Origin of the sequence: Exiguobacterium sp. s59 (assembly GCF_018617475.1) — a bacterium.
Classification (GTDB): Bacteria; Bacillota; Bacilli; order Exiguobacteriales; family Exiguobacteriaceae; genus Exiguobacterium; species Exiguobacterium aestuarii.
Window position 1 is genome coordinate 57,672 of record NZ_JACSKG010000006.1, and the last position, 114,403, is coordinate 172,074.

Annotated in this window: 119 protein-coding genes, 3 tRNA genes, 2 riboswitches and 1 other annotated feature (2 of these 125 only partly in view); of the genes, 40 read left to right on the forward strand and 82 right to left on the reverse strand. The window is 46.9% G+C overall.

The features are described from left to right. The 4 genes in view from menB to KNO91_RS12425 are tightly spaced (at most 51 nt apart) and all read left to right on the forward strand, a layout consistent with a single transcriptional unit that may run on beyond the window. Positions 1–55, forward strand: partial view of a 1,4-dihydroxy-2-naphthoyl-CoA synthase gene (menB, locus tag KNO91_RS12410; RefSeq protein ID WP_026826750.1) — the 3' portion only. Its footprint begins 770 nt before the window's first position; 55 of the gene's 825 nt are visible here — the last part of the coding sequence; the start codon falls outside the window, past its left edge; it ends in the stop codon at positions 53–55. A 51-nt stretch (positions 56–106) separates the two neighbouring features. Next, positions 107–1,465, forward strand: coding sequence for an o-succinylbenzoate--CoA ligase (menE, locus tag KNO91_RS12415; RefSeq protein ID WP_214818232.1), 1,359 nt, complete (start codon positions 107–109; stop codon positions 1,463–1,465). Beyond that, positions 1,462–2,529 (forward strand): o-succinylbenzoate synthase, encoded by a 1,068-nt coding sequence (gene menC, locus KNO91_RS12420; protein ID WP_214818234.1) that lies wholly within the window; start codon positions 1,462–1,464, stop codon positions 2,527–2,529. Before menE ends, menC begins: the two co-directional genes overlap by 4 nt. A gap of 21 nt (positions 2,530–2,550) precedes the next feature. Further along, entirely contained in the window at positions 2,551–3,249 is a 699-nt protein-coding gene (locus KNO91_RS12425; protein ID WP_214818236.1) for an aspartate/glutamate racemase family protein, read from the forward strand. Positions 3,250–3,289: 40 nt separating this feature from the next. On the opposite strand, the gene map is transcribed toward KNO91_RS12425, so the two are convergent. The 5 genes from map to KNO91_RS12450 form a co-directional block, all read right to left on the reverse strand. After that, positions 3,290–4,039, reverse strand: coding sequence for a type I methionyl aminopeptidase (map, locus tag KNO91_RS12430; protein WP_214796414.1), 750 nt, complete (start codon positions 4,037–4,039; stop codon positions 3,290–3,292). A gap of 14 nt (positions 4,040–4,053) precedes the next feature. Then, positions 4,054–5,238, reverse strand: coding sequence for an EAL-associated domain-containing protein (locus KNO91_RS12435; RefSeq protein ID WP_214790567.1), 1,185 nt, complete (start codon positions 5,236–5,238; stop codon positions 4,054–4,056). Between the two features lie 40 nt (positions 5,239–5,278). Next, positions 5,279–5,530, reverse strand: a complete 252-nt coding sequence (locus KNO91_RS12440) for a hypothetical protein (protein ID WP_214747211.1) — start codon at positions 5,528–5,530, stop codon at positions 5,279–5,281. 100 nt (positions 5,531–5,630) lie between these two features. After that, a complete protein-coding gene (gene cshA / locus KNO91_RS12445) occupies positions 5,631–7,160 on the reverse strand; it encodes a degradosome RNA helicase CshA (RefSeq protein ID WP_251126649.1) in 1,530 nt (509 codons plus the stop codon). Positions 7,161–7,330: 170 nt separating this feature from the next. After that, a complete protein-coding gene (locus KNO91_RS12450; RefSeq protein WP_214696385.1) occupies positions 7,331–8,182 on the reverse strand; it encodes a CvfB family protein in 852 nt (283 codons plus the stop codon). Between the two features lie 288 nt (positions 8,183–8,470). Between KNO91_RS12450 and KNO91_RS12455 the strand changes: the two genes are divergently transcribed. The 5 genes from KNO91_RS12455 (at position 8,471) to KNO91_RS12475 (ending at position 12,020) form a co-directional block, all read left to right on the forward strand. Beyond that, the gene (locus tag KNO91_RS12455; protein ID WP_015880844.1) at positions 8,471–8,623 is read left to right on the forward strand and encodes a hypothetical protein; all 153 of its coding nucleotides are present in this window, start codon (positions 8,471–8,473) and stop codon (positions 8,621–8,623) included. A 131-nt stretch (positions 8,624–8,754) separates the two neighbouring features. Next, a complete protein-coding gene (locus KNO91_RS12460) occupies positions 8,755–8,997 on the forward strand; it encodes a hypothetical protein (RefSeq protein ID WP_074033069.1) in 243 nt (80 codons plus the stop codon). A gap of 87 nt (positions 8,998–9,084) precedes the next feature. Then, positions 9,085–9,345, forward strand: coding sequence for a hypothetical protein (locus KNO91_RS12465; RefSeq protein WP_026826759.1), 261 nt, complete (start codon positions 9,085–9,087; stop codon positions 9,343–9,345). A gap of 78 nt (positions 9,346–9,423) precedes the next feature. Then, positions 9,424–10,125, forward strand: a complete 702-nt coding sequence (locus KNO91_RS12470) for a lysophospholipid acyltransferase family protein (RefSeq protein WP_214790571.1) — start codon at positions 9,424–9,426, stop codon at positions 10,123–10,125. After that, entirely contained in the window at positions 10,122–12,020 is a 1,899-nt protein-coding gene (locus KNO91_RS12475; protein WP_214818238.1) for an ABC-F family ATP-binding cassette domain-containing protein, read from the forward strand. Before KNO91_RS12470 ends, KNO91_RS12475 begins: the two co-directional genes overlap by 4 nt. A gap of 72 nt (positions 12,021–12,092) precedes the next feature. Here KNO91_RS12475 and KNO91_RS12480 read toward each other — a convergent pair whose 3' ends face one another. The 7 genes from KNO91_RS12480 to KNO91_RS12510 all read right to left on the reverse strand — a co-directional run bounded on the left by KNO91_RS12480 (position 12,093) and on the right by KNO91_RS12510 (position 17,150). Then, positions 12,093–13,022, reverse strand: coding sequence for an NADP-dependent oxidoreductase (locus KNO91_RS12480; RefSeq protein ID WP_214818240.1), 930 nt, complete (start codon positions 13,020–13,022; stop codon positions 12,093–12,095). A 98-nt stretch (positions 13,023–13,120) separates the two neighbouring features. Beyond that, positions 13,121–13,672: a GNAT family N-acetyltransferase gene (locus KNO91_RS12485; RefSeq protein WP_214818242.1), complete on the reverse strand. Its 552-nt coding sequence runs from the start codon at positions 13,670–13,672 to the stop codon at positions 13,121–13,123. After that, a complete protein-coding gene (locus KNO91_RS12490) occupies positions 13,669–14,304 on the reverse strand; it encodes a response regulator (protein ID WP_015880838.1) in 636 nt (211 codons plus the stop codon). Before KNO91_RS12490 ends, KNO91_RS12485 begins: the two co-directional genes overlap by 4 nt. A gap of 2 nt (positions 14,305–14,306) precedes the next feature. Continuing rightward, entirely contained in the window at positions 14,307–15,329 is a 1,023-nt protein-coding gene (locus tag KNO91_RS12495) for a sensor histidine kinase (RefSeq protein ID WP_214818244.1), read from the reverse strand. Continuing rightward, positions 15,326–16,015 (reverse strand): cell wall-active antibiotics response protein LiaF, encoded by a 690-nt coding sequence (gene liaF, locus KNO91_RS12500; protein ID WP_214818247.1) that lies wholly within the window; start codon positions 16,013–16,015, stop codon positions 15,326–15,328. The genes KNO91_RS12495 and liaF overlap by 4 nt, the downstream gene beginning before the upstream one ends. A gap of 78 nt (positions 16,016–16,093) precedes the next feature. Then, complete coding sequence (locus KNO91_RS12505) at positions 16,094–16,738, reverse strand: PspA/IM30 family protein (RefSeq protein WP_214818249.1); 645 nt, start codon at positions 16,736–16,738, stop codon at positions 16,094–16,096. Between the two features lie 22 nt (positions 16,739–16,760). Next, entirely contained in the window at positions 16,761–17,150 is a 390-nt protein-coding gene (locus KNO91_RS12510) for a lmo0954 family membrane protein (protein WP_214696396.1), read from the reverse strand. Positions 17,151–17,395: 245 nt separating this feature from the next. Between KNO91_RS12510 and rsgA the strand changes: the two genes are divergently transcribed. Then, on the forward strand, positions 17,396–18,361 hold the full coding sequence (rsgA, locus tag KNO91_RS12515; RefSeq protein WP_214796398.1) for a ribosome small subunit-dependent GTPase A: 966 nt from the start codon (positions 17,396–17,398) through the stop codon (positions 18,359–18,361). A gap of 143 nt (positions 18,362–18,504) precedes the next feature. Continuing rightward, a complete protein-coding gene (locus tag KNO91_RS12520; RefSeq protein ID WP_214796396.1) occupies positions 18,505–19,755 on the forward strand; it encodes an Nramp family divalent metal transporter in 1,251 nt (416 codons plus the stop codon). 50 nt (positions 19,756–19,805) lie between these two features. Here the strand turns inward: KNO91_RS12520 and pflA are convergent, their stop codons facing one another. After that, a complete protein-coding gene (gene pflA, locus KNO91_RS12525; protein ID WP_214818251.1) occupies positions 19,806–20,522 on the reverse strand; it encodes a pyruvate formate-lyase-activating protein in 717 nt (238 codons plus the stop codon). 56 nt (positions 20,523–20,578) lie between these two features. Then, entirely contained in the window at positions 20,579–22,825 is a 2,247-nt protein-coding gene (pflB, locus tag KNO91_RS12530; protein ID WP_214796393.1) for a formate C-acetyltransferase, read from the reverse strand. Between the two features lie 361 nt (positions 22,826–23,186). Between pflB and KNO91_RS12535 the strand changes: the two genes are divergently transcribed. Genes KNO91_RS12535 through KNO91_RS12545 form a run of 3 tightly spaced genes read left to right on the forward strand, consistent with a single transcriptional unit; the run spans position 23,187 to position 25,470 of the window. Then, a complete protein-coding gene (locus tag KNO91_RS12535; protein ID WP_214790589.1) occupies positions 23,187–23,609 on the forward strand; it encodes a hypothetical protein in 423 nt (140 codons plus the stop codon). 53 nt (positions 23,610–23,662) lie between these two features. Further along, positions 23,663–24,829, forward strand: a complete 1,167-nt coding sequence (locus KNO91_RS12540) for a DEAD/DEAH box helicase (protein ID WP_214790591.1) — start codon at positions 23,663–23,665, stop codon at positions 24,827–24,829. After that, the gene (locus tag KNO91_RS12545) at positions 24,826–25,470 is read left to right on the forward strand and encodes a hypothetical protein (RefSeq protein ID WP_214790593.1); all 645 of its coding nucleotides are present in this window, start codon (positions 24,826–24,828) and stop codon (positions 25,468–25,470) included. Before KNO91_RS12540 ends, KNO91_RS12545 begins: the two co-directional genes overlap by 4 nt. 22 nt (positions 25,471–25,492) lie before the next feature. On the opposite strand, the gene KNO91_RS12550 is transcribed toward KNO91_RS12545, so the two are convergent. From KNO91_RS12550 to KNO91_RS12670, 25 genes are all read right to left on the reverse strand, one after another. Continuing rightward, positions 25,493–26,599 carry a hypothetical protein gene (locus KNO91_RS12550; protein ID WP_214796392.1) on the reverse strand — a complete coding sequence of 369 codons (1,107 nt, stop codon included), beginning with the start codon at positions 26,597–26,599 and terminating at the stop codon, positions 25,493–25,495. 9 nt (positions 26,600–26,608) lie between these two features. Continuing rightward, positions 26,609–27,415: a hypothetical protein gene (locus KNO91_RS12555; RefSeq protein ID WP_214818253.1), complete on the reverse strand. Its 807-nt coding sequence runs from the start codon at positions 27,413–27,415 to the stop codon at positions 26,609–26,611. Continuing rightward, the gene (locus KNO91_RS12560) at positions 27,412–28,092 is read right to left on the reverse strand and encodes an ABC transporter ATP-binding protein (protein ID WP_214796386.1); all 681 of its coding nucleotides are present in this window, start codon (positions 28,090–28,092) and stop codon (positions 27,412–27,414) included. Before KNO91_RS12560 ends, KNO91_RS12555 begins: the two co-directional genes overlap by 4 nt. Beyond that, positions 28,070–28,462, reverse strand: a complete 393-nt coding sequence (locus KNO91_RS12565; protein WP_214790820.1) for a GntR family transcriptional regulator — start codon at positions 28,460–28,462, stop codon at positions 28,070–28,072. The genes KNO91_RS12560 and KNO91_RS12565 overlap by 23 nt, the downstream gene beginning before the upstream one ends. A gap of 139 nt (positions 28,463–28,601) precedes the next feature. Then, the gene (locus KNO91_RS12570) at positions 28,602–29,192 is read right to left on the reverse strand and encodes a kinase (RefSeq protein WP_214796384.1); all 591 of its coding nucleotides are present in this window, start codon (positions 29,190–29,192) and stop codon (positions 28,602–28,604) included. Positions 29,193–29,242: 50 nt separating this feature from the next. Continuing rightward, positions 29,243–30,928 carry a b(o/a)3-type cytochrome-c oxidase subunit 1 gene (locus KNO91_RS12575; RefSeq protein WP_214696425.1) on the reverse strand — a complete coding sequence of 562 codons (1,686 nt, stop codon included), beginning with the start codon at positions 30,926–30,928 and terminating at the stop codon, positions 29,243–29,245. Further along, positions 30,929–31,399, reverse strand: a complete 471-nt coding sequence (locus tag KNO91_RS12580; protein ID WP_214790603.1) for a cytochrome c oxidase subunit II — start codon at positions 31,397–31,399, stop codon at positions 30,929–30,931. Between the two features lie 24 nt (positions 31,400–31,423). After that, positions 31,424–31,579 carry a cytochrome c oxidase subunit 2A gene (locus tag KNO91_RS12585; protein WP_147537911.1) on the reverse strand — a complete coding sequence of 52 codons (156 nt, stop codon included), beginning with the start codon at positions 31,577–31,579 and terminating at the stop codon, positions 31,424–31,426. Between the two features lie 142 nt (positions 31,580–31,721). Further along, a complete protein-coding gene (locus tag KNO91_RS12590) occupies positions 31,722–32,432 on the reverse strand; it encodes a Crp/Fnr family transcriptional regulator (protein WP_214790605.1) in 711 nt (236 codons plus the stop codon). Positions 32,433–32,586: 154 nt separating this feature from the next. After that, positions 32,587–33,972, reverse strand: coding sequence for an aldehyde dehydrogenase (locus KNO91_RS12595; protein ID WP_214790607.1), 1,386 nt, complete (start codon positions 33,970–33,972; stop codon positions 32,587–32,589). A 149-nt stretch (positions 33,973–34,121) separates the two neighbouring features. Then, a complete protein-coding gene (locus KNO91_RS12600; RefSeq protein WP_251126650.1) occupies positions 34,122–35,189 on the reverse strand; it encodes an MFS transporter in 1,068 nt (355 codons plus the stop codon). 200 nt (positions 35,190–35,389) lie between these two features. Continuing rightward, entirely contained in the window at positions 35,390–36,103 is a 714-nt protein-coding gene (gene deoD / locus KNO91_RS12605) for a purine-nucleoside phosphorylase (protein WP_074033044.1), read from the reverse strand. A 15-nt stretch (positions 36,104–36,118) separates the two neighbouring features. After that, a complete protein-coding gene (locus tag KNO91_RS12610) occupies positions 36,119–36,829 on the reverse strand; it encodes a response regulator (protein ID WP_214790612.1) in 711 nt (236 codons plus the stop codon). Then, positions 36,826–38,577: a sensor histidine kinase gene (locus KNO91_RS12615; protein ID WP_214818255.1), complete on the reverse strand. Its 1,752-nt coding sequence runs from the start codon at positions 38,575–38,577 to the stop codon at positions 36,826–36,828. The genes KNO91_RS12610 and KNO91_RS12615 overlap by 4 nt, the downstream gene beginning before the upstream one ends. A 101-nt stretch (positions 38,578–38,678) precedes the next feature. Then, on the reverse strand, positions 38,679–39,896 hold the full coding sequence (locus KNO91_RS12620) for a M48 family metallopeptidase (protein ID WP_214818257.1): 1,218 nt from the start codon (positions 39,894–39,896) through the stop codon (positions 38,679–38,681). A 98-nt stretch (positions 39,897–39,994) separates the two neighbouring features. Next, positions 39,995–41,095 (reverse strand): PQQ-dependent sugar dehydrogenase, encoded by a 1,101-nt coding sequence (locus KNO91_RS12625; protein WP_214796375.1) that lies wholly within the window; start codon positions 41,093–41,095, stop codon positions 39,995–39,997. A 37-nt stretch (positions 41,096–41,132) separates the two neighbouring features. After that, positions 41,133–42,593, reverse strand: coding sequence for an MDR family MFS transporter (locus KNO91_RS12630; protein WP_214796373.1), 1,461 nt, complete (start codon positions 42,591–42,593; stop codon positions 41,133–41,135). A gap of 63 nt (positions 42,594–42,656) precedes the next feature. After that, entirely contained in the window at positions 42,657–43,376 is a 720-nt protein-coding gene (locus KNO91_RS12635; protein WP_214790622.1) for an ABC transporter ATP-binding protein, read from the reverse strand. Then, on the reverse strand, positions 43,373–44,164 hold the full coding sequence (locus tag KNO91_RS12640) for a hypothetical protein (RefSeq protein WP_214818260.1): 792 nt from the start codon (positions 44,162–44,164) through the stop codon (positions 43,373–43,375). The genes KNO91_RS12635 and KNO91_RS12640 overlap by 4 nt, the downstream gene beginning before the upstream one ends. Positions 44,165–44,167: 3 nt before the next feature. After that, positions 44,168–44,728, reverse strand: coding sequence for a nitrous oxide reductase accessory protein NosL (locus KNO91_RS12645; RefSeq protein WP_214790626.1), 561 nt, complete (start codon positions 44,726–44,728; stop codon positions 44,168–44,170). Then, positions 44,715–45,899: a NosD domain-containing protein gene (locus tag KNO91_RS12650; RefSeq protein WP_214818263.1), complete on the reverse strand. Its 1,185-nt coding sequence runs from the start codon at positions 45,897–45,899 to the stop codon at positions 44,715–44,717. The genes KNO91_RS12645 and KNO91_RS12650 overlap by 14 nt, the downstream gene beginning before the upstream one ends. A 146-nt stretch (positions 45,900–46,045) precedes the next feature. Beyond that, positions 46,046–47,338 (reverse strand): ABC transporter substrate-binding protein, encoded by a 1,293-nt coding sequence (locus KNO91_RS12655; RefSeq protein WP_214818265.1) that lies wholly within the window; start codon positions 47,336–47,338, stop codon positions 46,046–46,048. Between the two features lie 162 nt (positions 47,339–47,500). Continuing rightward, positions 47,501–48,481 carry an aspartate--ammonia ligase gene (gene asnA, locus KNO91_RS12660; protein WP_214818267.1) on the reverse strand — a complete coding sequence of 327 codons (981 nt, stop codon included), beginning with the start codon at positions 48,479–48,481 and terminating at the stop codon, positions 47,501–47,503. A gap of 69 nt (positions 48,482–48,550) precedes the next feature. Beyond that, positions 48,551–48,791: a binding site (T-box leader), on the reverse strand. A gap of 106 nt (positions 48,792–48,897) precedes the next feature. Continuing rightward, the gene (locus KNO91_RS12665; protein WP_214796468.1) at positions 48,898–49,716 is read right to left on the reverse strand and encodes a carbohydrate ABC transporter permease; all 819 of its coding nucleotides are present in this window, start codon (positions 49,714–49,716) and stop codon (positions 48,898–48,900) included. Positions 49,717–49,796: 80 nt separating this feature from the next. Further along, positions 49,797–50,702 carry a carbohydrate ABC transporter permease gene (locus tag KNO91_RS12670; RefSeq protein ID WP_371816667.1) on the reverse strand — a complete coding sequence of 302 codons (906 nt, stop codon included), beginning with the start codon at positions 50,700–50,702 and terminating at the stop codon, positions 49,797–49,799. A 241-nt stretch (positions 50,703–50,943) separates the two neighbouring features. On the opposite strand from KNO91_RS12670, the gene KNO91_RS12675 reads away from it, so the two are divergent. The 3 genes from KNO91_RS12675 to KNO91_RS12685 all read left to right on the forward strand — a co-directional run bounded on the left by KNO91_RS12675 (position 50,944) and on the right by KNO91_RS12685 (position 56,501). Next, positions 50,944–52,629: a formate--tetrahydrofolate ligase gene (locus KNO91_RS12675; protein ID WP_214790634.1), complete on the forward strand. Its 1,686-nt coding sequence runs from the start codon at positions 50,944–50,946 to the stop codon at positions 52,627–52,629. Positions 52,630–52,643: 14 nt separating this feature from the next. Beyond that, positions 52,644–53,552 (forward strand): alpha/beta fold hydrolase, encoded by a 909-nt coding sequence (locus tag KNO91_RS12680; RefSeq protein ID WP_214818269.1) that lies wholly within the window; start codon positions 52,644–52,646, stop codon positions 53,550–53,552. 189 nt (positions 53,553–53,741) lie between these two features. Further along, the gene (locus tag KNO91_RS12685; RefSeq protein WP_214796356.1) at positions 53,742–56,501 is read left to right on the forward strand and encodes an SH3 domain-containing protein; all 2,760 of its coding nucleotides are present in this window, start codon (positions 53,742–53,744) and stop codon (positions 56,499–56,501) included. Between the two features lie 42 nt (positions 56,502–56,543). On the opposite strand, the gene KNO91_RS12690 is transcribed toward KNO91_RS12685, so the two are convergent. Genes KNO91_RS12690 through KNO91_RS12700 form a run of 3 tightly spaced genes read right to left on the reverse strand, consistent with a single transcriptional unit; the run spans position 56,544 to position 57,870 of the window. Beyond that, complete coding sequence (locus tag KNO91_RS12690; RefSeq protein ID WP_214796354.1) at positions 56,544–56,957, reverse strand: DUF3805 domain-containing protein; 414 nt, start codon at positions 56,955–56,957, stop codon at positions 56,544–56,546. Further along, positions 56,954–57,508 (reverse strand): hypothetical protein, encoded by a 555-nt coding sequence (locus KNO91_RS12695; RefSeq protein WP_353047465.1) that lies wholly within the window; start codon positions 57,506–57,508, stop codon positions 56,954–56,956. The genes KNO91_RS12690 and KNO91_RS12695 overlap by 4 nt, the downstream gene beginning before the upstream one ends. A 2-nt stretch (positions 57,509–57,510) precedes the next feature. After that, positions 57,511–57,870, reverse strand: a complete 360-nt coding sequence (locus KNO91_RS12700) for a hypothetical protein (protein ID WP_214796353.1) — start codon at positions 57,868–57,870, stop codon at positions 57,511–57,513. Positions 57,871–58,000: 130 nt separating this feature from the next. Between KNO91_RS12700 and KNO91_RS12705 the strand changes: the two genes are divergently transcribed. The 4 genes from KNO91_RS12705 (at position 58,001) to KNO91_RS12720 (ending at position 59,736) form a co-directional block, all read left to right on the forward strand. Further along, a tRNA-Gly gene (locus KNO91_RS12705) sits at positions 58,001–58,074 on the forward strand. Positions 58,075–58,089: 15 nt separating this feature from the next. After that, positions 58,090–58,163: transfer RNA gene (locus KNO91_RS12710), tRNA-Gly, on the forward strand. Positions 58,164–58,319: 156 nt separating this feature from the next. Then, positions 58,320–59,120, forward strand: a complete 801-nt coding sequence (locus KNO91_RS12715; RefSeq protein ID WP_214796351.1) for an MBL fold metallo-hydrolase — start codon at positions 58,320–58,322, stop codon at positions 59,118–59,120. A gap of 409 nt (positions 59,121–59,529) precedes the next feature. Continuing rightward, on the forward strand, positions 59,530–59,736 hold the full coding sequence (locus tag KNO91_RS12720) for a DUF3006 domain-containing protein (protein WP_015880796.1): 207 nt from the start codon (positions 59,530–59,532) through the stop codon (positions 59,734–59,736). 48 nt (positions 59,737–59,784) lie between these two features. On the opposite strand, the gene KNO91_RS12725 is transcribed toward KNO91_RS12720, so the two are convergent. Next, complete coding sequence (locus KNO91_RS12725; RefSeq protein WP_251126194.1) at positions 59,785–60,351, reverse strand: TlpA family protein disulfide reductase; 567 nt, start codon at positions 60,349–60,351, stop codon at positions 59,785–59,787. Between the two features lie 74 nt (positions 60,352–60,425). On the opposite strand from KNO91_RS12725, the gene KNO91_RS12730 reads away from it, so the two are divergent. Then, positions 60,426–61,280, forward strand: a complete 855-nt coding sequence (locus KNO91_RS12730; RefSeq protein WP_214818271.1) for an aldose 1-epimerase family protein — start codon at positions 60,426–60,428, stop codon at positions 61,278–61,280. A 40-nt stretch (positions 61,281–61,320) separates the two neighbouring features. On the opposite strand, the gene KNO91_RS12735 is transcribed toward KNO91_RS12730, so the two are convergent. The 3 genes from KNO91_RS12735 to KNO91_RS12745 form a co-directional block, all read right to left on the reverse strand. Beyond that, entirely contained in the window at positions 61,321–61,539 is a 219-nt protein-coding gene (locus KNO91_RS12735) for a PspC domain-containing protein (protein ID WP_214790648.1), read from the reverse strand. A gap of 20 nt (positions 61,540–61,559) precedes the next feature. Further along, positions 61,560–62,267 (reverse strand): SDR family oxidoreductase, encoded by a 708-nt coding sequence (locus KNO91_RS12740; RefSeq protein ID WP_214696467.1) that lies wholly within the window; start codon positions 62,265–62,267, stop codon positions 61,560–61,562. Between the two features lie 79 nt (positions 62,268–62,346). Next, entirely contained in the window at positions 62,347–63,549 is a 1,203-nt protein-coding gene (locus tag KNO91_RS12745; protein WP_214818273.1) for an LCP family protein, read from the reverse strand. Positions 63,550–63,744: 195 nt separating this feature from the next. On the opposite strand from KNO91_RS12745, the gene KNO91_RS12750 reads away from it, so the two are divergent. Continuing rightward, positions 63,745–64,659: a hypothetical protein gene (locus KNO91_RS12750; protein WP_214796343.1), complete on the forward strand. Its 915-nt coding sequence runs from the start codon at positions 63,745–63,747 to the stop codon at positions 64,657–64,659. A gap of 182 nt (positions 64,660–64,841) precedes the next feature. Here KNO91_RS12750 and KNO91_RS12755 read toward each other — a convergent pair whose 3' ends face one another. After that, positions 64,842–65,069, reverse strand: a complete 228-nt coding sequence (locus KNO91_RS12755; protein WP_214818275.1) for a hypothetical protein — start codon at positions 65,067–65,069, stop codon at positions 64,842–64,844. Positions 65,070–65,466: 397 nt separating this feature from the next. Here KNO91_RS12755 and KNO91_RS12760 point away from each other — a divergent pair, with 397 nt between their 5' ends. After that, entirely contained in the window at positions 65,467–66,216 is a 750-nt protein-coding gene (locus KNO91_RS12760; protein WP_214818277.1) for a hypothetical protein, read from the forward strand. Positions 66,217–66,279: 63 nt separating this feature from the next. Here KNO91_RS12760 and KNO91_RS12765 read toward each other — a convergent pair whose 3' ends face one another. Beyond that, positions 66,280–66,651, reverse strand: a complete 372-nt coding sequence (locus tag KNO91_RS12765; protein ID WP_214790660.1) for a hypothetical protein — start codon at positions 66,649–66,651, stop codon at positions 66,280–66,282. A gap of 102 nt (positions 66,652–66,753) precedes the next feature. On the opposite strand from KNO91_RS12765, the gene KNO91_RS12770 reads away from it, so the two are divergent. Further along, positions 66,754–67,167, forward strand: coding sequence for a VOC family protein (locus tag KNO91_RS12770; RefSeq protein ID WP_214818279.1), 414 nt, complete (start codon positions 66,754–66,756; stop codon positions 67,165–67,167). Between the two features lie 11 nt (positions 67,168–67,178). On the opposite strand, the gene KNO91_RS12775 is transcribed toward KNO91_RS12770, so the two are convergent. Continuing rightward, a complete protein-coding gene (locus tag KNO91_RS12775; RefSeq protein ID WP_214796337.1) occupies positions 67,179–68,225 on the reverse strand; it encodes an NAD(P)/FAD-dependent oxidoreductase in 1,047 nt (348 codons plus the stop codon). 179 nt (positions 68,226–68,404) lie between these two features. Here KNO91_RS12775 and KNO91_RS12780 point away from each other — a divergent pair, with 179 nt between their 5' ends. Next, the gene (locus tag KNO91_RS12780; RefSeq protein WP_214796335.1) at positions 68,405–68,959 is read left to right on the forward strand and encodes a methyltransferase family protein; all 555 of its coding nucleotides are present in this window, start codon (positions 68,405–68,407) and stop codon (positions 68,957–68,959) included. A 35-nt stretch (positions 68,960–68,994) separates the two neighbouring features. Here KNO91_RS12780 and KNO91_RS12785 read toward each other — a convergent pair whose 3' ends face one another. Both KNO91_RS12785 and KNO91_RS12790 read right to left on the reverse strand, forming a co-directional pair. Beyond that, the gene (locus KNO91_RS12785; protein ID WP_214796333.1) at positions 68,995–69,804 is read right to left on the reverse strand and encodes a DUF368 domain-containing protein; all 810 of its coding nucleotides are present in this window, start codon (positions 69,802–69,804) and stop codon (positions 68,995–68,997) included. 73 nt (positions 69,805–69,877) lie between these two features. Beyond that, on the reverse strand, positions 69,878–70,453 hold the full coding sequence (locus KNO91_RS12790; protein ID WP_214796331.1) for a GNAT family N-acetyltransferase: 576 nt from the start codon (positions 70,451–70,453) through the stop codon (positions 69,878–69,880). Between the two features lie 100 nt (positions 70,454–70,553). Between KNO91_RS12790 and KNO91_RS12795 the strand changes: the two genes are divergently transcribed. Further along, entirely contained in the window at positions 70,554–71,303 is a 750-nt protein-coding gene (locus tag KNO91_RS12795) for a sugar nucleotide-binding protein (protein ID WP_214796329.1), read from the forward strand. Between the two features lie 56 nt (positions 71,304–71,359). Here the strand turns inward: KNO91_RS12795 and KNO91_RS12800 are convergent, their stop codons facing one another. Continuing rightward, positions 71,360–72,589 (reverse strand): cytochrome P450, encoded by a 1,230-nt coding sequence (locus KNO91_RS12800; RefSeq protein WP_214818281.1) that lies wholly within the window; start codon positions 72,587–72,589, stop codon positions 71,360–71,362. Between the two features lie 87 nt (positions 72,590–72,676). Between KNO91_RS12800 and KNO91_RS12805 the strand changes: the two genes are divergently transcribed. Then, on the forward strand, positions 72,677–73,042 hold the full coding sequence (locus KNO91_RS12805; RefSeq protein ID WP_214790676.1) for a potassium channel family protein: 366 nt from the start codon (positions 72,677–72,679) through the stop codon (positions 73,040–73,042). 17 nt (positions 73,043–73,059) lie between these two features. Here KNO91_RS12805 and KNO91_RS12810 read toward each other — a convergent pair whose 3' ends face one another. Continuing rightward, positions 73,060–74,412, reverse strand: coding sequence for an alanine/glycine:cation symporter family protein (locus KNO91_RS12810; protein ID WP_214796325.1), 1,353 nt, complete (start codon positions 74,410–74,412; stop codon positions 73,060–73,062). 127 nt (positions 74,413–74,539) lie between these two features. After that, complete coding sequence (gene yidD / locus KNO91_RS12815) at positions 74,540–74,809, reverse strand: membrane protein insertion efficiency factor YidD (RefSeq protein ID WP_015880777.1); 270 nt, start codon at positions 74,807–74,809, stop codon at positions 74,540–74,542. A gap of 192 nt (positions 74,810–75,001) precedes the next feature. On the opposite strand from yidD, the gene KNO91_RS12820 reads away from it, so the two are divergent. Next, entirely contained in the window at positions 75,002–75,790 is a 789-nt protein-coding gene (locus tag KNO91_RS12820) for a pyrroline-5-carboxylate reductase family protein (RefSeq protein WP_251126651.1), read from the forward strand. A 33-nt stretch (positions 75,791–75,823) separates the two neighbouring features. Here the strand turns inward: KNO91_RS12820 and KNO91_RS12825 are convergent, their stop codons facing one another. The 6 genes from KNO91_RS12825 to KNO91_RS12850 all read right to left on the reverse strand — a co-directional run bounded on the left by KNO91_RS12825 (position 75,824) and on the right by KNO91_RS12850 (position 78,690). Beyond that, positions 75,824–76,522 (reverse strand): DUF554 domain-containing protein, encoded by a 699-nt coding sequence (locus KNO91_RS12825; protein ID WP_214818285.1) that lies wholly within the window; start codon positions 76,520–76,522, stop codon positions 75,824–75,826. Positions 76,523–76,671: 149 nt separating this feature from the next. Beyond that, positions 76,672–76,744 (reverse strand) — tRNA-Val (locus tag KNO91_RS12830). Between the two features lie 87 nt (positions 76,745–76,831). Further along, a complete protein-coding gene (locus KNO91_RS12835) occupies positions 76,832–77,389 on the reverse strand; it encodes a GNAT family N-acetyltransferase (RefSeq protein ID WP_214790688.1) in 558 nt (185 codons plus the stop codon). A 71-nt stretch (positions 77,390–77,460) separates the two neighbouring features. Continuing rightward, positions 77,461–77,775 carry a DMT family transporter gene (locus KNO91_RS12840; protein ID WP_214796322.1) on the reverse strand — a complete coding sequence of 105 codons (315 nt, stop codon included), beginning with the start codon at positions 77,773–77,775 and terminating at the stop codon, positions 77,461–77,463. Further along, positions 77,772–78,116 (reverse strand): DMT family transporter, encoded by a 345-nt coding sequence (locus KNO91_RS12845; protein WP_214796320.1) that lies wholly within the window; start codon positions 78,114–78,116, stop codon positions 77,772–77,774. The genes KNO91_RS12840 and KNO91_RS12845 overlap by 4 nt, the downstream gene beginning before the upstream one ends. After that, entirely contained in the window at positions 78,109–78,690 is a 582-nt protein-coding gene (locus KNO91_RS12850; protein WP_214818286.1) for a TetR/AcrR family transcriptional regulator, read from the reverse strand. The genes KNO91_RS12845 and KNO91_RS12850 overlap by 8 nt, the downstream gene beginning before the upstream one ends. A 113-nt stretch (positions 78,691–78,803) precedes the next feature. Here KNO91_RS12850 and KNO91_RS12855 point away from each other — a divergent pair, with 113 nt between their 5' ends. After that, positions 78,804–79,586, forward strand: a complete 783-nt coding sequence (locus KNO91_RS12855) for an alpha/beta hydrolase (protein WP_214796316.1) — start codon at positions 78,804–78,806, stop codon at positions 79,584–79,586. A gap of 46 nt (positions 79,587–79,632) precedes the next feature. Here the strand turns inward: KNO91_RS12855 and KNO91_RS12860 are convergent, their stop codons facing one another. Further along, on the reverse strand, positions 79,633–80,871 hold the full coding sequence (locus KNO91_RS12860; protein ID WP_214818287.1) for an aminopeptidase: 1,239 nt from the start codon (positions 80,869–80,871) through the stop codon (positions 79,633–79,635). Positions 80,872–80,984: 113 nt separating this feature from the next. Here KNO91_RS12860 and KNO91_RS12865 point away from each other — a divergent pair, with 113 nt between their 5' ends. The 3 genes from KNO91_RS12865 to KNO91_RS12875 all read left to right on the forward strand — a co-directional run bounded on the left by KNO91_RS12865 (position 80,985) and on the right by KNO91_RS12875 (position 85,064). Beyond that, on the forward strand, positions 80,985–81,392 hold the full coding sequence (locus tag KNO91_RS12865) for a YkvA family protein (protein WP_074033005.1): 408 nt from the start codon (positions 80,985–80,987) through the stop codon (positions 81,390–81,392). Between the two features lie 75 nt (positions 81,393–81,467). Further along, positions 81,468–82,334 (forward strand): YitT family protein, encoded by an 867-nt coding sequence (locus KNO91_RS12870; RefSeq protein WP_214796307.1) that lies wholly within the window; start codon positions 81,468–81,470, stop codon positions 82,332–82,334. A gap of 114 nt (positions 82,335–82,448) precedes the next feature. Next, the gene (locus KNO91_RS12875; protein WP_214818289.1) at positions 82,449–85,064 is read left to right on the forward strand and encodes a putative bifunctional diguanylate cyclase/phosphodiesterase; all 2,616 of its coding nucleotides are present in this window, start codon (positions 82,449–82,451) and stop codon (positions 85,062–85,064) included. 22 nt (positions 85,065–85,086) lie between these two features. On the opposite strand, the gene KNO91_RS12880 is transcribed toward KNO91_RS12875, so the two are convergent. Next, the gene (locus KNO91_RS12880; RefSeq protein ID WP_214818290.1) at positions 85,087–87,156 is read right to left on the reverse strand and encodes an alpha-amylase family protein; all 2,070 of its coding nucleotides are present in this window, start codon (positions 87,154–87,156) and stop codon (positions 85,087–85,089) included. 151 nt (positions 87,157–87,307) lie between these two features. Between KNO91_RS12880 and KNO91_RS12885 the strand changes: the two genes are divergently transcribed. Next, complete coding sequence (locus KNO91_RS12885; protein ID WP_214796300.1) at positions 87,308–87,931, forward strand: hypothetical protein; 624 nt, start codon at positions 87,308–87,310, stop codon at positions 87,929–87,931. A 43-nt stretch (positions 87,932–87,974) separates the two neighbouring features. Here the strand turns inward: KNO91_RS12885 and KNO91_RS12890 are convergent, their stop codons facing one another. Together KNO91_RS12890 and KNO91_RS12895 are read right to left on the reverse strand one after the other, a co-directional pair. After that, a complete protein-coding gene (locus KNO91_RS12890; protein ID WP_214818291.1) occupies positions 87,975–90,017 on the reverse strand; it encodes a heavy metal translocating P-type ATPase in 2,043 nt (680 codons plus the stop codon). A gap of 108 nt (positions 90,018–90,125) precedes the next feature. After that, positions 90,126–90,488: an ArsR/SmtB family transcription factor gene (locus KNO91_RS12895; RefSeq protein ID WP_214790709.1), complete on the reverse strand. Its 363-nt coding sequence runs from the start codon at positions 90,486–90,488 to the stop codon at positions 90,126–90,128. 151 nt (positions 90,489–90,639) lie between these two features. On the opposite strand from KNO91_RS12895, the gene yhfH reads away from it, so the two are divergent. Continuing rightward, positions 90,640–90,798 carry a protein YhfH gene (gene yhfH / locus KNO91_RS12900; protein WP_015880761.1) on the forward strand — a complete coding sequence of 53 codons (159 nt, stop codon included), beginning with the start codon at positions 90,640–90,642 and terminating at the stop codon, positions 90,796–90,798. Between the two features lie 33 nt (positions 90,799–90,831). Here yhfH and KNO91_RS12905 read toward each other — a convergent pair whose 3' ends face one another. The 3 genes from KNO91_RS12905 to KNO91_RS12915 all read right to left on the reverse strand — a co-directional run bounded on the left by KNO91_RS12905 (position 90,832) and on the right by KNO91_RS12915 (position 92,844). Further along, complete coding sequence (locus KNO91_RS12905; protein WP_214818292.1) at positions 90,832–91,173, reverse strand: fluoride efflux transporter FluC; 342 nt, start codon at positions 91,171–91,173, stop codon at positions 90,832–90,834. Beyond that, a complete protein-coding gene (crcB, locus tag KNO91_RS12910) occupies positions 91,170–91,559 on the reverse strand; it encodes a fluoride efflux transporter CrcB (protein WP_214790713.1) in 390 nt (129 codons plus the stop codon). Before crcB ends, KNO91_RS12905 begins: the two co-directional genes overlap by 4 nt. 82 nt (positions 91,560–91,641) lie before the next feature. Further along, complete coding sequence (locus tag KNO91_RS12915; protein WP_214818294.1) at positions 91,642–92,844, reverse strand: ornithine--oxo-acid transaminase; 1,203 nt, start codon at positions 92,842–92,844, stop codon at positions 91,642–91,644. A 155-nt stretch (positions 92,845–92,999) separates the two neighbouring features. Here KNO91_RS12915 and KNO91_RS12920 point away from each other — a divergent pair, with 155 nt between their 5' ends. Continuing rightward, positions 93,000–95,054 carry a sensor domain-containing protein gene (locus tag KNO91_RS12920; protein ID WP_214818296.1) on the forward strand — a complete coding sequence of 685 codons (2,055 nt, stop codon included), beginning with the start codon at positions 93,000–93,002 and terminating at the stop codon, positions 95,052–95,054. 18 nt (positions 95,055–95,072) lie between these two features. Here KNO91_RS12920 and KNO91_RS12925 read toward each other — a convergent pair whose 3' ends face one another. Beyond that, positions 95,073–96,476 (reverse strand): basic amino acid/polyamine antiporter, encoded by a 1,404-nt coding sequence (locus KNO91_RS12925; protein WP_214818297.1) that lies wholly within the window; start codon positions 96,474–96,476, stop codon positions 95,073–95,075. Between the two features lie 223 nt (positions 96,477–96,699). Between KNO91_RS12925 and KNO91_RS12930 the strand changes: the two genes are divergently transcribed. Further along, entirely contained in the window at positions 96,700–98,325 is a 1,626-nt protein-coding gene (locus KNO91_RS12930) for a peptide ABC transporter substrate-binding protein (protein WP_214796288.1), read from the forward strand. A 367-nt stretch (positions 98,326–98,692) separates the two neighbouring features. Here KNO91_RS12930 and KNO91_RS12935 read toward each other — a convergent pair whose 3' ends face one another. The 3 genes from KNO91_RS12935 to ade all read right to left on the reverse strand — a co-directional run bounded on the left by KNO91_RS12935 (position 98,693) and on the right by ade (position 102,744). Continuing rightward, positions 98,693–100,285 (reverse strand): Na+/H+ antiporter NhaC family protein, encoded by a 1,593-nt coding sequence (locus KNO91_RS12935; RefSeq protein WP_214796286.1) that lies wholly within the window; start codon positions 100,283–100,285, stop codon positions 98,693–98,695. Between the two features lie 114 nt (positions 100,286–100,399). Continuing rightward, positions 100,400–100,574, reverse strand: a riboswitch (Lysine riboswitch). A 57-nt stretch (positions 100,575–100,631) separates the two neighbouring features. Next, positions 100,632–100,916: a hypothetical protein gene (locus tag KNO91_RS12940; protein WP_015880753.1), complete on the reverse strand. Its 285-nt coding sequence runs from the start codon at positions 100,914–100,916 to the stop codon at positions 100,632–100,634. A 118-nt stretch (positions 100,917–101,034) separates the two neighbouring features. After that, a complete protein-coding gene (ade, locus tag KNO91_RS12945; RefSeq protein ID WP_214796284.1) occupies positions 101,035–102,744 on the reverse strand; it encodes an adenine deaminase in 1,710 nt (569 codons plus the stop codon). A gap of 119 nt (positions 102,745–102,863) precedes the next feature. Here ade and KNO91_RS12950 point away from each other — a divergent pair, with 119 nt between their 5' ends. Then, positions 102,864–103,400 (forward strand): gamma carbonic anhydrase family protein, encoded by a 537-nt coding sequence (locus tag KNO91_RS12950; protein ID WP_214818299.1) that lies wholly within the window; start codon positions 102,864–102,866, stop codon positions 103,398–103,400. A gap of 109 nt (positions 103,401–103,509) precedes the next feature. Then, positions 103,510–103,695, forward strand: coding sequence for a hypothetical protein (locus tag KNO91_RS12955; RefSeq protein ID WP_214696806.1), 186 nt, complete (start codon positions 103,510–103,512; stop codon positions 103,693–103,695). 97 nt (positions 103,696–103,792) lie between these two features. Here KNO91_RS12955 and KNO91_RS12960 read toward each other — a convergent pair whose 3' ends face one another. From KNO91_RS12960 to KNO91_RS13010, 11 genes are all read right to left on the reverse strand, one after another. Then, on the reverse strand, positions 103,793–104,347 hold the full coding sequence (locus KNO91_RS12960; RefSeq protein ID WP_251126652.1) for a nitroreductase family protein: 555 nt from the start codon (positions 104,345–104,347) through the stop codon (positions 103,793–103,795). A 93-nt stretch (positions 104,348–104,440) separates the two neighbouring features. Next, positions 104,441–105,733 (reverse strand): diaminopimelate decarboxylase, encoded by a 1,293-nt coding sequence (gene lysA / locus KNO91_RS12965; RefSeq protein ID WP_214818305.1) that lies wholly within the window; start codon positions 105,731–105,733, stop codon positions 104,441–104,443. Beyond that, complete coding sequence (gene alr / locus KNO91_RS12970; RefSeq protein ID WP_214796277.1) at positions 105,703–106,791, reverse strand: alanine racemase; 1,089 nt, start codon at positions 106,789–106,791, stop codon at positions 105,703–105,705. Before alr ends, lysA begins: the two co-directional genes overlap by 31 nt. 14 nt (positions 106,792–106,805) lie before the next feature. Continuing rightward, a complete protein-coding gene (locus KNO91_RS12975; RefSeq protein ID WP_214818306.1) occupies positions 106,806–107,732 on the reverse strand; it encodes a branched-chain amino acid transaminase in 927 nt (308 codons plus the stop codon). A gap of 49 nt (positions 107,733–107,781) precedes the next feature. Next, positions 107,782–108,489, reverse strand: a complete 708-nt coding sequence (dapD, locus tag KNO91_RS12980) for a 2,3,4,5-tetrahydropyridine-2,6-dicarboxylate N-acetyltransferase (protein WP_074032983.1) — start codon at positions 108,487–108,489, stop codon at positions 107,782–107,784. Beyond that, entirely contained in the window at positions 108,467–109,216 is a 750-nt protein-coding gene (gene dapB, locus KNO91_RS12985; RefSeq protein ID WP_214818308.1) for a 4-hydroxy-tetrahydrodipicolinate reductase, read from the reverse strand. The genes dapD and dapB overlap by 23 nt, the downstream gene beginning before the upstream one ends. Next, complete coding sequence (gene dapA / locus KNO91_RS12990; protein WP_214790738.1) at positions 109,213–110,094, reverse strand: 4-hydroxy-tetrahydrodipicolinate synthase; 882 nt, start codon at positions 110,092–110,094, stop codon at positions 109,213–109,215. The genes dapB and dapA overlap by 4 nt, the downstream gene beginning before the upstream one ends. Before the next feature lie 12 nt (positions 110,095–110,106). After that, positions 110,107–111,102, reverse strand: a complete 996-nt coding sequence (locus KNO91_RS12995) for an aspartate-semialdehyde dehydrogenase (RefSeq protein ID WP_214790745.1) — start codon at positions 111,100–111,102, stop codon at positions 110,107–110,109. 12 nt (positions 111,103–111,114) lie between these two features. Beyond that, entirely contained in the window at positions 111,115–112,314 is a 1,200-nt protein-coding gene (locus tag KNO91_RS13000; RefSeq protein ID WP_371743064.1) for an aspartate kinase, read from the reverse strand. A gap of 114 nt (positions 112,315–112,428) precedes the next feature. Further along, positions 112,429–112,608: riboswitch (Lysine riboswitch) on the reverse strand. 77 nt (positions 112,609–112,685) lie between these two features. Beyond that, positions 112,686–113,114: a GNAT family N-acetyltransferase gene (locus KNO91_RS13005; RefSeq protein WP_214796273.1), complete on the reverse strand. Its 429-nt coding sequence runs from the start codon at positions 113,112–113,114 to the stop codon at positions 112,686–112,688. Then, the gene (locus KNO91_RS13010; protein ID WP_214818310.1) at positions 113,108–114,268 is read right to left on the reverse strand and encodes an alanyl-tRNA editing protein; all 1,161 of its coding nucleotides are present in this window, start codon (positions 114,266–114,268) and stop codon (positions 113,108–113,110) included. The genes KNO91_RS13005 and KNO91_RS13010 overlap by 7 nt, the downstream gene beginning before the upstream one ends. A 96-nt stretch (positions 114,269–114,364) precedes the next feature. Between KNO91_RS13010 and KNO91_RS13015 the strand changes: the two genes are divergently transcribed. Continuing rightward, positions 114,365–114,403: the 5' portion of a GntR family transcriptional regulator gene (locus tag KNO91_RS13015; RefSeq protein ID WP_074032977.1), read on the forward strand. 690 nt of this gene lie beyond the right edge of the window; 39 of the gene's 729 nt are visible here — the first part of the coding sequence; the start codon lies at positions 114,365–114,367; its stop codon lies beyond the right edge, outside the window.

The window sequence follows — 114,403 nt, forward strand, 5'->3', positions numbered from 1 at the left end:
CGCGTTCAAAGAAAAACGTGACCCTGACTTCGGTCAATTCCCACGTTTCCCTTAATTTTTTTGAGAGAGTAGCGAATCCGCTACTCTTTTTTTGGAGGTTGATGACATGCTTGAATGGATTACTAAACACCCGGCATCACAAATCGCACTCGTGACAAACGAGGCAAAACTAACATGGGGAGTATTGCGTACAGAGAGTCTGAAACTTGCCCAATATATTCACGAACAGGATTCTACTGCCGAACGGATTGGCATATTCGCTAAAAACAGTAAAGACTATGTCATCGCCGTCCATGCAGTGCATCTACTCGGCAAAGTGCTCGTTCCGTTCAACACACGCTTGACCGAAGAAGAAGTACGCATTCAGTTGAAGACAGCAAAAGTCGACTTGCTTCTCATCGATCACAAGATCGATTTGCCCATCACACAACTTCTGATGACATGTCGGGCTAGTTCATGTTTTACCGGGACACATGAGTGGAAAGAAAATGAAACCATGTCCCTCATGTTCACATCCGGTACAACGGGGCGGGCCAAAGCCGTACAACAAACATATGGAAATCATCTCGCAAGCGCACGTGCCGCTGAAGCACATTTGGACTATCGCTCATCCGACCGCATGCTCACGGTGACGCCTCTCTTCCATATGAGCGGGCTTTCTCAAGTGTATCGGAGTGCAATCATCGGTTCGACGCTTTACGTCGAGCCCCGTTTCGATGTCGAACGAACTCTTCATTTAATTGAAACAGAAGGCATTACACAGCTGTCACTCGTCTCCATCATGCTTCAGCGACTACTTGATGCCGGACTTGAAAAACATCACCTTCGTACGTTACTCGTCGGAGGCGGACCGGTCCCCCGCCCGTTATTAGAAGAAGCAGAGCGACGACAGTTACCGATTGCTCAAACATACGGGATGACCGAGACGTGCTCTCAAGTTGCCACATTGCTTCCGAGCGAGGCGCTCTCGCATATCGGTTCGAGTGGTCGAGCCATCGCTCCGACCGTGATCCGAATCAGTCAGGACGGGGAAATTGAGGTAAAAGGGCCGACTGTGACGAGTGGATATTTCGAACAACCTGAATCAGACAACTGGACACCCGACGGTTATTGGAAAACAGGTGATCTCGGAACGATGCGGGACGGGTATTTGTATGTACACGACCGCAGAAGCGACCTCATTATTTCCGGTGGCGAAAATGTATACCCCGCTGAAATTGAGGCGGCCATGTTGCGATGTGCAGGTGTTCAAGATGTCGGTGTCACGAAACAAGCACACCCGACTTGGGGAGAAGTCCCGCTCGCCTTTGTCGTCGGTTCATATGATCCAACTGAGATGCAGGGGATTCTCGATTCTCAGCTAGCCAAATACAAACATCCGATTGCAATTTTTCATGTTCCCGACCTCCCCCGAAATGCGAACGGAAAACTAATGCGCCATCGCTTAAAGGAGCTACTGCCATGATCAAACGTGCTGACCTTTCCATCGTCCCTTTGACATTTAAACACCCAATCGTAACGGCACATGCCGTGTTATCCGTAAGAAGAACACTCATCCTTCGCCTAGAGACCATAGACGGGGTCATCGGTTACGGCGAAGGTGTCGCCTTCGAGACACCTTGGTACACGGAAGAAACGACCCAATCTATGATCGATACGTCAAAACTAATTCTCAATTTATTAAAAGGGATGACGGTCACGACGGACGTATTCCCAACACTCGTCTCCTCGATTATCGGTCAACGGATGGCGAAAGCGATGTGGGAAAGTGCCTTATGGGAGATTGAAGCAGCCCGCGCGAACATGTCACTAAAAAACTATATAAAAGCGGGAGACACCGTTTCCTGCGGTAGAACGATTGGGATTGGATTACTCCATCAGACGATGAACTCGATTGAAGCAGCGCTAGCCGACGGTTTCGAACGAATTAAATTGAAAGCTTCCCCACACGAACTGTTACCTGCACTACGCGAGATTCGTGCCATCTTCCCGGACGCACCACTCATGATTGACTTAAACGGAAGTGCCACCACTCAATCCATAGAATGGTTCGAACAAATTGATTCTCATCGGTTATTGATGATTGAACAGCCATACCCGAGCGGTCAGTTCGTCAAATCAGCAGCTCTCCAACGAAAGCTGACAACACCGATTTGTCTCGACGAGTCGATTACGTCTCACAACGATGTGGAGACGATGACGCAACTCGGTGCGGGTAAAATCGTCAACATTAAACCTGCACGTGTCGGTGGCTTAAGTGAAGCGTTAACGATTCGAGAACACGGGACCCCATACTGGGTCGGTGGGATGTATGAGTCAGGGATTGGAAGGTATCATACGCTCTTATTCGCCTCGCTAAGCGGTGCGAGCTTCCCGGCGGATATGTCGGGCACGAGCGCTTATTTCGAGCAAGATTTGCTCGATACGCCGCTTGAAGTCGAGAACGGGAAATTGACCCTCCCAGATACGGTACAGCCGGATTGGCGTGTGATTGAACAACTGAGAGAAACAAACATCTCGCTAACTTAGGTGTTATGTAAAGGAGTCGTTATGAAAAAAATCGGGATGTTGGGCGGTATGAGTTGGGAGTCTTCACTCGAGTATTACCGCATCATGAACGAAGAAGTAAAATCCATATTAGGTGGGACTCACTCTGCAAATTGTCTACTGCACTCGTTTGATTTTCACAGGATTGAACGATTACAGCATGAAGGAAATTGGGATGAATTGACGCGTGTCATGATTCATGAAGCCCTCAACCTGAAAAGGGCAGGCGCTGAACTCATTGTGATTTGTACGAACACGATGCATCTTGTGGCGGATTCCATTGAAGCCGCTACTTCTCTGCCCGTCCTGCATATCGCAGACGTCACGGGACATGCTATCAAACAGGAAAGTCTTAAGAGGGTCGCACTACTCGGTACACGATTCACGATGGAAAGTTCATTCTATCGCGATTTGTTGAAAGAACGGTATGAGATTGAATTAATGATTCCAAATGAAGAAGATCGACAACGCATACACGACATCATTTATGATGAGCTGATTTTTGGAATCACAACAGATGAAAGCCGCCTAATCTACACACGTATCATTGAATCGTTGCAGGTTGCTGGCGCAGAAGGTGTCATTCTCGGATGTACAGAAATCCCTCTGTTGATCCAGCAACAACATGTTTCCATCCCACTCTTTGATACAACGTATATTCACGCGACAGCAGCCGTGCGCAAAGCTCTCGAACAACAATGAATACAGAAAAGGTGCGGTTCACAAGAACCACACCTTTTTCTCAACGGAATGACCCCGTTAACACTTCATATCCATCTTCTGTGACGATAACCGTATGCTCGAACTGTGAGACGAGGCTCTTGTTCGGTGTGAAGAGTGTCCAGCCATCCTCTTCAGACTGATAGACGATTTCGTCTTTCGTCGAGATGAATGTTTCGACCGCAATCACTTGTCCAGCTTTTAAGAGTTGATTCTCTTCGCGGCTGTAGTAGTTTGAAATCGTCTCTGGCTCTCCGTGTAACGTCCGACCGAGTCCGTGTCCGGCCAAGTTACGGATGACCGTGAATCCATTCTTTCTCGCGTCCGAATAAATGGCTTTCCCGATCTGGTTGACTTTCACGCCCGCTTTCACTTTGCCGAGTCCGGCTTCTAGTGATGTCAACGATACCTCCACCAAACGTTCGTGCTGAGGTGATTTCGCTGTCCCAGCAATGACCGTACGACCCGTGTCCGCATAGTAGCCATCCTTCACAGCAGAGACGTCGACGTTTACGATATCTCCCTCTTGAATGACCTCGTCCCCAGGAATCCCGTGGGCAGCGACGTCATTGAGCGAAATACATGTGTATCCTGGAAATTCGTACATCGTGATGGGTGCAGAAGCCGCACCTTCCTCTTCTAAAATACGTTGCCCAATCGCATCTAATTCCTTTGTCGTCATGCCCGGTTTGACGGCTTTCGCCATCTCGTCTCGTGCAAGTGCGACGATTCGACCGATTTCGCGTAGCGCATCGTAATCATAATCTAACATCATCATTCTTCCTTTCAGTCTAGTAATCGATTCTGGTATAAATATTCTTCGGATATGTCGGCGAATAAGAACATGCCGTCGGGTAGTGGATAACTGAACGTCCGCGTCACTTCGTTTGAACTGAAATCACGGTAGTCACCCGATAAATAGCCACGTCCCCGAACATCCATCGCCGCCATCGTCTGAATGAAATATGGTCGGAAACTCCAGTTATAGCCTCGATACGTGTTATCAACACGCCATTCTCCGTTCACACAGTAGACGTTCGCACTCGTCTGAAAACCTGTCTTATCCGTCAAATAATAACGGACAAACACTTCCTCGAGCTTTGGCGCGATGTATTGAATCCATTCATCTTTCTTGTCTTTCGACCATTTCCCAGATTGAACGAGTTCTCCGATTCGACGATGTAACTCAAATTCAAGTTCATACAGACGGTTCAATCGCTTCTGGTCATGCAAAAAGAATGAAGGCACTTCTTGCGCTAAAACACCCATCCCTTTGATTTCTCGTTGTGGAAGCTCGTCTTCCAACCCAAGTAGACCACCCATATAATAACGACCGCCGTGTTGCCAAGCGTACCGAAGCTGTCCGATGTGGTTAATTGATTTATAAAGAAGCGGCGCGCCAAGCTTCGACGCAATATATTCCATCGTCTGAAGCATGTTCGGATATGTGACCGACAACGTCTTCTTCTCGACCATCGTTCCAAGATCGACGAGCAATAATTCTGGCGCGAGCGTCATAATGTCCTCGATACTTGTCGATTCCGCAAAGTCTAGCGCGATTTTCAGCCCATACGATCGATAGTACTGAATGACACGCGATAGGCGAGGAACATCCACTAGGTCCGTCCCTTGAAGCGTCACATAAATGCGATGTAACGGGAAGTTCAATTCGCGAAGCGGGGTCAAAAAAGCCTCTCCCCCTTCTTCGAGAATCCATTCGGATCGACATCTGAACGTGACGAATGATTTAACATCCCGAAGTTGTTCTGCTGCCAATTGCTCCATTCGTTGGGCGATGTCTAACTGATACTCGAGTGGAACGTCTTCATCATAAAAAAACGGTGTCAACGATTCGCCTCGGAATCGCCCATGTACCATATATCCTTCTACTTGAAACGTCGCCGCTCCAAGGATTGGTTCATACGTCACCATCACTTCCTCGGGATGGACCATCACTTCTACCGCATCCATAACTCATCACCTCTTCGTTAAATGCGAAAACGAGCTACAATCAGCTCGTTCGCGTGTGTACATACATATAGGCACCGAAACAAGCAATAAAATAGGCGATACTCATTACGCCATATGCAATGCCCATCTTTCCGCCTACTCCAATGGCTAACACTAAAAAAATCATCGCTCCAAATAACAATGTCGCCACGGGGATATAACGAAAGTTAGGACGGTCTGTCTTCGACACGATTGGTTTAAGTGCAAGCACACAACCAAGCAGCACAAGGAGACCGAAACTTAATTCCACCATCCGTTGACACCTCATCCTTCTATCTCTACTCAACTAGTGTAGCACGACACAATAAAAAAAGCCGCAAATCCACTTAAGGAAATGCGGCATTTCACGATGATTAGTCACGTGGACGGCGTGGACCACGGTCATCCGAGCGACGACGATCGTCACCACGGAATGATCCTTTACGGTCTCCGCTACGTCCATCACGACGTTCGCCACCGCGTCCACCACGACGATCGCCTCCACGGCCACCGCCACCACCGCGACGGTCGTTACGACCACGGTATCCACCGCGATCACCACCACGACCACCTTGGCGTTTCACACGAACCGGTTCAGCGTATGAGATTTCAACTGGTGTTGAATCTGGCTCTTTCGTCAATCCGCGAAGGGCAGCAGCGAGAATTTCAACTGCTTCGTACTCTTCAAGAAGTTCTGTCGCAAGTTGCGTGTAAGCTTTGAAGTCGCCCGCTTGAACGCGTTCGATCAACTCTTCAGCTGCTTGCTTTTGGTTTCCTTCAAGTACTTCTGCGATTGTCGGTACGTGACGACGGTTCATCTTTTTGTTCGTTACGCGTTCGATTGCCTTCACTTGTCCGAATTCACGTGGCGTGATGAACGTGAGGGCTGTACCTGTCTTACCAGCACGACCTGTACGACCGATACGGTGTACGTAGCTCTCTGGGTCTTGTGGTACATCGAAGTTGTAAACGTGCGTAACACCTGAAATATCAAGTCCACGTGCAGCAACGTCAGTCGCTACCAAGATATCGATCGTTCCGTTTTTGAAACGACGAATGACTTGGTCACGTTTTGATTGCGTCAAGTCTCCGTGAAGACCGTCTGCAGTGTATCCACGTTTGATGAGTGCTTCTGTCACTTCATCAACACGTTTCTTCGTACGAGCGAAGATGATGCTGAGTTCAGGTGAATCGATGTCAATCAAACGGCAAAGCGTATCGAATTTTTGACCTTCACGCAATTCGAGGAATTGCTGGTTGATGTTTTCAACAGTCATCTCTTTCGCTTTTACTTTGATGATTGTCGGCGATTTCATGAAACGCTCTGCAATCTTTTTGATTTGTGGTGGCATCGTTGCCGAGAAAAGAAGCGTTTGGCGTGCTTCAGGAAGACCTGCCAAGATCGTTTCGATATCTTCAACGAAGCCCATGTTGAGCATTTCGTCTGCTTCATCCAAGATGACTGTTTGAATGTCATCAAGTTTGATTGTTTTACGCTTCATGTGGTCCATGAGACGTCCTGGTGTTGCAACAACGATTTGTGGGTTCTTTTTCAAACCACGGATTTGACGGTCGATTTGCTGACCACCATAAACAGGAAGTGCGTAAACGCGCTTTGTTTCTCCGATTTTGTTTAATTCTTCTGCAACTTGAATCGCAAGTTCACGTGTCGGTGCAAGAACGAGTGCTTGGACTTGACGCGCCTTTGAATCGATTCGCTCAATTGTCGGAATACCGAAAGCTGCTGTTTTCCCTGTACCTGTTTGTGCTTGTCCTAATACGTCCACTCCTGTGAGTGCGACAGGAATTGTCTCAGCTTGGATCGGTGTAGCTTCCTCGAAGCCCATTTTGTGTACACCTTTTACTAACGCTTCACTTAATTGTAAGTCTTGAAATTTTGTCAAATTATATTCTCCTTTGTTCATACAAAAAACGTCTGAGTTCAGTTTGACAGATCTACAGACGTTTTCTCAATGTTTCCTCATAGTCAACTTTATTAACTATAACGTATTTATTCCTAAAATGAAAGAAATACATTTTCAAACTTTTTCATGTCACCCGAACATGAGTTATCTTATTTCAATTTGTAGCCGTTGTCGAGCTTTTCAACTTGCTTTTCTTTTAGTAGTTTTCCGAGCGCCCGTTTAAACGCGGCTTTGCTCATCCCGAACTCACGGTCGATCACGTCAGGGGCTGTTTTGTCACCGTACGGCATTTGCCCTCCACGTTCCTCGATATAAGAGAGGACGCTCGCCGCATCGCCGTCAATCGCCTCATAGGCACGAGGTTTCATCGAAACAAGAACCGTTCCGTCTTGTTTCACTTGTGTCACACGGACCGTCAATTGTTCACCAAGTCGCGGCCAACGTGTCATTTCTGCTTCATGTAAGAAGCCGAGTGATTCTCCTTCGACCCATACGTTGACGCCGACTTCACGTTTATTGACGACAGTCGCTTGAACATCTTGATTGTTCCACTCTTCCTTTGACGGACGTGCCAACAAGTTCAAATACGCGTAAGGCGCCGGGTCTCCGAGTAAGCGCCCTTTTTGGTCATACTTCAAACGAATGCACAATTGATCTCCCGTTTGTGGCCAATACGACCGATTCTCTGGTAAATCGTCCATTGAGACGAGCACATCTTTTTGAATCCCGATATTGACGAAAACACCTGTGTTGTATCGAACGCCTGTTACTTCACACCATTCATACTCATCGAAAGAGACCGTTGGAATCGTCATCGTTGATGCGAGACGCCCTTCTGAGTCATGATATAAAAAGACACGAACCGTTTGACCGACTGTCACTTCTTCCGTTTGTTCCTTTCGATGAAGGAGCACCTCTTCGCGACCGTTACTAATGAATACTCCAAAATCAGCAGAACGTTCCGCGACCAAGTCTACTACTTCTCCTGCGCGCAATGCCATTACACCCACATCCTTTTCTAAGCTATTACTGTCAGTATACCTATCTACACACGTTCCTAATCATATCATGTTCTCTTTCAACATTTTGCATAAATGTGACGAAAATGTGAACGCGGCGCAGAAAGGGAAAAACGTCACAACAAATGGAAACGAGTTGATTTATTAAAATTTTGTGACAATTTTGTGAACGTCTTTTTTTCTTCTAGTATCCTATTTTTGAAAACGTTATTATATAGGAAGTGTCCAGTAGAAATAAGGTTTCATTTAGGATTGATCGGGGGATAATAAATGTTTGATATACAGTCTCGTTCGTTTGCAAAACGATTTACAAAAGGGCTACTCGTCGCCTTTTTCGCATTACTTGCCTCACTCAGCTTCATTTTCTCAAACGGTGTGGATACGAACGTATCGTCATCATCGACTTATATGACTCAAGAGTAAACGTCTTCCGTCCAACTGGAGGCGTTTTTTTCTTTGTCAAACACAAACAGGAATTTCCTACAAAAGGTCGAATACGATTAAAAGACCTTGCCTTTTTCTTTCCTAACCACTTAAGAAAAGGAGACTCCGCTATGATTTTCTATTTTCTTACGACCATCTTATCAACTGCAGGCCTCGCCTTTTTGTTCCAGTCTGAACTGTACAAAGATCCAATCGGAACATTTCTATTTGCTGTCTTGATTGCGATGGGCCTGTCTTCCTTTAAGCAACTCTTCATGCAAGCGAGCGAGTTCTTTGTGGAAAGACGGAACCAGAAACGAATCAAACGTGTCGTGGCCAGAATGCACTCCACGACTCGGAAGCGCTCTACATAACGCTCGTCTTCCCACTCCACATTTGGTATCCTATGAAGGAACAGACAACGTACATTGGATTTATAATCGCAGGAGGCACACAATCGTATGAATGAAATTCCGTTATCGAATGAATGGCTACTTCGTTATTCACCCGTCATGGAGCTTTGGTTGAAGGAAGATGGGATCTTGCTCGTCGATGATGACAATCGCATCCGTCTCACCCTTGAAATCGGGAACGATCAAGCCATGCAAATTAAGAGTATTGAACAAGACGGCGCTTATTTCGTCGTCGATCCTGTGAATAAACGCATTACGTTCGAACTTGAGGAAGAGGAAGAAGAGAGCGATTCTCGCTTTTGGGAATAAGGATTCATGCCGAAGGGTCGGATTCTCGTCAAGAGAAGAAGACTCTTTCTTGTTGTCATTATGAGAGGAGAAAATAAAATGATTCGAACAGCAGTATGGTTTTTCTCGTTTTTTGCGGTGCTACCGATTACCGTCCCATTTTTACAGAAGGCGAAAAAAATTGAGACGCCACAGCGCTATCGCTATGTACAAGACATCGCCTATAAATGGGCTCAATTTTTATTGAAGGTTGCCGGTGCTGACATTCGTGTCCATGGACAAGAGCAGATTCCGGATGAACCGGTCGTCTACGTATCGAACCACCAAGGGAACTTCGATGTTCCTATCATGTTGACGGCTACGAAACGACCGAAAGCATTCATCTCAAAAATTGAGGTACAAAAATTCCCGATCATCCCGCGTTGGATGGAAATGATGGGCTGTATCTTCATCGATCGTAGCGATCGTCGTCAATCAATCAAAGCGATTCGCTCTGGTGTCGAGACGATTCAGTCTGGTCAGTCGATGATTGTATTCCCGGAAGGAACACGTTCAAAAGGTGGTCCTATGAAAGAATTTAAAGCTGGAAGTCTGACGCTCGCGACGTCAAGCGGTGCGAAGATTGTTCCCGTTGCCATTCAAGGAAGCTACAAACTGTTAGAGGCTAAAAACCGAATTACCCCGGCAACGGTTGACGTCACTTTCTTACCAGCAATCGATCCGGCTGACTTACCGAATAAGGAAATCGCTGCAACAGTCGAAGCGGCCATTCGTCAACAGATTGAAGGAGATAACGCATGAGTTTATTAATGATTGAAGGCATTCATAAAGAGTTTGCCGACAAAGTATTATTTGATGACGTGACGATGACGATCCATCCAGGAGACCGCATCGGGATCATCGGTGTGAACGGTTCTGGAAAATCGACATTCATGAAAATCATCGCCGGCACCGAGACGGCAGACCGAGGAACGATGCAACATCCAAACGATTACCGCATTCGTTATTTGACCCAAACGGTCCAGTTCGACGAAGGGCAAACAATTCTTGATGCCTTGTTCACGAGTGATACACCATCCGTTCAAGCTCTTAAACAATTCGAACGTGCCCGCCAAGCGCTCGAAGCGGATCCAACGAGTGAGCAATTACTCGAACGTTTCATGAAAGCTCAACAGGCTGTCGATGCCGCAGATGCTTGGGAAACGGAAGCCAAACTGAAGTCGATTTTGAACCGTCTCGGCCTACCTGATGTGTCCGTCGATGTGAACGCCTTATCTGGAGGGCAACAAAAGCGGGTCGCTCTCGCTGCAGCGTTACTCGACGAAGCAGACTTATTGCTCTTAGATGAGCCGACGAACGAACTGGATGCCGACACGATCGCATGGCTCGAGACGATGCTTGCCGATTATCGGGGAGCTATCCTTCTCATCACCCATGACCGTTATTTCTTAAATCGCGTCACAAACCACATCTTAGAGATTGCAGACGGGACGAGTTACTTCTATAACGGAAACTATGAGCTGTTTCTTGAGAAGCGTGCCGAACGAAAAGCACGGGCACAATCGATGGAACAAAAGCGGCAAAATATTTTACGACGCGAACTCGCCTGGTTGCGTCGAGGTGCAAAAGCACGAACAACGAAACAAAAAGCACGCATTCAACGCGTTGAAGACTTAAAGCACCAAGAGAGTTTAGCCGAAGAGGAATCACTCGACGTCTCTGTTGGGTCTCGCCGTCTTGGTAAAAAAGTCATTGAGGTCGAGGATTTATCTTTCGGATACGACGACTCGCTTCTGATTCAGCAGTTCAATTGGATTTTCGGTCGCCGTGAACGCTACGGCATTGTTGGACCGAACGGGAGTGGGAAATCAACGCTCATGAACTTGCTTGCCAAACGTTTGGAACCGACGAGCGGCACGATTGTTCACGGAGAAACAGTCCATCTAGGCTATTACGGCCAGCAAGTTGAGTTTGAAGACGAATCCCGACGCGTCATTGACGAAATCGAGCGGATTGCGAAAGTGATTTATACGCCGGACGGCGAGACAATCACGGCCGGTCAAATGCTCGAACGTTTCCTTTTCTCGCCGGATGCGCAATACAAACCGATTGCGAAGCTATCTGGTGGAGAAAAACGACGTCTCGTCCTTCTGCGCATTCTTATGGACGAGCCGAACGTCTTATTCCTAGATGAACCGACAAACGATTTGGATACGGAAACGTTGTCCGTGTTAGAGGATTATCTTGAATCGTTCCCAGGTACGGTCATCGCTGTCAGCCACGATCGTTATTTCTTAGACCGTATCGCCGGGCAGTTGATTGCATTTGAAGACGGGACGATCCAGGTGTATCACGCAGAATACAGCGACTACTTGACGATGCGTCAAGAAGAGGCTCGTCAAGTGAAGAAAGAGAAAGAACCGAAAGAAAAGAAAGAACGTGCGAAGTCCGAAGTCGTCAAATTCACCTTCAAAGAACAAAAGGAGTGGGACACAATCGAGGAAGACATCGCCGCGCTTGAAGAACAGATTGAAGCGCAAGAAGCAACGCTTGCGACAGCGGGCAGCGACCTCGGTAAAGTCAATGAATTGTATGCAACGATTGCATCACTGAAAGAGACACTCGATGCGAAGATGGAACGCTGGACGTACCTATCTGAAATCGACGAACAAATTCAAGCACAGAAAAAAGGCTAACCTAAGCCTTTCAAATAAAATAAAACAGAGGTGGATTTCCGGTGCTCGTTTCGGAAATCCACCTCTTTTACATCACTTCACTTTAATGACGATTTTCCCTTTTGCGTGCCCTTCTTCTCCATAATCATGGGCCAGTTTCGTGTCTTCCAAATCAAAGACGCGGTCGATGACTGGTTTCAGGTCACCTTTTTCAACAGCTTCCGCAATTTTTTTCAAACGCTCCCCTGTCGGTTGCATGAAGACGTACTCGGCACGAGCATTCGCCTGTTCGGCTTCCTCTTCATTCGGTGCTGTTGAGATGGAGACGAGCATCCCGTTTTCTTTGAGCATTTGATATAGTTTGCTCTGTCCGTCGCCTCCCATCGTGTCAAACACGAAGTCAAGATCGCGGACGATTTCTGCCGGATTTTGCTGTTTATAGTCGATGACTTCGTCGGCTCCAAGTTTACTGACCCAATCCACGTTTGGCGTACTTGTCGACGTGACGACATACAATCCGTGTGCTTTTGCGAGTTGAATGGCTACTGTTCCGACACCACCTGAACCGGCACCGATGAAGATTCGGTCACCTGGTTTGGCATCCATCACTTCGAACATGACTTGCCATGCCGTATGTGCGACGAGTGGAAGTGACGCTGCCTCCTCGAAACTCAATGAAGCTGGTTTCTTGACGACAAGATGGGCATCGACCGCAACATATTCAGCATACGTGCCTTGTCGCGCAATATCGGGACGGCTGAACACTTCATCTCCGACCTCAAGCTCGGTTACGTTCGCCCCGACTTCTTGAATGACACCCGATACATCCCACCCGATGACGAGCGGCATCTCGTAATGGAGCATCTCTTTTAAGTATCCTTCTCGAAGTTTCCAGTCGACCGGATTGACGCTTGCGGCATGAACCTCAATCAATACGTCATCTGCACCGATTGTCGGTTGCTGCAGTTCACCTACTTTGAATTGATCCGATCCACCATACTGTTCGATATATGCTGCTTTCATTTCATCGTCCTCCTTTTAGTGAATGACTCACCTTTACTCGGTTCCCATTTTGTTTATCTCACAAACGAAAAAGCACACCACGCGTAATGCGGGTGTGCTCAAATCGACGGATGAGTCAGTTCGGTTGTCATATAGCTATATACATAGACGTCATGGGCTTGTCCCCGCTGCCGCATGTAATTATGTAGTCGACCTTCTTGAATAAATCCGTTCTTCTCCAACATGCGTTGTGATGCGACATTCTCGACATAGACAATCGCACCGACACGTTCAATCTCACGCGTCTTGGCAAATTGGAGGGCTGCATAAAGGGCCTCGGTCGCATAACCCGAACGCCAATATTCCGGTCTGAGTTCATAGCCGACTTCGGCACGCCGGTGTGACGGCGCCCGATTGTGAAACCCAATCGTTCCGATCAACGCTTTTGATTCACGATGCTCAATTGCAAATCGGATGATTGCTCCGGTTTCGATTTGATCGAGCATATGCGTAAGCATCTGTTCCGTTTCTTCTAATGTTTGATGCGGCTCCATTCCATAGTGATGGAGCACTTGTTCATTTGAGAAAATGGCGAATACGTGTGGACTGTCCTCCATTTGGAGAGGACGCAGTCGAAGGCGGTCTGTCTCAATTACCGGGAGCCCGTTCATCCTTTACTGACCAAGTTGTGTTGGAATGCATAGACGACCGCCTGTGTCCGGTCGTAGACGTCAAGTTTCGTCAAGATGTTCGAAACATGTGTCTTCACCGTTTTCAGTGAGATGAACAGTTCATCCGCGATGACCTGATTTGACTTCCCTTCTGCCATCAGTTGCAAAATTTCTCGTTCCCGCGCAGTCAAGCTTTCGTGGAGGGTCATTTCTGGATGACGCAACCGTTCGAGCATCTTCCCAGTCACTTGAGCAGCCATGACAGGGTTGCCGGCAGCCGTCTGACGAATCGCGTCCGCAATTTCATTAGCGTTTGCCGTCTTGAGGACATAACTCATCGCACCGGCTTCGATGACGGGATATACTTTCTCATCATCCAAGAAACTCGTCACGACTAAAATCTTAGCCTCTTTCCAGCTTGCTTTGATTCGTTTCGTCGATTCAACACCGTCAACAGGCTCCATCACTAAGTCCATGAGGACAACGTCTGGTTTTTCTGCGATCGCGAGCTCCGCTCCCGTTGCGCCATCCGATGCCTCACCGACGACTTCGATGTCCGGTTGTGTCGATAAAAAGGCAGACACGCCCGCTCGGACCATTTCATGATCATCAATTAATACAACTCGAATCATCATTACCCCTCCACTTGTTGTTTCACACGTACTTCAATTTGTGTTCCGACATTCGGCACACTGACCAATCGTAACGTTCCACCGACTTCCGCCGTGCGCTCTCTTATCGATTGTAATCCATATGAGGCGACTTGTGTATCGTCCACGTTAAATCCGATTCCATCATCATTAATCTTTAAAATGACCGTCTGTTGTACCGTTCGCATTTCAATTTCTAGACGAGTCGCCTTGGCATGTCGCAACGTATTACTGATGGCCTCCTGGACGATACGGAACAGCTCATTTTCGGTATGGCGCGATAACTTCACTTCTTCTAAACGCCAGACGAGCTCGGTCGACTGTTTACGCGATAATTCTTCTAATAGACGCTCGATCCCAGTCTTTAACGTCATACCTTCTAATTCCACTGGTCTGAGTTGCAAGAGCAACGAACGCATCTCTGCCTGTGCCGTTTGAGCCATCAACTCGACTTGCTCCATTTGTTTACTCGCTAATTCCGGTTTCGTCTGCATCGTCTGCTTGACCGCAGTCGTCATCATCGAAATGGCGTAAAGCTGTTGACTTACCGAGTCATGAAGTTCCCGCGCGACACGGCGTCTTTCTTCGACAACGGCTTCACTACGCGCCTCTTCGACACTGACCGGACGCTCACCGACCCGCTTCGCCATCTCGATCATCTCTTGGCGCTGTTTCGACACGCGAACGATTCGTTCGAGCGTATCTCGGTAAGGAGACAACGGTCGGAACGTGATCTCTTTTTGGTTCTCTAGTTTCCATAGGGCGTTCGCGACCTCTCGAAAGTCTCGACGCAAATAAAAATAGGAAGCGACTCCGAAGATACTACCGATTAAGACGGCAATCACTAAAATGGACACACCGAAAGGCAACCCTTCTTCACGCGAAAATAAGTCGCTCAGTGAAGTCGAGTCACCTATGAGAAACGCTACTGTAATCAAGAGAGCCGTCAAGAGGCTACTGAACAATTGATGCCAGACGACCGTTCGTGGATATGAATCTTTTTTCATACCGTCATCACCTCGACACTTCCGCTCATGAGCACGATATGAATCCGTACTTTCCGCGTAGCCTGGACATAATCATCGGACGCCGTATAGAAGCGACGGTTGAACACCGGTGAATAGTTCGAATCATCGACTTGAACTTTCCCAAACCCGATAGATGCATCAATCGAATAATCATAACCTGCCGGAATGAGGATACGAATGTCTCCCGCAAGTCCGTTCAGGAGTAAAAATGTCTCTCCTTCAGGAATGATGGCTTGCGATAAATCCATCTCGATATCACGCAGTAAAAAGAATTCATTCGTATCCCGTAACACATAGTGACCCGCTTCTTTCATACCGAACGAGAAGGCTTGCTCCTGGCGAAGGGGTGTTCGAATTTTTGCTTCGACCGGTCGATTTTTATAGAGTCGGTATCCGAATAACAATAACAGTCCAGAGAGCACAAATCCGAACGCGGCTGATGAGAAAATCAAACCAATCAAGAGAATGCCCCCGATTGCGTAAAAGATGTAGCTAGCCGACTGCTTGCCTCGACGACTGAAACGACGTCCAATATAAAGAAGAAGCAATGGAAGGATCATGCTGAATAAGACGCTATTCCCACCCGTCACGATATCGATAAAGAGTCCCACTGAAAATAAGATAATCATGAATCCAATAATTTGACGTGTGTTCCAACGTTCCATGTCCATTCCCCCTTTCTAATCATATGTATGAAGCAAAGAAAGCGATGACCTTATGCAGGTCATCGCCGAACCGTCACCTCACTCTTGTTTAAAGCGACGCTCCAGTTCTTTTAGTTTTGCTTCAAAATCATCTTCGTCTTCTTGCGTATCTTGCTTCTCTTCAGCAGGTTGTTCTTTCTCTTCTTCCTCTGTAAACGGATGAGACTGCGACGTGTTTTGACCAAAGATTTGGTCAAGTGCTCCTTTTAAGAGATCAAGGTTTTCACGCATCGCAAATTCATATCGTTTATTTTGCATCTCATCGAGTTTCAGTTTCATCTCGAGCGCACGACGCTCCAACGCATCTAATTCACGCTCTCCCTCATCAATCAACCCTTCGAAGTAACGATATTGTTCTCCGTAGTGTTTCGATTCAAGCGCTGCACGTTCTGCTAGCTTCTCTTCACCGGCTTGTTTCGCCAGTTCTGTCTGTTCATATCGTTTATCTGCCATCTTCTTGGCCTCATCACGTTTCCCAGCCAATTCTGCAAGCAGTGTACGTTGACGCTCAACGAGACGCTCAACCGATAATGCTTCCTTCTCTGCTCCGCGGATATGACGGTTCAATTCCGCTTCTCCACTTGAACGTGGCATTTCTTTATCTTGATATTTCTTCACTTCTTTCGAAATCTCTTTCGTCAATTCATTCGCTAATTCACGAAACTGATCAAACGGTGTCTTCATGGTGAATCCTCCTTATGAAATCTTAACGACGATTAACAAATTTTTGCCACACTTGATCGAACTGTTGGAAGCTACTACGGCTAGCACGCGTTCCGTCGGCATTTAAAATTTCGACTTCTGGGTCGCGTTTTTCACCTGTATACATCATATACCCTTTAAACAACAACCACGCGACAATGATTCCGACGAGTGCCCAAATGTTTGAGAGCATCGTCCCAATCCCGATAACGGCAAGGATCCCGAAACCAACTTTAGCACCGATGTGTGTCACAGCCTGAAAACGGACTCCAGCCCAAAGCGTCAAGAGCGCTCCTAATCCGAATAAAATCATATTCGGTAAAGAACCGATCAACACGAGCACTAGAGCGATCGCGGCTACGATGAACAACACCTTTTTCACTTGGTGATTCATCTGTCATCCCTCCTTGTTAAGTACACTCTTATCATAATACGTTATTTTGTATAGGTCGACGAGCGGAAGGCTTGTTTTGCCTCGGTCTATAGACTGAGATGTTATCGTTTTCAATTCCTGTGGTACACTTATGCTATCGAACAATGAAAGGATGATGTTTTATGAGCAACATGATGAATGCACGCCAACTAGTATCAGCGAATCGGAGGGCTAACGTCCTCCATCATTAAAAGGAGGATTCTATTTTGTTTCAACAAACTGAAACGGGACGTGTCACAGCACAGTTCCAACATCTTTATACGGTATCTGTCGGAGAAAATGCGTATATGTGCGGGGTTTCCGGAAAATTTCGACATGAAGCGACGAGCGAACGGGACTATCCGGTCATCGGCGACTATGTCACGATTCAAGTTCGCGAGCATGGTCAAGGTACGATTCACCATCTCCTTGAGCGTCGGACCGTTCTTTCACGAGCGGCCGCCGGCAACGAGACACGTGAACAACTGATCTGCGCGAACGTCGACTACGTCTTGATCACAATGGCGTGTGGACACGATTTCAACATCCGTCGTCTAGAGCGCTACACGCTAGCCGCCTGGGACACCGGGGCAATCCCTATCATCGTTTTGACGAAGACCGATCAAGTCGACTCCGTCGACACATTGCTTGAAGACATTCAGCTGAATGCACCAGGTATTGACGTTTTCCCGGTCAGTGCCGTGACTGGAGAAGGTATGGTTGAACTTCGTCATGCGTTACCGAGTGAGAGCACAATCGCTTTCGTCGGTTCGTCCGGAGTCGGAAAATCTACACTGACGAACGCCCTTGCCCACGAGACACTTGCCGTCACACAAACCGTCCGGGCACAGGACGAACGCGGAAAGCATACGACGACACACCGCGAATTGTTCCGAATCGATGACTTATATGTCATCGACACACCGGGTATGCGCGAGTTTGGCCTATGGGAAGGAAGCGAGCACCTCGATGAGACGTTCCGCGATATCGAAGCACTTGCCGAGACATGCCGTTTCCGCGACTGTTCTCATAAGAAAGAACCGGGATGTGCCGTCCAAGAGGCGCTCACGAACGGTACGCTAGATGCGAAACGCTATGCGAGTTACGTCAAACTTGAGCGGGAACTTCTCTATATGGAGAAGAAACAGGCAGAACATGCCCGCGTCTTAGAAAAGAAAAAACGACGAATATAGTTCGTTGGACTGTGAGCGAAGTTGCTCGCAGTCCTTTTTATTGTAATTTGACAGTTTCTCTAGGCAGGCGTAAACTTGCCATATACTTAAAATGTTTACCTAGGTAAACAAATTAACCATTAGGCAAGAAAGAAGGATCTGTCATGTTGAATGAAGTCGAATCAATTCGGACACATCGCTCGATGACTCAAAAACTTAAAACACTTCTCCCTTTTCTAGGTCCAGCTTTTGTCGCTTCGGTCGCATACATCGATCCCGGAAACTATGCAACTAATATTGCAGCAGGTTCTCAATTTGGTTATTTACTCTTATGGGTCATTTTAATCGCAAACTTGATGGCCGGATTAATTCAAACGCTGTCTGCTAAAATCGGAATTGCGACAGGAAAAAATTTACCTGAAATTTGTCGTGACCGTTTCTCTAAGAAGACCGCTATCTTTTTATGGATTCAAGCCGAATTGATGATTATGGCTACTGATTTGGCAGAATTTGTTGGTGCAGCACTCGGGATCTACCTCGTGTTTGATGTGACGCTCATTCAAGCAGCACTTCTTGCCGCGGCCGGTTCTTTTGCCATTTTAGAAGTACAAAGACGTGGCTATCGCCCACTTGAAACGCTTGTGACCGGGATGCTACTCGTCGTTGCTCTCGCGTTTGCCATTCAAACGTTTAGTGCCCAACCCGAAGTGATGCCCCTTTTATCAGGTCTCCTCATTCCTCGTTTTGACGGGACAGAAAGTATTTTACTAGCTGCCGGGATCTTAGGTGCAACGGTCATGCCGCACGCTATTTATTTGCACTCCGCTTTGACACAACGACGAATCAAGGGAAAAGATGTGGTAGCACGAAAGCGTATCATGAAATTTGAACGAATTGATGTGACAATCGCAATGGTCCTCGCTGGCGCAATCAATGCCAGTATGTTGATTATCGCAGCCGCCGTCTTTTATAAGAATGGGATGATCGTAAACGATTTAGAAATTGCTCACCAGCAGTTTGACTCTTTTTTAGGCTCACCAATTGCCATTCTATTTGGCATCGGCTTAATGGTTGCCGGATTATCAAGTGCATCCGTCGGGACATTGGCCGGAGATGTCGTCATGCAAGGGTATATTCAAAAGCATATTCCGATTTATGTACGTCGTGTAATTACGATGGCCCCGCCACTCTTACTCATCCTGTCCGGTGTCAACTTGTCAAACGCTCTCGTTTGGAGTCAAGTTGTTCTTTCTTTCGGTATTTCATTCGCCCTCATTCCTCTGCTTCTCTTTACGAGCAATAAAGAGTTAATGGGTGGGCTCGTGAATCATCGCTTTACGACATGGATTGGATGGGGCATCACAGCGATTGTCATCGCATTAAATCTATTTTTGATTGTCCAAACCTTTATCTAATCTCTGAATCTATAAAAACAAGCGCAGGCCACATCGGCCTGCGCTTGTTTTTATACGGTTCCCTGCAAAATCCCTTCCGCCCATTCGACTTCATCGGATGTCGGGGGCATCGTACCTTTGAGCGGATAATCCAGTCCGAGCGCCTCCCATTTGTAGACGCCCATCTCATGGTACGGTAAAATCTCGACTTTCTCGACATGGTCTAGCTTTTGAATGAACGCCGCAGTACGACGAAGCGCGCCTTCTTCAAGCGTCCATCCAGGTACAAGGACGTGGCGAATCCACATTTTCGTTCCGCGCTCGGAAAGGTGTTCAGCAAGCGCGAGCGTGTTGGCATTGCTACGTCCCGTCAATTTTTTACACATGTCATCGTCGATATGTTTGATATCGAGTAAGACGAGATCAGTGTGATCTAAAATGGCATCTAAATTAGGAGGACGGAGTGCACCGGACGTATCAAGCGTCGTGTGAAGCCCGTGCTTTTTCGCTTCGCGTAATAGCGCCTCTAGAAATTCTGGCTGGGCAAGTGGGTCACCACCTGAAATGGTGATGCCGCCATTGGATGCTTCCATGAACGGACGGTAGCTGAGGGCCTCTTGAATAACGTCTTCAGCCGAACGGTGATTATTCTTTTTGAAATCCCACGTGTCCGCGTTATGGCAATAGAGGCAACGTAATGCACAACCTTGTAAAAAGACGATGAAGCGAATACCAGGGCCGTCAACTGTTCCGAATGATTCGACCGAATGTACATATCCCATTGTCATCGAAATGACCTCCTAACGAATGAGCGGCCCTCCGTGGAAGGCCGCTAAGCCTTTACTTACAACGAACCGTGGAACGTACGGTTGATGACGTCGATCTGTTGCTCACGTGTCAACTTGATGAAGTTGACCGCATATCCTGATACGCGGATTGTGAGTTGTGGATACTCTTCTGGATGTTCCATTGCATCTAGAAGCGTCTCGCGGTTAAAGACGTTGACGTTCAAGTGATGTCCTTTGTGTTCTCCGCTCATATACCCATCGAGAAGTGCCGCCAAGTTAAGTTCGCGTGCGATTTCTTCTTTTCCGAGTGCTTTCGGTACGATTGAGAACGTGTATGAGATTCCATCTTGCGCGTGTTCAAATGGAAGTTTCGCAACAGATGAGAGCGATGCAGCCGCACCTTTCGTATCCCGTCCATGCATCGGGTTTGCACCTGGAGCGAATGGTTCACCGGCACGGCGACCGTCTGGCGTGTTCCCTGTTTTCTTCCCGTAAACGACGTTTGATGTGATCGTGAGGACCGATTGCGTATGAAGCGCGTCACGGTATGTTTTATGCTTCCGTACTTTTTCCATAAACGATTCGACGAGTTCGACGGCGATTGCGTCGACACGATCATCATTGTTTCCGAATTTCGGGAAGTCGCCTTCCGTTTCGAAGTCGACAATGATGCCTTCTTCGTTTCGGATCGGTTTGACGTTTGCGTATTTGATTGCTGAGAGACTATCAGCCGTTACCGAGAGACCCGCAATCCCACAAGCCATCGTCCGCAAGATTTCTGGATCGTGAAGCGCCATTTCGATTCGTTCGTACGCATATTTGTCATGCATGAAGTGAATGACGTTGAGTGTGTTGACGTATAGCTCTGCCAACCAGTCGAGTGTACGGTCAAAGTCGGCATATACTTTTTCGTACGTGAGCACATCCTCTGTGTTCATTTCCCAAGACGGAGCGATTTGAGCGCCACTCTTCTCATCTCGTCCACCGTTCATGCTATAAAGAAGGGCTTTTGCCATGTTGGCGCGCGCACCGAAGAACTGCATCTGTTTCCCGATCTTCATCGGTGACACACAACATGCGATCCCGTAGTCGTCACCGAATTGCGGCATCATCAAGTCATCGTTCTCATATTGAATCGCTGAAGTTTCAATCGACATTTTCGCACAGTATTGTTTGAAGCCTTCTGGAAGCTTCGTCGACCAGAGAACCGTCAAGTTCGGCTCTGGAGCAGGACCGAGGTTCGTGAGTGAATGCAAGAATCGGAACGAGCTCTTCGTGACGTTCGAGCGACCATCTTCACTCATCCCACCGATTGACTCCGTTACCCAAGTCGGGTCACCTGAGAACAATTCGTTATAGTCCGGTGTCCGTAAGAATTTGACGATTCGAAGCTTCATAATGAAGTGATCGACGATTTCCTGAACGTCTGACTCTGTTAAACGACCAGCTTCAAGGTCACGTTCAGCGTACACATCAAGGAATGTTGAGACGCGTCCAAGTGACATCGCAGCACCGTTTTGTTCTTTAATCGCAGCAAGGTATGCCAAGTACACCCATTGATACGCTTCTTGCGTGTTTTCCGCAGGACGACCGAGGTCAAATCCATAAGCGTCCCCGAGTTGTTTAAGTTCTTGGAGGGCACGAAGTTGTTCATTCAGTTCTTCGCGATCGCGAATATCCGACTCGGATAAGAACCCACCGCGTTTCGCCAAATCTTTTTTGCGTTCTGCCATCAAGAAGTCAATTCCGTAGAGGGCGACGCGACGATAGTCACCGATGATGCGTCCACGACCGTAAGCATCGGGAAGACCTGTGATGATTCCTGATTTACGAGCTGCCCGCATTTCCGGCGTATAGGCATCAAAGACACCTTGGTTATGTGTTTTACGAATCTCTGAGTAAATTTTTGTAATTTCTTCATCTGGTTCGAAACCATATGATTCGAGTGCTGCATCGACCATGCGAATACCGCCATTCGGGTGAATCGAACGTTTGAACGGCTCATCCGTCTGAACGCCAACGACTTTTTCTAACTCTTTGTTTAAGTAACCTGGTCCATGCGACACGATTGTCGACGGTGTGTGTTGATCGACGTCCCAAACGCCGCCGCGCTCACGCTCTTCTTTTGTCAGTTCCATCACACGGTTCCAAAGAACGTTTGTCGCTTCTGTCGGACCTGCCAAGAACGTATCGTTCCCTGTGTATTCATGACGGTTCAAACGGATAAACTCACTGACATTTACTTCATTCGTCCACTGACCAGGCACAAAACCTGACCATGCGGATTTGATTTCAGTTGCCATGTTGATTCACTCCTCATTCTCGAAAGTAACTGCGTGTTATCTATACTGTGAGTGTACGTGAAAACGTGAACAATATGTTTTACATTCTTGTGAAACTTGTAACAATCTTATGAACGTGATGAAACAGCCGTTTTTGAAAGCGTTTTACAAACTGTTACATCTACTAGTTTATCTATTTTGAAACAGCTGATTCCCATTTGAATAGGGTTAAACGATCATCTGTACTAATTTGATTGTTCTGTGACGAACTATACAGTTTTTAGGGTGATAAATCTCACATCATTCGGTTAGAACTTGAATTTTTGTGTCGTATCAGACACAATGAAGGCAGAACATTGCATAAGAGGAAGGGGTTCTACTCATGACGTATGAACCATTAACAACAAGCCACGCCTTTCAAGTCGGCGATCGCATCTCACTGAAAGTTGACGAAGCTGGTGAAAAGCGTGACGGATTTATCACAGAATTTGAAGACGGAGGGTTTTGGATTCGCTTTGACGATGACATCGAGAATGAAGATTTTATCGATTACCGCGACCAGTTACTTGCCGTACTTTTGTCGCGTCCAATCCATGTCATCACGGTACATCCGGAACTGAAACCGTTCGAGCAAATGACGTCCGAGTTACAGTATCGCGTCTACCAAGGATTCACGATTGAGAAAGTTGAATTGACAGCAGAAGGTGCAGACGCCCACATCAAACTCATCGAAGACGGTCAGACGTTCACACAGACGTTACGTTCTTCAATGGAAGATGGTCAGGAGCATGTTCGCTATATTTGACGAGGGAGCGCTTTCGCTTCCTTTGTTTTTGCCTAAAGATAAGGAGACCTATTATGAATTTTACAAAACCTTTTATTAACGAAACGTGGGAACGGATGGGCTTTAACGAGCCGATGCCGGTCCAAAAAGAAGCGTTCCCCCTACTATTAGATGGAAAAGATGTGACAATCGAAGCACCGACCGGGACGGGTAAAACGCTCGCCTACCTGCTTCCAGCGATTGAAAAGATTGACCCATCGAACGAACGGATCCAAGTCGTCATCGTCGCCCCGACTCGTGAACTTGTCATGCAGATTCAACAAGTCGCACAGCGCTTCACTGAAAAAGGTGATGTCCGTATCGGTTCATTCATCGGTGGCGTCGAATTGAAACGCCAAATCGACCGAATCAAGAAAAAGCCTCATTTGATTGTCGGGACACCGGGACGTCTCGTTGAATTGATCGACAAGAAAAAACTGAAACTCCATGAGACGCATACCGTCATTTTAGACGAAGCCGATCAAATCATCGACAGCGGTTTGACAGAGGCAGCGGAACGTATCATCAAGCATACTTCGCACGAACGTCAGCTTGCGCTCGTCTCGGCAACACTCACCGATTCACTTAAAGAATGGTCGGCACCATTCATGGACGAACCAGCACACATCAAAATCGAGCGTGCTGTCAGCGATCAAGTGACATACGGCTATATGTTGACGACGCGTCGGTACAAACCAGAACTCTTACGCCGTCTTTCGCACGTCGATGGCGTGAAAGCACTCGCGTTCATCAATAACCGCTCGTTCTTACCACCACTTCGTGGAGAGCTTCAGAAGTTGAAAGTGAACTATCGCATGCTTGACAGCTTGAAAGGAAAACGCGAACGCGTCGAGACACTCCGTGAATTCCGTAAAGGCGAATACCCGCTCCTCATCACGACAGGTCTCGCGGCGCGCGGTCTCGATATCGAAGATGTGACACATGTCGTCCATTTCGACTTACCAGAATCCATCGATGACTTCATCCACCGTTCAGGCCGTACGGCTCGCGGTAATGCAGGCGGAACGGTCCTCTCCCTCGTGACGACAGACGATTTGCCACACTTGAAATCATTCGCACGTCAACTCGGTGTCGAGTTGAAAGAACTCGAGATTTATCGTGGCGATGTGATTGAGAAACGAATCGAGGAGAAGCCTCCTGTCGTCAAACGTCCTGCGAACAAGCGAGGACCGCGCCGATGAAAAAAGACCGGAAAGTAATTCCCTTCCCTTTGCTCGTCGAAGAGTCCGAATTGCTTGCCGAACTGAAAAAGTTGTATGAGCAAGCGGCTCTCGCGCGAAGCACGCAATGGACAAATTATATTCAAGAGATTGCATCGGAAGGGACATGGCATTTAAAAGATGCCGAGCTCTTCCGCGACCTCTTCATCGATTGGGCCGTCTTCTTTGAGACGGACGAGGAGGGGATGACGCCACATGGTCGCTACTTGGCCGACCATAAAAGCGATATGTCACCTGCCCTCTATCACGCACTTCGTGGACTTGCCGTCCCGCGTTGCAGCATCTTTGAAGTGACGGAAGACGGTCAGTTGAAAGACTGGGAGTCGAAAGAGACGTACGCTGTCCAGTTACCGGAAGAACGTGAGACTGGTGACCTCGTCCTCGGGAAGTTACTCGATATCCGAGGCAGTTGGCGCTTCGGCTCGGCGTTTCTCGCCTTACCTGCGAAAATGTCTGGAAACGTGTCCGATCTTTATATCGACTTTACGGATGAAGTCGGCCCCGGTGCCTTTTTGGAGCAGTTCCCGGAGTTCTGTGCGGAACTGATCGACTTGTTGCTGGATTTAGAAGAAGGCGTCATCATACCGAAACCATCAAAATAAGCAAAGGGCCGCGGCCCTTTGCTTATTTTTGTCTAACGTACACGTCAATCTGTTTAAGTATGTCACGCGCTTCTTCATTTTCAGGCGTGATTGCCGCACTTGAGATTTGTTCCCCATCCTCGTATACATCGATGACGACACCATCTTTCGCTTGGCGCGTTTGGTACAGACGACCGTTTGCATAGAAGGCGTGATCCACCGAGTCGAGAACGTTCCGGGTCATCTGCTCACCTGTTTTTAAATCAATGACAGTTTCTTCGCCATCCGTATTTAGTGTGAACAGTTTATTTTCGAACACTGTATAGTCCCAAAAGTCTTGATTTCCTGCCAACTGAACAACTTGTCCTGTTTCCGTATCATAAGCGAATTGGCCCGGCATCGTAATTCCACTATAATACGTTTCTTCCCCTTCTCTAATTGTCTCATAGGCATTGACACCGACTGGGACATAGCGTGTTTCGGACATTGATGGTGATCCACTTGTTCCATAAAAACGACTTGTTCCACTTACGTGCGTGATAAATCCATTATCCAACTTTATTTCTTTGACAGTGACGTCATCCATCGTTTGATTGAATGTCGCAAGCATCGTCGTTTCATCACCATCATAGCCTTCTCGATAAATCAAATTTAGTTGACCATCATTTATGAACAAACCTGCCCACACACCTGTCAAGATCTCGTAAATTTGACGATCTTTTGCATCGAACTCATAAGTGGTTATCTCTTTTCCGTCTAACTGGTTAAAGATTATGAGCTCTTCATTTCTATTTTGGCCAATTCCTATGAATCCATTTTCCGTTTGAATTGATTGTGCAAACGTCAATCCGTTCATTTGTCGGTGCATCGAGCGCTCTTCTTTGTTTAAACGTTCTCGATAACGAATTCCTTCAGCGATATAATTCAAATTCGAGGTGACTCGACTCTCCTCAGAAGTGACTTCAAACCTTTGAGCAACATCATTCTCTGCGTTATAACCAAATTCAACGACCGCGTCTTTCCAAACAGATGGATTCGAACTGATGTTTAACGACCACTTCGCTTTTGGTTCCATTGCGTCAACGGCAAATGTTCCAAGCCCTATCACAATGACCGCACCAAGTGCGACCACATTCCACATTCGCTTCATCTTCTCACCTCACACATTCAATTTGCTTTGTAAAAATCTTCGACTGAGCCAAATTGTCACACTTGCCCATACGATTAACACAACACCCACATATACGATTGTCTCATCATAAATCAATCGATTCGACAAAAGGGCATAGCCCAATATCGGAATAGTCAGTATGACCATCAAGGTAGATAAGCTAAGTACGGGTGACCACATCGTCCGTTGCCAGAAACTTCGTTCAAACAACACAAATGTGAAAATAAATAATACGACGATGACAATAAACAATTGATGGATGACAAAGTTGACGACTGAAGTAGGATACATCATGGCCAATATTCCGTTAATAGATAGAGCTTGATCAAATGATCCGTTTATCGGTATCATCTTCCCATCAAACCAACTTGTGAACGCTATGTATTGTAATTTGAGGGCAATCCATTCGATGGCCAATAACCCCAACGTCATCATCAAAATTGTAGCGAGTTTGGCGAAAAACAAAGTCATCCGCTTTTGCGGCATCGTGAGTAGTCGCAACATGAACGTCCCTCGTCCTTGAAAATCGCGATACCAGATCCAGGCGCTGTATAACAACATCGCTGCGACCGCAATCCCGAGTGACAAGAGATATGGTGTACCTCCAAGATAGTCTGAAAATGACATTTGATAGTCTGCATCTCCTGTACGTCTCAACTGTTCATAAAAGTTCGTCTCATCCCATAAAAAGTATCCAAGCCATCCAAACTGAACGACGATGAGACCGGTGACTAACATCAAGAACGGTTTTGTGACACGCTCGACTTCCCAACTCAATAGTTTCAATAGATTCATGCCCCGTACTCCTCTCTCATCACATCGACGATGGACTTTCCATGAATAAAACGGACATCTTCGACATCAAACTCACGGACGATTCTTCCGTTATTCAACATGACCGCCTTGTCGATCAAGTACTCGATATCTTCAATCTCGTGTGTCGTAATGAGCACGCCACGATTCTCCATGACCTCACTCGAAAACAGTTCGACAATCTGTTCTTTCGAGAAGACATCGATACCCGAGAACGGTTCATCGAGTAATAAATAGTCCGGGTCTTGCGCAATACCGAGTGCGAGGTTCGCTTTTGCGAGCGTCCCTTTCGATAACTCGCTCAACTTGTCTTCCGGGAACAATTTAAAGTCTTCAACAAGACGGGCGAATAATGTCGAATCAAATGAAGGATAAAAGTCTTTCATGAACGCCTCACATTGCTCGATTGTAAAGTGAATCGGGAACATCGCATGGTCGGCGACGAAAGCGACACGATTCAAATCGATTGGTTTTCCATCAATCAATACCGACCCTTTATCAAAAGGCGTCAACCCCATGATGCCTTTCAATAACGTCGATTTCCCTGTACCGTTCAGTCCGATGAGACATGTGATTTCCCCTTTATTCGCTGTGAACGAAACGTCTTCAATGACTTGTTTTCGGCGATAGCGCTTCTTAACTCCCAACACTTCGATCATCGTACATTCCCTCCTTGTACTGTCGTTTGATTTTCTCGACAAGTTCGTCTACCGAGACGTCAAGCTCTTGAATTGATTCCACAAATACCGCGACCGCGTCATCTACAATCTCGGAGCGGATTTGTGCCAATATCGTTACATCTGTCGTCACGCGACTCGGTCGATTTCGTTCGGTCGTAATCAATTGTTGATCCTCCATTTCCTTAAACGCTTTTTGAACCGTGTTCGGATTAATCTTCAAATCATTCGCAAGCTCTCGCCGAGATGGCATCTCATCTCCAGCTTTTAATTCACCGAGCGCCATCTTCTTTTTAAAGTAGTCGACGACCTGTAGATACACCGGTGCCCTCGTATTGAATTGCATGTTCATCACCTTTCTAAGTGTATGACATGGTTAATACACTTTCTAACTGTATTATTAGTGTAATACACTTCTACGTCAATCATTTTTTCAATTTTTCTCCAAATAAAAAACATCTGACGAACGTGTCAGATGCTGAGACATTCAGTTATAGCACGATGTGTGCAGTGTTTTTCGGGTCTATTCGTTCAAGATAAAGGTCTTCGCCCGGCCAATAGCGACGCTTGTATTTCGCAAGCCGTTCCGCCGGATTGCCGAGATATGTATCACGATTCAATACCCGTTCGTACCGAACCTCGCGTGGACAATCGAGATAAATCACATAGTCAAAATAAGGCTGCCATTCCGGGCGTTGTAGAAAGATTCCTTCCACGACAACCGTATGAGCAGATGATACGTCCACGACCTGTTCTGTAATGACGTCTCGTTCCTGATCATATCGCGGTAATACTAACTTCGTAACCCCTTCAGTTAAGGGACGAAACAGTTCACGCTCAAGACGCGACACGTCCCATTGGAGTGCATAATACTCGGTCGGTTCAGATTGTCCGGTCTCATAGCGTTTTGCACGTTCGACGATATAATCATCGATATGAAGCACAAGTAAATCGGACTCCCCATTCAAATGTGAGACGAGCGTCGTCTTGCCCGCTCCGCTCAACCCATCAATTGCTACGACAAACGGACGATTCCCCGCGTGCGTCGCTCGTGCAGAACATATCACATCCAATACGTTCATGTCGTTCCTCCCCACACAAAAAGTCAGCTCACGAATGAGCTGACTTTAGTTTACCAGAGTACCCAACCACGCGCTCCTGGAGGCGCGCTTTCAATCAAGTGCCAGATTGGAACCGTATATGCAAATGCGATCAAAACAAACGTCACGGTGATCCACAGTTTCCAATTCTCGAAATAGCGCGGTGTGTCCATCGCTGCTTCTTCCGTCTCGGCGAGCGGGAATTCCTCTTCGCCTTTCGGTGCGAGGAACGACAGGTTGAACATCGAATACACGAAGATGAGAACCGAGATGAACAAGATTGTTCCCCCAATCGCCATCATGACGTGGTATGGGATCCATTCCCGTGTCAACGCATCCGAGAAGTAAGTCGCTGGACCTGTACGACGCGGGTTCCCGTTCAATCCTGAAATATGCATCGCATACGACATGATGGCCATACCGAACGCCCAAGTCCCTGCTTGAATCAATCCAAGTTTGTTCATTGCCTTCGTCAACGTACGACCACGAAGTACCGGCACAAGCCAGTAGGCCGTTCCGAAGAACGTCAAGGCGACAGCCGTCCCGACTGTAATGTGGAAGTGCCCCGTGACCCAAAGCGTATTGTGGACCATCGCGTTCAATTGGTGCGAAGCGTTGATGATTCCACCTGCACCGGCTGGAATGAAGAATAACATCCCGACGAATGGTGCAAGGAAACGAACATCGCCATACGGCATTTTCTTCACCCATCCGAACAACCCTTTCGCGCCGAGCGCACGTCCACGAAGTTCGAACGTCGCAAAGAGCGAGAATGCTGTCATGAATGACGGGATAACGACCAAGAACGTCAAGATGACCTGTACGAACTTCCAGAACGGTTCAATGCCCGGTTCTGTCAATTGATGGTGGAAGCCGACCGGGAATGAGAAGAGTAGGAATAACAAGAATGCCATCCGTGCCAACGCATCTGAGAAGATCTTCCCACCGATGACTTTCGGTACGACCGTATACCATACAATGTATGCTGGCATGAGCCAGAAATAAACGAGCGGGTGACCGAAGTACCAGAACAATGTACGTGACAACTCGATTCCGACTGTATCCGTCCATCCTAATGAGAGCGGAAGGAGTTGGAATAAAATCGTTGCTGCGACACCGAGTGTTGCAATGTCCCATAGAAGCATTGTCATAATACTCATATAAGCCGGGAGCGGTGGATGAACGCCTGGATTGTCACGTTTATAATCCGCATACATACGGAACATCGCGAACGACGACAACCACGTTCCGACTACGAACAAGACGAGTCCGACATAGAAGAGCGGATCTGCCATGAGCGGTGCATAAAACGTATACAAGACCGTCCCTTTGTTGGCCAAAATCATGACCGTTACCATGACGGCACCGATAATCATCGTCCAAAAGCCGAGCCACGCGACACGTGTCGGGAATGATTCAAAGCGACCGAACGACTTCGCCAGTAACGCATATAAGAGACCAATGATGAACATCGTCGTGAAGACGATCCCGAGCATGATACCGTGAGCCGTTAGCAATTGATAATATCCAAAGATTTCAGGGATGACCCCGGTCCGAATCAACGTCTGTGTCAAACCAGCCAACGCTCCGATCAAGACGGCGAGAATCGATACGAGAACGTGACCGTAAGCAAGACGCGCCTCTTTCGCTCCGATACTCGGAACAGGAACCCCGCGTTCCATCTCCCATTGTTTCAGTTTAGATGATACGTCGTTCATTTATTCCACCACCTTGATTTTAGTCGACATCATGTGATGCCCTGTTCCACAATACTCGTTACAAAGAATCAAAAATTCGCCAGCTTCCTCGAACGTGTACGTCAATGAGTTGATATGTCCTGGGACAACCATCATGTTGACCGGTGTACCCGTTAACTGGAATCCGTGGACGACGTCTGGTGACGTCACAAGGAACGTCACTTTTGCACCTTTTGGAATCTCAACATTCCCTGGCGTGAACGTAAATGCTTGCGCGATCATGACGAGTTCGTATTCATTGTCGCCAATTTGATGTAGCCCAGGTTTGTCGAACGGAGCCGTCTGATTCACTTTTGCTGGATCAATCAAGTCCGCATCTGATGCTGGCTGATTCCCTGCTGCGAATGCCGATACCCCGAGGACCGTCAAGAAGACCGCGAGTAGGATAATACCAAATGTAAGCCAATATTTTTCTAGTTTATGAATATGCACGATGAGACTCTCCTCCCTACATGTTTATCGAGTGACGAATAAGTAAAAGACTGATGACCACATGGCAATGATGACACCCGCAACGATCATGACCGATGTAAACGTTCCTTTTAGGTTCGGTTCTTGCCCATCTTTATGTTCCACGTGTAAGACCCCTTTCGCTTGTTTTTCCATCTTCATTGTATGCAATCGTCTAGGTGATAATATGTGATATTTATCACTCCAAAAGTGACAATCACATCGATTTTGCGTAGTTTCAACACACAAAATTCACATTTCGATAAAAGAAGCCCACAAAAAAACCGTCTCCTGATGAGACGGTTTATAAACGACATATACCTGCAGGGCAACCTTCGCAGTGACAAAGCTCTTTCAAAAAATCAACATCATGAATGACAATCGATTTGGCCGTCGTGCTAATGACCCCTTCTTTTCGCCACTGACTAATCAATCGGTTCACCGTCTCGCGTGGCGCTCCGATCAATTGCCCGAGTTCACCGTCTGAAGGATGACGTGGAATGACGATTGTCCCCTCTTCCTCGACACCGTGCATAGCTGCCATACGGAGCAACGTTGAAGCCAACGCCCCTGGCTTTCCGTACAATAATAAGTCACGTACCTTCATTTCTGAATGCTTGCGCATCATCGACGTCCATCGTAAAATTTCTCCGGCAAATCGAATATCGCGTTGCATGAGCGATTCCAATTCTCGTTTTGAAATGGTACCAATCGTACTTTCTTCAGTCGTTTCGATGCTGTATGAACTAGGGAAAGTTTCCACGATATCAAACTCACCAAAGAAATCATCCGAACCATACATGAACATGACGAGTGGATTTCCCTTTTTCGTGATTTTCGTGAATTTGACAGAACCACTCTTCAAGTAAAAGAACTTATCACACTTCTCACCTTCCCAACACACGATACTCGCTTTCGGATGATGTTGAATCGTCATCATTTCTAGTAGCAATTGTTTCGTTTCATCTGAGAATACAAAACTGTTCGGTTGGGTCGTTCCACATTGCATTGACATAGGTCGGTGCTCCCTCCACGTTTCATTCGTACGTTCCAATTATGACTTTATTATACAGGAGTGTGACAGGGAGTATCGAAAAAGTATGTGACATTTCAAACAATCTTTTTCAAAAAAAGAGATTCGGCGTTCATACCGAATCTCTCTACAGTATTTATCGTTGAATCAATCGAATCAATTGTTCGGCCGGCTTAAAGTTCGGATACCGGACCGGTAAATCGAATTTCGTCGTGTTCTTTAAAATTGATTTGGCGTGACTAAACGTCTCAAAGCTCGTCCGCCCATGATAGGCCCCCATGCCGCTTTCACCCACTCCACCAAACGGGAGATTCGGGTTCGTCAAATGCATGATGACATCGTTCACACACCCTCCCCCAAAGGAGAGATGTTTCATGACCGTTTGTTCCACGTCTTTCGATTCCGTAAATAGATACAGAGCAAGTGGATGCGGTCGGTCAGAGATGAACTCGATCACTTCATCTAGCTGACGATATGGAATGACCGGTAAAATCGGGCCAAAAATTTCATCTTTCATCACATCGGCATCTTCGTGGAGATTCGTCATAACGGTCGGTGCAATTTTTAGTTCATCCCGGTTCGTCTCACCGCCGAAAGCAAGCTCACCTTCTGTCAAATAGTGAGATAAACGGTCGAAATGCGATTCGTTGACGATGCGCGTGTATCGTTTCGTACCGACACCGTTCCCAAACATCGCAAACGCCTCCTGTTTGATCGCTTCTAAAAGTGCTTCTTGTTGAGATTCATGTACGAGCACATAGTCTGGCGCGACGCATGTTTGACCCGCGTTCATCCATTTCCCCCAGGCGATACGTTTTGCCGCAATCGAGACGTTCGCATCTCCGTGAACGATCACAGGTGATTTACCACCGAGTTCGAGTGTGACCGGTGTCAAATGTTCTGCTGCCGCCTTATTGACGATCCGTCCGACTTGCGTCGAGCCTGTGAAGAAAATATAATCCCATTTTTGATTCAATAGTTCTTGCGCCGTGTCTTTATCTCCTTCGACACTGGCCACATATCGATCGGTAAAGGCACGCTCTAACACCTGCGTCAGGACACGTGCGACATTCGGAGTCAGTTCTGAAGGTTTGACAACCGCTGTATTCCCCGCTGCGATGGCACCGATGAGTGGCGCGACCGCGAGTTGGAACGGATAATTCCACGGAGCGATAATCAATACCGTACCGTACGGCTCATATTGAACCTCACTCTTCATTCCTAAATGGATGGCGGTTCCACGAACACGTTTCGGACGCATCCATCGCTTCAGTTCACGTGTCGTACGTGAAATCTCATCGTAAATGAATCCGATTTCTGTCGTATACGCATCCATCTCCGACTTATTCAAGTCTTCGCGAAGGGCTTCTAGCAAGTCCGCTTCATGATGCTTAATCGATTCCTTCAAAAATGTCAGCATACTCAAACGGAATGCCATCGATTTTGTCGCCTGCGTTTTAAAGAAGCGACGTTGTTTCTGGACAAGCTCGTCAATCGTCAACTGTTCAATCGGTGCCAGCATGAACTTTCCTCCTTATGATTCATCACATTGATTTCATTTTATCATCGTGAGAAAAGCGAATCAAAAAAACGCTTTCATCGATGTGGGTTATATTATACGTTTAAATGTTTAAACATTTAATCATAGATTAATCGATTATTTTCATCGTGTCAAAACATACGCCCGCTCTTCATTCCACTGATAAGAAAGAGGAGGCTTGCCCCCCATAAAATCAGGCCGGTCAGCATGAACTGCTGAACGATGGAAAGCGGAAGAGCGCTTAAAAACGATGACCCCGCTACCGTTCCGAGAGAGAAAAATGCATAGAACGCCCCGTATGCTTTCCCTCGGTTTTGCGGAGATGTCGATTGAATCAATTGCGTATTGATGGCCGGGAATAAAATCGCAAATCCCACTCCATATAAGGCAAGTACCCCATAAAGACTGGTTTGTACACTTGCTTGTCCAATCAATATCTGACACGTCCCAATGATTGCGACTCCAAGTGCGGTCAATTTAGTCGGTGAAAACCGATCGAACACTCGGTTCGTCGGTAATACAAAGAACAAGACGGCGACCACGCCGAACATGCTGAGCAACGTACCGCTCAATCGTGAATCAAATCCAAGTTCCTGCACGTGAAGCGGTAATAAAAAGGCGAGTGCTCCTTGGGAAAACATGAGGAAGAATGCCCCCCAATAGGCCCGAATCACTTTCGGATCCGGTTTTGTCAGTTCCAGATCGGACTCTTTCTTTTCCTCGATCTTTTGAGTTCGTCGCATCGTCACGACTGTCACGGACAACATCACCCATCCGAACAAAGAAACGAATAAAAAGACCGTCGATGGGGACGTGACACTGGCGATGATTCCACTAAAGGCAGGACCAATGATGGCCGCCAATCCGACGAAACTTCCGGTAATCGCGACTTTCTTCCCTTGACGGTTCGTTGCGGTGACATTCGCTGATAACGTAAATGCAGCCGGTACGATAAGCCCAGCCACAAATCCGTGGACACATCGGACAAACAGCAACATGGAGGGCGAGTCAACAAATTGATAAGCGAGTAAACTTAAGCTCGTCAAGAATAAGCCGAGCACCAAAACGCGATAGGGACCATTCCGATCGGTCCATATACCAGAAAGCACATTTCCAAACGTGTTCGTCAACGAATAGACAGCGATGGAGAAACCAGCGATGAACGAAGATGCGCCAACAGATACCGCAAACGTACTCATGATCGGGAGTTGAGCGAACAAATCAAAAAAAGCAAAAAATACGATGCCATATAATATAAAACGTGATGGAGTTTTCATTTGGACAAATCCTCTTTCTCGTGATCTTATCCTTAGTCTAGCTGGAGCTCCATACGTTTCATAGGGATGAATCGGTTTGGACACAAAAAATCCCTACAGCCATGGACTGTAGGGAAAATCGTTTAGTTCGTTACTTCAACGGCTGTATCGAGTGCGACACGAATCATTTCATCAAATGTCGTTTGACGCTCTTCTGATGTCGTCTCTTCACCTGTCAACAAGTGGTCAGAGATTGTGAGGATTGTCAATGCATTCACTTTATGCTTCGCTGCAAGCGTGTATAGGCCCGCTGCTTCCATCTCAATAGCGAGGCAACCGAAGTCAGCCCACTTCTTGAAGTGGTGGAAATCATCTTGATAGAATTGGTCCGCTGTGAAGATTTGTCCGACTTTCACCGGGATGCCCGCTTTCTCTGCATTCATATATGCACGATGTAGGAGGTCGAACGTCGCTGTTGGCGCATAGTCCATTCCGTTGAAGCGGACACGGTTTTGACCCATCTCACTTGATGCGCTCATGGCGATGACAACATCACGCACTTTGACATCTTCTTGAATCCCGCCAGCTGTTCCGACACGAATCAAGTTTTTTGCGCCGTACGACATAATGAGTTCATTCACATAGATCGACATCGAAGGTACACCCATCCCTGTTCCTTGAACTGAGATGCGCTTACCTTTATACGTACCCGTGAAGCCGTACATCCCACGAACTTCATTATATAATTCGACGTCTTCTAAAAACGTCTCCGCAATGTATTTGGCGCGAAGCGGGTCCCCTGGAAGTAATACCGTTTCTGCAATTTGTCCTTCTTGAGCTCCAATGTGTACACTCATGTTTGAATTCCTCCTTTAAGCTTGTCGTTGAACCTTTTCCCGAAATTCGTTCGGAGTAACACCGACTTGTTTTTTAAAAACCTTCCGGAAATACTTATCGTCCGAAAAGCCCACTGCTTGGGCGACTTCATAGATACGCTGTCTACTCGTCTCTAACAGGCGCTTCGCTTCGTTCATCCGAATCGTCAACACATATTCAGACAAGTTCACGCCATATTGTTGTTTAAAACGTCGCGAGATGTACTCTCGACTTAAGTAAAATCGTTCACTCATACCTTGCAAACTCAGCTCTTCCGAAAAATGTTGTTCAATGAACATTCCAATCTGAGAAATCGGGTCACCACTCGATTCATTGACCACGTCCCCTAATGCGCGTGCCAACGTATCATTCAATACATCGGGGTCAATCGGTTTCAACAAATAATCAAAGCTTCCATATTGGATGGCCCGTCGCATATACGAATATTCATCGTATCCTGTCAGTACGACAAGCTTAGCAAATGAAGCATGGTCGTGTACCCACTCCATCAGTTCGATGCCATCACAATGGGGCATTTGAATATCGGATAAAATGAGCGCTGGACGTTCCTGCTCGATGAGCGTCTGTGCTTCACGCCCATCCCTTGCTTCAAGTACGATCGTCACACCGAATCGTTCCCATTCACCGAGTAATTTCACCGCTTCCCTTACCGGAGATTCATCATCTACAATCAACACTTTCGTCATGACGCCACCCCCTCAGAAGAAGCGGGGAAACGCATCACAATTCGAAAACCGCCTGTTTCAGGTGTAGCCAACATAAATTCTGCCTCCCGATTATAGTTTAACATGAGTCGATCACGAATGTTTCGTAATCCTGTGCCTTCTGTGTCATAAAATGTCGAATCGCTTTGCTCGATTCGTGACATGACCCGTTCCCATTCCTCGGCCGTCAGCGAACGACCGCTATTCTCACAGCGAATCACAAGTGACGTATGATCCATCCAGGCCGTCACCTCAAATCGATTTGCTAATGCAGACCCGTCCCGTTCGAACCCGTGTTTAAAGAAGTTCTCTGCCAACGGCTGTAAAATCATCTTTGGAACAATCAGTTCATGTAGTTCCTCAGGAATCGATACAATCACTTGAAACTGATTTGGAAACCGTACGTCTTGAAGACGAATGTATGAGTTCAAATGCTCGATTTCTCGCTTTAGCGTAACCATCGACTCTTCTGGATGCATCGTATAGCGCATCATCGAAGAGAGTTGCGTAATCAATCGATAAACCGTTTTGCCCTCTCCTTTTAACGCCAACGTTCCAATCGACTGCAACGCATTGAATAAGAAATGCGGGTTGGTTTGCGCCTGAAGTGTGCGCAGCTCGTTCGTTCGATTCTCTAAGGCGAGCTTATACTCTCGTTGAATCAAATCATCGATCCGTTCAATCATTCGCTTGAACTGTCTCCCAAGTACGCCAAACTCATCATTTCCGAGGGAATCAAATGAGACGGTCATGTCTCCTTGCTCGATTCGCCAAATGTTCGAGGTCAATGTCTTGATTGGAGTCGTCAACTTCATCGAGGCATACGTCGCTCCGATCAATGCCAAGATGAGCGAGACAATCCCGACAAGCAAGATGATGAACGACGTTCGTGAGGCCGGTTCGGTCAAGAGTTCATCCGGGATCGATTTACCGACATAAAACTGTTGATGGTCGAACTCGAAGGTTTTCGTGATCTGATGGTGTTTTCCGTCTGTCGAAATCGACCGCGGTTGAAACGAAGTCGGGATCTCCCCTTCACCGAGGTGGGCGAACACGCGGTTATCCTCACCGACAAACCATAAACTTTCTTCCGGATTATTCTGCAGAGAGGCCAACTGTCCGATAAATAAATTTTCAGGGATATCAAGCGATAGAATAGCAAGCGGTTCATCCGTTTCAATTTTATCGAGTCTAAAATGAAGCGTCACGACGTCCTCTTGCGTCATAATCGGTCCAAAATCATGATAAGGAATGAGTGGATGGGAAGCTTCCAATAGAACACGACTTTTTGGATTCTCTAAAAGCTGTTGCTGGACGACACTTGGTTCTTTTTTCGAGCGCGGGGATACTTTCATCTTGTACGCTGCGAACGAATCCATATCTTCGAGCATCAACAGCTGAATTTGCGCCACGTCTTCACGGGACAAATACATCGCAAGTAGAGCACGTCGCACTTCAATCTCCGTTTCTCTTAATGAAAGACCCGGTCCGTACTCTAAAATATCCAATACATCGCGGTCGGCATATAGACTCGTGGGAAGCCGACTCAAATCAGAGATGTAGCGCTCCATCTGACGTGTGCCTCGTTCGAGCGACCATTCGGTCATCTCGAGACCACGTTCACGCTCCCGATCTTTTACATACCAAAATGAAACAATCGTCGCTAAAATGACTGGCACGATAATCGTCAACGCAATCATTCCCGTTAACTTTGTCCGAATGCTATTCACCGATCTCCCTCCTACTCCAACAGTATATCACGCGTTATGCAAACGTTTGCAAAAAAATCCTAAAAAACCTCCTCGTCTCTTTTGAGACAAGGAGATTTCCGTTATTCATAGGATTCCATCAACTCAATGAGTTCAGGACCATGACCCCAATCACGTGCCGTGTCAATCGGTGTCATCCCGCTGTCGTTTTCGAGTGTGACGTCAGCTCCGTTATCTAGCAAGAGTTGAACCGTTTCTTCATCAACCTCATCATTGTAGAACAAGTTGTGAAGGGGTGTTTCGCCGTACTCGTCTTGGACGTTCACGTCAGCACCGTTTAATAGTTCCGCTTCAATCTCTTCATAGCTCGCATTGTTATACGTCAATTCTTGAATCGGTTCTTCCCATTCAAGTGCCCAGTCATCTCCAAAGTCTTCGGTCATGCCTGCTGATACGATTTCGGTCAAATCATCACTCATCACGAGTAAGGCGATGATGGCTCCGTTCCCGATCACCGTCAACAACACCATCGAAATGATTGAAGCTTTCACATATCCAGCCGTCTTGAATACCGGAACGTTTTCTTCACCGGCAGATGTTGCAATCGATGCGATTCGCTTCGGCAACGTTGGATGTGTCGACAACAATTCACTATACTTCGCAATAAATCCGTTTTCCCGACTTGCTTCATATAAATAGTCAAACTCATTCACTTCTTTCGCGAGCGGCCCCCCGATCGCGAGAACCGTTAATGCACGTTTCGCCGTCCCGAAATCTTGAATGTAATGGGCAGCCATCCGGTCACACGTATATTCACAAGCGCGTGAATAGGCAGAACCTAAGAAAGGAATGATACTTCCTAGCAAGACGACCCACTGTTTTTGGACATGGTTTCGGCGAATGTGCGCCAGCTCGTGCGCGATGACGAACTCCACTTCTTTCGTCTGACCCGTCCGTGTCAATTCCACAACATCCGAATACAAAATGACCATATTCTTTTGGAAGAAACGAGTGGCAAAAGCGTTTAGCACACCGCCCGCTTGTAAAATATACACATCCGGTAACAAGCGGATGCCCATATCTGCCCCGACACGTTGGACCATGTCATGGAGTTCTGTGAACTGACGAGCCGTCACTTTGACACCGTTCGTCCGAATGTACCCGATTTGAATCCAGTGCGTAAAGAGCGAGAGCGATACGATTGTACCGATGATCCATAAAAATAGACCAAATGAGGCTACCGTCAACACGACCCCGAGGATCAACACGAGTACGCTTGCTGCAACTAAAAGTGAGAAGTATAATTTTTCTCGTTTATGTACCAAGTTTGAATGATTCATCTAAATTCTCCTTCTTTTTCCAAAATACATGTTTAATTATACCGTTACTTCCAGAAGAAACAACGAAAAAAAATAGAAACTGACAAAGTCGTCAGTTTCTAGCGAATCGTTACTTGATAGAGTTGATCATCTTGCGGCTGCGGGGTGCCTCGTCCGTCCGTATTATTCGAAATAAAGTACAATGTGTCGTCTTCTAACCACACATCACGAATCCGCCCCACATCTTCGACAATCGTCGTCACTTGTTTCGTTTCTCGGTCGATGGCGACGAGACGCTCGTTCCGAAGCGTTGCCATATAGACGTATTGCTCATCTGTCGCAATACCAGAAGGTGCCCACGACGTGTCACCTACTTCAAACCATGGTGTGACAAGGCCCTCTTGTTCTTGATTTGCCTCAATGATTGGCCATCCGTAATTATTTCCTTCTTCAATCATATTGACCTCGTCATGCCCGCTCGCCCCATGCTCACTCGCATAAAGCATGTCGTCAATCCGACTCAGACCTTGGGGATTCCGATGACCTAGGGAATAAATCCAGTCGGTCGGTTCACCTTCACCCGATAATGGGATTCGTATAATCTTTCCGGCTAACGATGATTCGTCTTGTGCGAGTTCAGGCACGAGCGCATCTCCCGTCGTCACCCAAAGGTTCTCACCGTCCAGCAATAGGCGACCCCCGTTGTGGAAACGCGCACCAGGAATCTCATCAAGTAAGACATTCGTCTCTTCAAAGCGTTCTCCATCCCACGTCAACTCGACGACACGATTTTGAACGTTTCTTCCTGACGATCCGTACGTGTGATACGCGTAAAGTTTACCGCTCGATTCAAAATCTTCGCTTAACGCAAGACCAAGGAGTCCTCCTTCACCAATCTCGAACACGCTTTCCTCGAAGTTCACGTCTTGTCGGGTTACGCCATCCGAACCGTCAATGACGGTGATGGTACCACCACGTTCTGATACGAGCCATCCGTCCTCTGTCCGAACGAGTGACCACGGGATGGCCAAGTTCTCGGCAACTGTCGTCACCTCACCAATTTCGAGTCCCGATTCTTTCGTCGTGCCCGTCTCACGATCAGTCTCTGACTCATTACGTGTCGACTCTTCTGAAACTGGTGGTTCTGTTCCTTCGTTCGTTTGTTCTGGCGTACATCCCATCAGAAACAACAATGTCACAATCCCGATTTGACGTTTCATGTCGGTTCGCCTCCCTTTTCCTCATCATACCCTTGTTTCACGAGCGTTGTGAAGGTTCCGGTGGGCGGGCTGGCAAGCGAGACGAGATGACGAACGCGATGATGGCCGCGACCATCGCCCCGATAAAGATGCTGTTCAATCCGGTCGCGATGATTTGTTCTCCTTGCAGTCGAACAGATGCGTTCAACGTCTCCGTGACGCTCTGATTGAAGAAATCTTCTAATGAAACTTGAGATAGCGCCTCGCTGTTCTTAAAGTCATTGAGTACGACAAAGTTAAAGACGGCCCCAAACACGGCAACGCCAAGCGTTTGACCAACCGTACTCAAAAATGAGTTGGTCGCCGTCGCTGTTCCACGCTGTTGATACGAGACGACAGTTTGCAGGACAACGATAAACATCGGTTGAGACAATCCGAATCCGATGCCAATCAGCGCCACTGCACCGTATACCCACACATCCGCACTCGATTGCGATAACAGTGTCAACGTGAGTGTCCCGATGATCAGTAAACCCATTCCAATCAAGGCGCGCCGTCTCGGAGAAGCCACACCAAGTGTACGTCCACCGATAATCGATGTGAACGTCCACGCGACCGATAATGGCATCAACATAAATCCAGCCTCTGTCGCTGATTTCCCTAACACAGCCTGTGCCCAAATCGGGATGTATGCGGACATCGAGACGAGCACCCATGCTGCAAAAAAGACTGACCCGTTGATGGCAGCAATCGTCGGTTGCTTCAATAATTCAAACGGTAACAACGGAGATGTCGCTTTTCGTTCGGATACGAAGAAACCAACTAATAAAACGATACTGAATAGCCCACTGGCAACAATGGTCGTCGTCCATTCATTCGTCTCACTGAATGTAATGAGCGCATATAGAAATGCGGTCGTCCCACCCGCGAACAAAAGAGCGCCTTTCAAGTCAATCCGTTCAGTCGTCTCAGCGACTTTCTCTTTATAGAAGATGACGATCATGATGAACGAAAGTAACGCGAATGGCACGTTCAACAAGAAGACGTAGCGCCATGACAACGTTTCGACCAAAAAGCCGCCGATGACCGGACCGAGTACACCCGATACGCCCCATACGGCACTTAAAATCCCTTGAATCTTTCCACGTTCCTCATATTTGTATAGATCACCGATAATCGTCATCGAAATCGGAAGCACCGCACCAGCCCCTAGACCTTGCAACGCCCGAAAGACAATCAACTGTTCCATCGACGTGGCTAACCCACATAAGAGTGAGGATAACGTGAACAACCCGATTCCAAACAAGAGGACACGTTTTCGTCCGAATAAATCCGCAACTTTCCCATAAATCGGAGTCGATACGGCCGTAAATAGTAAGAAGGCCGCAAACACCCAGCTGACGAGCGTTGCCCCGTTCAACTCACTGGCGATTACAGGAGTCGCAACCGATACGACGGTCCCTTCAATCGCGGCTAAGAAGGTCGCCAACAAGAGGGCAACCGTCACATTTTTTCTCATACATTCCATCTCCCCAAAAAAATAGTGGCGTCGGAAGGTTCCGAACACCACTTCAACTGTCTATTATTTTGTGCGAGCCACGTGCATTTGACAAGTGTCATCTTGCGATTCGAAAAAGAATTCTCTTAGCCGTTCGTAAGCGGCTTGTTGTTCATGAACGTTTACCTTCCCACAAATGGTACCCGCTCTCATCATCCAGACTTCATCTGACAACATAGCCGCCACATCTAATTGGTGAGTTGAAAACACAATCGTCGCCCCTCGTTTCGCCTCTTCGCGTAGTAAGTCTTGAAGCATTCGCATCCAGATGGGGTCCAATCCGTTCGTCGGTTCATCTAATAGTAGGATATCTGCCGCATTGACGAGTGCTTGTGCCAAAAGGAGGCGTTGTCGCATTCCTTTAGATAGTTCGGTGACGCGCTTCTGCTTATGCTCGTACAACCCGACCCGCTTTAGAGTCTCGGGAGTCGGTCGTGCCTCTTGTAGGATCGCATAATAGGCGAACGTCTCTTCAACCGTCCATGTGTCATCAAACGAAAAGTCGTCAGGCATATACCCAAAGCTTTGATTGTATTTCCTTCGTTCTGTTGTCGTGTAGCCGTTCAACTGAATGACCCCGGTGCTTGGTTCGATTGTACCGTTCATCAGATTCAAAAGCGTCGACTTCCCAGCTCCGTTGCTCCCGCATAAAGCAACGATTCGCCCCGATGCAATCTCTTCACGAATCGGATAGAGCGACCACGTATCGCCATATTTTTTACCTACGTCTATACAATGAATCATGATGTTTTCCTCCAAGCCATTTTCGAAGCAAGCCATAACAAGAGACCACTCGTCGCTAATAAGGTAGCCCAGACTACGACAGATCCAACCGGTTGATTCATCCAAGTTAATAACTGAAGGTAGACACTTCCGAAAATATCGGGAGACGACACTGATGTACTTGCCCAAATTCGCATCAAATCAAATCCATTCACGAACAGCGCGGCAATCATCCCATTCACTTGTATGCCGTAAGGAAGCCAGGAAATGATTGTCACGAGAATCGTCGGCCACAATAACACGAAGACGACCCACGTTAAAAAGGCGAGCAACATCGCCCGGATTCTCTTACGACCAAGCAATCCAAGCAACGTACCGAGTGCCGTCGCATAAATTGTTAATCCGGTCGCGTATGCGAACAGAATGATCCATGTTGTAAACGATTGCCCGACAACGAGCGACGCGATGAGGAATGCTAGTAATAGAACGAGCACCTGTGTGACCAAAAACGAACTGAAGCGAATGAAAATGAACTTCCATTTCGGATACGTGAATGTCGAAAGCAAGTTCAATCGCTTCGACTCCCGCTCTTGTCCCCAATGAAGCGCAGTCGTCAATAAGATAAAGAGCGGAAGTAATAGGCCGAGCACTGTGATGAGCGTCGCACTGATATTCGTATAGTCCGCAGCAATCGGCAGAGCTTGTCCGATTCCCCCGAGTAGAACGAGCGTGATGACCCATGTCAGGAGAAAGGCATAGTTCTCTCGCTTTCGAAGGCTACGTGCCCATTCCATTCTCCATAAAGACATCAGTTACTGCCCTTCTTCTTCCGTATCCATCTCCATGTCCATCTCACTATCTTGGTCCATTCCGTCCATCGAACCTTCGCCGTCCATCATCATATTCATCTCGCCGCGTTCCCATGTATGATCTTTCAATTGATCAAAGTCCATCATTTCGCCACCGTTTTCTTCCATATACGCTTCTGCGTCTGCTTCTTTTGCGAATGAAAGAATATTGTAAGCCATCGGTGTTTTCGACTCTTTGTCATAAACGAACATCGCCTCGTCTAATTCGACCCAATCTTTCGTATTGAAGTCTTTTACATACATGGCAGCAATATCTTCTTCTTTTTGTTCAGGATACCAATCACGCATCAAACATCCGATATCATCGAACGCATATCCTTTTTCATTCTCCATAATCGCTTCCGCCGCAAACTGTTCATCCATGATCTTCATCTTACACACTTCGCACTCTGTTTCTCCCCATTTGATGTCAAACGGTTCTGCCGATGCACTTGAACATGCACCAAGCGCTAAAGATAATCCTGCTACTGATAATAGTCCTGCTACTTGTTTATACGATTTCATGTCGTTTCCTCCCAAATATCCAAATGATGATGAGTAAAAAGATACTCCCTACGCTCCAGATTGACCCGTTCCAATGCCAGATCGCCGAATCAGTTTGTGGTGATCCGTCCGTCAACGATACGTCTTCCGGGCTTCGTAATATGTTTTCTAATAGAAGAAGCCCCGGTGACCCGTACAACAACTCGAATGCTTCATATGAATCCGTCAATAAGAACAAATATGGATCGGTCCGGAATGGAATCTCACTATAGCCGTCACGATTCAGATCAAGTGTCGTACCACCCCAAACATTTCCTTGCACCACGTTTTCCGATGACTTGAACATCGTCACGGGTTCTCGATTCCCCAATAGATTGTTTCGAAGAATCATCATCCCGCTTGCTTGCTTCAATTGAAAGCCAATATCGTTGCCGTTGATTGCATTCCGTTCAAGGATTGTCCCTTCTGACTGTTCTGCATATAAACCGATATGATTTCCGTAAATATGCGTCATCTCGATGATTGTGTCGACAGCTTCATATAACATCAGCCCCGTCGCCGTTCCGCCAAATTGGTCGTGTACATTCCCATTTTGAAAAGTGACTCGATCGGTCCCCATAATCATCGCACCTGTCAGGTTATGATGTAGTTCAGGTACCGAAATCACAACATCGGTCGGAAACATCAAGTGAATGCCGTAACGGGAATGCGAAACGATTGGTCGAACAATCTTGTGCCTAGACCCGTTTTCTATGTATATCCCATCTCGCACTTCTTTCGCGACGACTCCTTTGAGTTCTGATGCTTCGCTGTTAAGAAGTACGATTCCATCCGCCTGTCCGTTCCCTTGAATCGATGTTCGAATGACCCGCACGCCGTAACTATTCTCAATCAATAGTCCAGTTCCCGAGGACTCAATGGATACATCGATTAGTTGATGTCCGAGACCTGATACTTGAACGGCTGGGATATCGTCGCCCTCACACTGTTGAACCGATACATGTTCAAGAACAGCACCCGTCCCCCGAAGAATGAACGCAGGATGTCCACAACTCGTATACATTTCTCCATCCCCATCGAACACTTCGTTTGATTCGATGACGATTGGTTCAGTCAATGGAGTCCGTGTTTCTTCCGCATTCACATAAGGCATCCAACACATAAACAGAATACTGACTAATAATCGTTTCATGCCCCCTCCTTCTCTCAACCGCTTACATCCCCCATTTTACTGAAACCCCCATAGGTATGTGTGTGGTTTATATGGGATTCTTGTGACAGTTTCTTCATAAAAAAAACACAGACGGCGAAGGGGTCGTTTCACCGTCTGTGTCTCGCTTATTTCACTTTGTCTTGCCATACTTTCGTGAAGTCTTGAAGCATCTCTTCACCTGTTTTTTGTCCACCCACGTATGCCTGCATAAGCGCACCGTATTCATTCACCGCACCATCTGGATACTTGAACCAGTTCCATGAGATGGTCTTCCCTTCATTCGAATACGCCAAGATATCATCTGCGAGCGGTCCGAGGTCGTTCGCTTCAATCGACTTGAATGCAGGGATAAATTTAAACTTGTTGACCATATAGTCTTTTCCAGTATCAGACGTCGCCATCCACTCTAAGAAATCTTTTGCTTCTTCCTTATACTTCGAGTTTTTGTTGACGACCCAGTTGTTCGGGACACCGACCGGAAGGCGGTCCATCTTCTCCGCATCGTCGTTGATCGGGATTGGAACGAAGCCCATCTCCATATCCGGATTCACGTCGAGAATCATCTGTTGCGCCCAGTTCCCTTGTTGGAGCATCGCTGTCTCTCCTTGGGCGAACTGTGTGACTTGTGTATTGTAGTCTGTCGTCAACGGGTTCTTATTCCCGTATTTAATTGTTAAATCAAATAGCTTCAAAAATTCTTGGAACTGTTCGTTGTCTTCAAATTTCGCTTTGCTTTCATTAAGTGCTTGAATGAACGCGTCCGGATCGTCTTGTTGCGCCATCGGAATGTTCAACAAGTGGATTCCTAAAATCCAGAACTCTGCATAACCGACAGAGAATGGTGTGATGCCTGCCTTCTCAAGTTTTTCAGCAGCATCTGTCAGTTCAGAGAGCGTTTTCGGCAACTCTTTGATACCCGCTTTTTCAAATAGTTCTTTATTATAGATGAATCCGTACCCTTCGAGGTTCATCGGCATTCCGTATAATTTACCATCCATCGTCATCGGTTCTTTAGCAACTTCCGTCAAATCACCGACCCACTTCTCGCTCGATAAGTCTTCGAGTTTGTCTTTCCACGTCTGCGCTTCTGTGAAGCCACCGTTGTTGAAAATGTCTGGTTCGTTGCCTGAAGCGAATTGCGATTTGAGGGCCGCACCATAGTCCGCACCGCCACCGACTGTTTGAACGGTGACTTTCACACCTGTTTCTTCTTCATACTCTTTTGCCATCGCTTCAAGATCTTTCGCAATCTCCGCTTTGAATTGGAAGACGTTCAACGTGACGTCTTTCTTGTCGCCACTGTCCGCATTTCCTTCAGAAGAACCTTCATCCGTGAGTGATCCTCCGCCACAAGCCGTAAGTGTTAGGACCATTCCAGCCGTCATGACCGCTGTTGACAATTTCCACTTCCGTTTCATCTCATTTCCTCCCTTAAACTCATCCATTCTTTACAAAATCAACTTTAAATGAAAACGCTTCCACTATGTAGGTGTCAAATTTGACGGATAGGGTGGAAAATGTTGCACAGAAAAAACAGGACTCATCTTGTTGAGTCCTGTTCCGTGTTTCTTCTTATTATATTACAACAAGCTGATGCCAGCTTCTTCGCACGACTGAATCACTTCTTGCGGCCAGACCGACGTTTGCACCTCTCCGATATGACGCGCACGCAAGAGATACATCGCCACGCGGGATTGACCGATGCCCCCACCGATTGTTAACGGGAGTGTCCCTTCGAGAACACCTTGGTGGAACGGGTATGCCCGCTTCTCATCAGCGTCTGCTTTTTTCAACTGCGCATCAAGAGCCGTTTCATCTACCCGGATTCCCATCGACGATAATTCAAATGCCGATTCGAGTTCCGGATGCCAGACGAGGATATCACCGTTGAGCGACCAGTCATCATAGTCTGCTGCACGGCCATCGTGTTTCATGCCAGAAGCGAGAAGATCTCCGATTTGCGAGATAAAGACAGCGCCATATTCTTTACAGATTGCACTCTCACGCTCTTTCGGTGTCATCGTCGGATACGTGTCCTCCAACTCTTGACTCGTGATGAAATGGATTGCTTCGGGAAGAATTGCTTCAATGCCATACGTTTTTTCCACTGCCGACTCTGTTTCACGGAGTGCCGCATAAATCGACTCGACCGTTGCTTTTAAATACTCCATCGTTCGCTCTTCCCGAGCGATGACTCGTTCCCAGTCCCACTGGTCGACGAAGAGCGAATGTGTCGCATCAAGTTCTTCATCACGGCGAATGGCCCGCATTTGAGTATACAAACCTTCCCCGACACCGAATCCATAACGTCCGAGTGCCTCACGTTTCCATTTCGCAAGCGATTGTACAATCTCGAGCTCATGTCCCGGATACATCGTATCGAACTGAATGATTCGCTCCACTCCGTTTAGATGGTCGTTGACCCCACTTGCCGATTCAACGAATAGCGGTGCCTGTACTTGAGTGAGTCCGAGTTCACGTGAGACTTTCTCCTCGAAGAGTGCCTTTACTGCTGCAATTGTCTGCTGTCTTTCCTTCATCGTGCTTGTTGCTGTTGTCATTTTCCGTTTCCTCCAATTGTGGAATATTTGAAAATGAAGCCATGAAAAAAAGCCCTCCATTCCCATCGAACATGGGACGGAAGACTTCGGTTCCGCGGTGCCACCCAAATTAGTAGACGAATCTACTCACTTTTTCGAGACAATCATCTCGTAACTCCGATAACGGGGAGCGGTCCGGCTACGTCTACTGGCAAAGCGTTCGGGTAGCGACTCCAGGAAGTTTTTCGACGAAGGGTTAAGACCGGGCTCACACCACCCCCGGATCGCTTGACTCACTACCTTCGTGTACTCGTCCTTTCGACGTCGTTCACAATTGAATTGAGTTCATTATTATAAATATTCAGATTAATGTCAACGACTTTTTTCAAAAAAAAATTAATCCTCCGTGTAGCGAACGGAGGATTCCCTTGGGAGGGTTATTTAATCGAGCCACTTGTGATCCCCTTGATGATATGTTTTTGCATACCAAAGAAAAAGACTAAAAGTGGAACGATTCCTAGCACTAAACCAGCTAACGCAAGATCCCATTGCTTCGTGTACTGTCCAAAGAAATAGAACGTCGCGAGCGGAATCGTCCGTAATTCGACGTCACGGAGAACAAGCGATGGCAATAAGAAGTCGTTCCAAATCCATAGACTATTCAAGATGACAATCGTCACCGTGATTGGCTTAAGTAATGGGAAGACGATGCGCCAAAATACACCCCATGTCGAACAGCCATCAATGATTGCCGCCTCTTCAATCTCTTCAGGGATCGATTTCATGAATCCATGGTACAGGAACACAGAGATTCCAGAACCAAATCCGAGATACATGACCATCAGTCCCCAGTGACTATTGAGTAACCCGAGAATGCTCGAGACTTTCACGAGTGGGATCATGATGGATTGAAATGGAATGACCATCGCTGCCACGAATAAGAAGAAGATCAAGGTGGAAATCCAGTGCTTCGTTCGAACAAGTTTCCATGCTGCCATCGATGTGAAGATGACGATGATGGCATTCGCACCGACCGTAATGAGAAGTGAGTTTAGAAACACACGCCCATAATTCATCGCTTCCCACGCTTCTGTATAGTTCGACGTCAACCATTCATTCGGTAACGCCGATGTATTCGTAAAGATTTCAGCCATCGATTTGAACGAGTTGGCGACGACGTAATAGAACGGGACCAAATAGAGAAGTCCGAGTAAGATGGCGACAAGTTCAATGACTCCAAGATTCCAAGAATACATTCCTGAGCGCAGTGGACGCTGCGGGGCGCGCTTCGGTGTCTTCTCTACGCCTCTCTCGACATGTTCCAATTTCTCAGTGGTCATGCTTCCACCTCCCGTTTCTTCGTCACATACACTTGCGTCACCGTAATCGCAGCTACGACCAAGAAGAAGATGACCGCTTTCGCTGACCCGAGACCATAGTTGTTATTGACGAAGGATTCCGTGTAAATATTTAACGCCAACATTTCCGTTGATTTGAACGGTCCACCGTTCGTGAGTGACAAGTTCGTATCGAACACTTTGAATGACCAGGAAATCGTCAAGAACAAGCATATTGTGATCGATGGCATAATCATTGGCAACGTGATGTGACGTAGCATTTTGAAGCGATTTGCCCCATCAATCCGCGCCGCCTCCATCAAGTCGGTCGGCACATTTTGTAACGCTGCGATGTAGATGACCATGACATACCCGCCACCTTGCCAGATCGCGACAATGACGATTCCCCAGAATGCTGTTTGCGCATCTCCGAGCCATGGTAATTCAAACAGACTCCAACCCGTCAACGCCCCGATTGAGGCGAAACCTTTCACATAAATGAACTGCCAAATAAACCCGAGGATTAATCCACCAATCAAGTTTGGCATGAAGAATATCGTCCGTAAGAAATTTCGTGTCTTAATATTCATCGTTAATAACAAGGCCAATGAGAATCCGACGATGTTTGTCAGTAAGACCGATACAATCGTGTATTTGGTCGTAATCCAAAATGAAGCTCGGAACTGCTCATCTTCAAGAAATAAACGTTGATAGTTGTCAAATCCGACAAAATTCAATTCTCCTGTCACACCGTTCCAATCTGTGAAGCTATAGTAGATTCCGTTAAAAAACGGGATGAGAACGATAGCGACGAACGCTAGAAAAGCTGGTCCGACAAATGCTATGAAACTCGCTGGCTTCTTCCAATTTCGTCTTCGTTTCATCCGTTTCGAAGTTTCTGTCATGTGTATCGCCTCCACTATCAATGTATCGTGAAGAACCTTTTATGAAAACGGATACATTTGACGGAAAGGGTGGAAAATATTGAACGGAATGAATGAATTTCACGCTCTGATGAGTTATGATAAAATCAATGACAATACGAACGGATTGTATGTCAATCGATTCGTTCCGTCCTTTAAAACGTCAAATCCGAATATTAATTGATATATAAAACACATCGTTCGAAAATGGAGGTACTTTCTCATGACAACAACGAAACCATTATCTGATCTAACGATCGCGCAACAAGCTAAAACATTGCCCATAAAAGAGATCGCAGCAAAAATCGGACTACAAGAAGACGATCTTGACCTTTACGGAAAATACAAAGCCAAACTTTCTTACGATGTCCTTGATCGTGTGAAGACAAAACAAGATGGAAAACTTGTACTCGTCACAGCCATCAATCCGACGCCAGCTGGAGAAGGCAAATCAACGGTTACGGTCGGACTCGGCCAAGCCTTGAACCAGTTGAATAAGCAGGCAATCGTCTGTCTTCGCGAACCGTCACTCGGACCGACGATGGGCTTGAAAGGTGGAGCTGCTGGCGGTGGTTTCAGCCAAGTCCTCCCGATGGAAGACATCAACCTCCATTTCACGGGAGACATGCATGCTATTACGTCAGCCCATAATACAATCAGTGCTATGATTGACAATCATCTTCACCAAGGAAATGACCTTGGCATCGATGTCCGCCGTATCGTCTGGAAGCGCGTCCTTGATTTGAACGACCGTGCTCTCCGCCACGTCACCGTCGGTCTCGGAGGTGCTGCTCACGGCGTACCGCGCGAAGAAGGTTTCGACATTACCGTTGCATCTGAAATTATGGCAATTCTTTGCCTCGCTGACTCCTTAAAGGATCTTGAAGATCGGATTAAAAGAATTGTCGTTGCCTACGACCACCAACAGGAACCAATTACTGCTGAGCAAATCGGTGCGGCCGGAGCGGCAACATTGCTTTTGAAAGAAGCGTTCAAGCCGAACTTAGTCCAGACAATCGAACAAACTCCTGCCCTCGTCCATGGTGGACCGTTTGCGAATATCGCCCACGGCTGTAACTCGCTCATTGCGACAAAAACAGCTTTGAAACTTGGTGAATATGTCGTGACGGAAGCAGGCTTCGGCGCCGACCTCGGAGCTGAAAAGTTCTGTCACATCAAGTCTCGAGTGGGAGAGTTAAATCCAGATGCGGTTGTGCTTGTTGCGACCGTTCGTGCTCTGAAGATGCATGGCGGCGTATCAAAAGATCAACTTCACATCGAGAATGTCGGTGCAGTTGGTAAGGGAATGAAATTGCTCGCGAAACATATCGATACGATGAAAAAGCTAGGTCTCCCAACCGTCGTGGCCTTAAATCGATTCAATTCAGATACTGAAGAAGAGATTGCGACAGTACTTGACTGGTGCAAAGCGCACGATATTCGCGCTTCGTTAAGTGAAGTGTGGGCAAATGGTGGAATGGGCGGCCAACAGCTCGCTGAAGCCGTCATTGATGCGGTTGAATCAAACGAAAGTAAGTTATCGCCACTTTACGAGTTAACCGATTCGATCGAACAAAAAATTAAAACGATTGCCCGGGAAGTATATGGAGCGGCTGATGTCACGTTCACCGCAAAAGCCAAAAAACAAATGCTTGAGATTCAACAGAAAGGCTGGGCAGACTTACCAATCTGTATGGCGAAGACACCGTTTTCTCTATCAGACGATCCTTCCAAGTTCGGTTATCAACAAGGATTCACCATCACGGTCCGCGAATTAAAACCATCAGTAGGAGCAGGTTTCCTCGTTGCTCTCACAGGAAACGTTTTAACGATGCCAGGCTTACCGAAACATCCAGCCGCTCTCAATATGGGCATTGATGAATCTGGAAAAGCAATCGGACTTTTCTAATAGGAGGATGACACATGGTTCTTTCGGAGTTGACGTATCCAGACGGATATCAAACAGAAGTGATGGAAATTCGATCAGAGCAGTCCATTGGAAAAATATTCATCTTTCACGGGATGCTTGAACACCATGAAAGATATATTGAATTCGCTCACTTTCTAACAGAAAATGGATATGATGTATTCATATGTGACTTACGAGGAGCGGGATCAAGCGCCCACGACCAACAGACATACGGGCACCTCGCTCCTGGCGATGGGTTTCAGCAACTCGTCGATGATGCTCAGTACTTGATCAACCGTTATGAGGATGATCGCCCTACGTATGTGTTAGGTCATAGTTTCGGTTCTCTTCTTGTTCGTCGACTCGGTCAAACTATGGGACACGCCTTGGCTGGTGTGATTGTCGTCGCCCCTCCCCCACATCCCGGGGTTGCGGGTGAAGTCGGACATCGTTTGATCGCTACTGCTATGAAACGAAAAGGCGCTACACATCAATCCCGTTTCTTTGAACGTCTTTTGTTCGGGCGCTACAACCTTAAGTTTTCACCTGCTCGAACGGATAGTGACTGGCTTTCAAGTGTTCCCGAAGAAGTCGACTCGTATTTAGATGATTCGAATTGCGGAGGCCTCCCCTCACTCGGCTTTTTACACGAAGTAACCCGGGCCTCCCTTGATGTCACAACCTCTGCGCGCATTCATGAACATCCGAAGTCTCTCCCGGTGTTGTTTGTCGCTGGGATGGACGACCCTGTCATACATGATGGGGAAGGATTGAACGGGATCATCGAAAAATATCGTAAGGCGGACGTCGAACTTTCCGTTGCGACATATGACGATGCCAGACATGAAATTTTGCGTGAAGCGGACCGGGAACAAGTATGGTCGGACATACTGATGTGGCTGAAGCAAAACAAAATCCAGTAAATGGTTCAAACTCCTTTTTGAAGGAGTTTTTATTTTTTCCAAATTCCATACAAATAACTTCAATGATTCACCTCTTTTTTAAAAGATAACCTTCTTATCAAAATTTAAGTACGTTATACTTAGACCGCATAGTGAAAATTATCTACATCAATCGATGACCAATCGATTGGTGAAAGGAGTAAATAGACTTTGAAATCAAACTTTACACGATTGAGCGCAGCTGTTCTTATTTCCACTTCATTATTTAGTGGATTGGCTCCCGCTCCATCATACGCAGCAACATATGAAGGAACCGTCAACACAGAGATTTTAAATGTCCGTTCTGACTCGTCTACGACTTCTTCGATTGTTGGAAAGCTAACTGAAGGAACAACAGTAAACGTTTATTCATCGAATAATGATTGGGCACAAATCGAATTTGAAGGTCAAAAACGATATGTCTCTTCTGAATATTTGACCGTCAATACGTCCATTTCTAAATCTTCAACTTCCACTACTACTGCCCTTTACACTGCTAAGGAAGCGACAAATATGTATTCCTCGATGACGACTTCTTCCTCGGTCGTGAGCGCCATTCCGAAAGGTGCGACCATCACTTACATATCGACGCATGGGGCGACGGGTTCGTGGTACAAAGTTTCTTATAACGGAAAAACAGGTTATGTTGCTCAAAAGTATTTTGTTGAGCAGGCATCTGCAAAACAATATGTCGCAGAAATGAACGTCAACTTGAGAGCAGAAATGACGACTTCTTCTGCTATTTTAACGGTAGTTCCTAAAGATGCAGTCGTGGACTATATTTCGACACATGGCGCGACAGGATCTTGGTACAAAGTTTCTTATAACGGGAAAATTGGTTACGTCGCTCAAAAATACTTTTCTGCATACGAGGGTGGTAGTGTGACGCCTCAAGTGAACCCGACACATATGACAACTGATTCAACAAAAGTATATGCATCGATCACAACGACTTCTCGTGTATTGACGACTCTCCCTAAAGGAGCGAAAGTCAGTCTTCAATCCACATATGGCGCGACAAATTCGTGGGGTAAGATTTCTTATAACGGAATCACTGGCTATGTAGCCATGCGCGACTTACAATCGCTGACTGCACCTAAACCGATGTACATTAGCAATCAAACGACACTTTACAACTCTATGTCGTCAAGTAAGAAAGCCATTCGTACGTTAACACCTGGTACAGCGGTGTCTCAACTTTCTACTCATGGCGCGACTGGATCATGGTCTAAAGTGACCTATCAGTCTACGACAGGATATGTCCCGACGCGTGATCTCTCTGAGAAATTCACACAAGTGGTGACACCTTATTACGCTCAACAAGATACGAAGTTATATTCTTCGATGTCTAGTTCAAAAACGGTGTTACAGGCTATTCCAAAAGGAGCTAAAGTTGATCAATTTGCGAAATTTGGAGCGACCGGTTCATGGTATCAAGTCCGTTACAACAACACGACTGGTTATGTTGCAGCGCGTGACTTTGCATTAACGCCGCCAACAACGACGCCAACAGAACAATACGGTCCAGAAGCCGAGTACCGGATCTATGTAGAAGGTGGCAGTACGTTAAACGTACGCTCTACCCCTGCCGTCCAGTCAGACAACCTTGCTGGAACGTTGAACACCGGGACGATTGTCAGTGTGAAACCGATCATCGGTTCAGATTGGGGATTATTGACGAACGGTACGTATAGCGGAAACTATATTCACATGGATTACGCAATCCCTGTCACGACAACGCCACCAGGAAGCGGTGTCATCAAGAACGTTTTCTATACGAACTATCCGATGTCTGTTCGCGACATGGCAGAGCGTCAATATAATCAAATCGCCTTGACAGATTTCCATCGCTACGAAAAAGCTTATTTGCCAAGAGCTTGGGTCAGTGTCACTGATAACGTGGGTACAATCGTCAATCAGGATATGACCGTCATCTCAAACGTAGGTGCTGCTTTAAAATCGTCTGCTTCATCAACTTCTATGACAGTGGCAACAGTTCCGAAAGGTGCAACAGTTCAATATGTAGAACGCGCTTCTTCTTCTTGGTATAAAGTCAAATACGGTACAGCCACGGGTTATATCACATTGAGTTCCGTCGTCGGTAAGGCCAACATTTTAAGCCAACCAAGCCTTACATCTCATCCATACGGTCAAATCAACCCAGGCGAAAAAGTAACCATCACTGGACAGACAGGCACTTACTACACTGTTTCTTACAAACGGCCATCGGGGCACAACCTTCGAGTGTTTGACAACATTTGGCGTCGTGCATCAGTCGACGAAGTGTTGACATATGTTGACCCGACTGGCATCGATCCGAATTCACGCTCGTTCTACCAATTCTTAGATTTATCGAAGAGTGCCGGAACGACAGCGACAACACTCAATAAGCTACTCCTGTCGAAAGGTACACTTAGTGGCTTAGGTCAAGCGTTCGTAACTGCCGGTAGTCAGTATAATATCAACGAAGTTTATTTGCTTTCGCATGCACTTCACGAAACGGGTAACGGTACCTCAAAACTAGCGTCTGGTGTACCCGTTGATAAAGATGGAAACGCCTTGATTAACTCAAATGGTGACCGCATTTATCCGGAGCGGCCTGTAGCTGCTACTGTATACAATATGTATGGCATTCAGGCCTTCGACAGCAATCCACTCGGAAGTGGAGCCAAATATGCGTTTGAACAGAAATGGTTCACGCCTGAAGCAGCCGTGATTGGCGGAGCCTACTGGATTGGTTCTAGCTACATTAATCACCCAACTTACAAACAAAACACACTTTATAAGATGCGTTATAACCCTGATTCTCCAGGTACGCATCAATACGCAACGAATATTGCTTGGGCAGATATTCAAACGAGACAGATCTATGACGTCTATCAATCGCTTGATGCCTATACACTCAATTTCGATGTTCCAAAATATCAATAAAAAAATGAGACACGCGCCTATGACTTGGCGTCGTGTCTCATTTTATGTCCATTCGACTGAGTCGATGATAGATTCGATCTCCATCTTTTCATTCGTCACTTGATCGGCGACATACGTCATGAACAAAAGACGTTTTCCGTCCGTCAACGACCATACATCTAGATGCATCCCGTCTTCGATCCCGCTTGCGTAAGCTGTCGTCATGTTACCCGTCTCATCCGTCACGCTCGGCGCCACTTTTACATCGATCGGAAACTCTCCTAAGAACGTATTGAGTTCGCGTAAGACGGCTTCTTTAGGTTCTTGTGAATCTTCAGATTCGTAGATGGAAATTTGAAGCGTTCCTTGCGCATCCTCTTCTGTTGAATAGAAGCTCACGTAGTCTTCTTCTTCATTGTATTCATAATGTTCCGGATACGTCAGGCGGAACCACCCATCAATTTCATACTCTTTCATGCTGTTTTCTCCTTTACTTGCTTAAATGCCAGTCCCGTGACCATTTTTGCTTGTAGTGCGTATTTTAGTCGTTCGGTCACGTAAAGACGTTGGCTATTTACATCTTGGGCAATCATATGTCCGAATAAATTCATTCGAACCGTTTGATTGGATAGGAAATAGAATCGATCCGTACTTAACGGGCGATACTCGTTCGAGTGTTCGAGGTATTCGATTTCAAAGCGTCGAAGTACATTAAGCGCGCAATACCGATCGGTCTTCCCTGTACTTGTATGAAGCTCGACACGGACGAGCTGAACGTCATACGGACAGACATTCATAAAGATTGGACTTACCCGCTCATGGATCAAGAGGATGCCCATATCTGTTTCAATTAGATCGGGTAAGGCTCCCTCATCTTGCGAGATACTCAATACGACGTACGGTCGGTTCGATGGTGCAAGCAATTCCCCTTTGTAAAATCGAAATCGCTGAATCCCTGTCAGAACTCGTGCACGCCAAGCACTTCCTCGTGCTTCCGCTTCCATTCGATACAACCTCTCTCCACTCACGCTTACTCCCCCTTCACTTGTTTGAGCGCATCGACGAATGTCTCCCATTCTAGGTTGTCACAAACAACCTTATTTTCCAATCCCCATTCTTCATCGATTGTCAAACGTACTTCGTTCGATTCAGGGTGACGTATCATTCGAAGATCTCCAATTTGAATCGTATCTGGTGAAATGGAAAATGTACGACTCGGCAATCCGATCCACTTAACCCGATTCGAGCGTAATACGACATACCATTCTTCATCGCGGTGAATGGAAAACGTCCAGTTTCGGAGAGACACTGTCGTGTCTGTTTGTTTGGACTGCTTCAACATTCGAAATCCTTCGCCCATCAGTCGTAAATATGATTTTCGTTCACTCATATTTGATTTCTCCCCTTTTTTCTATTATCTTCGTTGTGGATAGGATTCTGCAACCTAAAAAGTTTTTTAAAAAAGGGTTTGCAAATAGAATCTGATATGCTATTATATCAAAGTAACGTTAAGACGTTTCGCGGGTGTAGTTTAATGGTAAAACCTCAGCCTTCCAAGCTGATGACGAGGGTTCGATTCCCTTCACCCGCTCCATATTCTTTTCTTCATGCGGGTGTAGTTTAATGGTAAAACCTCAGCCTTCCAAGCTGATGACGAGAGTTCGATTCTCTTCACCCGCTCCAATATCGACATATACGCGAGAGCCTCTCGCACACATACAATGCACGGTTGAGACCTTGCAAAAGCAGAAAGTCATCTGACTTTCTGCTTTTTTGTTGTTCCTTCGATTATTTTGGGGAAAAGAGTGAATGAACCTAATCAGATGAGGAGGAACTCTTTTGATTCAAGCGAAACTGCAATCATTCACGATTTACGAAAGTGCATTAATGCGAACCACATCGACCTTGATTGATACACCAGACGCCATTCTCTTGATTGATCCGACGTGGCTTCCTGAAGAGATCGCCACGATTCGTCGGGATATCGAGCTAAACCGTAATGATCGTCCACTTTACGTCATCTTCACTCACCATCATTTTGATCACATTATCGGGGCTTACGGCTTTAAAGATGCGACGACGATTGCCTCACAGGCGTTTGTTGATGCCGATTCATCTGATCAGTTAGATGAGATTCGAGAGTTCTATGAGCAGCACTATATCGATCGCCCGATTCAAAAACCCGAAATTGATATCGTGGTTCAACCGAACCAGACACTTCTACTCGGTGCTGTTCCTGTTACATTTATTTCGACACCCGGTCATGATGCGACACACTTGTCCATTCTGATTGAATCGATGAATCTACTTGTTTGTGGAGATTACGGTTCGAATATCGAGCCACCCTTTATCGAGCATGACCCGAGCGCTTATCTCGAGACACTCCAAACGTTACAATCTCTCATTTATGAACATGAAATTCAATGGTTCGTGCCGGGACATGGTGACCTGTGCGACAATCGTAGTAAGATGATTGAACGATTGAGCGCAGGTGAAGAATACATTTTGGCACTTCCCGAAAACCGTCATTGGTCTCCTATGTGGCCAGAGCATTCCTTTTTCGACCGTGTTCATGAACGCAATCGAAAAATGGTGGAACAAAAAGAGACCGATCGCCGGTCCCGTCAACAAGATTACTAAAAAAATCGCAACGTCTCCCCAAGACGTTGCGATTTCCCCCTATGTAGACCTATTTCTTTGTGACGCGTTCTGAGCGGACCGTGAACATACGGTCAACCCCATAGATCGTTACTCCCGTCAGAGCGAGTAACCCAATCATTGCAGAAGAAAACATGACCATCCCCCCATTGTTCACAGTTTCGTCATAATCACCCCGTGCTTTCATTATAGAAGAGCATTTCAAAAAAAGAAAGCGTTTTCTTCAAACTTTCTTCACATATGTTAAATTCAGCATCTTGTGTTTTTTGAAACAACTTGTCTCTTCCATTTGGACAGACACGTGTAAAGATGTGTAGCTTTTGTGGAATGTGGGAATACATGATGTAAGGATAAAAAAGAGACAGAAGCTGCTCGTCGAGGAGGAAGAGGTATGATTAAGTACGGTACATTGGTGCGAATCGAGGGAAAATATGCCGTATTGAGATGGAATAACGGCTCAAGTTTCATCCCTAGACGATTCCTACCTTCCGAAGCACGTGTTGGTGATACAATCATTCGAGACAATCATCATTATTATCTTGAAGAAGATATGACCCCGAACTTTGATGCGTTGATCAAACAACACTATAAAAGCTGAACGATTTGCCCTACCAAACAGGGCAAATCGTTCAGCTTTTTTGACACATTAATCTAATGCCTTTTCGATTTGTTGCTGAATCCACGTTTCATCGACGGGACCGGTCTGCTTCGCCACAATGATCCCCTGTTCATCTAACACATACGTCGTCGGTAACGCGACGACGCGATATTGTTGCTCCACGACTGCCTCTTCATCTAACAAAATTGGAAAATCAACCGGGTACTCCTTTAAAAAAGCCTCGACATCAGCTTTTCCACGTCGTTCATTTTTCGTGACGTTCACCCCAAGGACAGGGATCCCTGTCGCTTTTTCAAATGACACAAGTTCAGGAAACTCGTCTCGACAAGGCGGGCACCATGAAGCCCAAAAATTAATGACTACCGGCGTTCCTTGGAACTGTGAAAGGGTGAGACCCTCACCACCCAACGTATTCAAGGCGAAGTCCGGAGCTTGCTGCCCCACTTCGAGTCCTCCTAAGGCTGATTCATTTTGGACGATAGGAACCGCTTCTTCTTGCTTTTGCGACATCATATATTCTTCGTATCCTTTATAGGCGAGCCCAGCAATCAATAGAAGGATGAGCGTTCCGATTACGATTCTTTGTAAGCGCATCATTTACCCCTTGTTTGTTTTACTTAAGATTTCTACACTTAACTTATCACAAACCGTAAAGGAGCGTATGTATCGTGCAACTTCAAAACGAAAAAATTCAGATTACATTAAAAGCACAGGGTGCGGAAATGACCAGTTGGAAAGTATCCGACAAGGAATATTTATGGCAAGGTGACCCGACATATTGGGGACGACAAGCCCCAATCCTTTTCCCAATTGTCGGACGCTTATTAGATGACCAGTATATATATGAAGGCAATACGTATACGATGAGTCAACACGGCTTTGCTCGTGACGCAATTTTCGACATTGAATCATCGACCACTTCTTCCGTCCGTTTCACCTTAAAAGATACGCCAGAATCACGTCAACATTATCCCTTCCCGTTCGTGCTGAACGTATCGTATCAACTCGTAGGCGAAGAAGTGATTGTCACATATCGTGTCCATAATCCAGGTGAAACCGTTTTACCATTCAGTATCGGTGGGCACCCCGCTTTTAACATCCCTTTCATGGGTGGCGCGTTCGAGGACTATACACTCGACTTCGGAGAGGTGCGTACAATGGACCGCTATTTATTAGAGGGTCCTTACCTGACAGGAGCCTATCAACCATTAGGTGAACGCCAATATATTCCGCTCACCCGATCGCTATTTGACGACGATGCATTGATTTTCGAAAATGTCGAGTACGCTGCACTACGTCATCAGCCTTCAGGCACGGCGATTGTGATGGAGAGCCCCTCGTTTACTCATTTTGGAATTTGGTCTCCACCCCATAAAGACGCTCCATTCGTTTGCCTTGAGCCGTGGTTCGGACACGCAGATTATAAAGGGCATCGGAAAGATTTTATGCACAAAGAAGGAATTCAACTCCTTTCCCCAAACGAGACGTTCGAAGCGAGCTATACTCTATATATCGAACACTAAAAAAACAATCCGACGATCATCGTCGGATTGTTTTTGTTCGTTAGAAACGATCTTCTTGTTCTGCCTCATATTCTGATGGCGGTTTTTTCATAATGATTGCCAAGACGATATAAATAAGAAGTCCTGGACCACCTAAGAGTGCCATCGCCACAAATAGAACACGCATGATCGTGACGTCCACCCCTAGATAGTTCCCGAGCCCTGAACAGACTCCGGCAATCATTTTATTATTTTCATCTTTATACAACTTGCGTTCCATATCATCTTCTCCTCAACTCGTTATGATCGTTGTGGTCGGCGTAACGTGGTTCTACCTCCATTTGCCACTTCTCCACGTCCTTCAAAATCAAGCGCTTCATTAATCGGTGTACTACCTGACTTAATTTCGATTCGGCGACCGTATAACCCACGGTTATCAAGAGATGCAGAGATGACAGTCGCGACATCCGTCTCGGAAATCGTCGCACCATCCGCATCGTTCAAATCTTCAGATGCTTCGATGGAGCCTTTACTCGGTTCATCGACAATGGTCACTGGGCAAATGATCGTATAGTTCAAACCGCTATGTTCGATATATTCGTCGGCGGCATTGTTGGCTGACAGAAAATTAAAGAGTTCCTTCGGTGCGGCATTCGGTTGATCCGCTCCATATGCACTGAGCAAGACGACATGACGGACACGTTCTTTTTTAGCAGCGTCGATCGCGTTCATCGCGACGTTTCGGTCGAGCAGTTCGATTTCAGTACTTGATCCGTCTGCACCGGCAGTCGCCGCAATGATGACTGCATCTTGTCCACTTGTCGCCTCATGAACTTTTTTCTCGAGTTCTTTCTCGACATCAACCGTCAATACATGCGCACCCATTTTTTCGTACTCTGCTTGTAGTTCAGGATAACGAATTAAAGCGGTCACTTGATGGGTCTTCGCTAAACTTTTCAATACACGTTTCCCAATCTTTCCTGTTGCTCCAATGACTAATACTTTCATTCAAATTTCCCTCCTCAAAAGAGTAGTTCATTTGTTTAAAATTCCTCTTTCAAGTCAGAATCAAACCCTTTTCTTAAAATTATCTCACCGTGCCCCACATCGACAAATCGAGAGCCTCCCGAATGGATTGCACACTTTCTTCTAACGGTTCGTAGTAGTACACATTGTTAATATAGGCATCTTGTCCCTCGACTTGCATCTTATTCACGTCCGGGTTAGAAATCATCGTGAGCCCGACAGAGGCCATTTGTAAGATGTTCATCTCAAGACCCATTTCTTCTTTCATGAAACGATACGTTGCCGGAATTTTCGTCCATCCCGTTGGACTAGCCAACTTCTCCGCAACAGCCGTCATGACTTCGGTTTGACGATTCGAACGGGCACCGTCCGTATCCGTCTTACGGTGTCGCGCATAGGCAAGCGCCATGTCTCCATCCATCGCGTAAGAAACACCTTCCGTATACTCATACGTTTGGTTGAACCCTTTCTCACTAAACGAATGCGTTGCCGTCACATTGACACCACCAATCAAATCAATCAACTCCATAAACGACTCGAACGTAATCACGACTTGTCCATCGACCGACGCATCGGTCAACCCTTCCACGGCACCGACTGTACAGTCTGCCCCTCCATAAGCGAAGGCATGGGTGATTTTATCACCCTCGCGGTCTGGCTCACACGGAATCGCCGTGTACGTATCGCGCGGAATCGACACGTTTTGCACCGTGCGCGAGCGAGGGACAAACTCCATCAATTGTAGAGAGTCTGTCCGAGAACCTGATAATGATTCTCCAACCCTTGCGTCACTTCCCATGATGAGGAACGTGAACGGCGAGGTCGCCACATACCCCGCGACAAGCAACATAAAAATGAGAAGAAGGGCAACTTTCCCTTTCCACTTACGCTTTCGTTTACTTGTTGGTTTTGGCGATTGGTCGACTTCTCGTCTTGCCGGCTTTGACGGTTTCGGTTGTTGCGTCGCATGACTTGACTTCGGTCGAGAAGTCTTGCGTTTCGGTTTTGAGAATGACGGCATTCGAAGCATCCGTTTTCTCCGTTTTTTTGACGTTCCTTGATTTGGTTTCGAGGTCTCTGGCGATCTCTCGTTTAAGAAAGGATGCTCTGCCCCTTCATCCGGCTCTTCCAGTCGTGATGCTTCATTTATATCTGTTCGCTCGTTGGATGATTGCTCATCATTCAAGCGAGACGCTTCAAGCTCTTGTGGTTCGAGTTCGCGCTTTCTACGTTCTACACGCGATAAACGTTGATCATCTTTCATATTTTCAATCCTCAACTTTTCAATTTTTCTCTATTATCCCGAACCCACATTGATCTGACAACGTTTCTACTGAAAATCCGTCTTAAGCATGAGACCGTATGATTGTTTCAGATGAAATCCGGGAAAGGAATAATAATTGGTGTCTGCCCAAATCAAGGAAGCATGCAATAAGTATGAATGAAAGGAGGAGAGCTGATGCGCATCGGAAAATTACGAATGTTGTTGGAGCAGTATGGTGAGGCGACGCTACGTGATTTATTGGTCGAAATGTACCGTCATACTCCTAAAGATGTGATTGACGATCAAGACTTTGATTTTATGATCAGCCAGTTCACGCGTTATAAAGAAAAAAAGCATTCAGAAGAGCGTCATTCGCTCTCGCAAACGATTACGTTAGCTGAACGCTTTGTCGATTCGGCATATGAACATCTATATATCCGGCCCAATCAAGTTATGTCAGATCGTGATCAGAAAAATTGGTATATCCACGCCAAAAAAATCATTCGTGATTTAGCCCACTATGCCGAAGAATACACAGAAGCGCGTACGATGTATGAAGAAATGTTTTATCTTCTGTCGACGTCGGCTGGAGAAGAACCACTTTTTTCAACGAGCGATCCGTTTCGTCTTTTAAAAATCTCACAAGTCACCATGCTTCAAAAACTCATCCACTACTATCAACTAGACGCACCGATTGATACCGTCTGGATTGACCGCGCCCTATACACTGCCCTTCACGTGCCAAAAGATGTTGATTCTACGCGAATCGACTTGCTGTCTACCTTGCCGATTGAACACAGTCAAACCAACACGAGAAAAATTCTTCACGCACGCATCTTCAAACTTTGCGAGCGCATGTTAGAGAAATCCCAGACAGAAGATACCGCACTCGAAAACTATCAAGCCCTTAAAATGTTAGAACTTCGCCTCCTTGTCGCAGAAGGGAATTTACAAGAAGCTGAACAGAAACTGTTTTCGGAGTATATCCCGTTCTTTTCACATCGTTCCGAACCATTTCGTGTCTATGTTGATTTCTTGGAAAGTCATGGGCATACGGATGAGACAAAGCGATTAAAACGATTAGCAAAAGAAAAACGAATTCGATTTTAGACAAAAAAAGGGAGTCAATCGATGACATCGGTTGACTCCAATACATGATATGAACGAGGGGTGTTCATTTGAAAAGGAGGACAGAAAGTTGGTGCAGAACTTTCTTCCTACACATATAAGTATAAAGTAACGATTGTAACCGTTGCCAAACGACTTATTGCATTTTTGTGAACGTTTTCACGTTATTCGATCGTATTCATAATTCCTAAACCGACGACTGATAATAATACGATTAATACAAAGACATACACCATCTCATTGGGTGATTGAAATCCTTCGTGAATTTCTACCTCTTCTTCGACAATGATGTTCTCATGAATAACTACTGGTTCTGTTTCGGCCGTAACCGTCGTGGGCGCACCGATCATGAACAACATAGATACGAGAATCAGTTGATAAATATATTTCATCATAAACTCCTAATTGATTGGTTTCATTGTGATTAAGTATATCATGTCTTCGACGCACGTCACGTCTGACATTTGACGAAACTCACAGATCCATCAGCGTAACTAATCAGTTTTTCTGAATCGCATGCTTACAATCTATTTTATTTCATGTTTTTATAAAAGTTGTTGATTATTTTCATCAATCAGGTTTCATGAGAATGCCATACAACTTTAAGTAAGATAGCGCTTACAATTTAAATGTACTTATTATCTCATTCAGAAAGAAGGATTCTCCTTGAAACGAGCGCTACGCTTTGTAGAATGTAGGCAATTAGCTATGCAGGAACGCATCTCCATTCAGTCGTTATACCCCTTATCAAAGACACCCCCGCTCCTTTCCTTACCTCCTCATCAGCACGTGTACATCGCTTTAAACAAAAATAATCCGTTAGCTGCTTTCGTGGCGAATGACGAGCATTTAGAAGCGTTTCAAATCATTCAACTCTCAAAGGCGACATATCACGATCGTCATGTGTTTAGAGGATTACTCGATCGGATCATGTACGAACGAAGTCGAGAAACCACATATCCGATTACGTACTATCTTCACGAAGAGGACTTCCATAATCAAGATAAGCTTCGAATATATGAGGCATCTGGGTTTCAAGTGTTCCATCAAACAAATACGTATCACCTGCCATTCATTCCGTGCGAGAAAGCATCGCATACGTATTGGACACTCGAATTGATGGATTATTCAAGAAGAACGGATTGGCTTACATTTCGTAATGCACACTGCCATGTCTTACCTGGAGCCATTCCGATGACAGATGAACAATTTGCGCAAGAAATCCGTCATCAAACATTGTTTTACACGATAAGCTGGTGTCACCGACCAATTGGAATCATGAAAGTTCGATTACATATGTATCACGTTTGCGTCCAAGAAATTCAGTTGGATTGTGACGAGTCGCTGATACGAGAAGCTCTTTCCTTCCTGCAACAAAAGTTTTTCGATACGTTCAGATATATCGACGAGGCTCATATTTCTACGACTAATCTGCAATCTGACTTGAATTTTGCACTTCGAAAGCAAGGCGCTCAAGTATCGTCCGGTGGTACGTGTACACTTACGCAACAAGTACTACCAACCCCACTCTACTCATAAATGAAAAAGACGTCGATTGCATCAACTCATTCTCGCAGGAAAAAGTTGTTCATTCGACGTCTTTTATTCTGCAGCAGTTGTCGATTCCATCGCCAAAGGCGGCATTTCCTTAAACAGTTCTGTCCGCAGTCCCGTGTCTCTCAAATCGAGCGATTCAATCCGATCAAATTTGATTTGACGATCGACGACATTGAACCAATACGTGATGTTCGGCTCATCCTTGAAACGAATCGCATAATTCGATCCATTCAAATGAAAATCGACCTCAGTAGACAGCAACTCCGTCGGACCAATCTGTTTATGGGTGGTTAACCGTTCGAGCACAACTTGCTCTTCATTGATGCGATAATCGACAAACGTCGCAAGCGAGAGTCCAAACACAAATGATACTAGGGCGAACGTGCCCACCAATCCCATCGTGATTTTTCCGTTCATTTCGCTGTCCCTCCCTCTCTTATTATATCGGATGTGGTTGAAACGTTGTGAAGTGACATTTTGTTCAACTTTAGGCAAACTGAAGGTTGAGGAGGAATGTTCATGCAAATCGATCATACTGGAATCGCCGTCCGCGATTTAGACGAAGCGATCACATTTTATACAACGGTGCTTGGCGGAAAACTGATTGACCGTTACACAAATACGGCCATCGGGGTTGAAACCGAGCTGGCCGTCATTCATATCGGGGAGGATGTCATTGAATTATTACGACCGACGAGTAACACGAGTCCAATCGCTCGTTTCATGAAAGCTCGAGGGAAAGGCGTCCATCACATTGCATACCGTGTCGACGATTTAGACCAAGCCATTGCCGCTCACAAACAGAATGGCATTACATTTTTAGAAGATACCTTGCGTACTACCGCAAAAGGTCGACGATTGATTTATATGGATCCACGTCATTCAGGTGGTGTCATCACTGAGCTCTGTGATTATCCTATGCAAAAGCAGTGAGAGAGGTCCCCTTACTGCTTCAACAAAGTTTCTTCTATGATTTGACGGTTCTTCTCTTTTAATCGCTCGTTATGAGAAGACACCATCGCTGTAGCGGTCGCGTTCGGGTCAATATACGTTTTGGCCCGATTCACCGCGTTCGCCGCATCTTGGAATGCCCCCGCAATCAAATGGACCTTCCCTTCATGCGTCAGAATATCACCAGCAGCATATAAGCCAGGAACGGATGACTCGCTACCTGCATTTCCTTTCACGTAAAATCCATTAACCATCTCTACGTTTAATTCACTGTTTCGAAGAAGTTCTGCATCTTGTTCGTACCCATGATTGATCACGACCTCATCGATATCGACCACACTTGTTTCTCCCGTGTCGATCTGCGTTAACAGCACTTGCTGAATCGATTGTCCATCGTGAGAAATCAAGTCCGTGACTTTCGACTGCGGACAACAATCGACTCGGCTTTGTTTAATTTTTTCGACTTGTGCCTCATGGCCTCCGAGCTCTTCTTTTCGGTAAACCAATAGAACGTTCTCTGCAATCGGTTCGAGTGCATTGGCCCAATCGACAGCGCTATTTCCGCCACCCGAAATCAAGATCCGCTTCCCTTTGAACCGTTCAAGTGATTTGACCGTATAGTGAAGGTTTGACAATTCAAAGCGTTCGGCCCCACTCACTTCGATTTTGTGAGGTTTCAAAATGCCGCTCCCAGTCGCGACGATGACGGTTTTGGATACGTGATGACCATTCGACGTGTCGATACCAAATAATCCATCCTGACGTTTTAAAATCGACTCCACTTTCTCTCCTAGGATGACCGTCGGCGAAAAAGTGAGACCTTGTTGTACGAGTTGATCAATCAGGTTTGCTCCTGTCGTCGGAAGGAGCCCGCCCACATCCCACACCATTTTTTCTGGATAAACGTGAAGTTTTCCACCCAAGTGAGGCTGAAATTCGATTATTTTCGTTTTCATGCCTCGCAACCCGCTATAAAAAGCAGCATATAACCCTGCCGGACCTCCACCGATAATCGTCACGTCGAATTGTTCCTCACCCATCGTCGTATCCTTCCCTTCTATGTACGTGATGTATACATTTTAAAAATGATAATCATTCTCATTAGATAATAACCTGTTTCTTCGCCTTTGACAAACTTTTTCCCAACACCATCCTCCCTTGGTTTTTCTTCATCGAAGGTCGGGTAAGGAAAGATGAATCAAAAGGAAGGATGTGTGCTATGGAGTGGATGGATCTTTTACTGATCATCGTGTCCGGTTTTTGGCTTGTGGAGACTTGGAAATTTCGTAATCGTAAAGAGGCAACGGATGGTTCTGTCGAGCGGAAAAGCTTTTATTTCGTAGCGACGACGATGATCGTCATTTTCACTTTGTCGATCATTTATTCAATCTTTGTCGAGACGCGCCCATCAATCACTCAACGATTGCTTGCCCTTTCGTTTTACATAGCGGGTGTGTCGTTACGGTACTGGGGGATTTTTCATCTCCGTCATCAATTTACTCGACACGTCGTCGTTCGTCCGCAAGATGAGCTCGTCAGCTCCGGGCCTTATCGTTTCTTACGCCATCCTTTATATACAGGATTATTATTGATCACGTTAGGCTTCTCCTTGTATTTTCTTCATTGGGCAGTCGCTTTGATTGGCACCGTTCTTACGTCTCTTGCGTTACTATATCGGATTCGGATCGAGGAAGGGATGCTGACCCGCCACTTCGGTCAATCGTATGTATCATGGGCAAAGTCTCGCAAACGATTATTTCCGTTTATCTATTAATAAAGGAGTCCGGGGATCCCGGACTCCTTGCTGTTTTATACAGAGTAACGACTAAGTAATCGGACGACAACAATCCCCGCGATAAATGCGATGATACTAAGTGCCCACATGAGACCAGTGGCCGGCACTCCCGGAAATACGACGGCGAGTGAACCAACTACCAATCCGATAATGATCGAAAACGTCATTCCTGGGAAATTTGATAGCAAATAGCGAATTACCTTACTGCTGACAATAAAGCCGACCGCCACTCCTGCCCCGACGATTCCAATAATGAGCAAATTGAAATTTGAGATGGCGCTGATAACCGTCGGATAAACCCCAATCAGCAATAACACGAATGATCCGCTGATTCCCGGGAGTAGCATCGCCATACTTCCTAACCATCCAGAAAAGAACAAGAGAAGCGCCGTCCCAAAGGTCACATCCGTGATGATGGATGAATCGACCGGATTAAGAAACGCCATACTCGCCACGAGAATCGTTGCTACAATCATCGCGATGACATGGATTGGTCGAATCGATGCGCGCGATTTAAACTCTACAAAGAGTAAAGGAATGATTCCTAAAATCAATCCGATAAAGAAAAACTGTGTCGGCGCATAATACTCAAGTAACAAGTACTCGATTATTCGACTTAAGGCGATGATGGCTGTGCCCATCCCGATTGCTAGTGGAATTAAAAAACCAATATACTTTTTCCAATATCGGCTGAATACACCGCTAATTGCTTCAATCAATTGATCATAGATGCCTAAAATAACTGCGATGGTACCGCCACTTACACCAGGAATCAAGTCACTCGTCCCCATGGCCATCCCTCGCCAAATATTCTTCCACTCCATAACGTATCTCCTTTGCATATATCTTTCCTCAAGCACTTAGTATAGTCGAGAAAGGACGTTTGTGCATCCGCTTTTAGACCGAGAAAGGAGTCGAAGATGTCTCTTTTTTCATATAGTCAAACCGAGCTCCTGAAATATTGATTTCTTTTTCTTTTTGAAATCCGAGTCGCGTATACAAGCGATGGGCTGCTGGATTCGCTTGGTCTACGTTCAAGGTGACCGCTGGGATACCACGCTCTGTCGCGACGGTACAGATATGTTCGATTAACTTCGTCCCAATGCCACGGCCACCATATGCCTCTAATACAGCGAGCGAGTCGATGTATTGGACGAATCCTTCTGTCTCAACATCTAATTCTTCTTTACTCCCATGTGCCGTCAACCATTCCCGAATCGGTCGATCCAATTCTTCCGCCTCGTCTCCTCGATACGAAATGATCATTCCTGCTACTTCCCCTTCAATCTCGGCCACCCATATGTTTTCGTGGCTTAATCGATTTTTCGGCATTTCCACCCACATCGCCAATCGTTCCAACACTTCATCCGTATTTGTTGACCCCGTCAACGTATATGCGATTTCATGTATGGCCTGATACATGAGTGGCGCGATTTTTGTACAATCCTGCTTCGTTGCTTGTCGAATATTCATCATTGATCCCTCCATCACCTACTCTAGCATAGGACAGCACATCGATTGTTTGTTTACGCCCGTTTTGTGGCATCATATAGAGAGAAAGGGGCGAAACGAAATGAAAGCAATCATTACTGGAATGAATGGTACGGTAGCACCGGTTGTTGCCGAAACGTTACAACGTCATGGCATTGAGGGGATTGCGTGGAATCGTGAGCAAGTGTCCACGACGGATGAACAGGAGATGCGACAATTTATCGAAAGCATCCGACCGGACTATTTTTTACATATCGGCATGGGGCCGGTTGAATGGGCCGAGACACTCGCTCGTTTATGTGGGGAAATGAAAATTCCGTTCTTGTTTACGAGTACAGTGTCGATTTTTTCAGATGACGTGACTGGACCCATCTCACCGGACACGGCACCGGATGCTGAAGATGACTACGGAAAGTATAAACGTGACTGCGAAAGAGCCATCGTTCGCGTCAACCCGGGAGCTCAGATTGTTCGTCTTGGATGGCAGATTGGGGATGAAGCCGGATCGAACAATATGATGGACTATTTTACGAACGAGATGAAACAACGAGGTGTCATTCAAGCGAGTGAGCATTGGTATCCATCTTGCTCGTTTTTACCAGATACGGCGGAAGCTTTATTCGAGATTTTGACAAAACGCGGACCTGGTATTTATCAGCTAAACGGAAATGCGAACTATTCCTTATACGACATTGCGGTCGGACTAAAAGAGCTTCATGACGCCGATTGGCAGATTGAATGCACGGATGAACCAAAACGGGATAATCGGATGATTGATCCGTCCGTCCCAATCCGTCCGATTTCAAAACGTCTTAATCTACAAGCGAAATGAACTGCATTCCATACAAAACGCCTACTCAACCAAGAGTAGGCGTTTGCTTATGAGACTCATTTTACATCAGTCAATCGCAGTTTACTTTTTGGCAGACTCGGCATATCGACAAAGCTATAGCTCAAGTCTTGAGGAGGGACGGTATACGAGAACTCTTCGATAAACAACTCAATCACTTGCTCGAGAATCGCAATCGTCACATGTTCCCCTGCGCAACGATGTCCAAAGTCCACATTCCCACCTCCTTGTGGGATGAAATTGAACGGACTCTCCTTCCAGTCCATAAATCGTGAAGGTTCAAACTGATCAGGTGCTGCCCAAATTGAGGAGTCGTGATTCGTTCCATAGAGGTCAAGGAGCGTCAGTGTCCCTTCCGTAAACGTATACCCGTCCCATTCAAAATCGGTTTTGACTCGAGCTGCCGCTACGGGGAAGAATGGATAGAAACGTCTCACTTCTTGAACGAATGCTGTTTTCGTGACCTGTCCTTGCTTCACTTGTTCTGCTTCTTCAGGGAATTGGTGCAATGCTAGGACCGTGAACAGAACATAAACCGAGATTGCGACAGTCGGGCGTAGAATATTTAACACTTCGACAGCCACCACTTCTTCAGGTAACAACTCACCTGATTCATCTCGATGCCATGAGAATTCATAAAGCGCCGTCTGTTCATTCGGCAATAATTGATTCGACCGTACTTCCTTCACCATCTGTCGAATCCAAGCTTCAGCCGAACTTCTTGCCTTCCTACCTTGCAAATACGTCGGACCAAGAGACGTACCCGACTCAAATAGCAATCTCATTTCATCGGTCCATTTCTCTACTTCTTCTCGTGCAAGCGGGACTCCCGCCCATTCACATACGGCCTTCATCAACACCTGTTGGGCCACATCATATAAAACAAGTTCTTCCGTCTGTTTGATTCGTCTCCACTCGCGACCCGTCAGCCGGAGCAGACGATCGATGTTTTCTTTCGTCATCAATGACATGAACATACGTTTCCGGTGCGTATGCGCCGTCCCATCTAATGTTTGCACTCCATCTTCTCCGAATAGTGTTTTGAGAAGACGCTTCGGTGCAGCATCCTGACGTGTAAATTTGTCCGCCTCATAAAACAACGAAGCGGCGTCCTCTCCTCCAAGACAAATCACGCGTTCCCCAAGCAAACGAGTCTCAAAAAGATCTGACTGAAAACTTTTACGTCGATTGGCGACGAATAAATAACCTTCCCGTAAAAAATCGACACTGTGGTCGAGCCCTTCTTGCTTCGGAATGACTTTCCCCATCCAACTCACCCTTTCTCTTTTTTCGAACTACAAAGGATGTTCCCGTGTTATTGGCGAACAAACCTAATATCGAAAGGAGCGAGTGACATGTTACCGTTCTTACTAACATTACGCCGGATTGTTCGTGGGATCTGGCGCGGTCTACGGGACCCTGAGTTCCAAGTCTTATTCAGCCTTGCCTTTCTCACCATCCTATCCGGAACACTTTTTTATGCTCAATTTGAGGCGATGCGATGGCTCGACGCGCTCTACTTCAGTGTCATCACATTAACGACCATCGGCTATGGCGATTTTGCCCCTCAGACCGATATCGGGAAAATTTTCACGATTGGCTATGTGATCACGGGCGTCGGCATTGTGGTCGGATTCGTTACTAAAGTGTTCGACCACCTTCAAAAGGCACGGCTAGATGAACTAGAAGCAAAACAAAAGACGCCACCCTCTGATTCATGAGGATGGCGTCAATCCGTTTAGGACACTTTTCGATTTTCAATCTCAAGTTGTTGATTGAATCGCTTCGTCTCTGCAATGACAACGCCCGACAAGAACAAGAGACCAATCAAGTTCGGGATGGCCATCAAACCGTTGAAGACGTCGGATAACGCCCATACTAAGTTCAAGTTGGTCGTCATGGCACCTAGTCCAGCGACAAGCACGAAGGCAATTCGATATGGCAGAATCGACTTTTGCCCAAACAAGTAATGGATGGAACGTTCTCCATAATACGACCAACCGAGAACGGTCGAATAGGCGAATAAAACAAGTCCGATCGTCACAATGTAACCACCCGCCGGACCGAGGAATAATTCAAATGTGGCCGAAGTCAATTCAACCCCTTCTAACCCGGTCCCGATTTGACCACCCATGACGAGTGTCAAACCGGTCACCGAACAGACGACAAGCGTGTCTAAGAAGACTTGCGTCATCGAGACGAGTGCTTGACGACCCGGCATATCCGTCTTCGCAGCAGCCGCTGCAATCGGAGCAGAACCGAGACCTGCCTCGTTCGAGAAGACACCACGCGCGACACCATATCGAATGGCCGCTCCGATGGCTCCCCCACCGATGGCTTCCGCACTGAACGTACTGCTAAAGATGAGTGCGAACGCATCTGGAATAAGCGTGTAATTCATGATCATGATCAAGAGACCGCTACCTAAGTAGAAGGCAATCATGACCGGGACGAAGTAGCTGACCACTTTCCCGATAGAACGTACGCCCCCAAGGATGACCGCGCCTGTAAAAATCATGATGAGAATTCCTGATATGTAGAGTGGTACATCGAATGTCGTTTTGAGCGCGAGCGCGACAGAGTTCGTCTGAACCCCGTTCCCAATCCCAAACGCCGCAATCGAGGCGAATGCAGCAAACGCCACCGCTAACCAACGTTGATTCAATCCTCGTTCTAGATAGTACATCGGTCCACCAGCCATTTGACCGCGCTCATCGGTCACCCGATATTTAACAGCCAGAACAGCTTCCGCATATTTCGTTGCCATCCCAAAGAATCCCGATACCCACATCCAGACGATGGCCCCCGGTCCTCCTAATACAACCGCTGTCGACACCCCGACGATATTCCCCGTACCGACGGTCGCCGCCAGAGCTGTCATGAGCGCCTGGAAGTGACTGATATCCCCTTTTGAGGATTGATCCTGATTTTTCGAAAATGCCAATTTCAATGCATACGGTAATTTGGTAATTTGAATACCACCTAGACGCACCGTTAAGTAAATGCCTGTCCCCACAAGCAAAATTAAAAGCGGTGGTCCCCATACGAAATTGGATGCCGTACTCACCCATTCACTAAATGATTGCCCCATACAAAGTATCCCCTTTCCCCGAAAATAGTGTACACCTCTATTTTTTCAGAATACTTAGAACAATGCAAAAGTATTGTGCTAAAACAACTCCGGATCTTTTCATCTGTATACAAACAGCGAGACGAACTTAATCGTCTCGCTGTGATTCAGGCTTCTCTCGTTGTAAGGGCGCTTTCCAATCAAATGTATCCGGGACGTAATCGAGCCCGCCCGGATGAAACGGTTGACAACGGATGAGCCGGCGAGCGGTTAAATAACTGCCTTTGACGGCTCCATGTTTCTCAATCGCTTCGATTCCGTAGTGTGAACAACTCGGATAAAACCGGCATGTCGGCGGCTTTAATGGTGAAATAAAACGTTGATAACCTTGAATCCCTTTTACTAATACACGTTTCACGCGATTTCGCCTCACTCTGTTGAATTAGTGCCATCATAGCGCGATTTGAAACGTTTGTCATGTTCACCGCTCCATATGTCAAATCGTTTTCCATCTCTTAACAAATGAGCAAGATGGGCGATATTCGACAGCAGGTTTGTTATGATAGTCAACATAACTATTGACCGAATCGAATAGAAGAGGTGACGAATGATGAAACAATTACTAATGGTCGGTGCAGGATCAATGAGTGAAGCGCTCGTTCGAGGGTGGATTGACTCAGGAATCGAACCGACACAAATTACCATGACGAACCGAAGTGACCGTGAGCGATTGCTCGCATTGCAAGATGAACTCGGCGTACACACCGTCGAAGAAGAAAACGTGAACGACTATGACATCGTCGTACTAGCGATGCAACCGGACGGCGTCATTCCATACGTGGAATCAAAAGAGTGGAAGACCCCACTACTTGTATCGGTTGCGGCACATATCGAACCGAGCCAATTAGAAGAAGCTTCAGGACTTCCTGCCGTATGCGCGATGCCAAACACGCCGGTCGCATATCGGAGCGGGATGACAGGCTTATGGTTCGGTCCTGAAACAGATGAAGCCGATCGCGCGAAAGCAACTGCCCTCTTTGAGCGTGTCGGTCGAACGGCCATCACGGATGCGAAGACGATGTCTGCCTTCATGGCAGCCGCGGGTTGTAGCCCAGCTTTCTTCTATGAGATCGTCGGGGCGATGACACCGGTCTTGACCGATGTCGGATACGACGAAGCGACGGCTCGTCAAATTGTGGCTCAGGCGATGAAAGGCTCTGCAGAGTTACTGTCACATGAAACACGTGAGACGAATGAACTCATTGCTGACGTCGCTGCTCCAGGTGGACCGACCGACCGTGGTGTCGGCGTACTTCGCAAACGTGATCTTGCCGACGTGATGGCTTCAGCTTTGCGTGAAAGTGCCAAAGAAGATCATGAAATCATGGAGAAACCATAAAAAATGGACGGAAGCCACGCTTCCGTCCATTTTTTATGTCATCATATGTAGAACCGACACAATGAGTGCCACTACTAAAATCCCTGGCAATAAGTTCGCCACACGAATTTTTGTGATTCCGACCAAATTCAAGCCAATCGCCACAATCATGACACCACCGGTAGCGGTCATCTCTAAAATAAAGCTATCCATGAGCGACTCTGGAATGAATTTCATGATTTGAATGGCGAGTAATGCGATTCCACCTTGATACAATAACACCGGAACGGCCGAGAACATGACCCCGATTCCGAGCGTCGAACTTAACACGAGGGCTGTAAATCCATCAATCAACCCTTTCGTATACAACACGTCATGATCGCCACGTAACCCACTATCGAGCGCACCAATGATGGCCATTGCACCAATCACGAAGATGAGCGTTGCTGTGACGAATCCTTCCGCTACACTCGATTGACTCCCGAGACGCCGCTCAAGTCGGTAGCCGATTTCATTCAATACTTCATCTAGCTTCCACCATTCCCCGAGCGCAGACCCGACGACAAGACTTCCGATGACAATCAAGAAGTTTTCACTCTTCATCCCCATTTGAATGCCAAGCAAGATGACCGCAAGTCCGATCGCTGCCGTCACCGTCTCTTTCATACGCTCTGGAATGCGGTGGAATAAGAGACCTAACAATGACCCGATGACGATTAGTCCGGCATTGACGAGGGTTCCTGTTAACACCATTTTGCATTCCCCGTTTCATTATGTATTGAGAGGAATATACCAATTGCTTTCGCGCCATGTCAATATACAAAAAAAGAGCCACTTCTCGCAAGAAGTGGCTTCGCGGAAACCCATGTTCCGGTGGGTTTCTCGAGGGTTTGGCACCCAAGTGATTCTGACTGGGCTCGAACCAGCGACCTCTACCCTGTCAAGGTAGCGCTCTCCCAGCTGAGCTACAGAATCAGGTCGTGTCCTCTCTTAAGGACACTATTAATATATCAAGAAACTATTAAGTTGGCAACAACTTTTTAAAAGTTTTTTGTACTTTTTTTAACGCGTCATTTGTTGGCGATCGATATGCCGGCAGAGGCGTTCCAAATCACCTGCATAAACAGATACGAGCATGTTCTGGTATAACGTGTCGCGGTCCCAATGAAGACCGTTCGCTTTCGCCACGCGCTGAGACGGAACGTTATCTGGATGAATGAGCGAAATGATTTCCTTTTCCCCTTCGGTAAAGGCATACTGCATCAACCGCGCAGCTGCTTCACGCCCGTAACCCATGTGCCAATGCTTTGGTGACAACCAATAGCCGACTTCTAACTCAAGTTTGCCATCTAAATCATGGAGCAGTGTACCGGCATGACCAATCGGTTCATCACTTTCGAACGTCATCAACTTCAATAGCCCCGTCTGGCGTCCTGTTTCATACCGTGCCAATTGACGTTCGAACCATTCGATTGTTTGTTCGTCTGTATACGGTCTCCCGTCCGGACTGATGAAGCGCATCACCCGAGGATCTTGGAGAAGCGACTTAACAAAATAGAAATCAGAGATTGTGTACGGTTCAAACCGCAAACGTTCGGATTGCAACTCAACAAGATGCATCGTTTTCCGCCCCTTTCTTCCATCTCATAATCTGAATTATTCAATTCCCGTTTTCAGCTTGTTTCAATCCTTTACGATACAACTTTTAATCCGATCACACTGCCAATAATCATCATCAAATAAAAAATGCGCCAACGACTTCTTGATTCATTTAAATAGAGCATACCTAGAATGACGCCACCTGCCGCGCCAATCCCGACCCAAATGGAATAAGCCAGACTTAACGGAATATCTTCAAGTGATTTCGATAACCAATAGAAACTAAGCGCGAACGACAAAATCGACAATACCGACCATTTTAGAATTTGATACCCTTTTGATTTTCCCATAAAGAAGACGGCCGTCATCTCAGCAATGCCTGCACCAATCAAAAATACCCAACTCATGCTTCTTCCCCTCCTGTCACTTGCTTCAATCCGATGATGCCGATGATCAACGTCGTCACAAGCAAGAGCTTCCAACCACTGAGCGCCTCATCAAAAAGAAGAGCACCGACAATCACCGTACCGACCGCTCCGATTCCCGTAAAGACGGCATAGCCGGTACCTGCTGGGAGAACCCGGAATGCTTTGGCTAACAAACCGAAACTGACAATCAACAGAACAATCGTCCATAGCGTCGGAACAAGCACCGTAAATCCTTCCGATAGCTTCATCGTCGTAGCCCATATGATTTCTAGCAATCCTGCGAACAAGAGAGAAATCCAAGCGACTCTTTCCTTATTCATTCCATCCCACCCCTTTCTTAAAGATTCGGAAGGCGGCTCGTTGTCGCATCTCCCTGTCATCTTCAAACGTAAACAAAGACAGCAAAGCGCCGTCTAAAAAACAATAGTATGCAGCATAAAGTTCATCGAGTGGCTGTGACGGTAAATCTCCACGCTCCATCGCGAGACGGAACTGTTCTTTTTCAAATCCTTTTAGCTCCGTCTCCACTTTCCCAATGACTTCTTCGATATAATCCCGAAATTCTGGAGGTGGTACGAGTAGCATTCGTTTCGTCAACATCCACGTCTCATGATCGCTAAAGAATGACGTGAGTGTACGCACAATCGAATCAATCCGTTCTAAAGGGGATCGATTTACGGTATCCTCGCACGTTTGTCGCCAAGCCTCTTCGTAACGATTCGCCATATCGGTCACGACTTGTTTAAACAATTGCTCTTTCCCATCGATATGGGCGTATAAAGAAGCTTTACGAATCCCTACATCTTCAGCTACTGCCGCGAGTGACAATCCTTCATATCCTTCACGGGCAAACCGCGTTCGCGCAGATTGCATAATCTTATCTTTTGTATTCACCAGTCTCACTCTCCTCCCGACCACTTTACCTAACGAACGGTAGGTAGTCAATGTTGGTGATTGTCATTTCTTTCTTGATTCTCCACAATACAAGATGAAAGAGGTGAAAAAAGATGATTGAACAATTGAACGTGTCCATCCCAACAGAGAAGATGCGTGGTCAAAAACGGATTGTCCGCGTGTTTCGGCCAGACTGGGTCGATACCGACACCCCACTGCCCGTCCTTTATATGCATGACGGGCAAAACGTATTCTCCGGAAGCACTGCTACATATGGAGAAGGCTGGGAGATTGACCGTTGCATCGATACACTCCGACTCCCCCTTATGGTCGTTGCCATTGCGAGCGCTCCGAACTGGTTGGACCGCTATGACGAGTATTCGTACGAGGAAGATGAGATGTTATATCGCCGTATCGGACCCGAACTTGCGAAAACACGACCGACACTTGGTGGCCAAGGTCGTATGTATACAGATTGGCTCATGAAAGAGTTAAAACCACGAATCGACAAGGAGTATGCGACAGACCCAGACGATGTCGGTGTCATGGGGAGTTCGATGGGAGGGGTCATCTCTTTATATATGATGGCGACCTACCCTTCCATCAAAAGAGTCGGCTCTCTCTCCACCGCCGCTTGGGCGAACCTCGATCCTTTAATCCAGGCGTTACAACAAGTGGACTTCACAGGGAAACTGTATATGGATATCGGGACGAATGAAGAGAGCGGACCAATCACATCGAAAGATTATTTGTTTACGAATGCCAAACTCGTCGAAGTGATTGCGCAAAAAGGCATTGCCTTCCGTTACGAAGTCGAGCCGGATGCAGTTCATAACGAGTTAGCTTGGCGCCGCCGTTTGCCCCACGTCCTTCGTTATTTATACGACGTCACATGAAAAAGAGCGAATTCCGGTTTCGGAATTCGCTCTTTTGTTCTTTTACTTAGATGACCCAGTTCCCGTCACGCATGATTGCTTCACGCGTGCCGTCTTCTCGTTCGCCATCGATATTCATTTCTGCTGACCCGATCATGAAGTCAACGTGTGTCATCGAGTCATTCGCACCGTTCGCCGCGAGTTCCTCTTGTGACATCGCAGGGCCACCTTCGAGACATGTCGAGTATGCACGACCTAATGCCAAGTGACACGATGCATTCTCATCAAATAACGTGTTATAGAAGAGAAGACCTGAGTTCGAGATTGGAGAATCATCTGGAACAAGTGCGACTTCACCGATACGGCGAGCCCCCTCATCCATGTTCAACAATTCATCCAGAGCCGCTTGTCCTTTTTTCGCTTCCGCTTTGACGACTTTCCCACCTTCAAACCAAAGCGTGAACTCGTCAATCAAGTTTCCGCTGTAGCTGAGCGGCTTCGTGCTCGACACGTGACCTTCCACAGAATCTTTATCTGCGAGCGTGAATACTTCTTCTGTCGGCATGTTGGCGATAAAGTCGATGCCATCGACGTTTGGACCGCCACCGCCAAGGAAGACGTGCTTCTTCGGAAGTCCGATTGTCAGTTCAGTGCCTGGTGCGCTGTAGTGCAACTTCGCATACTTTTTCTCAGTCAACAGCTTCGCACGGCTACGAAGTGATTGATCATGTGTATCCCACGCCGCGACCACATCTTCTTGGTCCATACGTGTAGCTGCGAAAATCGCTTGCCACAACGCGGCGACCGCATCTTCACGCCCCGGGAATACTTTTTCAGCCCACGCCTCTGACGCACCTGCGACGATTGACCAACTCACGTTGTCACTCATCACATATTGACGCCACTTCGCTAGCGCTTGTCCGGCTGCACGGTTCGCATCCGAGATGCGCGACGATTCAACACCGTTCAAGGCATCCGGATCATCACTGACGATTGACAAGAAAGCTGTTTTTTCTTCAGCCAATTGCTCAAAACGAGCTTTCAACCAATCCGGAAATTCTTTGAATGAGTCTGCTGGTGCATCAAAATATCGAATTTTCGATGTCTCCTCATCGCTCCAATTGACAAACACCTGCTTCGCACCAGCCGCATACGCAGCTTTCACCACATGACGGACAAGTGGTGCCTGGCTAATATCGGCACGTACTTCTAGCTGTTGCCCCGGTTGAATATTGACACCCTTTTTCACAGCTAGCTCTGCATAGCGTGCGAAATCTGCCTCTGTCGGCATAGAAATCATAGACATATGTATCGTTCCTCCTTTTCAGTTATCTTTATTTTCTTAAATTTCAGGAAAAGTTGCAACCGATGCGCAAAAACGGGCATATTAGTAGATGAAGAATGAAGGAGGAATTTACTATGGCAGATTGGAAATCAACGTACACACACTTTTTAAAACAAGCGAAAGAAGACATTCATGATCGAGAACAACTCGGTGACTTACTCGTCCAAGGTGAGCGCGCGCTCGCAAAAGTAACCGTGGACGTGGCATCAAATGAAATCAGCAACATCGAACGCGAAGAAGAACTGACACTCTACTTCCAGATGAAACAAATGTTGAATATGTTGCGTGCCCTGTATAACGATCAATTTGAAATGCAACCTGACAAACAAGAAGAGCTCGTTGCAGCCATTCTGTACTTCGTTTCACCGTTCGATGCGATTCCAGATGACGTGCCGCTCGGACTTTTTGATGACGCTCAAGTCATCGACTACGTGCATGAACAATTAGCGAGTGACATCGACCGATTCCATAACGAATTGTGACTTGAAATGATACACGAGTAGCAGTACGCTAGCAGAAGACTTACCAAAAGGAGGCGTAAGGCCTAGCCATTATCTATGTATGCTAAATCTCGAAAACGGGTTGCCCTTGAAACGGTACTGTTCATCATTGCCGGGACAATCCTTCAGTCTGTCTTTGTCAGTTTACTGCTCAAACCGAATGAGATTGGTTCCGGGGGAATCGTCGGAATCACGTTGATTACGAACGAGCTATTCGGAACGCCAATTGGGATGACGCAACTCGTGCTCAATATCCCACTCTTTATATTGGGGTTGAAATATTTAGGGAGACGTTTTATTTTGATGACAGGAATCGTCGTCGTGCTCTCTTCCATTTTGATTGATAGTTTACCGGTTCTCATTCCACCGACTCCACTTGATGATCCGCTCGTCGCTTCGGTATTCAGCGGAATCGTCTCGGGGCTCGGACTCGCACTTCTCCTGTTCGCAGGCGCTTCTACCGGGGGACTCGATATTTTAGGAAAAGTCATCTATATGAATAATCGAAATTTATCACTACCGAAAATCTTTTTAACACAAGATATCATTGTTTATGTATTAGTCTTCATCGTCTTCGACATTAAAGCTGTTATGTATGCACTTGTATTAAGTTTTGTCCGTTCACGAACGTTACTCACGATTCACAAGTTCTTCTCAGCTCAAAAACAATGTTTTATCATTTGTCAAAAAGCGGATGAAATCAACTTGGTCATTAAACAGAATTTAAAACGTGGGGTCACGATTATGGATGCGACAGGCGGATACTCGAACGACTCGAAAAAAATGCTATACGTCGTCGTCCAAAATAATGAAATTCCACGCCTTCGTCAAATCGTTTCTGAAATTGATTCTGAGGCATTTGTCACCGTGTCAGAAATTGATTCCATCGTCGGGAACTTCAAAGAGCACTCGTATACACTATAATTTCAACATATTCGACAACAATCTCGTATTGTTGTCGATTTTTTGTGTAATCTTCGGTCACCTGTTCCGATAATAAATAAGAGACCCATATATATAAAGAAGGAGGTGCATGAGTTGTCTGTTTACTCGTTGCGCCAATACGTTCCGGCGATTCTCATCGGAACTTTTTCTACCGGACTTTTATTTTTATTTTTGACCCCTCATGATCTGCGAAACATCACGTTACTCATCTATCACCTCGTCATTTCAGGAGCTGCAATCCTACTGAGCGGAGTGGCGATTTTTAAACATAAAGGGATGCGACGGTTTATCCACGTTTTGATCAGTGCGGGAAATGTATGCTTCGCCCTGTATTTACTGATGCATTACGATTCGACAGGTGCCAATACACAATCGCTGTTGTTCCTGCAAAATTTCTTTTACTTAATCATGGCTTTAATTGTCATCACCCAATCGATTGAGATTCGAACGTTGAAACTACGCACGTTCGACCTGTTTGCTTTATTTAGTTTCATTGCAATCGGTGCACTACATATTTGGTTCTACGCCACACAAGATGTATCACTCGTGTCTCAGTTGAGTGGTTTTGAAGAACAAATGCTACTGATTAGTCTCTACATGATGCTTTCATTCTTATACTTGAATCGGGTCGTCTCGGCCGGTCAACAATTCCGAATTCTTGTACTCGTCGGAATTTTAGCCTTCACGATTGCCTCGATCGCGAACACGCTCTTCGTGTTTTCGGGCATCACACATGAACTGATCCATCTCATTCAAGTGAGTAGTATTCTCATGATTTCAATCAGTTATTGGGTCGACGATGTTTCCGAAGACGCCCTCGCCTATGATTCCATTTTGGATTACGTTTTGTATAGCGTGGTCGTGATGCTATTCTTGCTCGCTTCAGATCGTCTTCTTGGTACGTCTGTATTCGACTCGATGATTGCGAATGCCGTACTTCTATTGCTCATTCGCCAGTTTGTCGTTTCAAAACAGAACGCGCTCATCAGTCATCGCCTCCATACGGTCAACACAGATTTAGAAGTCGCCGTATCGACGAAAGCACACGAACTTGAAATTCGTGAGCAGCAATATCGTTCACTCTTCGCCTACCACTCAGAACCAATCTTTTTATTCGACTTACATGGCGAAGTATTATCGGTCAACGAGGCCGGCAGTTCGATTCTCGGATTGACAACCGACAAGTTACTCGGATCAAATATCCTCGATATCATCGAATCAAAAGACCGTGCACCGTATACAATCATTCTTCAAGAATTAACGAACGGTCGACCGAGAACAATCGATGTGCGCATCATGACCGAAGAAGGCGAGACACGTGTCTGGCAACTCGTCAACGTCCCAATGATTATCGATGGAGAAGTCGAAGGGATCTACGCCATCGCGAAAGACATCACGCAGATGATTGAACAACAAGAACAAATCTTGTATCAGGCAAAATTCGATAGTTTGACAGGACTTCACAACCGCTATGCGCTACAAGAACAAATCGAACGATTGATTGAGGAAGGTCGCACGTTCACGCTCATGTTCTCTGACTTGGACGGGTTTAAAGAAATCAACGACCAGTTCGGTCACCACATGGGAGACGAGCTTTTGCAACATATCGGAAAGCGCCTACGGACCGCACTCCTTCCAAACGAGTATGCCGGACGTCTAGGTGGTGATGAATTCATCGTCGTCGCTGAACATGGTGACGATGAAATGCTGACAGAACGCTTGCGACGTCTCGTCTATCGCCCGCCTTATTACATGGCCGGAACGCTCGTTGAAGTGCATGCCTCGATTGGAATCGTCCGTTTCCCGGAGCATGGAAAAAAATTAAAACACTTGCTCTCGAATGCCGACTTGGCGATGTATCGCGCGAAAGATAATGGTCGGGACGAGACCGTCATGTTCGAACCGGAGTTACGGGAAGACAAGGAAGAACGAAAAGTGTTGATGGAAGGGCTCGATACCGCACTTGAAAAAGGAGAAATCTCACTTTTCCTTCAACCTCAAGTCGATGCGTCTACGAAGGCAGTCATCGGAGCAGAGGCCCTCATGCGTTGGCAACATAACGGGACGTTCATCCCGCCAAGTCAATTCATTCCGATTGCTGAAGAAACTGGTCATATTCATGATTTAGGTCGTTGGATGATTCATGAGACGTTCCAGTTGCTTCATGTGTTTGAGCAAGGAGACATTCATTTACCGAAGCTCTCGGTCAACTTGTCCGTTCGTCAGTTATTCGATGAACATTTAATCGATTACTTGAATACGTTGTTCGAACGATTCCCGATCGATCCGTCACGACTCAATTTTGAATTGACCGAAACGGTCGCTGCCCATCATTCAGACCGTGTTTTGAATCGGATCTTAGAATTAAAATCACTCGGCATCAAACTCTCGATTGACGACTTTGGGACAGGATATAGTTCACTCGCTTATCTCGTCCGCTATCCAATCGACGAACTGAAAATTCCTCGTGAATTCACGATGCAACTCGAAGAGAACCGTGAATATCAAATGGTCACGACGACCATCGTCGCGATGGCAAGACAACTTGGCATGGCGCTCGTCGCTGAAGGTGTGGAAACCGAATACCAAGAGACGTTCCTCCGTAAAATCGGATGTGACTCCATGCAAGGGTATCGTTATGCAAAACCGATGCCACTTGATGAGTTCATCATTTATTACATGAAACACACAACGCCCTGGACCGAATGATGTTTCGGTCCAAGGCGTTTTTTTATTTCATCTCATATACTTTGACTTCTCCTGGTTTCAGGTCGATGTGAAGATTCCATTGTTCATCGAACGAGTGCTCCGCATACGGCCACGAATTCGGTGAATACACCATCTCTGCGAAACGACTCGCGTTCCAATTTCGACGACGTACCCCATCGAGAGAAATGACTCCTCGCAACGGTTCCCACATATTCGTATTCGCTACAACGAGCAACGTATCGTTCGTCTCCGGACGTAACCAGGCGAATCCGATAAACGGTGCGAACGGTTCATTTAAGATGAGTGGTTCAAAATGGTTCGGGTCGACGAGTACATCGAGCCAACGACGACGAATTTCCGCCACTTGATGCATCACTTCAATCATTTCATCTCGCTCCGGGTGGTCCCAATGGAACTGATACGCATCAAAAAATGCGAGTTTTCCGAAGTATGGGTCTGTCGGGAAGAGTTGGTACGCTTCTTCCGGACGGCAATCGAGCCCGGTATTCATCGGCTGTGTCTCGTATAGTTCGAGTCCAGAGTTTGTCATCGGGACGCCATTTGGCATAAAGCCGTTCAAGACTGTCAACAACCGACTTGCTTGTCGTCCGCCTTCTCGCGTAGCTAGGCGACGCGTATCTGCTGTTTCGCCTGCCGCAAATACCGGAAGTGGTAAAAAGCGAGAGTCGTATAAAAATTGATGCGTCTCATGTGTTTGGAATCGAGGTTCTTTATAAAACCCGTATCCGATGATCATGTTATAACCGGCATCTTTCGCCGCCCAAGCTCCTGCTTCAATCAATTCTTCCGCGATGAAGCTGAAGTTCGAATCAAGGGAGCGTGGTTTCGCTAAAATTCGCTGTGCCAAATCGACAGGAAGAGCATGCCCCATATCGATACGGGCCCCATCGATGCCATATTCACGTTGATAATGTGGAATGATATCGGCGAGCATTTCCCAGAGCGGCTCATTGATGATATTTCCTCGGAATTGATTGGACTTGATTGAATCAAACAGAATATAAGGCGCGATGTTCGCATCGTTCACGTAAGGTGCCGCCGCAAGTGGATGGTCTAAAAAGAGACGGAAATAAGTCACGTCCGACCAAGGCGGTTGTGGATCGTTGATACAGTCCGAAAAGGCAGGAGCTGTCGTCAATCCAAACTCTCGTTCAATCGTTGCCAATACGTTCTCTTCTGGATGTTCAATCAAGTAAGCACGTACTCGCTCCCATTTTTCAGCATCCAGCAAGTTCGGAGCCATCGAGAATCTCCGTAAGTGTTGCCATACATCTTCCGAGTTGTACACCATTGGCAAGAAAGCAAATTCAGGCTTCACATTCTCTCCAATACCCGGCACAGATGGTGGATGGTAATAATCGACTTCGGCTAACGGAATCCAATAGAACCACTCTGGATTTTCAAGGATGAGTCGATTGTCTCGCGCACACGTCCGAGGGATGACATCGATGACGACACGAATCCCTACCATGTGACAAGCTTCCACAAATGCTGAAAATTCTTCTTCGACAGTCATCGCATCACCGGTTAACGTTTCCTTTAATTCTTCATCAATGGCGAAGAAATCTTGAACGGCATAAGGAGATCCGAATTCACCTTTCTTATTTTTATGACTATGTTGCGAAATTGGTAATAGGAATAATGTATCAATTCCCATATAAAGAAGATGTGGAATGAGTGCAAGCGTTTTCACAAATGTGCCCGTGTCTTTCATTCCAAATGAGTTCTCCATCTCCACATAACCTGATCCGTCATGATCCCAGGAAGTAGATGTACGAACCTGCATCGAATAGACAGAGGCACGCTTAATCCAATCGCCACCTGTCTGTAAATGACCATCGGCACTGGCGATGGAAGTACGATATTCTCGATTTTCCACTGCATATGGAAGAATGGCTTTTTCAATCGTTTCGATTAAAAAATCGTACGGATTCACACGCTCGACCCCGTCACGAATCGGTTCGGAAGAAAAACGCATGCGATTCCATAAACTTGGAATCTCGTAGGTAAGGTGTGTGCGTTGATCTTGTAACACCTGGTATAACTTGTGTAACGATGAATTCTCTGACATATTGACTCCCCTTATGCATCTAATGGTCTTCTGGTGGATAAAGTTCTTACACTAATTGATTATACATTTACCCGTTTTTTCCTTTTTCAAAAAAATATTTTCTGTCGATTTTTCTGAAATCATGTACGATGGAATAGAAAGGAGGGTCACGATGTCACAACGAAAGTGGATTCTACTATGGATCAGTCTATCCATTCTGTCCATCTCGATTATTGGTATTTTTATTTTTCAATTGAAAGAGACGAATGAACGTCTAGCAACCATACAAGATGAACAATTCGGCTCTTACGAGGCAATTGAGGATATCATGTATTATAATGTCGAACGAGCAAACGCTATCCGTGGTTTACTAGCCTATGAAGATCGACACTTTTTAGAGATGTACTATAGCATGTCTCGGCAGGCCAAGGCGCTCAAACAATCGGTCATCGATGACCCCGACACACCGAGTTCCGTTATCGATTTACTCGAGAGAGATGCCATATGGGAAAAAGAAGCCGATCGCGTACTCGTCATCTATGAAGAAGGGGATCTCATCCAAGCAACTGCGGTGGCTGAGACGATGACACAGCAACGTCAAACCATTTTAGAAGATTTACGATCGCTCAAGCAGATGCAATATAAAGATATCCAGAAAGAGCTGATTGCAGCAGAAAATCAAGTTTCTTTCTTAACTCAAGTACTGTTTACCATCACGTTTTTATTGATTGCGATCATCGTCATCCTGACTTTTTTGTTGGCACGTATCAAACCCCAACAGGAAACGATCGAATAGGAAAAAGGAGTGTCTCAGATTATGCTGAAACACTCCTTTTTCATCATGAATTCATTCGTAGTAACCTTGTCGCATTCGCAATGGCAAGTAATGCCACACCGACGTCAGCGAAGACAGCTTCCCACATCGTGGCGATCCCGAATAACCCTAAAACCAAGACAAGCGCCTTCGTCCCAAACGCAAAGAAGATATTTTGCCAGACGACACGTTTCGTCTGTTGTCCGAGCTTGATTGCTCGGACAACATCGTTCGGGTCATCATGCATCAACACCACATCCGCTGCCGTGACCGCCGTATCGCTTCCGACTCCGCCCATGACAAGACCGACATCAGCCCTCGCTAACGCTGCCGCATCATTCATCCCATCTCCGACAAATGCAACTTTACGGGAAGCGGTCATCTGTTCAATCGCTTCTACTTTTTCGTGCGGAAGCAATTCGCCTCGCACTTCATCTAGTCCAAGTCGTTCACCGATTGTTGTAGCGACCGCTCGTCTGTCTCCCGATAACATTACCGTCCGATATCCAGCTTCTTTCAATGCTTGAATCGCATCATACGCATCTGACTTCACCGTATCCATCAATTCGATTCGCCCTAGCCAACGATTGTTCTTCATCACATGAACACTCGTACCAATCGACGAATCATCAATCGTTTGACCTAACTGCTTCATATAACGGGCGCTTCCGACATAAATATGATCATTCCCGTCACAAGCATGGAGACCATACCCCGGCTCTTCTTGAATCGATTCGAACGCCTGAACGTCTCCGACTCGATTGACAATAGCTTGTGCGAGCGGATGATTGGATGCCCGTTCCACACGGGCCGCAAGGTGCAACAGTTCTTCGGCATGTACCCCTTCTGTCGTCACGACGTTCGTCACTTCAAAGCGTCCTGTCGTCAATGTTCCTGTCTTATCGAAGACAACAGTGTCCACTTCAGTTAACGTGTCTAAATATTCTCCACCTTTTACAAGAATCCCTTGTTTGGAACCCGCTCCAATCCCACCGAAATAGCCCAATGGAATCGAGATCACGAGCGCACACGGGCAACTAATGACGAGGAAAATGAGGGCACGATATACCCATTCTGACAAGTCACCGACAAACAACGGAGGAACAAATGCTACGAGTGCCGCCATGACGACAACGAAAGGCGTATAGACTTTCGCCAATCGAGTGATCATCTGTTCTGTCTTTGCCTTTTTCCCATTCGCTTCTTCTACGAGGGTAATCATCTTTTGTAGGCTCGACTCGGCGGCGAGCTTCGTCGTTTGGATGACGAGTCGTCCCTCTAAGTTGACCATCCCCGCCAATACTTCTTCACCCGCTCTCACTTGACGAGGAACTGCCTCTCCCGTCAACGAAGCGGTATCGAGCGAACTCGCACCACTTAACACGACACCATCCATCGGAACCAATTCTCCGGCACGGACGATTAAATGTGACCCGACCGACACTTCTTCCGGCAATCGCTCTACTTCTTCCTCACCATCTAGTACCCGAGCGAGCGTCGGTCTCATATTCAACAAAGATTGAATCGATTTTCGAGAGGCACGTACCGCCCGTCCTTGCACGTATTCTCCAAGTTGATAAAACAACATGACCGCTACAGCTTCCGGATATTCGGCAATCGCAAATGCCCCGATGGTCGCAATCGTCATTAAGAATTTTTCATCAAACCACTCTCGGTTCCATACATTTCGTATGGCCCCATAAACGACATCGTATCCGGCCAACCCGTACGCCACAATATAACCCGGGATGGAATCCACCCAAAGAGCAATCGAAAAGATAAAGGCCGCCGCAAGGAATCGCCAAAGGATAAAGTCCCGTTTTTCAGCTGGGTCATCTTCTGCTTTGATAAACTTCGCACCCGGCTCGATTCGTTTCATCGTCTGTTCGATTGACTCGAGCATCGTTTCACGCTCAGAAACATCGATCCATTCAATCACCATTCGACTCGTCGCAAAATCAATTTGACAAGAGGCCACTTCTTCACGCTTCGTGACATCCCTTTCGATTTTAGCTGCACAGTTCGTGCAGGTGATTCCAGATACAGGTAATACATCTCGGTTTTTCATCTTGTCACCCCTAACATTCAAATGTTCATTTGAATATATAGTAACGCGAAATGAAATACATGACAATAGGTAAAAATGACCGACCCCTTATAGGATCGGTCATGAGATTCAAACGTCTTTCTGTTCTTCACTATGTGCCAGCGCAATTTCAACAAGCTGTCTGACGTGTTCATCATCTAAAGAATAATAGACGACCTTCCCATCTTTACGATACTTCACTAGCCCTTGTTCGAGTAACGTCCGAAGATGGTGGGATGCGGTCGCATTCGAATGACCGATGACGGCGGCAACATCACAAACACAAAGTTCATGTTCAAGCGTCAAGACATACAGTACTTTCAAACGAGTCGGGTCAGCGAACGCTTTAAACAGACGACTGACACGTGGAGCGTCTAATTGCGCCAATGCGGTTTGCAGTGTCGGTACATCTTCTGATTGAATCCCAATCGTCTCACATTGGGGTACTTTCATATTCTTCACCTCGTCTTTTTATGTGTATAGTGTAGCAAAAATTCATAAAGATATCTGTTATATATTATAGTTGACTAAATCACCTCTGTTATAATACAATCAATACAACAACCAAAACTGTCAGACAATTTACCGAAGGAGGCATTTTCATATGAATGAATGGGCAAGTCGACTCGAATCATCTGTCGAGTTTTATCAAAAATTACCGGATAAGACATGTCAGGAGTGCGGGAAACATATGGACGAACAGTGCGAGTCATACGAAACGACTTGTGCTTCATGTACAGAAAAGCTTCAACTCGCAGAATAAGACAACACCCCTTCGGCTGAAGGGGTGTTTTGTTTACATCGTCAAACCGATGTAGGCTGCAATTAGGCCGAACAGATAAGTCGTTAGTAAATAGAGACCGAATCGGATCCAATCTTTTGTTGCAAACCGCATCAATTCAAGTTTTAAGGTTGAGAAGGTCGTAAACGATCCGAAAAATCCGACTCCTAAGAAAAGGATGAGTGATTGCTGATCGGTGTGCGCATATAAATAGCCTAAACCAAAAGATCCTGTCACATTCACAAACAACGTTGCCCATGGAAAAGTGGAATCAGACCACGTTTTCATGACCTGACCAATTGTGAAGCGGAGAATTGCACCAATAAAGGCGCCGGTCGCAATCCAAACGAACGTCATTCCACTTCACCTCTTGTTGCTTTTGTTCCGATCCGATAGCCAAGCCATGAACTTGATAAACCAAATGTGATGCTGAGGAACACGTATGAAATAGCGAGCAGTACATAACCATTTTCAACTAATTGGATCGTCTCTACACTAAACGTGGAAAACGTGGTAAATGACCCGATCATTCCGGTTCCGACAATCGTAACGAGTTGGGGAGAAAATTTTCCCGTTTGAAGAAATCGATGCGTCATCCATCCTAATAGAAAGCTTCCAATTAAATTGATGAGCAGTGTCGCGACGGGAAACGGGCTCGTCCCGAATGAATCGACGAGTAATCCAAGTCCGTAACGTGCCAATGCTCCAACTGCACCTGCTAATCCAACGTATACGTACAGCATCCAAATTCCTCCTCCACGAAAAAGACACCTGCAACATGCAGGTGTCGATTCAACTGAGGCTATTATACCAAGCTGACGCTGTTTACGAAATAGCTGCCGGAGCAAGGACCGCTTCGATTGCTTCAAACGCTTGGTCGAGTTCTTCTTTCGTGATCACGAGTGGTGGTGCCAATCGAATCACTGTCTCATGCGTTTCTTTGCACAGAAGTCCACGCTCTTTCAGTGCCTCACAATAAGGACGAGCTGCTTCTGTCAATTCGATGCCGATGAATAATCCACGACCACGAACATCACGAATCATCGGATTGTCGATTGATTTCAAACGTTCCATGAAATACGTCCCTAACTCTAACGAACGCTCAACAAGTTTCTCTTCTTCTAACACTTCGAGCGCCGCGACCGAGACCGCGGAAGCGAGCGGGTTTCCACCAAACGTTGAGCCGTGCGATCCTGGGTTGAATACGGAAAGAATCTCTTGATCCGCTGCAACGCATGAAATCGGGAAGACACCGCCTCCAAGCGCTTTTCCGAGAATGTACATATCCGGTGTGACATCTTCCCACTCGATCGCAAACCATTTTCCGGAGCGTCCAAGCCCTGACTGAATCTCATCCGCTACGAACAGGACGTTATGTTGTTTACAAAGTTCCGATGCACGTTTCAAGTAACCTTCTGGCGGAATGATGATTCCTGCCTCCCCTTGAATCGGTTCTACGATAAACGCTGCAGTATTCTTTGTGATTGCCGCTTCGAATGCATCGATATCGCCATATGGGACGACTTTGAATCCTGGCAAGAGCGGTCCGAATCCTCGCTGATATTCTGCTTCGGTCGACATCGACACAGCAGCCATTGTCCGTCCATGGAAGTTTCCTGTGCAGACGATGATTTCGGCCTGACCTGGGATCCCTTTCACTTCATATGCCCAACGACGAGCCGTTTTAACAGCTGTCTCGACGGCTTCTGCTCCCGTATTCATCGGTAACACCATTTGTTTTTTTGTAAGCGTTACCACTTTGTCGTAAAAATGTCCGAGTTGATCGTTGTAAAAGGCACGTGACGTCAACGTAATCTTATCCGCCTGATCCTTGAGCGCTTGAATGATTTTCGGATGGCAGTGTCCCTGGTTGACTGCAGAGTATGCACTTAACATATCCATATAGCGATTCCCCTCAGGATCGGTTACCCAAATCCCCTTCGCCTCCGAAATCACAATCGGTAGTGGATGATAGTTGTGCGCCCCGAATTTTTCTGTCAGCTCAATCACATCATGTGTTTTTGACATATTGCTTCCCCCTTATTCAAAACTATCTTACCCTTTCAGTATATGATGTCCCTCTTTCTTTTGACAATGGCGAACTTAAGCATTCCTTGAATTGGCAAAATCAGGTACACTGACATTAGAATATTCATTTAGCATGACAGATTGGAGGAAATGATGTGGCTTCATTGCGTGATTTAAAGGTAGACCAATTCATCGATGCATTGTCTGTACCGTGTTGTTATATTTCCCAAGATGGTACGGTGCTGTTATGGAATACACATGCCGAAGTATTATTTGGCTGGGAACGCGAAGAAGTCCTCCATCAACCGCTTCCTGTCGTTCGGCAGTTGGAACATGCTCTAGAGACATGGACACCGCTACTCCTTCAATATCCATTTTCAACGACGGCGATGACACCGTTTCAACATAAAGATGGATCCGTCATTTATGCGACCGCATACTTGCAATCTTTTTCACTCGAAGGGATTAATGGTTATTTCCTCGCCTTCCTTCCAAAAGGGTTTGGACCGCTCATCAGCACAGAGCAGTTCAACTTGCTTCATCATTTTCAAGAAATGATCAAGCAATCGACCCATTACTTGGCGACGAACGCAAAAGGCAAGATTGTCGATATTAATCCATCATTGTGTCGTTTACTCGATGCAACGGAGCAGCAACTAATCGGACGAAACTGGTTCGAGCTCATTCATGACTCAAACGACCAGGGCTGCATTTCACGTGATGTCTTAAAGTCCTTGGCGACGAATCGGATCTGGAACGGGGAAATGGCAATCTCTTGTAAAGAGCATGACCAGGAACCGTGCTGGCTCAATTTGACCGTTGTTCCGATTATCAGTGACAATTGCGATGTGATTCAGTATACGGCATTCGGGTTTGATGTCTCAGAGAAGAAGCGTCTTGAAAGAGAAGTCCGATTCCTTGCTTATCAAAATGAGTTGACAGGCCTCTTCAATAAGAAAGGGTTTTTACGTCAATACGGTTCGATTCTTCAACAAATTGATGAGCGGGAAGGACTCCTTCACATCGCCTTATTCGATATCGACCGCTTCAAAATCATTAACGAATCATTCGGGTCTCGCGTCGGGAATGAGCTCCTCATTCAAATCAAAGAGCGCGCACTTCACCTCATCCCGGAATCCGCTTTATTGTTCCATCCGACGGGCGGACTGTTCGGCGTCATGTTCTTTGAAGAGTCAAAAGAAGAAGTGTTTCAATCACTTCGCCATCTTCAACATGAGTTGCAACGACCATTCCGAATCTACCATCACTCGATCATGGTCTCGATTTCAGTCGGCTGTGTGTTTTACCCGTCTTCGGCAAGTTCACTCGAGGAACTGTATACACGTGCTGAAAGTGCACTCTTCAAAGGGAAACAGATTGGGGTCGGCACGATACAATTCGTGACAAAAGATATGGATGCTGCCTTCTCAAGACAAATTCATATTGAGAAAGCTTTATACCGCGCACTCGAAGAAAAGCATTTTTATCTCGAGTATCAGCCAAAGTACGAACTTGCGACAGATCGCCTCATCGGCTTCGAAGCACTCCTTCGCTGGCATCACGAAGAATTGGGACAAATCCCACCTTCTGAATTCATTCCGCTCGCAGAAGAGATGGCGCTCATCGTCCCGATCAACAACTGGGTCATTTTAGAGGCGACGAAACAATTGAAGGCGTGGAAAGCTGAATTTGACCAGCCCCTATCGATGGCAATCAATATTTCACCAAATCAGTTCCGGAGCGACAGCTTTTTGAATACACTCCGAAATATTAAGCAACAACTCCAACTCGACACATCAGATGTCATTCTAGAAATTACGGAAAGCTTGGTCATGCAACAGACCGATGAAATCATTGAACGGATGGAGCAAATTAAACGCCTGAACTATCGACTGTCGATTGACGATTTTGGAACAGGATTCTCGTCCTTACAGTATTTAAAATCGTTCCCAGTCGATGAACTCAAGATTGATAAAGTATTTCTCGATGATTGGATGGCATCCAAATCTCACTTACTCGACGTTATCGTTCATCTTGGGAAGAGTTTGAACCTTCACGTCGTGGCCGAAGGCGTCGAGGACGAAGAAATGCTTCATCATTTAAAGTCCACCGAATGTGATTCATTCCAAGGTTACCTATACGCAAGACCGGCTTCTCCAGAGACGATTGAACAATTACTACGGTCATCAAAAAACTCACCGAACGCATAACGCGTCGGTGAGTTTTTCTCATAATGCAATCGATGATGTCCAAAGACCATATATGCCATACGTGGCACATAACAAAATAATGACAGCAATCATCGACTGTGTGCGCGTCAAGAATGGACGTCCCTGTTCTCTTTCGGCTAAAAGGAAGACGAACACACCTGGTGCGTAAAGAATCATCGCAATCAGAACATATTCGATTCCCGATGCATACAACAGCCATGTCGCATATAGCGAAGCAATCGCGGAGACAACCATCATTCGCAACGATGCCGTCCGTTTTGCCTCCATCCATCCATATAGCGCCGAGAATAGATAAGGAACGAGTGCCGCGATCCCTGCGATACTCGACAAGACGAGATACGTCTGCTCCGAGAACAAGGCAACAGCTGTGACGATTTGCGTAAACACTTGTGTGATGAATAGCGCGTTCACTGGGGTGTCGTTGGCATTCAGTCGATTGAACATTTTGGGAAAGACACCATCACGGCTAGCGACATAAGAGATTTCTGTCGCCAAGATTGTCCATCCGAGCAATGCACCTGTCAATGAGACGAGTAAGCCGATATTGATCAACGTGGCTCCAAACGGTCCGACGACTGCTTCTAACACGTATGCCATCGACGGTTCTGGTAACGCCGCAAGCTGTTCTTGCGTTAGGACACCGAACGAGAAAATCGAAATCATCATATAAATTAACAACGTACCGATTAAACCAATCACTGTCGCTCGACCCACATCTTTTTTTTCTCGTGCGCGCGAGGATAAGACGACTGCGCCTTCGATTCCCACGAATGCCCAAAGTGTTACGAGCATTGTGGATTTCACTTGTGGAAAAACATCTGCCCAGACAAATCCCGACTCGCCCCAAAAGTCGACTCGGAACGTGTCAATCTGAAACGCAAAAAGGATGAGGACGATGAACAAAAAAATCGGAACGAGCTTCGCAATCGTCGTGACGATATTCAACAAGGCCGCTTCTCTCATTCCGCGGGAAATAAGCCAAAATAATCCCCATACCAAGATGGCACTTACGAACAATCGGAACAATCGGTGTTCTGCCGAGAATATTGGAAAAAAATATGCCAACGTGCTAAAAATCAACGTGATGTTTGCCACTGTACCAATCCAAGCCGACATCCAGTAACCCCATCCACTGTTGAACCCGACAAATTTGCCGAACCCCTCACGCGCATAGGCGTAAATACCGCCTTCTAATTCCGGACGCGTGTCCGCTAAAAACTGAAAGACGAAGGCAAGCATGATCATGCCGATGCCCGTAATCCCCCACCCAATTAAAACAGGTCCTACTCCTGCGCCTTGCGCCATGGCACCTGGAAGATTAAAGGCACCTCCGCCAATCATTGTCCCGACGACCATGGCCGCGAGACCGAAAAAGCCGATTCCGGCTGAATGTTGTTTCAAATTAACGCCTCCACTACTCTATAACCTTTCCGAATAACTATACAAAGATACTGTATAATCATTCGTTGATTTTTCTATTCTACTTCCTAAAAGGATTGATGGATAGGTATTCTAAATAAGTTTATATTTTCGAATAATTTGAAAAATTCCATTGCATATTCATCCGAGATGTAGTTTAATTACAACATATTCTAAATTATCAGAATTTTCGGGAGGTTGAAACATGCGTAACAAGAAATGGCTAGCTTTATCGGGGGTCGCATTATTGGCGACGGCAGCTTGTAGTACAGGGGACGACTCATCGAGTTCGGAGGATTCATCTTCTGGCGATGCTAAAAAAGAAATTACAATGGTATCGGCGACAGATTTGCCACAGCTCGATCCGACTCTTACGACAGACTCGACATCGATCATCGTGACGAACAACGTGTTCGAAGGGTTATATCGTCTAGACGAGAACAACCAACCGACACCAGGAATCGCTGAAGATGTCGAAGTATCCGAGGATGGACTTACATACACGTTCAAGCTACGTGACGCGAACTGGTCAGACGGCTCACCTATCACAGCTGAAGACTTTGTCTACTCTTGGAAACGCGCACTCAATCCAGAAACAGGTGCAGAGTATGCGTATATCCTTCAAGACTTAAAAAATGCAAACAAAATCCTTGCAGGCGAAGCGTCTCTTGACGATCTCGGTGCGAAAGCAATCGACGAGAAGACACTTGAAGTTCAGTTGGAAGCACCAGCACCATATTTCTTAGGATTGACTGGTTTCCCAACATACATGCCACAAAAGCAAGAGTACGTTGAAGAACAGGGCGAAGAATTCGCAACTTCGGTCGACAAGACGCTCTATAACGGTCCTTATGTGTTAAGCGAATGGCAAGACAATGCAGGTTGGGTTTATAAGAAAAACCCAGAGTATTGGGATGCCGAAAACGTGAAGATGGATACGATCAACGTAAAAGTCGTAAAAGACGTGTCGACAGGTGTCAACTTGTTCGAGTCTGGTGAAGCAGACTATACACTCCTCTCTTCTGAGTTCGTTCCACAATTTGAAGATAGCGATGAGTTCAAGACACGTGCCGATGCACGAATCAACTTCCTCCGCTTCAACCAAAAGAACGAAGCGCTTCAAAACGTCAACATCCGTGAAGCACTCGCAAAAGGTTTTGATAAGCAAAGTGTGACTGATGTCATCTTGACAGACGGTTCACAACCAGCAAACTATATCGTGGCGAAAGACTTCACGTTCACGGAAGACGGCGCTGATTTCCGTGAGAAACACCCAGACCTTCTCAGCTACAATGTCGATGAAGCGAAAGCTGCTTGGGAAAAAGGACTTGAAGAGCTAGGCGTCGAAACAATCGAGCTCGAGTTCCTCTCGCGTGACGAAGAAGCCTTCAAGAAAGTCAATGAGTTCATCAAAGGTGAACTCGAGAAGAACTTGCCTGGTTTGACGCTCAACATCAAACAGCAACCGTTCAAAAACTTCCTTGATCTCGAAGGAAAAGGTGAATATGACGTTTCTGCCGCTGGTTGGGGCCCTGACTATCAAGATCCAATGACATACCTTGATATGTGGGTTACAGACGGACCATTCAACCGTATGGAGTATTCAAATGACGAGTATGATCAGTTGATTCAATCTGCGAAGAAAGAAGCCGATCAGATGAAGCGTTGGGAAACAATGCAAGAAGCTGAGCGTATCCTTCTTGAAGAAGACTTCGCAATCGCTCCGATTTACCAAAAAGGTGAAGCATACTTAGAGCGTTCGAACATCGAGAACATGTACCGTCACCCGTTCGGTGCCGATGCAAGCTTCAAGTGGCTTGACGTCAAATAATAAGAAAACATCCTTGATACCGATACGGTTCAAGGATGTTTTTCTGTCATGAAAGGGGCTTCAACTTATGAAGAGTTGGACACTTTGGCTCACCCTATTTGCTATTGTAATCTGCACCCTTAATATTGTTGGATTTGATGACAAGAACATCCTATTATTCTTGAGCTCGCCTCCGTTCTGGCTGCTCGAGACACCCTGGTTTTCCTCACACATCATCCACCCAACTTCTTTGCCACAGTTCTCACTGTATATCATGACAGTTTCCTTCTGGTTTATTCTCGGTAGACTGCTCGACCGTCTCACTTATACAGTGACGACCGCACATAAAAAATGACTTCCATCAACCGATGGAAGTCATTTTCATCTATTAAGCCTCACGCTCTGCGCGAAGTTCAGCAGGTACTTTGCCACGTTTTGAAATCACTTGTGCGATTGCAACCAATACGACAAACGAGAGCAATGCCGCGAAGAACCCGATCCAAATCGATGCTGTGATTCCGAGCACCAAATATCCGATTGCTGAGACGACTGCCGCGAGAATCGCGTATGGCAACTGTGTCAACACGTGATCGATGTGGTGCGAACCTGCACCTGTCGAACTGAGAATCGTTGTATCCGAGATTGGTGAACAGTGGTCACCGAACACCGCACCGGCCAATACAGCAGCAAGTGATGCGAGGAGAAGCTCTGGTTCAACCGCCATGATCAAGTCTGCCCCGATTGGAAGCATCAAACCAAACGTTCCCCAACTCGTCCCTGTCGAGAATGCCATGATACCCGCAATCAAGAAGAGAAGTAGCGGCAAGTAAGAAGCGGCGATTGTATCTGTGACGAAGCTCGCCAAGTATTCACCGGTCTTCATATCACTGATGACTGCGATGATTGTCCAAGCAAACAAGAGGATGAGAACAGCCGGCCACATCGCACGGACGCCTTCCCATGCTGCTTTACCATAATCACGTGCCGGGATTTTACGTCCGACAAGTAGAAGGAATGCGACAATCAAACTGATGACAACACCCGCGACGAGTGAGCGTGTCACGTCTGTCGATTCGAACGCCCCAATCAATGAGAAATCTTGACCGTCTGCAGCCAGTGCTTGACCACCTGTATAAAGCATCGCTGATACTGTCGCAATGATGAGCGTGATAATTGGAACGATCAAATCACGAACTTTTCCGCCTTCATGTTCATGCAAGTCTTCGCTCATACCCATCGGCTTCCCTTTTGCTGAATCATACAATTCACCTTGAAGGGCACGAAGTTCATGTGTGCGCATCGGGCCGATGGCAAGTCCAGTGAAGGCGACATACGCTGTCAACAAGAGTGCGAAGACGGCATAGAAGTTCATCGGAATGATTTGAATGAATGCAGAGAACGATGAGTAACTATCAATCGAATATTTCGTCAAAATCCCAGCGATGATGGCAATGATGTACGCACCCCAACTTGAAAGCGGGCTGATGACACAGACAGGTGCTGCCGTTGAGTCAATCGTGTACGCAAGTTTCGCGCGCGAGATATTTTTACGGTCCGTAAGCGGACGACTGATATTCCCAACTGCCAAACTGTTGAAGTAGTCATCGATAAAGATCAAAATACCAAGTCCAAACGATACGAGACGCGCACCGCGTGCTGTCTTGACGTTCGCAGCAGCCCATTCACCGAATGCGCGTGCACCACCTGAGGTTTGAATGATTGACGATAAAATCCCGAGCAAGAGCAAGAATGCAATCAACAAAACGTTCCATTCATTGACGGCTCCGTCCGACCAGAATAAAGCGATAATGTTCGACCATAAGTATTGAATCGAATCAAGCGGATTGAAGCTATGCAAGAGAAGTACCCCTGCGACAATCCCGACACCGAGTGATGGGATAACCTTTCTTGTTGTAATTGCCATAATAATTGCGAGTAATGCCGGTACGAGTGAAAGTACCGAAGTTGAATAATCTACCATGCTGAATTCCTCCTTTTTTAATTAGGATGAGGCCCCCCCTATGCTTAAAAAAACGCAAAGCGAGGGCATCGGCAACAAAGCCGACACCCTCGCTGGATGTTCCGTCTTTCTTAGCCGACTTGGAGCGCTCCATACGTAAATATGTATGGCAGTCCGACGGGTATTTCCCGTCAGCCCAGCACAACCCCACGGACATGGTGTTGCACTTCGGCGATCCTGCCTTTTTGTAGTCCTCATCGTTGTCATCCTCCGACTACTTACTCATCAGCATCGCACCTCTACCTCATCGATAGCACGAATATTCATTTAAAGTTACGTCTAAATTATCACAAGTTGACGTCACATATCAATAGTTTTTTTCATCACGAATGATTCGTTTCAAAACAGCAAGTGCTTCTTGGTCATTCGTCTCTACGGCTTTAAAGAAGTCGTTGAAGAAGTGATACAACACGAATCGGTCAGCGTGAGACTTCGTCTGTTCTTTAATTGTAGAGAAGATGAGGCGCCGCAGACGTCGTTTCGTCTGTGTTTCTTCTGGCAGTTCTTCGCATCGGTCCTTGAAAGCACGATATACAGAATTGATCAATTCCTCATGTTCATCATACGACCGATTGTAAGCAACTTGTTCCATCTGTAATATCCCCCCTTTCAAATTTGACCCGATGAAACTTGTCGTAACTATACCAACTTCCAGTCAGGCATTCAATCGTTATCGACCGTTCTTAACAAAAATCATACGTTAGACCGAGTCAAGTGTTGATGAATGAGAAGGTCGTCACGTCGAACAATCCCATATCGGTCAATTTCAAATCTGGAATGACCGGTAAGGCAAGGAATGACATCGTCAAGTACGGATTGAAATGACGGTGTGCCCCGACAACATCGAGCGCATCGTTTAGCTGTTCGAGAATATCTGCCACCTCACGGTAAGGGCGTTTCGTCATCAAACCACCGATTTCAAGCGGGAGCACGGCGAGCACTTCCCCTTCCGATACAGCGACGACCCCACCGCCTACTTTTTCAAGCGTTCTCGCTGCGAGCAACATATCTTCCGGGCTGACCCCAGCGATGACCAAGTTGTGACTGTCATGGGCTACCGTAGCCGCAAGTGCACCTCGTTTCAACCCGAATCCTGTAACGGGAGCAAGCGCCATGTGACCTGTTCCGTGATGACGTTCGATGACAGCAAGCGTTGCGATATCCTGTGCTAAATCTGCGCCTGATGCATCCGGTTGGAACGTGAGACGTTGTCGTTTCGTCAACAAGCTGTTCGGAAGCACTTGAATGACATCCACTTCCTCTTCGCTAGGGGCAAGTCGGAACGAGTCAGCCGTCAATTCAGGTAACTCGAGTTCGCCTTTCATCGGTTTTGGCACTTCAATTCCTTCAGCATCAAATGTCGCATTCCCTGCTTCGGCGACGAGTGTACCGTTGACATACACTTGTTCGATTTTTACCGATTCGACGTCTGACAAGATGACGAAGTTCGCTTTCTTGCCAGGTGCGATGGCACCAATTTCCTTTAACCCGTAGGCTTCTGCGGCGTGTAAACTCGCTATCGCATAGGCCGTCTCTGGTTTGACCCCTTGCTTGATCGCCGTACGAATGTTGTAGTCAATCCCACCTTCCGCGACTAAATCATCCAAATGCTTATCGTCTGTACAGAAGAGGAAGCGATGGGCGTTGCTCTCTGTCACGGCAAGACTGACCTTCTCCACGTTCCGAGCGACAGAACCTTCCCGAATTTGAACGTAGAATCCACGTCGTACCCGTTCAATCGCCTCTTCTGCTGTCGTACATTCATGATCCGTCATGATTCCTGCTGAACGATATACGTTCAATTGATCAGGGTTGAGACCTGAAGCATGTCCATCCACGACTTTGCCCGCTTGTTCCGTCTGTGCGATCTTTTGAAGCATGTCTTCGCTTCCTGCTTCGACCGATGGATAGTCCATGACCTCACCCAATCCATGGACACCGGGATCTCCTAGAAACGGCGCCAAGTCCTCTGCATACAATTTTGCACCTGCATGTTCAAACGGCGTCGCCGGCACACAGCTTGGTAACATCATCCGGACGTCGAGTGGAAGGCCTTTCGCATCCGCTAACATATACTCAATTCCAAGTGCCCCGTTCACGTTCGCAATCTCATGCGGGTCCGCAATGACTGTCGTGACACCGAGTGGCAAGACCGCCTTCGCAAACTCATGTGGCGGGACCATCGACGATTCGATATGGACGTGCGAATCGATGAAGGACGGGGCAAGCGTCCAAGTTGGATCATGATATTCGACCTCTCCATCGTATCCATCCCCAATTGCCACAATATACCCAGCATCGATGGCGACGTCCGTACGAATCGTCTCACGACTGTACACGTCAATCACAGCGACGTCTTTAAAGACGACGGCCGCTTTCTTTTTCTTTGCGGCGATGTCAATCAAATGTTGTTTCTCCATCTCTCGATCTCCTTATTCAACGTATTTTAACTATCTTACCAAGAATATTCTTTTCGTTGCAATTTCTTTTTCAAGTTGTGCGACAATGATAGCATATCGATCTGAAAGGGGTTACAACGATGCAATATAAACTAGGAGAACTGACACCATACGTCGACCCGACGACTTATCTCGCACCAGGAGCACATGTGATTGGAGATGTGACGATTGGGGCGCACTCGGGGGTATGGTTCAATACCGTCATCCGTGGAGATGAAGGTCCGATTCAAATCGGTGCTTATGTGAATATTCAGGACGGTTCGATGATCCATCAATATGAAGGGTCGCCGACAATCATCCATGACCGTGTCTCAATCGGTCACATGGCGATGATTCATGGCTGTGAGATTGAGGAGGATTGCCTCATTGGGATGCACGCTACTGTGCTCGATGGTGCCAAGATTGGGAAAGGATCATTCGTAGCTGCGGGTGCTCTCGTCACACCAAATATGCAAATTCCTGAAGGGGTAATGGTAATGGGCGTCCCCGCAAAAGTTGTTCGTCCATTGAATGACGAGGATCGTTTCATCATGGAGAGAACCGTTAAGAAGTACGCGAAACGCGCCGAACAATATAAACAGACGTGTGTGCCCTTAAGCGAAACGCACAGTTTGTGAAAGCGTTTACAAGATTCATAAAATGTTAACGTTTCTCTCGAATTTTCTACACAGTTCCTTTGTATACTGATGATGTAGCCAAGCTGACGTATTGAAAGGAGCCCACTCTATGTATCCGAACCACGATCAACTCATGTTAGATTTGTACGCTTCATCGATCAACCCAAGTTATGGTCTTCATATCGATGACTCTTTCGATGACACGCTCCATGGTGCACATCGTGAGGTTTGGGAACGCATGCATTTGGATAATAGTAGAGAAGAAGATTCTAAAAATGGAGGAACGGCTGGATGATTCCAACACCTGTAATTCAAGATTGGCTCGCAACTAAATTAAAAAAATAAACGATATATAGATGAAGCGAGCGAAGGTGATCCCCACGCTCGCTTTTTTATTCGAAAATAGTCAGATGTGCATCAATCGGTTGTCGTGCTTTTGGTGTAGGGATATCTTCTGTGTCATATTTCCCTATTTGCAGGAGACCGATAAACGTCTCCCCTTCCGCCCCAATCATTTCCTTCAACCGTGCATCATCGAACAGTCCACCCGTCCGCCAGACCATCCCGATCTCACGTTCACTTAAGAGCAGTTGAACATTTTGAATGAATGTCGCTGTCGCGAGTAATGCATCACGGTTTCCTTTATCCGTTTCAAAATGTTTTGCCGTCACATACATACACGTCGCCGCATTCAAGATTCGCCCCGTCACTTTTTCACGTTGGCCTTCTGACGCTTCCGAGAAGGCCGGTTCGAGCGCATCGAGTAACACCTGTTTCCCGTCCCCGTTGAACACATACACATTCCATGGCTCGACTTTATTATGAAACGGTGCGTGATGTGCCGATTGCAACACCTCATAGAGCACTTTCGTATCGATCGGTTCTTCCTTGAAAATCCGAACCGTCCGTCTTTCCTCAATTAATTGTTGTGCTGCTGTCTTTGTCATGACCGTCACTTCCCCTTCTTTTCTCTCCTCTATCATAATTGAAAAACGTTCTCATTTCAAAATCAAAAAAAGACTACAGATGACTCTGTAGCCTTAAATCGATTGTCCAATAACCTCACATGCCACCAAATCTTCAAACGTTTGGCGACGAACGACAAGGCGATGTGCCCCGTCCTTCACGAAGACAACTGCTGGACGAAGCATCTGGTTATAGTTGCTCGCCATCGAGAAATTGTACGCTCCCGTTGCTTTGACGAGTAACAAATCACCCGGCGTGACCGAAGGAATCAAGGAGCGGTTCGAGATAATATCCCCCGACTCACAGCACGCTCCGACAATTTTCGCCTCGAGCGTCTTCTCTTCATTCATCCGAGTCGCTGCCACGACTTCGTATTCCGCGTCATATAGCGCCGGGCGAATGTTATCCGTCATCCCCCCATCGACGGACACAAACGTGCGTACGCCATTCACTTCTTTGACGGTTCCTACTTCATACAGTGTGGCACCGGCATTGGCAACGAGCCAACGGCCTGGCTCAATCCCGATTTTTGGGAGTGGCAACTCACGAGCCTCTACCTCGTCGATTAACGTTTCCATCACCCGCTCCATCGTCTGTGCGAAGTCGAGACGCTCGTCTTCGTCTAAGTAAGCGACACCGAAGCCACCACCGATGTTCAGCACATCCGTCGTATAGCCCGTCTCCTGACGAATCGTATCCATGAACCGTACCATCGTCTTCACCGTATTGATGAAGAGGGTCGGATCTTGAATTTGAGAGCCGACATGACAGTGAATCCCCTTCAACTGTAAATGTTCCGCTTCTAACGTCGCACGAACCGCATCTAAATACGTATCGTCATGCGTCGGGAAACCGAATTTTGTATCAACCCCACCCGTTTGAATCGCCGCATGAGCACCTCCAACAACTTGAGGCACGATGCGGAGAAGGACATCGACTTCACGATTGTATTCAGCCGCAAGTCCTGACAAGAGGCTGATTTCACGCATGTTGTCGATGGTAAAGTGTGTAATCCCCTGTTCGAGCGCGAACGTGATGTCAAGGATCGTCTTGTTCGACCCGTGGACGTGAATGCGCTCCGCCGGTACACCGGCATGCAGTGCCACGTACATTTCACCCCGTGAGACGACGTCGACACTTAATCCTGCCGCCATCACTTTTTCATACACAGCCGCAATCGATAATGCTTTTGACGCGTACAACGCATATGTGTTCGGATACTTGTCTAGAAACGCGTCTTGAACGATCCCAAGGCGACGCTCTAGTTCTGGCTCACTCATCATATATAAAGGTGTCCCGTACGTCGCTTGAAGTTCACGGACGGACACGCCTTCGATCAAACATTCTGATTGATTGGTGGTGTACATACAATTCCTCCTTCAAAGCGATGTGGGACACGCCACGAACGGGCACAGAGCTGTTCTGAGTTGTTGGCATAGCCAACGCGTGTCACGTCATCGATTTTCGTTTCTATGCCATACAACGTCACACGGTCGCCGATCTGCACATTCTCGTCGACTTTGATGAAGCTATGGCTCATAAAGATGTTGCTGACGAACGGATAGGCTTTCCCGTCAATATGAACAGGCAAGTGACGTCTCGCCCGCATCAATCCATCTCCGTATCCGACCGGAAGTACGGCGATGCGTTCCTTCGTTTCGGCTGTGTATCCCGTCCCATATCCGACATGAGCCCCCGCTTCAATGTCATGGACCGCGACCACTTCCGTCTCCCAATAGAAAGCAGGAACTAACCATTCAACCGGTTCGACCGATGAATAGCCATATAAGAAGATCCCGACACGTACATGTGTGCAATGATGCAGACGCGAATCGTCTTGAAGCGTGGCCGCACTGTTCGCTGCATGGATCAATTCAAACGTATGACGTTCCATCAATCGTGTCGACCAATCAGCAAACCGTTCGACTTGAACGCTGTGCTCGACTTCCGCATTGTCTGCGTCCGCGAGCGGGAAGTGCGTACATAATCCGACGAGGTTCAGTCCTTCATTTTGACAGAAAGCGACGATTTGTAGTGCTTCTTCAAACGTTTTAGCACCGAATCGGTTCATCCCGACATCTAGTTTTAGATGCAGACGAACGCCATCGAGATGCTCTCGCTGTGAGACGAGCCACTCATATGACCCGATGGCGACGTCAAAATCGTGGGCATGCACGTGTTGCCACGTATAGACCGGGTTCATGACGAGGACACGAGCCGATTGCGCATACGTCCGAACCTCGATCGCTTCTTCGATTGTTGTCACCATGAAGTGACGGACCCCTTCATCATACAAAGTCGTCACAACTGGCTCCATCCCTAGGTTATAGGCGTTGTTTTTCACGACTGCAAACACGGGGCGCCCGAGCGCTTCAATCCGACGTTTGTTCTCGCGAATCGCATTCAAGTCAATTGTGACTCCCATCGTTCAAAACTCCTTTACTCTTTAACTGCTGATTTCACGAACGTGACCCAATCGCGGTGTTCCGGAAGTTGTCCTGTCACGGCCTCGCGATAACGTGTCAACATTTCTGTCGCAACCTTCTGGACGCCTCCACCAATCGAGATGTGGTCGACCTCGATGACGCTCGTCACTTCGGCTGCCGTTCCCGTCAAGAAAATCTCATCGGCTACATATAACTCATCGCGCCCGATGTGACGTTCTATGACTTCATAACCTCCATCACGCGCAAGTTGCATGACCGTCTGACGCGTGATGCCATCGAGTACGGAACAATCGAGCGACGGTGTCGTAATCGTCTTCCCTTTGACGAGGAAGATGTTTGCAACACTCGCCTCGCTGACGTTTCCGTTCATATCGAGGGCAATCGCTTCATCAAATCCGTCACGAAGCGCCTCTCCTTTTAGTAACTGTGAGTTCATATAGTTCGATGCTGCTTTCGCTTGCATCGGCATCATTGTCGAAGACACGCGGCGATACGAAGCTACTTTTGCCCGAATCCCAACTGTTTTACTGAAATATTCACCGAGTGGCCAGCACGAGATGGCAACGTGTACCTTCGTTTCTGCTGTCGGCATAAGCGCCTGCCAAGGTGTTCCGAGGAAGACGAACGGGCGGATATAACATGCTTCAAATCCGTTTCGCTCAATCAATTCCATCGTAGCTTGTTCGAGTTCATCTACCGTATAAGGTAGTGTGACGTGGTAGTATGCACACGAGCGAACGAGTCGCTCCAAGTGTTCACGTAAGCGGAAGATGGCTGGGCCTTCCTCCGTGTGATACGCGCGAATCCCTTCAAAGAACCCACTTCCGTAATGAATCGCGTGTGTCATGATACTCGTGTTTGCGTCAGTCGGCTCAATCCAAGCCCCGTCTTTCCACATCCATTGTCCATACTGTTCCATAATGCAACTCTCCCATTCCTCATTGTTTATATTTTCTGTCTATTATACGTTAGAGAGAGCGTAAGTCATCAACAAGTTGCGTTTTTTCAGAAGTTTTTTCATCTTTCTGTTTGATGACGCGTGCCGGCGTACCCGCGACGACAACACCTGGAGGAACATCTTGCGTGACGACACTCCCAGCTGCGACTACCGCATTTTCCCCGACGCGAACCCCTTCCAAGATGACAGCGTTCGCTCCAATCATGACGCCATCTTCGATGATGACCGGATCTTTTGAAGGTGGCTCGAGGACACCTGCGACCACGGCACCCGCTCCGAGGTGGACGTTCTTCCCAAGCGTTCCTCGCGCGCCGATGACGGCATTCATGTCGACCATCGAACCGTCTCCGATGACTGCACCGATATTGACGACAGCACCCATCATGACGACGGCGTTGTTCCCGATTTGTACATGGTCACGAATGAATGAACCTGGCTCGATTCGTGCATTGAGTTGTGTCGTGTCGAGCATTGGAACGGCACTGTTACGACGATCATACTCAAGGTGTGAATCGGTGATGACCGACGCGTTCGCTTCTAAGAAAGCGGCTGCGCGCTCCGCAGTCGTCAAGAACAGCTTCGACTCATCCGTTCCGAACGCTTTCGCTTCCTCGATTTCAAGACCTGCCAATTGGCCGTTGACGTAAAGTTTTACCGGTGTTTCCTTTTTTGCATCTTTAATATATTGTGCGATTTCATAAGCGTTTGTGAGTAACATGAGTAGCCTCCTCGTATAAGTTCGATAGATTATAAAGTCCTGCCGGGCGGTCGATGATCGTCGCTGCCGCGGCAAGTGCCCCGTTTGCAAAGACGCGTTTCGATAACGCGGTATGTTTCAATTCAATCATTTCATCATCTCCGGCGAAGAGCACGGTATGCTCCCCGAAGATCGTACCACCACGAATCGAGTGCATCCCCAACTCTTCGGCACCACGCGCTTCTCGGCGTGACGTTCGTTCGTAAATCGGTGTCACCTCTCGTTTCGCTTCGATGGCACGGGCTAATAGCTCCGCCGTTCCGCTTGGCGCGTCTACTTTCTTCCGATGGTGCGCCTCAATCACCTCGATGTCATAACCGAGTGTGAGCGGGACGAGCTGATCGAGCAACTGCTTCAGCAACGCGATCCCGTACGATGTGTTATAAGACTGAAAAATCGGAATGTCTGTTGATGCTTCTTCAATCTTTGTAAGCTCCTCAGGTGTGAACCCTGTCGTTGCGATGACGAGCGGAATGTTGCGTGACCGCCCGAATGCGAGCAAGTCAGGAAGTAATGCCGGATTTGAAAAATCGATGACAACGTCGACTGGTGCATCTACCTTATCTAATGAGGCCAGATGCTCATCACTTCCCGGTGACACGATTGCCGAGACGTTCACGTCTTGCATGTTGGCGACTTCTTCGACGATTCGTCCCATCGCACCAAATCCGTGAATCAATACATTCATTGTCTCACCTCGTTAAACTGCTCCATCGCCGATAGTAATTTTGCTTCGGCCGTCGCGCTCATCGGGACGAGCGGCAGACGTGGCGCGCCGAAGGCAAAGCCTTTCGCTTGAAGTGCCGCCTTCACCGGAATCGGATTCACTTCTGCGAAGAGTTCGTCGATGACCGGGAGCAGGCGTAGCTGCCATGTACGCGCCGTCTGGAGATCACCTGCTAGAAGTGCTTCTGCCAAGGCGACGGTCGCCCCTGGGTAGACGTTTGACAAGACCGAAACGACACCTTGAGCGCCCCATGCCATATATGGCAAGATTTGATCGTCATTCCCGCAGTAAACGGTGAATCCTTCCGGAAGATGAGCCATCATCTGTGCCATGACCGAGATGTCCCCACTCGCCTCTTTCAAGGCCGTGATGCGCGGATGTTCCGCTAACTCCCCAACCGTTTCAGGTGCTAACGCGACACCTGTCCGTGACGGGACGTTATATAGCATGAGCGGAATCGGTGATGCATCCGCAATCGCTGTAAAGTGAGCGAGAAGCCCGGCTTGTGTTGACTTGTTATAGTACGGGGTGACGACCATCGCCATCTCTGCCCCAAGTTCTGCGGCCCGTTTCGTTTTCTCGATACTGAGAGCCGTGTTATTCGATCCGGTTCCCGCGATGATCACCGCTCGTCCGTTCGCGACCTCCACTGCTCGAACGAGCAATGTCTCGAATTCCTCATTCGTCAGTGTCATGCCTTCGCCGGTCGTTCCACCGATGACGAGTCCACTCACTCCCTCTTGGATTTGGTCTTCAATCAATGCCGTCCATGCCTCTAAGTTTAACTGCCCATCTTCTTGGAATGGGGTCGCTAGTGCTGTCGCAACTCCTGTGAACATGTCATCCCCTCCTTATTTTGTCGCTGTTTGACTGATCATGCATTGTGCGATTTGTACCGCGTTCGCCGCTGCCCCTTTTCGAACGTTGTCCGCGACGCACCATAGGTGGAACGTATTCGGCTGAGAATCATCTCGGCGAATTCGACCGACATACACCTCATCGGTCCCGTTCGCATCAAGCGGTGTCGGATATGATAGGTCGGCCGGACTGTCCATAACCACGACACCAGGCGCATCTGCGAGTACGGCTTTGACTTCTGCGACCGTCGCATCCCGTTCGAGCGTCACCGTGATGGATACCGCATGACTGTTTCGCACCGGTACGCGGACGCACGTAGCCGTCACACCGAGGTTCGGCGCATTCAAAATCTTACGCGTCTCCTCAATCATTTTTTGTTCCTCTTTCGTATAGCCATTCTCTAAAAATACATCGATTTGCGGCAACACGTTATCATAGATCGGATACGGATAATTCGTCGGTTCCTCGCCACGCGCCCCGCGCTCAAGGTCATCAATCCCTTTTTGCCCGGAACCCGATACAGCTTGATAAGACGTATAGGCGACACGTGTCAGTCCATACACTTCCGAAAGCGGTGCGAGCGCGACGACCGATTGAATCGTCGAGCAGTTCGGATTCGCAATGAGCGTCTTCTCTGGGCTGAGCTCGACCCGATTCACTTCCGGCACGATGAGCGGAATTCCTTCTTGCATTCGGAATGCGCTTGAATTGTCGATGACGATGACCCCTTGTTCACTCAAGCGTGGCGCATACTGTTCACTGATGCTCCCACCGGCAGAGAACAAGGCGATATCGATTGGGTCCGCATAAATCGAATCGTTCAGCTCGCGAATCACGACCGGTTGTCCGTTCACCTCAACCGTCTTTCCTGCTGAACGGGCTGAAGCATATAGTCTCAGTTCACTGATTGGAAATTCGTACTCTGTTAATACATCAATCATTTTTTGTCCGACGGCGCCAGTTGCGCCGACGACAGCTACGTTATACATCGTGCTTCCCCCTTATAAGTTGAAGCGAGCCGCAATGGCTGCGACGGCCGCTTCCACGTCTTGTTCTTGAATCGTATAGGAAATGCTGATTTCAGAAGTCGTGACTTGATAGAACGGGATGCCCATCTCGCGGAATGTCGCGAACAGTTCTGATGCGACGCCTGTTGCGTCTCGCATGCCGATTCCGACGACAGAAATTTTTGCATGTTCTGTGTGACGATCGATTTTGATTTGTGGTAAGGTCGCTGTCAATTCTGCGAGCGCCTCTTCCAAAAATGCTTCTTCATCGAGTGGACATGTGAACGAAAGGAACACTTCTCCATCGAACGCCGTCTGCGAAATCATATCAATGTTGACGTGGCGTTCTGATAATCTTTCAAAGATGTCCGCGACTCCGGCTGCCGTGTGCGGGATATGTTTGATTGAGACACTGAGTACGTTTTTGACAACACTCACACTCGTGACTGCTTTCTGTTCCATTGCTTGTGTCGTATCCATGATCCATGTTCCTCCTTCGCTCGAGAGCGTCTTTCCAACAAAAATATTCACGTCATACTTCTTGGCGAGCTCGACGCTTCGCATCTCCATGACTTTGGAGCCGAGTGCACTCATCTCCATCATTTCGTCGTAAGACACCGTGTCTAGACGCTTCGCCGTCGGATGAATTCGCGGGTCTGTCGTATACACCCCAGCCACATCTGTATAAATTTCACAACGTTGACTGAGGACGGCTGCTAGTGCGACTGCTGTCGTATCCGAACCGCCACGCCCGAGTGTCGTGACGTCTCCCGCTTCATTCACACCTTGGAAACCAGCGACGATTAAGACATCGTACTGACGTAACTTCTCGTGCAACACTTCTTTACGAATCGCTTTAATTTTGCTTTTCGTATGGATGCCCATCGTATCAATCCCAGCTTGTTGCCCGGTGAGTGAAATGGCCGGTACGCCTCGCGAGTTCAAGGCGATACTGAGTAAACTGATCGTCTGTTCTTCCCCGACGGCGAGTAGCCGATCGAGTTCACGAATCATCGGGCGCTCCGTGATTTGTTTAGCAAGCGACAGGAGCGAGTCCGTCGTCTTGCCCATCGCCGAAACGACGACGACCAATTTTTCACCGGTCGCCACACGTGTTTGTAAATAGTCCGAAATGGCTTGTATTTGTTCGATTGTGGCAACAGAGCTGCCTCCAAATTTCAGTACGGTTGTCATCAAGTTCCCCACTTTCAAGATGTCCACCAACAGAAAAAGCGGCAGACCGGTAGGAAGCACTCTCCCTACGGTCTGCCGCTTGTACGCGCAGTTGAAAAACGATTAAAAAATCGTTCCGTAGATAGCGCTCCATGGTAGTTGACCATGGCAGTGTAGGCGTTATTCACGACTACCCCAGCCTCCGTTCACACGCACGTGAACGTTGACTTCGGCGAATTTCCCCTTTCGGCTCGATCCGGAGTGCGTCCGTTTCAATCAAGCTTACTCATGTCATTCGCAACCTCTATCTGTCAGTTGTTAGTATTAGTTATAACAAATCGAAATCTTCTTGCCAACCTTTTTTTAGAAAAATGGGATATTTCAAAAAAGGATTACCACGTTTTCCGCATCATTCGGTGTGGGATATTCGCATCTAAAAACTCATCTCCGAACGCCTCGTACCCGAGTTTTTCGTAAAATGGGAGCGCCGTTAGTTGTGCGCCTAAGCGCAACTCACCTAATCCTTGATGTTTTGCGACACGTTCGACTTCATTCATAATTTCTTTTCCATATCCATGACCTCGAGCCGCCTGAATCGTCGCCACTCGCTCCACTTTCCCGACCGTCGCATCCACGGGGCGAAGGCGTGCTGTCGTCACCGGTTGAGCGTCAATGAGACCAACAACATGCGTACAGACATCGTCTAAGTCATCGTATTCGAGACTAGCATCGATTCCTTGTTCCTGAATGAATACGACTTCTCGCACGTATCTGGCCTGGTCAATCAACTGTGCTTCTTTTCCCGATTGAATGGTCAACATGGTAAAACCCCCTCTTGCAATCGTCTCACTATTTCTTCCATCCCCCGTTCTAGTTCCGATACGGAAGTGAATCGAGCTTGTGCTTGTTTATGGTTTCCACCACCGCGACCGATCTGCATCTCTTGAAGTGCCGCTCGGAGGAACGTCCCTACCGCGATATCGTGAGTCCCATCATGCATGACAAATAATTTTTGCGCACTGTAGTTGGCCCCGACCGCAATGCGTCCTGTCGCGGCAATCCGTTCAATAATTGCGGTCGTCAATGTTTCGGCCTCGGTCCGTCCCACATGTAACGCTACATAATTATCTTCTTGTAAGACTGCCTTTACTTTCGCTTTCGCAATCCGTTCCTCGAGTGTTTTGATTTCTTTTTCACGTTCTAGTCGAATCGTATGCTCTTCAATCACACGTGCCGCCACCGTTTCATTCGTAGTCGAGAATGTGTGGTGAATCGTCCGGAGCGCTTCACGTGCTCGTTGCGTCGCCTTTAACGCACGATTTCCGGCAACATACGTCAAGCGGATGTTGCCTCTCACTTTTTTGAGCGAGGTGACTTGAATCATGCCAAGTTGTCCTGTCATTTCAACGTGTGTGCCGCCACACGCATTGTAATCAATCCCTTCGATTTCGACGATTCGAATCATTCCTGTTCGATCGGTCGCTTTCCGCAAGCGTGTCCGATCGACTTTTTCGTCCGGGATTTCATAGACATGAACCGGATGATTGTCAAAGATGAGTTGCTGGATCTCTTGCTCGAGTACTTCAATTTGCGTCCAGTCCATCGCTGCCGTCTCAATCTCAATAGATGAATCCTCTTCCCCGATTCCAAAGCTGAGCGTACGAATCCCATGTCGGTCTTCTAATATCGCTGTTAACAAGTGTTGGGCAGTATGCTGGATGGAATGGTCTCTTCTCACGTCCTCATCGATTCGAACCGCTACAGGTGTACCCGTAGATAATCCTTCTGACAAGAGGTGCCACACTTCACCATCTTTAATTTGCACATCCAATACATTATGCGAACCGATTGATCCACGGTCAGCCGGTTGACCGCCGCCTTCCGCATAAAAAGGACTATTCTCGAGCGTATGCCAATGCCCTTTATTGTCCTGTTTTACTGAGGTCACGATTGTATTTACTGTATGTTGATCCATCTTGTCCTCCACCTTCTCTCTATAAATCTGTTCAGACAACTAGTCTTATTTCGTCTATAATGAAACATACATCTTCTCAGTCAGGAGCGAAATGATATGTTAGAAATCGATAAACAATCTCCGTTACCTATTTAT

Excerpts from the sequence above, each read along its gene's own strand:
- ade (WP_214796284.1), bottom strand. The coding sequence starts at position 102,744 with ATGGAGAAACAACATTTGATTGACATCGCCGCAAAGAAAAAGAAAGCG.
- KNO91_RS12845 (WP_214796320.1), bottom strand. The coding sequence starts at position 78,116 with ATGAATAAGGAAAGAGTCGCTTGGATTTCTCTCTTGTTCGCAGGATTG.
- dapD (WP_074032983.1), bottom strand. The coding sequence starts at position 108,489 with ATGTTACTCACAAACGCTTATGAAATCGCACAATATATTAAAGATGCA.
- KNO91_RS12560 (WP_214796386.1), bottom strand. The coding sequence starts at position 28,092 with ATGATCGAAGTGTTGGGAGTTAAGAAGCGCTATCGCCGAAAACAAGTC.
- KNO91_RS12565 (WP_214790820.1), bottom strand. The coding sequence starts at position 28,462 with ATGAACATGCAATTCAATACGAGGGCACCGGTGTATCTACAGGTCGTC.
- KNO91_RS12505 (WP_214818249.1), bottom strand. The coding sequence starts at position 16,738 with ATGAAGACACCGTTTGATCAGTTTCGTGAATTAGCGAATGAATTGACG.
- KNO91_RS12540 (WP_214790591.1), top strand. The coding sequence starts at position 23,663 with ATGAATTTTACAAAACCTTTTATTAACGAAACGTGGGAACGGATGGGC.
- KNO91_RS12550 (WP_214796392.1), bottom strand. The coding sequence starts at position 26,599 with ATGAAGCGAATGTGGAATGTGGTCGCACTTGGTGCGGTCATTGTGATA.
- KNO91_RS12865 (WP_074033005.1), top strand. The coding sequence starts at position 80,985 with ATGGCAGATTGGAAATCAACGTACACACACTTTTTAAAACAAGCGAAA.
- KNO91_RS12915 (WP_214818294.1), bottom strand. The coding sequence starts at position 92,844 with ATGTCAAAAACACATGATGTGATTGAGCTGACAGAAAAATTCGGGGCG.
- KNO91_RS12955 (WP_214696806.1), top strand. The coding sequence starts at position 103,510 with ATGTATCCGAACCACGATCAACTCATGTTAGATTTGTACGCTTCATCG.
- KNO91_RS12805 (WP_214790676.1), top strand. The coding sequence starts at position 72,677 with ATGTTACCGTTCTTACTAACATTACGCCGGATTGTTCGTGGGATCTGG.
- KNO91_RS13005 (WP_214796273.1), bottom strand. The coding sequence starts at position 113,114 with ATGTTGACCATTCAATCGGGAAAAGAAGCACAGTTGATTGACCAGGCC.
- KNO91_RS12675 (WP_214790634.1), top strand. The coding sequence starts at position 50,944 with ATGACAACAACGAAACCATTATCTGATCTAACGATCGCGCAACAAGCT.
- KNO91_RS12520 (WP_214796396.1), top strand. The coding sequence starts at position 18,505 with ATGTTGAATGAAGTCGAATCAATTCGGACACATCGCTCGATGACTCAA.
- KNO91_RS12480 (WP_214818240.1), bottom strand. The coding sequence starts at position 13,022 with ATGAAAGCAGCATATATCGAACAGTATGGTGGATCGGATCAATTCAAA.
- KNO91_RS12785 (WP_214796333.1), bottom strand. The coding sequence starts at position 69,804 with ATGGAGTGGAAGAATATTTGGCGAGGGATGGCCATGGGGACGAGTGAC.
- KNO91_RS12940 (WP_015880753.1), bottom strand. The coding sequence starts at position 100,916 with ATGGAACAAGTTGCTTACAATCGGTCGTATGATGAACATGAGGAATTG.
- KNO91_RS12750 (WP_214796343.1), top strand. The coding sequence starts at position 63,745 with ATGCGCATCGGAAAATTACGAATGTTGTTGGAGCAGTATGGTGAGGCG.
- KNO91_RS12960 (WP_251126652.1), bottom strand. The coding sequence starts at position 104,347 with ATGACAAAGACAGCAGCACAACAATTAATTGAGGAAAGACGGACGGTT.
- KNO91_RS12425 (WP_214818236.1), top strand. The coding sequence starts at position 2,551 with ATGAAAAAAATCGGGATGTTGGGCGGTATGAGTTGGGAGTCTTCACTC.
- KNO91_RS12555 (WP_214818253.1), bottom strand. The coding sequence starts at position 27,415 with ATGAATCTATTGAAACTATTGAGTTGGGAAGTCGAGCGTGTCACAAAA.
- KNO91_RS12620 (WP_214818257.1), bottom strand. The coding sequence starts at position 39,896 with ATGAATCATTCAAACTTGGTACATAAACGAGAAAAATTATACTTCTCA.
- KNO91_RS12490 (WP_015880838.1), bottom strand. The coding sequence starts at position 14,304 with ATGATTCGAGTTGTATTAATTGATGATCATGAAATGGTCCGAGCGGGC.
- crcB (WP_214790713.1), bottom strand. The coding sequence starts at position 91,559 with ATGCTGTACGTATACGTTGGATTAGCAGGTGCAGTTGGAGCATTGGCA.
- KNO91_RS12625 (WP_214796375.1), bottom strand. The coding sequence starts at position 41,095 with ATGAAACGTCAAATCGGGATTGTGACATTGTTGTTTCTGATGGGATGT.
- KNO91_RS12690 (WP_214796354.1), bottom strand. The coding sequence starts at position 56,957 with ATGAAAGAGTATGAAATTGATGGGTGGTTCCGCCTGACGTATCCGGAA.
- KNO91_RS13000 (WP_371743064.1), bottom strand. The coding sequence starts at position 112,314 with ATGACAACCGTACTGAAATTTGGAGGCAGCTCTGTTGCCACAATCGAA.
- asnA (WP_214818267.1), bottom strand. The coding sequence starts at position 48,481 with ATGACAACAGCAACAAGCACGATGAAGGAAAGACAGCAGACAATTGCA.
- KNO91_RS12905 (WP_214818292.1), bottom strand. The coding sequence starts at position 91,173 with ATGACGTTCGTTTGGATTGCGACCGGCGCCTTTATTGGTGCAATTCTC.
- KNO91_RS12810 (WP_214796325.1), bottom strand. The coding sequence starts at position 74,412 with ATGGGGCAATCATTTAGTGAATGGGTGAGTACGGCATCCAATTTCGTA.
- liaF (WP_214818247.1), bottom strand. The coding sequence starts at position 16,015 with ATGGAACGTTGGAACACACGTCAAATTATTGGATTCATGATTATCTTA.
- KNO91_RS12635 (WP_214790622.1), bottom strand. The coding sequence starts at position 43,376 with ATGATTCATTGTATAGACGTAGGTAAAAAATATGGCGATACGTGGTCG.
- yhfH (WP_015880761.1), top strand. The coding sequence starts at position 90,640 with ATGAATGAATGGGCAAGTCGACTCGAATCATCTGTCGAGTTTTATCAA.
- KNO91_RS12950 (WP_214818299.1), top strand. The coding sequence starts at position 102,864 with ATGCAATATAAACTAGGAGAACTGACACCATACGTCGACCCGACGACT.
- menC (WP_214818234.1), top strand. The coding sequence starts at position 1,462 with ATGATCAAACGTGCTGACCTTTCCATCGTCCCTTTGACATTTAAACAC.
- KNO91_RS12930 (WP_214796288.1), top strand. The coding sequence starts at position 96,700 with ATGCGTAACAAGAAATGGCTAGCTTTATCGGGGGTCGCATTATTGGCG.
- KNO91_RS12795 (WP_214796329.1), top strand. The coding sequence starts at position 70,554 with ATGAAAGCAATCATTACTGGAATGAATGGTACGGTAGCACCGGTTGTT.
- menE (WP_214818232.1), top strand. The coding sequence starts at position 107 with ATGCTTGAATGGATTACTAAACACCCGGCATCACAAATCGCACTCGTG.
- KNO91_RS12665 (WP_214796468.1), bottom strand. The coding sequence starts at position 49,716 with ATGTATTCTTGGAATCTTGGAGTCATTGAACTTGTCGCCATCTTACTC.
- KNO91_RS12535 (WP_214790589.1), top strand. The coding sequence starts at position 23,187 with ATGACGTATGAACCATTAACAACAAGCCACGCCTTTCAAGTCGGCGAT.
- KNO91_RS12440 (WP_214747211.1), bottom strand. The coding sequence starts at position 5,530 with ATGGTGGAATTAAGTTTCGGTCTCCTTGTGCTGCTTGGTTGTGTGCTT.
- KNO91_RS12495 (WP_214818244.1), bottom strand. The coding sequence starts at position 15,329 with ATGAAAAAAGATTCATATCCACGAACGGTCGTCTGGCATCAATTGTTC.
- KNO91_RS12775 (WP_214796337.1), bottom strand. The coding sequence starts at position 68,225 with ATGGGTGAGGAACAATTCGACGTGACGATTATCGGTGGAGGTCCGGCA.
- KNO91_RS12770 (WP_214818279.1), top strand. The coding sequence starts at position 66,754 with ATGCAAATCGATCATACTGGAATCGCCGTCCGCGATTTAGACGAAGCG.
- deoD (WP_074033044.1), bottom strand. The coding sequence starts at position 36,103 with ATGAGTGTACACATTGGAGCTCAAGAAGGACAAATTGCAGAAACGGTA.
- KNO91_RS12465 (WP_026826759.1), top strand. The coding sequence starts at position 9,085 with ATGAATGAAATTCCGTTATCGAATGAATGGCTACTTCGTTATTCACCC.
- KNO91_RS12435 (WP_214790567.1), bottom strand. The coding sequence starts at position 5,238 with ATGGATGCGGTAGAAGTGATGGTCCATCCCGAGGAAGTGATGGTGACG.
- KNO91_RS12800 (WP_214818281.1), bottom strand. The coding sequence starts at position 72,589 with ATGGGGAAAGTCATTCCGAAGCAAGAAGGGCTCGACCACAGTGTCGAT.
- KNO91_RS12720 (WP_015880796.1), top strand. The coding sequence starts at position 59,530 with ATGATTAAGTACGGTACATTGGTGCGAATCGAGGGAAAATATGCCGTA.
- KNO91_RS12790 (WP_214796331.1), bottom strand. The coding sequence starts at position 70,453 with ATGAATATTCGACAAGCAACGAAGCAGGATTGTACAAAAATCGCGCCA.
- KNO91_RS12590 (WP_214790605.1), bottom strand. The coding sequence starts at position 32,432 with ATGTCAATGCAATGTGGAACGACCCAACCGAACAGTTTTGTATTCTCA.
- KNO91_RS12840 (WP_214796322.1), bottom strand. The coding sequence starts at position 77,775 with ATGAGTTGGGTATTTTTGATTGGTGCAGGCATTGCTGAGATGACGGCC.
- KNO91_RS12650 (WP_214818263.1), bottom strand. The coding sequence starts at position 45,899 with ATGAAACGATTATTAGTCAGTATTCTGTTTATGTGTTGGATGCCTTAT.
- lysA (WP_214818305.1), bottom strand. The coding sequence starts at position 105,733 with ATGTACACCACCAATCAATCAGAATGTTTGATCGAAGGCGTGTCCGTC.
- KNO91_RS12745 (WP_214818273.1), bottom strand. The coding sequence starts at position 63,549 with ATGAAAGATGATCAACGTTTATCGCGTGTAGAACGTAGAAAGCGCGAA.
- KNO91_RS12765 (WP_214790660.1), bottom strand. The coding sequence starts at position 66,651 with ATGAACGGAAAAATCACGATGGGATTGGTGGGCACGTTCGCCCTAGTA.
- KNO91_RS12630 (WP_214796373.1), bottom strand. The coding sequence starts at position 42,593 with ATGAGAAAAAATGTGACGGTTGCCCTCTTGTTGGCGACCTTCTTAGCC.
- KNO91_RS12595 (WP_214790607.1), bottom strand. The coding sequence starts at position 33,972 with ATGCTGGCACCGATTGAACAGTTGACGATTGACGAGCTTGTCCAGAAA.
- KNO91_RS12780 (WP_214796335.1), top strand. The coding sequence starts at position 68,405 with ATGGAGTGGATGGATCTTTTACTGATCATCGTGTCCGGTTTTTGGCTT.
- KNO91_RS12895 (WP_214790709.1), bottom strand. The coding sequence starts at position 90,488 with ATGAAAGTACCCCAATGTGAGACGATTGGGATTCAATCAGAAGATGTA.
- KNO91_RS12585 (WP_147537911.1), bottom strand. The coding sequence starts at position 31,579 with ATGAAGATGGAAAAACAAGCGAAAGGGGTCTTACACGTGGAACATAAA.
- KNO91_RS12680 (WP_214818269.1), top strand. The coding sequence starts at position 52,644 with ATGGTTCTTTCGGAGTTGACGTATCCAGACGGATATCAAACAGAAGTG.
- KNO91_RS12645 (WP_214790626.1), bottom strand. The coding sequence starts at position 44,728 with ATGAAATCGTATAAACAAGTAGCAGGACTATTATCAGTAGCAGGATTA.
- KNO91_RS12855 (WP_214796316.1), top strand. The coding sequence starts at position 78,804 with ATGATTGAACAATTGAACGTGTCCATCCCAACAGAGAAGATGCGTGGT.
- KNO91_RS12470 (WP_214790571.1), top strand. The coding sequence starts at position 9,424 with ATGATTCGAACAGCAGTATGGTTTTTCTCGTTTTTTGCGGTGCTACCG.
- KNO91_RS12870 (WP_214796307.1), top strand. The coding sequence starts at position 81,468 with ATGTATGCTAAATCTCGAAAACGGGTTGCCCTTGAAACGGTACTGTTC.
- KNO91_RS12700 (WP_214796353.1), bottom strand. The coding sequence starts at position 57,870 with ATGAGTGAACGAAAATCATATTTACGACTGATGGGCGAAGGATTTCGA.
- KNO91_RS12975 (WP_214818306.1), bottom strand. The coding sequence starts at position 107,732 with ATGGAACAGTATGGACAATGGATGTGGAAAGACGGGGCTTGGATTGAG.
- KNO91_RS12455 (WP_015880844.1), top strand. The coding sequence starts at position 8,471 with ATGTTTGATATACAGTCTCGTTCGTTTGCAAAACGATTTACAAAAGGG.
- KNO91_RS12640 (WP_214818260.1), bottom strand. The coding sequence starts at position 44,164 with ATGTCTTTATGGAGAATGGAATGGGCACGTAGCCTTCGAAAGCGAGAG.
- alr (WP_214796277.1), bottom strand. The coding sequence starts at position 106,791 with ATGGGAGTCACAATTGACTTGAATGCGATTCGCGAGAACAAACGTCGG.
- dapB (WP_214818308.1), bottom strand. The coding sequence starts at position 109,216 with ATGAATGTATTGATTCACGGATTTGGTGCGATGGGACGAATCGTCGAA.
- KNO91_RS12575 (WP_214696425.1), bottom strand. The coding sequence starts at position 30,928 with ATGAACGACGTATCATCTAAACTGAAACAATGGGAGATGGAACGCGGG.
- KNO91_RS12450 (WP_214696385.1), bottom strand. The coding sequence starts at position 8,182 with ATGGCATTGCGCGCAGGAGAAGTAGTAGACTTGGTCGCGGAACGTTCT.
- KNO91_RS12935 (WP_214796286.1), bottom strand. The coding sequence starts at position 100,285 with ATGGTAGATTATTCAACTTCGGTACTTTCACTCGTACCGGCATTACTC.
- KNO91_RS12725 (WP_251126194.1), bottom strand. The coding sequence starts at position 60,351 with ATGCGCTTACAAAGAATCGTAATCGGAACGCTCATCCTTCTATTGATT.
- KNO91_RS12880 (WP_214818290.1), bottom strand. The coding sequence starts at position 87,156 with ATGTCAGAGAATTCATCGTTACACAAGTTATACCAGGTGTTACAAGAT.
- dapA (WP_214790738.1), bottom strand. The coding sequence starts at position 110,094 with ATGTTCACAGGAGTTGCGACAGCACTAGCGACCCCATTCCAAGAAGAT.
- KNO91_RS12835 (WP_214790688.1), bottom strand. The coding sequence starts at position 77,389 with ATGCATCTTGTTGAGTTGCAATCCGAACGTTTGCGGTTTGAACCGTAC.
- pflA (WP_214818251.1), bottom strand. The coding sequence starts at position 20,522 with ATGACAATGGGATATGTACATTCGGTCGAATCATTCGGAACAGTTGAC.
- KNO91_RS12610 (WP_214790612.1), bottom strand. The coding sequence starts at position 36,829 with ATGACGAAAGTGTTGATTGTAGATGATGAATCTCCGGTAAGGGAAGCG.
- KNO91_RS12735 (WP_214790648.1), bottom strand. The coding sequence starts at position 61,539 with ATGGAACGCAAGTTGTATAAAGATGAAAATAATAAAATGATTGCCGGA.
- KNO91_RS12755 (WP_214818275.1), bottom strand. The coding sequence starts at position 65,069 with ATGAAATATATTTATCAACTGATTCTCGTATCTATGTTGTTCATGATC.
- KNO91_RS12655 (WP_214818265.1), bottom strand. The coding sequence starts at position 47,338 with ATGAAACGGAAGTGGAAATTGTCAACAGCGGTCATGACGGCTGGAATG.
- pflB (WP_214796393.1), bottom strand. The coding sequence starts at position 22,825 with ATGGCAACTGAAATCAAATCCGCATGGTCAGGTTTTGTGCCTGGTCAG.
- KNO91_RS12820 (WP_251126651.1), top strand. The coding sequence starts at position 75,002 with ATGAAACAATTACTAATGGTCGGTGCAGGATCAATGAGTGAAGCGCTC.
- KNO91_RS12890 (WP_214818291.1), bottom strand. The coding sequence starts at position 90,017 with ATGAAAAACCGAGATGTATTACCTGTATCTGGAATCACCTGCACGAAC.
- KNO91_RS12885 (WP_214796300.1), top strand. The coding sequence starts at position 87,308 with ATGTCACAACGAAAGTGGATTCTACTATGGATCAGTCTATCCATTCTG.
- KNO91_RS12545 (WP_214790593.1), top strand. The coding sequence starts at position 24,826 with ATGAAAAAAGACCGGAAAGTAATTCCCTTCCCTTTGCTCGTCGAAGAG.
- KNO91_RS12485 (WP_214818242.1), bottom strand. The coding sequence starts at position 13,672 with ATGAACGGGCTCCCGGTAATTGAGACAGACCGCCTTCGACTGCGTCCT.
- KNO91_RS13010 (WP_214818310.1), bottom strand. The coding sequence starts at position 114,268 with ATGGATCAACATACAGTAAATACAATCGTGACCTCAGTAAAACAGGAC.
- KNO91_RS12740 (WP_214696467.1), bottom strand. The coding sequence starts at position 62,267 with ATGAAAGTATTAGTCATTGGAGCAACAGGAAAGATTGGGAAACGTGTA.
- KNO91_RS12475 (WP_214818238.1), top strand. The coding sequence starts at position 10,122 with ATGAGTTTATTAATGATTGAAGGCATTCATAAAGAGTTTGCCGACAAA.
- map (WP_214796414.1), bottom strand. The coding sequence starts at position 4,039 with ATGTTAGATTATGATTACGATGCGCTACGCGAAATCGGTCGAATCGTC.
- KNO91_RS12825 (WP_214818285.1), bottom strand. The coding sequence starts at position 76,522 with ATGGTGTTAACAGGAACCCTCGTCAATGCCGGACTAATCGTCATCGGG.
- KNO91_RS12860 (WP_214818287.1), bottom strand. The coding sequence starts at position 80,871 with ATGTCTATGATTTCTATGCCGACAGAGGCAGATTTCGCACGCTATGCA.
- KNO91_RS12600 (WP_251126650.1), bottom strand. The coding sequence starts at position 35,189 with ATGAGTACGTTTGCGGTATCTGTTGGCGCATCTTCGTTCATCGCTGGT.
- KNO91_RS12670 (WP_371816667.1), bottom strand. The coding sequence starts at position 50,702 with ATGACAGAAACTTCGAAACGGATGAAACGAAGACGAAATTGGAAGAAG.
- KNO91_RS12460 (WP_074033069.1), top strand. The coding sequence starts at position 8,755 with ATGATTTTCTATTTTCTTACGACCATCTTATCAACTGCAGGCCTCGCC.
- KNO91_RS12995 (WP_214790745.1), bottom strand. The coding sequence starts at position 111,102 with ATGTATAACGTAGCTGTCGTCGGCGCAACTGGCGCCGTCGGACAAAAA.
- KNO91_RS12510 (WP_214696396.1), bottom strand. The coding sequence starts at position 17,150 with ATGAATCACCAAGTGAAAAAGGTGTTGTTCATCGTAGCCGCGATCGCT.
- KNO91_RS12570 (WP_214796384.1), bottom strand. The coding sequence starts at position 29,192 with ATGAACGTATTGGATGTGATATGTTCTGCACGAGCGACGCACGCGGGG.